Below are 115,343 nucleotides of genomic sequence, written 5' to 3' on the forward strand. Positions count from 1 at the left end.
GTCATCCTCTGCAGCGACGATGTTTGATGGCTATCCGATGTCTAAACAAGGCGAAGCTGCAAAAGCTCTTGCTATTTCTGCAACTGCATCTGCGATCGCTGGTGCTTTAGCCGTTCTTGCACTCTTGCTTTTTTCCCCATACCTGATTGAGATTGTTCTTGCTGTTGGTACTCCTGAGCAGTTCTTGATTGCTCTTCTTGGATTGGCAATGATTGCGGTTGTTGTTCAGGGATCACTTATTAAGGGATTGTTAGCTGGCGTCTTTGGACTGCTTATAACAACCGTTGGAGCAGCGGATCCAATCAGCACAGAAATTCGGTATGCGAGTACTGATTTCTTCTATGAAGGGTTCGATTTTGTTGCGGTGTTGATTGGTGTTTTTGCAATTGCTGAGATGATGAAACTCGCTGGTCAGCACGGGGGTATTGCGAAGCAGTCAGTTGAGATTGGGGGGCGAATCACACAAGGAATTATTTCTGTTGTTAAGCGTCCGCTCACTGTCTTAAAATCGGGTACGATTGGAGTCATCGTCGGCGCAATCCCGGGTGCAGGGGCGACTATTTCAAACTTTGTTGCCTACTCTGAGGCAGTCAGAAGCTCAGATAATCCAGACGCTTTTGGATCTGGCGAAGAAGAAGGTGTTGTTGCCTCAGAAGCATCAAATAATAGTACTGTTGCTGGTTCACTTGTTCCAGCAATCTCATTCGGAATCCCAGGGAGTTCATCAACTGCAGTTCTTATTGGCGGATTGCTTATGCACGGGCTTACTCCCGGAAGGGGTATGTTTGATCCTGCAGGCCAACTTGAACTGACATATGCGATCCTGTTGGCACTTCTCGTGGGCAATCTTGTAATTCTGGCCGTAGGCCTGCTTGTAGTTACTCGTCTCGGCATACTCACTCGGATTAATACAGACTACATTATCCCGATTGTAATTGTGCTTTCTTTCTTGGGTACGTATGCACTCAATCTCAATCCCGAGGACGTTACAACAGTTGTGATTTTTGGCTTAATCGGGTTCTATATGGTCCGGTATAATTACTCAGTTATTGCGTTCGTCCTTGGTGTCGTGTTGGGTGATATTGCAGAAGAAAATCTCTATACTTCACTTCAACTATCTGATGGCTCCTATATGATATTCGTCAATCCGTTTGAATATGGATGGCTTTCGCCTATACTCGTTGGAGTAATCGTATTTATCCTATTCGCACCGCTGGTGAAACGAGCTGTGAACTCGCTTCGATCATAATAAACAGCCTGTTCCACAGTATCTTAGAGTAATATAACCGTTGGTAAAACAGACCTTGTGTTCTGAGAAAGGACTCATATTCTTTGATCCCTTGAACTATCTATGGATCGAAAACAAGTCAAGGCCCAGTGGGATCAAGTCTCACAGACATATGCCAATTCTCGAGATCCCGATGGTCCAGACGTCGAACTTATCACCCAATTACTCGATCGTTTTCCTGAGCCTCCAAAAGTACTTGATGTAGGATGTGGAGATGGGGCTCGCACACTAAAACGGCTACCGGAAAGTAGTGTAGGGCTTGATATCGCAAAGTCAGGACTGACGCTTGCTGCAGAGAATCTTTCAGATCCGGAACTAATCCAAGGTGATATTGTCCAGCTACCATTTGCGGATGATAGCTTTGATGCGATAACAGCATATCATGTTGTATTTCATACTGATCGCGAACAACATCTTGAGGTATATCGGGAATTTACCCGTGTTCTTCGTCCTGGAGGGGCATTATTAATGACGCTTCCTTCCCAGCGGTTTGATGTAACTCGACAAGGATGGATGGGTGGTACGATGTACTTCTCGTCTCCAGGGAGATCAGAAACACTCTCTCGTCTTGAGTCGGCTGGATTTAGCACGCTTGATACCGTTATGAGTGATGACCCGTTGGGAAGCTCCGCTGAGTTCGTGTTTGCAACAGTTTGAACACGATATTGAAGTTATTTTTTGATTCTGTATGCATACATTTTTCAATTCTGTACCAACATTCTTTAGCCGGCTGGCAATGTATTTTCATACATCTCCACAATCTGATCGCGCTCAAAAGAATATCATGCACATACAATGACTGTTGAGGATTTTTATTCAGACTCATCGGGCACGCCTTCAATGATTACTGTTAGCGTGGTAGGATACACAGTCAAGACCACGCTTGGTATTCTGAAAATGCGCGACATCAGTTCTTGTCTGGCGATTGTTCTCTATGCAAGTGCTGCGATCAACACCATGATGGCAAAGCTTGCTCAGCGCGGAAGTTCTCTTGGTGACACGCAAACTGTCCTCATTGGTGGTAGCCAAACTATCCAATTTAGCACATCCGAATCTGCTGCCGATAAGCGAAATAATGTTGCTGCGAAAGAACATTTCGGCCGATATAACATTCCAATCACACCGATGGAGGCAGGAAGACAGCAGGGACGAATCGCTGCTTTTGATACTACAACAGACAACACAACAGTAACAGCTGTTGGAGGAGACCACTCGTGACTGATGACGGATTCGCTGCGCTTGCAGCATATATTGAGCAAGAGCTTGACTTTGCAACGAGCCATTACAACGATAGCTATCTCGAACGACGATTTTCATCTCGAATGCGACGAACAGAAGCGAACACATATGAAGAATACCGTCAATTGCTTCAGAAAGACTCCAGCGAACAATCAGAGCTTCTTAATGCGCTTAGTATCAATGTCACTGGGTTCTTTCGCAATCCAGAGGTATGGGAGGGGATTCGATCTATTCTTCGTGAACTCACAGAAAATCACTTTAGAGTCAACATTTGGAGTGCAGCGTGCTCAGACGGTCGCGAACCATATTCAATTGCAATGTTGGCACATGATGACCCAGAAATAAATGAATCGCGCATTTCAGTACTGGCAACTGATATTAACAGCGAGGCGCTTGAAAAGGCCCGCAACGGTACCTATGAAAATACAAGAACAACTGATATTGACGAACAGATTGAGTTTCTGAACAATCCGTTCGACCACATCACAAAAATCGAAGACAAGTTTGAGGTTCAGGACCAAATCAAGTCAGATGTTCGCTTCGAACAGCATGATCTGATCAATGACGAGCCAAAGTCTGGGTTCAACTTAGTGCTTTGTCGAAATCTCTTCATCTATATTGACTCGGAGTATAAGATCCCAGTATTACGGACCGTAGCACAATCTCTTGAACAGGATGGATATCTCATTATTGGTAAGGCAGAAACCGTACCACCAGAACTAGAATCTGACTTTATGGCTGTAGACAACCGACTTCGAATATATCAACGACAGTAATGATCACTTGTTGAACGCTCACATCCCCATGTCTTCCGCTTTTTCAGGAACTGGGAGACTGTGCTGGCTTACACCAAGTAGCTCAGCTGCGTGATCGAGGGCCATGTCAAACCCATAATACCGCTCAAGCTCGTCACCGTCAGGACTTGGACGCACTTTGAGCATTGCATACCCTTCGATATTCTGCGCGATTGCTGCTTCTTTACCATCCATCTCAAAGGCGAGAATTCGCTCTGTCTCTGTTGTATAGTATTCTGCCGTAATATTATCTTTTGTAGCTTGATTTTTGCTCATGTCTTTTGTGTAACGTTCCACCTAGACGTACCTGTCGGTTCTTCGTGGATTCTGCCGGTTTCACCTTTTGGTAGGATCTTGGATCCTCAATGATGGTTTTCCTATATGCATAGTGGCACAAAACGCGAAAACGTAGAAGATATTCGCCAGGCCACAGCCTTTTGCCTTGTTTCTTCGTATATAGCAGATATGTCCAAATGGATTCACAGTGGTCGCCGCCGCGATATCTGTTATATATTGTATGAATCGGGCGGAATGACTGATCAGGAACTAAAAACCGAACTCGAACGAAAGTACGATAGTCGAATCAAACCTCGGACTTTTCGAAGTGCTGTCGAGAAGCTCGTTGAAACTGGATATGTGATCTCAAAAACTGAAGGTTTACAGGAACATTACAGCCTCTCAAAGAAGGGAAAGCAATCGATTGAAGAACATCTTGAATGGATTGATCAGGAAACCGGTTCGGTTTGACCTCCTTCCACGGTAACGCCGGTGGCCGTTCGCCTCGCTACCGCTGTAATCGCCTTGGAGATTCTTGTTTCAATCAACAGATATTTTCAAAATGTCTTTTGTATCTCTTAGATGAGGAAATCAGGGCCACCCATGTCCGATATTTTGTGTTCCTGGCAGCTCGTAAAACAATACGCCGACAATCACTGATACAACAAATAGCCCAAGCCAAATTGCTGCGGTGATCCCAACAATATATCCTACACCAAGCAACGATTGTCTGATATCACCTGGCTTCCCAACGAACCAAGCAGCAATCATCACATATACAGGAACTAAGATGACGAGGAAAACTAGCCATGTTCCAGTTCCAACAAATATGTCGTTTAGCATTGGGCTGAGTGCTGTCATTGTTTCACCTCTGACTCAGCGGTTGTTGACTCATCCTTGTGATGCTCAACAGCGTGTAATTCGATGACTGGAACCACCTTTGAGACAATCATAAATGCAAGTGTCACCAGTGCAATTGTCCCAAGAAGAGCTAACATCTCGATAACACTTGGAAAATAGCTGCCCGGAATTGCGTAATATAGCGCAAATGCCGGTGTATCAAATCCTTCTATGACGAACAGTATCTTCTCTGTCAGCGTTGCCGCAAGCACAATAATTGATGCGACAAGACTCCGCTCAGGTGTAAATATTGATGGTCGAACTGCCTGTGCGAAAATATATCCTACCAAGATCACAAAGATGGACCCGACAGATAGCCAGTACAATGGCTCTGCAAGCAGTACGTCAAGAGCCCGTCCAGTCTGAACTGTCGGATGCCAATCACCGGTTACAATCTGTTGGAGTTGAAGCCAGCTGAACATTAATGAGAAAAATCCAAGCCACAGAGTCAGTCCTCGCATCACTTCGTCCGTAACAATATGGTACCAATCGTAGACTCGTCTAAAGACATATGCTGCAACGATAATCCCTGCTACTGCTGATGTCAGCGCAATGGACAGGAATGTTGGTCCCATGATTCCTCCATACCATCCAGGGAAGTTTGGTAACACAGCGAAGAGCCACGGGATCACACCGCCGTGTAACAACAGCGGTGCCATGATAATAATTGCAAGTGCAACCCACCATACCATTCGTTGCATTACTTCTTCCTCATCTTCGCGGTAACCAATCGTCATCACCCGGTATACTGGGCTCATGAAATTCGGCAGATACTCACGCAGTTTCACGATGTCATAGCGGAGCGTTAGTCCGAGATATGTGGCTGTCAAAACAAAGTACGCAGTAATCACTGTCAAATCCCAAGCGAGTGGTGATGTATGGACTGTGTTCTGATAATTAAGCAAAACACTTGACACGAGTCTATCTGGCCTCCCTACGTGGACTAAAATGAATAGTCCAGCTGCCATCAGTGCAAATAATGTCAGAAACTCAGCCATTCGAGCAACCGGTTGGTACCGCTTTAATCCAATGAGCCGGACAGCAGCGGAAAGAATAATTCCACCGTGAGCAATACCGACCCACCAAATAAATGAACCAATATATAACCCCCACGTTGACCCGCCTCCACTTCCCCAATCGCCAAGTCCAGTAACAATCAACCCATTCGAAAGTTGATAGTAATAGCCGACAAGCCATGCTCCAAGCACCAAGAGACAGAGGACAGCAATTGCATACCACTTACGAGATGTTTTCTGGAGAGGACGAACAATATCGATAGGCGATCCTTCTTTGGCTGTCATAATGCACCTCCAAAGTCCAAAACATCACCAACGCGAACAGTTTCACCCTCTAACTCCTCGTCACGACGGTTATCACCGTATGTCTCATAACTTCCCCCTCCTTCTAGATGCTCTTGATCGATTTGTTTATCATTTGGGCCGGGCGGCGATCCAATATAAATAATACTTGGATCTGTTCCCTGTTCTTCGAGTAACTTGAACGTCTCCAATCGACCTGGTGGATCGTCGTAAATTCCAGAGTCGGCGAACGCCATAGCACTTAACCATGGTTCAGTATGGATCTCGAGCGTCTCGCCGTATCTAACAAGTACAGCATCTTCTCTCCCTTCTATTGGACTGATCTCAAAGAGTGATGTCTCTGTTGGGCCGTCACTGATATCAATTGTAATCTCCCGTTCGTTTCCATCGTCTACTTCGAGTTCCTCCCAGAGATCGGGATATGTTACAACGCTCTCTGCTGCTTCAACGGATTCAATTGTTCTTGTTTCCTCAAATATCTCCTCGCCAGTATCCGGATCAGAAATCATGATTGTTGCCGTGATCTCTTCTTGTCGCTCGTTATGGATTTCTAGCTCATTTGAGATACTAGGTAACTGTCCCTCTGCCTGCCTACGACGCCACTCAAGGTATCGATTCGGCTTACTTTCGGGGTTATTGAGGTCTCCAAAATGAATTGCGTGCATTCCCATGTTTTCAGCACATGCAACCTCACAACTTGTTGTCCCTCGTTCAAGTGTATCATCACGTGACGGAGGAAGGCCATCTTCTCCTGCGTTAGGGTCATCGTGATGGCCATCTTGATTTGACACACAAAAAACGCACTTACCCATCACACCTTTTGGTGGACGCCCAGACACCCACCGACCTCTGCTATCATGCGGATCATCTCCGGAGTTGACGAGCAGTTCCTGTCTATCTTCATTTTCCATTGCCCGAAGCTCGTCACTTGTAACTGGTTCGCCCTCATCCAAACCTTCAAGCTCAGCTGGAGGATCATCATTTGGCCAATCTGCAGGTGTCGCACGTGAAAGTGCCCCACTTTCGTGAAGCTCGTCAAGTGACTCCTCGCGGTCACCCCACCCAAAGTAATTGACGCCATATGGACATCCAACCTGGCAATACCGACATCCTATGCAGACATCATAATCCCGCAATACAATCCCATCTTCCCGTTGATGCGCCGCTGTGGTCGGACAGACATACGTACAAGGGGGATCATTACAGTGCTGACATGGTCGAACAAGTTGGTTTAAATCCTGATGTTGAAGTGGCAAATCCGCTTCTTCAGGATTCCAATCTTCATTCTGGTATGAAAGTACGTACAGCCATGTTTCCCCATGTTCCCACTGATTCTTGCTATTACATGCTCCAACACAACCGAGACAGCCATCACACCGTTCAAGATCAATGACCATTCCCCACCTTGTATCATCTTCGTCTGGCCCATCTGTATGTGATCCGAAGTCTCCCTCAAGATCAACTGCCCAGTCTTCAACTGTCGCAAAACTCCCCAGACCAAGTGCAGCGGCACCTAGTCCCATTTTTTTCATCGTTTCTCGACGTGTCTCTCCAGACGTATCCTCTGAGGAGACAAGGAAAGGAGCGTCATCGTTTGGCGGATCAACTGGCCGCTCATCTCTGCCAAACTCATCCTCCATGTCATCGTGGTGTTTGGAGTAGAATTTTTCTTCAGACATCTCACCAGCAACAACTCGCTGTGCATCTCGGGCAACCTCTAATCCCAACTCCGTATCGTACTCAGACTTCTCAAGAATCTCTCTTTTTTCTTCCTCTGACCGTATCCCCAACGAGGTATCTATGTCCTCGTCTCCGGTCATTGTTTTATTTCCTCCTCCTGAAATCGTCAGAATTGACTGTTAATCTCCGAGACTTACGTCGCTGTGCTGACATCGCATGTAGTCTATACCCTGACCCTCATTTTATACACATGCTAATTTTTACTTCCAGCAACTATGAGCAATGTTTATATATACTAATAAATCCGCTCTATGGATGGTATTGTCCAGTAATGCTTACAGAAGATCTAGTACGAAGGCACCAAATCCAACTGGGGAAAACTGATACATACCCCAAAACTACCTGACAATATTTATCTTGAATCCGGAGGCATTTAGCTAAGCGAATACGCCAAAGAATATCTCTCATTTCGTTCTTATTTTCAGATTCTGCAATACAGCACCTTGATTTATTCTGTTGTGTCGAACTCACCATCCAGTATGCATTCTCAGAATCGACGATCTGTCTTAGCAACTACTGGAAGTCTGATAGGAGTTAGCGTTGCTGGATGCAGTTCAATGCTCGGTGATACATCTAACCAGCAACCGCTCTCTGAGATTCCCGGATTCTCTAGAGCAGAGACATTTCTTGAAAGTCAATTCCCAGGTGAGTACAGTACAGACGATTATCGAGACTCCTCTGATGTTGAGGTGCAACTGGAGTTATATTCCTTTGACCCAGAATTAGCAGTGATCGAACCAGACACAACCATCCACTGGCGGTGGCCAGAATATGGAAGTCATGATGTAGTTTCGATAGACCATCTTAGTGACAATGAATACACTGGTGATTTTTCTACGGACTTTGGATTTGAAAGTGACATGCTAGCTGCAAATGGCCAAGTTCGATTTGATCATACTTTTATCGAACCTGGTGTTGGACTGTATGTCTGTACACCTCACCAAGAGATGGCTGGGGCCATCGTTGTTACCGAGAGTTGAAGCGAAAGATCACAGTTTTAACCTCTACAGGCTACGTCCCGTCCTCAAGGAGCCGCCAACGGCGGCGAGTCGGTAGGGGTAGTTCACCGATGGGAAACCCACATGTGACGCTAACACTGTCTCTAAGAAACTTATATTATTAGAACAATCATACGTATCGCTTTCTTTATTTAGTTTCCTTTACCTATCTGCTTATCTCTATTAAGGGCCAATCCCTTGAACAAGCGGTACATAGTAAAATATAGAGGTGAGTATGTAGTGCAGATCACAATCCCCGTCTCGGACATGTCTTGTGCAACTTGTGCTGGGACAATTGAAGATGTTGTAGAACGTCAAGATGGCATTCAGTCAGTGAATGCTAACTTCGCTACTGACGAGGTGACGGTTGAATACGATCAAGAGCATATTGGTGTTGCAGAGATATACGAAGCAATTAGCCATGCAGGCTACTCTCCTGAGAAGGCGACAACTACAGTTGAAATTGCTGGCATGTCCTGTGCAAACTGTGCCGAGGCAAATGAAGAGTCAATTGAACAACTTGCTGGTGTATTGCAAGCAGATGTGAACTTTGCAACTAATGAAGCAACTGTACAGTACGTACCCCAAGCTGTTTCCTTGCCTGATATCTACGACGCAATTGAACAGGCAGGCTATGAGCCTACTCGACGACAGGGTGGATCAGATAACTCTCTTACAAAGTCGAGAGAGAGTGCTGTACAGCAGGAGCTAAAACACAAACGGAAATGGGTTATTATTGGAGGAATTCTCACACTTCCGTTTATCGTGTTAATGATCGATATGATTGGGCTAAATATTGTGCCCGAAACTATCGTTGGAATTGACACAGGATGGTTTGAGCTTGTGTTTGCCTCTGTATTGATGGCTACCCTCGGTAAGCACTTCATTGAAGGGGCATATAAGGCTCTTGTCAGAAATCGGCAGGCAAATATGGATACCTTGGTTGCGGTAGGAACGTCAACTGGATACCTATACAGTGCTGCTGTTCAGTTTGGCTTTATCGCTGGTGGTCTGTATTTTGAAGCTGTTGCATTTATCCTCTGGTTTATTTATCTTGGTGTCTGGTTAGAGGCTCGGTCAAAGGCTCGAGCTAGTTCAGCCCTTCGTGAATTACTTGAAATGCAGGCTGATGAAGCTACCATCATCAAAGATGACACCGAGACGGTAATCCCGGTCGAAGAGGTTAATGTTGGGGATATTATGAAGGTTCGTCCTGGTGAGCAAATCCCAACAGATGGTGTTGTGGTTGACGGACAGAGCGCTGTCAATGAGTCAATGGTAACCGGTGAATCAGTACCGGTTGAAAAAGTGCCAGGCGATGAAGTGATTGGATCAACAATAAACGAACAGGGCGTATTATATATTGAAGCAACACGGGTAGGATCTGATACGGCAATTCAGCAAATTGTTAAGCGAGTTAAGGAGGCTCAATCTCGACAACCTGACATTCAACGTGTTGTTGATCGCGTAAGTGCATACTTCGTTCCAGCAGTTATCCTTAATGCGGTTATCTGGGCAGTCCTTTGGGGACTTTTCCCTGAATCGATTTACACTCTCTCATCCTCAATTGCTTCCGTAATCCCACCATTAGATCCTGTTGGTGGAGGACCAGAAGTAGCCGTTGCGGGTGGAATCCCAGTGTTTGAGTTTGCAATTGTTGTACTTGCATCTGCATTGCTTATTGCCTGTCCATGTGCCCTTGGTCTTGCGACGCCAATGGCAACGATGGTCGGATCGACAATCAGTGCTAAAAATGGTATTCTGTACAAAGGAGCTGATATTCTGGAGCGGGCACGGGATATTGACACAATTGTCTTCGATAAAACTGGCACGTTAACACACGGTAATATGCAAGTAACAGATGTTATTTTAGCAGATAACTTCTCTGACAGCCTAACCGCTGATGGTGGTGTTACTACACAGATGTTCGATGCCGATGTCGTGCTCTCAATGGCAGCAAGCGCGGAGTCTGGATCTGAACATCCACTTGCTAAAGCAATTGTCGATAAAGCAGAAATGCAGGGACTTGATGTGCACCAACCAGATGCGTTTGAAAGCGTGCCGGGTCATGGGATCCGGGCAACTGTCGATGGGTCCGAGATTCTTGTAGGTAATCGTAAATTGCTGCAGGATCATGGCATTGATCCGAACTCCGCAAACGACACAATGGAACAGTTAGAGCGTAATGGAAAGACAGCAATGCTCGTCGCGATTGACAATCAACTTGCTGGAGTTATCGCAACTGCCGATACTGTACGTGATCAAGCAAAAGCGACCGTAGCTGAACTGGAATCCCGTGGTTATAAGGTTATGATGTTAACTGGTGACACGGAGCGTACTGGGAAGGCAGTTGGGAAAGAGCTCGGCATTGACCCACAGAATATTCATGCAGAAGTTCTTCCAGAGCAAAAAGCTGATGAGATTGAATCCATTCAGTCCGGTAATTCACGGGCAATGATGGTTGGTGATGGTGTTAACGATGCGCCTGCATTAACAACGGCCCACGTTGGCGTTGCAATTGGGTCCGGTACCGATGTTGCGATTGAAAGTAGCGACATCACCCTGATGCGCGATGACCCCAGTGACATTATCAAAAGTCTCCGCATTGCCAATGGCACTATTTCCAAAGTTCGTCAAAATCTGTTTTGGGCATTTATTTACAATACAACGCTGATCCCGATCGCTTCGATCGGTCTCCTACACCCCGCCGTTGCCGGTGCTGCGATGGCCGCTTCCAGTGTGTCCGTTGTCTCGAATAGCTTAGCGTTTATGCGCTGGTCACCGGACCGTGACTATCGGTATCTTCCATCCCGCCCAATACACTGGATTCGGAGTAAACTGGAACCCAATTAACCAGCCGGTAGGATAGCTTATATTTTGCCGCCAAGTTGCTGTAGCAATTGAGGTCTAACTTCTACAGACTCAGTTCCCTTCTCCAAGAAGCGACCGAATGTAGCGAGTGAAGTACCTCGGGGTCAAGCCCAGGGGCACTCTGTCTTTATGTCCGTAGATGGGGATAGCTTACGGCGTTAGCAAGGCGAACGCCCACCCGTTTACGGGTGTGGATGAAGCCGACAACTGGGAATCGTTCCACGCTCGTAGCCATGGCTGGATATTCCACGCCGAGAACCAACAGTTATCTAAGAAAAAATACTATGCTTACATATGTCGAATCAGGTCGTCACGCGGACACTCAAAGCGAGTATCCGTAACCACTCGCAAGTCTGTGACGACCTTGATTCGCACGGCTTTGCCGCGTCAAAATTGTGGAACGTCGGGCGATGGACGATTTCGCGTGTCTGGGACGCCATCGGCCACATTCTAGACGCCGACGAACTCTGTTCGCACCTCAAATCACACGACCGCTATGCAGACCTACACAGCCAATCTAGTCAGCGAGTTCTTCAGGAACTCGGTGAGGCGTTCGTCTCGTGGTACGAACAGGACGACCCAGACGCCAATCCACCCGGCTACCGCAAACACGGCGATGACCACCCCCGCTCAACCGTGACGTGGAAAAATCAAGGCTTCAAACTCGATACCCAGTACAACCGCGTCCGTCTCTCGAAAGGCACGAACATGAAAGAGTCGCGCTATGCCGCCGACTACATCCTCTGTGAATACACGCTCCAGACAGCCGAGCAGACACTCGACGCTGTTGAGAACGTCCAGACGGTGCGTGCTGTCTGGACCGGCGAGCAGTGGGAGTTGCATTTTGTCTGCAAGCTGCGGGTTGAGACGCCTGAGACACCCGGTGAGAAGACCGCAGGTGTTGACCTTGGGATCTGTAACACAGCGGCAATCTCTGTCGGTGACGAGACACTACTGTATCCCGGCAACGCTCTGAAAGAAGACGCCCATTACTTCCGACAGCAAGAATACGAGACGGAGGGGAAAAATGACCCCAGCGACCACGCAGAGTGGGCCAGACAGAAGAAATCCCGGCGGCAAGACCACTTTCTGCATGCCCTCTCGAAAGACATTGTTGAGCAGTGTGCTGACCGAGGTGTTGGGACAATTGCCGTCGGCCATCCGAAGAACATCTGTGAGGATGAAGACTGGGGGCGACACGGCAACAAACGCCTGCACGACTGGGCGTTTGAAACACTACTCAGCCACATCGAGTACAAAGCCCAAGAACGCGGGATCGACGTAGAGCGTGTAGACGAAGCAGGGTCGAAAACGTCGAAAACCTGTTGTGAGTATGGAACGGAAGCTGAGTCGAATCGAGTCGAACGTGGGCTGTACGTGTGTGCAAACTGCGGGTTGGTCGCCAATAGCGACCTGAACGCGGCAGAGAATATGCGAGCGACGGTAACTCCGAATCCGACACAGGATAGGAGTAACGGCTGTTTGGCTCAGCCTTCGGTACGCCTGTTCGATAAACAAACGGGGCGAGTAGCCCCACAAGAACAGGTTGTATCGTGAACCCTAATATCCCAACGTGGGAATCCCACGGCTTCAGCCGTGTGGAAGAAGTCAAATGTCTCATATTGGGTTATAATCATGCAATTTTCGCGTCTGCAAATATTACAACTTCCATAACAATCACAACCACCTATCATGACCAATTCACCAGAAATATATGATACAGTACTTGGTACGGTTGGGGACACTCCATTAGTCCGCCTTGATGCTTCACCTGATTCTATTCCAATATTTGCTAAGCTTGAGGCGCTCAACCCTGGTGGAAGTGTCAAGGACCGTATCGGCAAGTATATTATAGAGAAGTTGATCGAAACAGAGCAGATCTCCTCTGACGGGAGAATTATCGAACCGACTGCCGGAAACACAGGCATTGGTATGGCACTCGCTGCGACCCAGTATGATGTTGATGTTACGTTTGTTGTGCCTGAATCCTTCAGCGTTGAGAAGCAGACTCTTATGCAAGCCTTAGGTGCTGAACTTGTCCGAACTCCAGCTGACAAAGGTATTAAAGACGCAATTAAGCACGCTAAGGAGTTGGCTGCTGAGCATGACGACGCTATCGTACCACAGCAATTTAGCACAGAGCTAAATACTGAAGCGCACTATCAGACAACGGGTCCTGAAATATACGATGCTCTTGATGGAAACATTGGTGCAGTTGTGATGGGCGTTGGAACGTCTGGTACACTAATGGGTACTGCACAGTACATCCTGGAAAAATCTCCTCAGACACAGATTATTGCAGTCGAACCTGAAGGATCTATGTATGGATCAATAGCAGGCCAAGATCTTACCTGTGCTGAGTATCGAACTGAAGGCATTGGTACCAGTACTCCCGAAATCAATGAGTTATTTAATCCAAGTATCGTTGATGACGTATTACAGATTAGTGATGAACGAGTACATGCAGAGATGCAGCGACTTCCAGTTGAAGAAGGACATCTTGTCGGATCAAGTGCGGCAGCAGCAAGTGTTGCTGCACAACAAGTGGCGAGTCAAATAGGGAACGATGGCTACTCGGTGCCGCATCGATCAGTAGTGACCCTTTTCCCTGATAGTTCAGAACGATATCTTACGAAGAATCCTTACGGAACTCTCGATGAGTGGAAATCATGACAGACAACACTGAGAACACCCCCGATAACACGCGTATCGAGACTCAATCAATTCACGCTGGTCAGTCTCCTGACTCCGAAACAGGGGCAATTATGACACCTATATATGCCTCTTCAACATTCGTTCAGGATCGACCAGGAGAAGATCGAGGTTATGAATATTCGAGAACAGGCAACCCAACCCGAACAGCACTTGAGAACAATATTGCTGCTCTAGAGGATGGCGATTATGGAAGAGCCTTTTCCAGCGGCATGGCCGCAATATCGACCGTCCTCAATCTGTTTGAATCTGGGGCCCATGTCGTGGCTGGCGAGGATGTTTATGGAGGAACACACCGCTTGTTTAAGGAGGTCTATGATCAGTTTGATATGGAATTCTCATTTGTAGAAACTACTGATCTTAGTGCTGTCAGAGATGCAATGCGATCTAATACAGAACTCCTCTGGGTTGAGTCTCCCACGAACCCGTTACTACGAATCAATGACATAGAATCCTTGGCCAACATTGCTCATGAACACGATGCCCTTTGCGCAGTTGATAATACATTTGCCACCCCCTATCTACAACGACCATTAAACCATGGTGCAGATATTGTATCCCACTCATTAACCAAATATATTGGAGGACATTCAGATCTTGTTGCTGGTGCTCTAATTACTGATGACGAAGAACTGGACGAATCGTTTGGCTTCTATCAGAATAGTGTTGGCAGCACTCCAAGTCCATTTGAATGCTTCCTTGCTCTTCGAGGAACAAAGACACTTCCTGTCCGAATGGATCGACATTCGCAAAATGGATTACAGCTCGCTGAGTGGCTCGATGACCACCCGGCAGTATCACAGGTTTACTATCCTGGTCTATCTACACATCCACAACACGAACTTGCTAAGGAACAAATGGATGCATTTGGCGGCATGCTTAGCTTTGAGCTTGATGCGTCACTTAAGGAAACAAGTGATGTTGTATCAAACACTGAAGTGTTCACATTAGCTGAGAGTCTCGGAGGGGTTGAAAGCTTGATTGAACAGCCGGCAACTATGACACACGCGTCAATCCCTCGTGCACAACGGATTGAAGCAGGTCTTTCTGACGGACTAATACGAGTCAGCGTCGGTATCGAGCACATTGATGACCTAACTAATGATTTGGACCGGGCGATTTCTTCTGGCGTTGAAGGTTCACAGAAAGATTGAGACGGATGCTACGGGGCTTGGCCCCGAGACAGTCGACATATTTATGCTGTAGTTACTTCTCGAAATCATTGTATATCCTCCATCCAAAACTACAGTATGGCCGACATTCTCGTTTTACCGACTGGTGTACATGGTATTCCGATTACTGAGTATGCAGCAGCCCTTCGGGATCGGCTTCCTGAGCATCAGATTGTAACTGCTGAGACTCCCGCAGAAAGCCAAAAGTATATCTCTGATGTGACCGTTGCGACAGGCCGTACGCTCGATGAAGATCTACTTGAAGAGGCATCTGATAAGTTATCGATGTTTGTCTGCAGTTATGCTGGAACTGGACATCTTCCTATGGAAGCTATCAACGAGAGGGAAATTACTGTAATAAATGCCTCAGGTGTTCATGGACCAAATATTGCAGAATATGTCATTGGTGGAATTCTAGCAGCTACCCATCGATTCAACCGAGGGCGCCGCCAACAATCACGCCGTGAGTGGCGTCATTATCCTGTTGGTGAATTACAAGGAGATACTGTTACTGTTGTTGGGCTCGGAGCGATTGGCCAAGCAGTAGTCGCTCGGCTGCAGGGATTTAATGTCAATACCATCGGCGTTCGTTATACCCCAGACAAAGGTGGCCCAACTGATGAAGTCATTGGGTTAACCGATCAAGAAGCATTTGAGGACGCCCTTGCACGCACTAACCACCTCGTATTAGCGACCCCTCTGACTGAACTCACTGAAGGACTAATCGGTCACGAAGAGTTTGAAATCTTACCTAGTTCAGCAACAATCACAAACATTGCCCGAGGGCCGGTTATTGATACGGAAGCCTTGGTAACGGCTTTACGCCGCGGATGGATTGGACATGCTATTCTTGATGTAACTGATCCGGAGCCATTACCAGAGGATCATCCACTCTGGACCTTTGATAACGTCCGGATAACGCCACACAACAGCGGCTATACGCCTCAATATTATGACAGACTTGCTGATATTGTCGCAACAAACCTTCGAAGATATGAGAATAACGACTCGCTAGTCAACACCGTAAATAATTGTTAACTTATCACACGTATTACTTGTATCTTCTAAGCTACTCCGATAAATTATAAACCATTTCCAACCGAATATACAAAATGTTATGGGAATTACTGTCGGGATTGATTTAGGTACAACCAATAGTGTGGTAGCGCGTCTTAATGAGGATGGTGAGCCGGTAATCCTCAAAAATAGTGAAGGAAAACAAAAAACACGGTCTGTTGTGCAGTTCAGAGAAAATGAGACTGTTGTTGGCGAGGCTGCACTGCGTGCCGCACTGCGATTTCCTGATACAACTGTTCGTCAAATTAAGCGATATATGGGCGATGAAAAATGGGAAATTGAGGCGTACGGAGAAACGTATACGCCAGAACAGATCTCTGCTCTTATTCTTGAAAAACTGATCAAAGATGCTGAAGAAGAGATTGGTGGAGAAGAGATAGATGAAGCAGTTATCACCGTTCCAGCATACTTTGGTGCCAAAGAGCGCGAAGCAACCAAAAACGCAGCCGAGATTGCCGGCATCGAAGTCAAACGTCTGCTTAATGAACCAACTGCTGCATGTCTTCGGTATGGTCTTGAGGATGACGAAGAGACCGTTCTCGTCTATGATCTTGGCGGTGGAACATTCGACGCAACAGTTGTCAACCTCAGCCAAAAAGATGGCGTCACTGTAGACGGTGTCAAAGGTGGCCAACAACTTGGTGGCGATGACTTTGACCGAGCGCTGTATGAAGAAGTAATGTATGAAGAGTTCGTTGATCAGGTCGATCAAGATCCAGCAAAAGATGACGAACTAGAGTGGCAGCTACTTGAGACAGCAAAAGAGGTCAAGGAAGATCTATCTGTGGCTGAGTCAGCTTGGGCAACGATGAACCTTGGCACAGAGTCCTACGAGCAGGAGATAACTCGTGAGGAGTTTAATGAGGCGACAGAGCACCTTGTCGACGAGACGCTTGATATTATTGACGACTTATTTGACAGTGATAATGTTGGATCTAAAAAAGACGACGTTGACCGTGTACTTCTTGTTGGTGGGTCCACCCGCATCCCAATTGTCCAGCAACGAGTTGAAGACTACTTTGATGTTGAACCGTCAAAGGAACTCGATCAGGATATGGTTGTAGCAGAAGGAGCAGCAATGGCAACTGATCTTGAACAACTTGAGATGAAACTTGACGGAGACTTCCAAGGCGAAGGAAGCTCCGTATTTACTGATGTTGTCTCCAAAACAATTGGGATTGAAGCAGTTGACTTACAGAGTGAAGATGGCGATACACGATTTGTTCCGGTTCTTGAGGAGAATACCGAGGTACCTGCAACAAGTGAACGTGAGGATTTCACCACCGTTGAGGATGGCCAGACATCACTTGAGATTCGGATATTAGAAGGCGGCGATCCAGACCCAGAGAAAAATGAACGGTTAGGAAGGTTCATGCTTGAAGGCATCCCCCGTCAGCCAGCAGGAGAACCGGAGTTCCGAATAACGTTCAGAGTAGACGAGGACGGCGTTCTTCACGCTGAAGCTGAGAATATTGAAACAGGTGAGCAGGCTGATACCACACTTGATATCGGGCTTTCACAGACAGGCATTGCCGTTGCCCGTGAACAACACGAGGAAATCCCAGACGTCCGATAGTTTTATTCATCTTTTTTATCAATGAGCGATAGAAATCAGAGCCAAAAAAAGCGCTTTGGAGTGGATATCGGGACTCGAACTGCTATATTAGGCTATTCTGCTGACAGTAACCCAATGATAATTAACGCACAGGAGGGCCAAGAGACGATACCTGTTCGAATGAACCTCTCTTCAGAGACCACACAGGTTGGGTATGAGGTCGACCCAAAATCTAGTAGCAGCCTACGACCTGGACAAGCGTTTGGAGAACGCCTGTTGGATCTGTCCAGCAGCGATGTTGATGTTAAATCACTCCCAATCGTTCAATTTCTTGCTGAAGCAAAATCCATCTGGGAAACTCATGCGCCGACTGAAACGTTTGATTCTCCTGAAGTTCTTTGTGTTGTCCCTGCTGGCATTGGGCCTGATGAGCGTAAATTTATAACCTCTGTGTTCAATCATGCTGGTTTCTCGTCGGCTGGTGTTGTTCGGTCCCCGATCCCAACAACGATTATTGACCGATCAAATCAAGAGTTGGGAGAACCACTTGTTGTTGCAAATATTGGCTCTTACTGGCTCAATGCTGCCGTACTAACCCCTAAGCCTGATGCATTTGAATATGAAATCCACTCAAGAATCTGCGCCGCAGGTGTTGGGGTGGGTTCGTTTGAAGAAGCGATTGTTGAGTGGCTTCTTGCAAACTTCGATGAGCAACTATCAAATACAACGTTTTCCGAGTTACTTCCCTATGTTGTAGACGCTGTTGAGCGTTTAAGCAAAACTAGTGATAACCAAGTTGAATTCACAATCAACGGTAAGACTGTTCTTATTGATGGTTCTGTAATTCATCGTGCATTAGAGACAACTGCTCCGGAGATCAAATGTCATCTGAAGGATCTATTTAGCGCAGCTAATCTATCTCCTGAGGATATCTCTGATGTTGTCATCTCGGGTGGCGGAAGTATGTTTCCTATCGTACAGCAAGTGTTTGAGGGGTACTTTGGTCAACAGCCCCGTAATCCTGATCACGGTACTCCTGTAACCGCTCCAACACTTGGTGCTAGCCTCCTTGCTCAACGCGATAAAGAGATCAAGCAAGTTGATAATCTCTTGTATCGCGATTTGACTGTCGAAGTTATTAGTGACAAGGGAATTCAAGCACGGCCCATATCTAATTCTCCAATCTCTGTAGGCGAGTCTCAAAGCATTACTCTCCAAACCACCGTCGACGACCAAATCTATGGGAAAGTCCGAATTGGCGGCCGTCATCTCCTCACTGGAGAGACTGAGCCTATTACAACTGCTGAGATTACCGGACTTCCAATGCAAGATGCTGGTTCCACGAGCCTTGAGCTTACTGTTACTCCTCACAATCAAGACCCAACAGACATCTCATGTGAGGCGACGATCTGTGGTAGTAATAACCTTGGCGAACACATAGAGATAACCAAGATACAGAGTGACTTTGATAATGGTCCTTGGTTTGCGCTTTCTGGAGTTGATTTGAACGCAGTTTCAATACCAACCAGAGATAGCCAGCCTCTGCAGACAACCCCTGATGATTATTCAGACATAAATCCGATTGACGCAATTGATCGGGTATTTACCATTCGGAATGAGCTCTGGACAGTAATTCAAAACAACGGTGATATGTCAGCTGATGACTTACAAATTCGTCTTGAGAAACTGGATCTCGGTCTCAAACGTGCCGGGGTAGACGTAATTGACCCAGAAATCGGCGAACAGGTGGACGATCGAAAACACCTCATCAGATCAATGAGACCGAGCAATCGCCCTGAGGGTGAAATAATTGAAGTTACTCGTCCTGGATATCAAGTCGGTAATGTGGTGGAAGAAGCAGCACATGTTGCAATTAGCAGTGGGCCGACTGAAGACATCTCTACACCTGAAGACAACTAGATCAGTAAAATCAGCACTATTTTGTCATCAAAGTAATAAGAGAAAGCTTCCGGATTCAGCCGGGGGTGGAGGTTAAATCTCCATCGCGAAACGAAGTGGATTCGAAATTCAGCCGTGTATCCAAGATCGTATTGATCAATTACTGTGAATCAATGCTTTCCACAAGGTCTATATCTGGAGTGTCTTGCTCTGGGACAGTAAGAACACCGCCTTTGTCAGCACTAGTTGCCATTGCTGCGTATCGCTCTAGTACACCAACCGTATCAACTTCTGGTGGTGACCAAGATTCTGCCCGTTCAGCAAGCTCTGACTTCGGAACATCAAGATGTAGTCGGCTGTTTGGGATATCAATCTCAACTGTATCTCCTTCCTCAACAAGCGCAATTAAGCCTCCAGCGGCTGCCTCTGGACTTATATGTCCAATTGCTGCTCCACGTGTGGCTCCGGAGAAGCGGCCATCCGTAATCAGTGCGACTTTCCCCGATAGACGAGGAGAGCCGCTAACCTTTGCAGTCGGTTCAAGCATTTCAGGCATACCTGGTCCTCCCTTAGGACCCTCATAACGGATTACAATCACATCTCCTGGATTAATCTCTCCTTCATCAATTGCATTTAGTGCGGCCTGCTGTGAATTAAACACCCGGGCAGATCCAGTAAATTGTCGCATGTTTTCGTCCACAGCTGCAGCTTTAACGACTGCTCCATCGGGGGCGATGTTCCCGCGTAGGACAGCCAATCCACCTCCTTTGTGAACCGGATCTTCTCGTGACTGAATGACCGTTCCTTTGACATCAGCATCTTGAATCCGCTCTTGGATAGTTTTTCCATCGACCGTAGGACATTCTGTATTCAGAAGGTCTTCAAGTCGACTCAAAACTCCGGGTACACCTCCATCGTCTCGAAGATGCTCCATCCGCCACGGCCCCGCAGGGCTCATATGTGCCAAATGCGGTGTTTTTTCTGCAATTGCTTCGAAATCTGAAAGAGTTAAATCGATCCCCGCTTCTTGGGCAATTGCTGGAACATGCAACATCGTGTTTGTTGATCCTCCAAGTGCAAGGTCAACTGTAACAGCGTTTTCAAATGCTTCTTCGGTCAAGAACTCGGACGGTCGAATATCATTGTACACAAGATCAAGAATGCGTTGTCCACTTTTCCGTGCGATATCACGCTTACGGCTGTCTAATGCTCCGGTTGTTGCACATTCTGTCCATGAGAGGCCAAGGGTCTCTGTTACACATGCCATCGTGTTGGCAGTAAACATCCCAGCACAGGATCCGGCTCCCGGGCAGGCCGTACATTCAAGCTGGTATAGATCTTCCTCAGAAAACTCTCCTTCTCGGTACTTACTCACGCCTTCAAACACAGATGCAAGATCAACTGGTTCGTCGTCAAACTCTCCAGCTTCCATGTGTCCACCTGTAACAACAACTGCGGGGATATCAAGCCGAGCAATTGCTAGCAACATTCCTGGGACAATCTTATCACAGGATGCGAGCGCAACAATACCGTCAAGCTTGTGAGCGGAAGCCATCAATTCTACAGAATCTGCAATTATTTCCCGAGATGGTAGGCTCATTCGCATCCCATCGTGTCCCATTGCAATCCCGTCATCAACCGCGATTGTGTTAAACTCAAGCGGCGTTCCACCTGCCTCTCGGACTCCTTCTTTAACCTCTTTGGCGAGTTCATCAAGATGGATATGTCCCGGTACAATCTCATTCCACGAATTTGCAATCCCAATTAGTGGCTGCTCAATATCTTCCTCCGAAAGCCCTGCAGCACGAAACAACGACCGGTGCGGCGCCCGATCCGGGCCTTCTGTAACCTCTGCACTCCGAAGAATATCATCTTTGCTGGGCATCTAGATAGCAATGACTTCTAATCCAGGGTTAATACACTTTTGCAAACATCGTTATTCATTATGACAGTGTAATCCAAGGAAATGCACCGCTTATAAATTCGATACACCGTCTCAGAGAGTGAACTATTTCTGCCGACTCGTCGCATTCGACGGATCCTTGAGGATAGGGACTTATCCCATAACAGTTAATTTCGAGGTGATTCACCTGACATCAACTGTCTCAATTCGCCCTTCAACATCAATTGTCTCAAATGTTTCTGGGTTAAGCGAAGCAACAGTATCGAGGAAAGCTGTCCGATAGCTCGCTGGCCCTTGCCAATCCTGCTCCTTGGTTGCTATTTCCCCAGCAATCCCAAATGCTGTTGTTCCCCCAAGTGCGGCCGATAGAGAATCCTCCGCAACAGCGTCGAAAATATTAACCGTGATTCCTAGCATACATCCGGTCCCGACGAAAGATCCGAGCATTGAGTCTCCTACCGAGAGCTTATATGCCGTTGTTTGATCAGCGATAATGTCTGTCTCTCCTGTTGCCACAACGATAGAATCCATTGTATTTGCACATGCTACAGCAGTCTGCTCAATATCAGTATGCTCACCAGTTACATCAACTCCCCGAATATTAGCATCGTCTTGAACAAGCGCAGTGATTTCGCCGTAATTTCCACATATTATTGACACATCAATTTCGTTTCCGATTTCACGAGCAGCCCCTGTCCGCTCTGATGTACCTCCTGCTCCGACTGGATCAAACGCAACCGGAGTGTCTCCGTTGTTTGCTGCTTTTCCAGCTTCGATGAATAGCTCAATATCTTTATCATCGATAAATCCCATATTTAGATGACAGCCATCTGATATTCTAAATCGCTCTTCTATATCCTTCTGGTCCTGACTCATTGATGGAAGTCCGCCCCAAAACGACGTGATATTTGCTACTTCATCAATCGTGACAAAGTTTGTAATTGAATTAATTAATGGGCGCTGCTCTGATATTGTGGTAATTTGGTTCTGTAGTGTCGATTGATCGATCATCGTCGGTTTACCCCCGTCATAACGGCATCACTTAGCCGTATTGTTGCTTCTTTCGGATTCTCGGCAGTGGCAATCGCAGAAATAACTGCCACACCCTCTGCTCCAGCAGCCACAACATCAGCCGCGTTACCAGCATTAATCCCACCGATACCAACAATTGGAATATCTACAGCCTCCCGAACTGCAGCAACCCCTTCTGGTCCAATTCCTTCTTCCTCTGGATCAACATCTTTTGAATCTGTATGGTAAACTGCACCCACTCCAAGATAATCGGCACCTGCTGCAACGGCTGCGCGTGCTTCTTCTGGAGTAGTCACAGAGCGACCGATAATTGCATCTTTACCGAGTTGCTCACGAGCAACTTCAATCGGAAGGTCACTATCTCCTACATGCACTCCATCCGCGTCAATTGCGGCTGCAATATCTACCCTGTCATCGACAATTAGCGGGACTTCTGCTTCTTCGGTTATTCTACGTAGTTTAAGACCTAATTCGTACCGTTCGCGAGCACTCATGTGCTTTTCACGTAATTGTACGACATCGACACCTCCCTCAATCGCTCCTCGAACAACATCAGTTGTTGACAAACCCCCCGAATAATTCTGCTGGGTCACAAAATAGACTGTCTGATCAGTGATTTGCTTCACAGTAATTAGTCGGTTGTACCTTCTGGTACTTGACCGTTATCGAACTCAACAGAAAGGGAAAGGTGGGCACGGTGGGATTTGAACCCACGATCGAGAGGTTAGGAACCTCTCGCCCTGTCCACTAGGCCACGCGCCCGAAAAGAGAAAAATACGTTAGTTTGCTGCAGTTGAGTCTTTTTCTCCATCTGACTCAACATCTGTATCAACATCTTCAATGTCTCCGTCGACATCTTCAATGTCTGCATCACCATCTCGAATTTCTTTTAGCTCCTGTTCAACTTCCTCTTTACCTTTCTGGAACTCACCAATTGCCTGACCGCTTGACCGGGCAAGCTCTGGGATTTTACTCGCACCGAAAAGGATGACGACTACTAGAAAGATCAGCGCGATCTCGAACGCCCCCAGACCCCCGATGAAGAGCGGACTGAATGTTTCAACGACCATTGCTATTTACTTGTAGATGGGTGCTGATTATAGTCTTTTTGCCTATCTCCCCGCGCAGAGAGATATACTGGCGATGTGCTTTTGTGGTGTTTCTTTCAATAGTACGTATGGACGAACCTGATCCCGTGGTTCCAGATACTGAGCCTTCGCGCGTGCATGATGAATATGATCCGTCAGCCGATCATGCATTTCCTGATACCCGTTTAAATAGTGTTCTTGAATATCTTCAGAATGATGAAGAAATCCAAGCATATCTTAAAGCACAAAATGTCAACCCGGTGAAACGGATGAACTATAATGATCATGGACAAGAGCACATACGAATTGTCCGAGATAGAGCCTTAGAATTATATGGGCTGCTTAAAAAAGGTGGAGTTACATTCAACGGGGCTACTGATCAAGGCCTCTCAGAAGCAGACGAACCAGTGATTATTGCGCTTGCTGCAACGCTTCATGACGTTGGTCATGTGGTCCATCGGCATGACCATCCGTATTATTCAATCCCAATTGCCTCTGACATTCTTGATCGTGTCCTGCCGGAGTTTTATTCGGTCCCTGATGCAGTTCGGGTCAAAAGTGAAGTGCTACATGCGATTCTCTGCCATCCCACAGAAGAAAGACCGCTAACCTTGGAAGCAGGCGTCGTTCGGGTCGCGGACGCACTAGATATGGAACGAGGAAGATCGAGGATTCCATATGAGAAGGGCGGACGTGGGATTAATACACTTTCAAGTCGAGCAATCGAAGAAGTATCCCTTACCTCTGGGGATTCTGCTCCAGTACTTGTTGAGATTAAGATGTCTGGAGCAGTAGGCGTCTATCAAGTTGATTCATTACTTAAATCAAAACTGCAACACTCTCGTCTTGAAGATCACATTCGTATCGTCGCGATCAACACAGGTGGTGAGGACCAACTCGTTGAACGAATTGAGCTTTAGTTATATTAGAAAAAGTGGTTTTTGACAGAGACAGGACTAACTCAGAATAGCTATATTCCAGTTCGTTTGGCGTAGTAACGTGTTGTTTCGTCAGTTGACTCACAGGCTACTAATTCGCGATTAGACAGCGTTTGCAAGATGCTTAAAATAGTGAGTTGTGGTAAATCAAGACGTTGCTGTAACTGCGAGGCTGTTGCTGCTCCCTCCAGAGCTAAGGAATGATAAACGAGTTTGGCTGTAGCCGATTCTATTTTTGACATCACGACTCGTCGATCCTCTGTATCGAGGGCTGCCATCATTATCAGATACAACTATTTCGACAATAATAAAACCTCGCGTTCGACAAAAGTCGAAAAAAGACCTACGCAGCTGCTTCCTCAGCGAAGTACTCGTCGTACTCCCCACTGTCTATCTTCTCTTTGAACTCACGAGGATTTTCGCCTTCGACTGTTACACCAAGCGATGTGCACGTACCTACAATTTCTTTTGCAGCGTTCTTCAGGTCATATGCAAGTAGGTCTGTGTGCTTTTGTTCCGCTATTTGTCGAACCTGATCCACCGAGAGATCAGCAACAAATTCTTCATGCGGTTCTCCACTTCCAGTTTCGAAGCCAGCTTCATCCTTAATCAGCTCAGCTGTTGGCGGAACACCAACTTCAATCTCAAAGGACCCGTCGTCCTCGTAATTGATCGTTACTGGCACTTCTGTGCCATCGAATGCAGCTGTCTGGTCGTTAATCTCTTGTACAACATTCTGAACATCAACTGGTGTTGGACCGAGCTCAGGACCAAGTGGCGGGCCTGGATCAGCCTGTCCACCTGGAACGAGCACTTCGATTGTTCCTCCCATAAACGATAAAACTCGCTATCAACTGTTAAGCGTATCGAAACGGGGATAAACAGTTAAGAATCAGCGATCACTGACTCTTCAATCCATGATTTATATGCACTGAGAACGTCGTCTTCCTCAAATCGCTCAATACAGGGAACATCGTAGGGATGTAGCTCCTTTACACGGGTTTTTAGTTTTTCATATGTCTCTGCTGTTGTCTTGATAAAGAGAATAGCTTCAGTGTCAGTATGTATTTCTCCGTTCCAGCGGTATGTTGAACTACAGTCAACCGAATTTACACAAGCTGCAAGCTGCTCTTGGATAAGTGTCGTTGCTATTTCCTCTGCGGAGTTTTCCGGTACTGTAACGAATACTGTTGTCATGAGTTTGCGTTTATTGGAGAATAGTCTCCCGTTATATCCCATTCATGAATACAGTATATCTCCCCTGGCTGTTCATCAGATACGCGCCATGCTCCATCTTTCCATACTTCTTTTCGACCACAGAGCTCACATTCCCGGGCATCAGGCGGCTGAATATCAATCATCATTTGCATAATCAGGGCATCTTAGGTATAACACTTTTACGGCATTCCTTCTCACGAAAAGTGTTGTCAATTTGGCTATTAGCAAAACAACCATGTTAATTGCTTTCAAATACCAATTTGATGCGGCTACTAGAACACGAAGCTAAACGTCAATTTGAACGGGTTGGTATCCCGACTCCGTCGTCGTACCACGTTAGTTCGTGTGCCACGGCACGGGATGCGGCAGTTTCCCTCGGGTACCCAATAATGGTCAAAGCTCAGATTCCGACAGGCGGTCGCATGAAGGCTGGCGGAATAACACGTGCTACAACACAATCTGAGTTGACCTCAATTGTTGACCAAATGCTAGACTCAACGATTAAGGGATACCGTGTTGATTCCATACTGATTGAATCGATTGTTGATGTTGCATCGGAATTGTACCTCAGCATTACGATTGATCGGACAAAAGGCCAACCAGTGGCAATCTTTTCTGCGGAAGGGGGTATTGATGTTGAGGCAGCTGACTCTGATAAAATTCATCAACAACTGATTGACCCAGCATATGGATTACAAGCACACCAAATCCGCCAAATGGCATACCAAGCAGATATTGATCGAGGGCTAGTTCCTGACCTTGTGGATATTTTCCAGAAAGTGTATAAACTATGGGATGAGTCGGATGGGACTGAAATAGAAATTAATCCACTCGTTTTAACACCTTCAACTGATCTCCGCGCAGTTGATGCTGTTTTTGAGCTCGACCCTGACGCAATGTTCCGTCAGTCTTCTTTCACCCCAGCAGCCTATGATATTCAGCAACAGGATACTGTCGAACGGAAGGCAGATGAGTATAATTTCGACTATGTCCGCTTGGACGGAAATATTGGTATTATCGGAAACGGTGCTGGACTCGTTATGACGACACAAGATCTAATTGCTGAAGAGGGTGGAAGTCCGGCAAACTTCCTTGACATCGGTGGAGGAGCAGATGCACAGCGAATGGCAAATGCACTTGACCTCACGTTCAGTGATCCAAACGTGTCTGTGCTATTGATCAATATTTTTGGTGGAATTACCCAATGTGATGCTATTGCAGAGGGTATTAATAATGCAATTAAGAAGCATGCACCTCCTCCGGTTCCTGTTGTCGTTCGACTTGCTGGTACGAATGCAACTGCTGGCCGCCAACAACTTGATACGCAACATCTGACCGTTGCCGACTCGTTGGACCAAGCGATTAGCAAAGCAGTTACAATTGCATCATCTGAAGAGGTCAAACCATGAGTATTTTTGTCGACAACGATACTCGTGTCATCGTTCAGGGAATCACTGGTAGCCAAGGAAAGTATCACACAGAGCAGATGAAAGCATACGGAACAGACATTGTTGCTGGGGCTGTTCCAGGGAAAGGCGGTGAAAAGATACATGGAGTACCGGTATTTGATACTGTATTCGAAGCGGCCGAGCAAACAGAGGCAAATGCATCTGTAATATTCGTTCCCCCTGCCGCTGGGAAGGATGCTGTTTTTGAGGCAATTGCCGCACAACTAGATCCTGTCATTGTGATCTCAGAAGGGATACCACAGCAGGATATGGTCCTCATTCGTCGTCGTCTCAGTGAAACAGGCACTCGACTCATTGGCCCGAATACCCCCGGGATCATTACACCTGGACAAACTAAACTTGGAATTTTCCCAAATGACCTGACAGCAGCGGGGTCCGTTGGTATTATATCACGATCTGGTACACTAACATACCAAATTGTTGAAGAGCTCAATCAGGAAGGTATCGGTCAATCAACAGTCCTCGGCGTCGGGGGTGATCCAATTATCGGGACAACATTTCGAGATGCGCTCTCGGCGTTTGAAGCTGATCCCCAGACAGACGCCGTAGTTCTCTGTGGTGAGATTGGAGGGGAACAAGAAGAGCAAGCAGCAGAATTCATTCAAGAGTCAATGACCACACCAGTTGTTGGATTTGTTGCTGGTCGGACCGCTCCTGCGGGGACTCGTATGGGGCACGCAGGAGCGATTATAACTTCAGATGGAACCGGAACTGCGGAGCATAAAATTAGATTACTAAAACGAGCAGGGGCTGACATCGCACACACACCCAAAGAAATACCGACTCTTCTCAAATCGGTACTCGAATAATGTCACTTATACAATTACCTGTGTATCAAATAAAAAATAGCGTTTACATCAGTCAATTATCTATATAGTATATATGAGTACAGAGGTTAGTCGGACCCGTGCTTGGTTTATCGCTTCACGTCCTCAGACGCTACCAACTGGTGCAGCCCCTGTGATTGTTGGTACGGCAGTCGCATACTATGAGAATTTGTTTTCACTTTGGCCGGCTGTTGCCGCACTCGTAGGTGCGCTACTCATCCAGATTGGTACGAATTTTGCAAATGACTACTATGACGCTGTCAAAGGTGTCGATGATGATGACAGAGAAGGCTTTACACGTGTCACCCACGCTGGCCTTCTGCCACCTAAGCGGGTAAAACAAGCCGCATTTGTGACCTTCGGATTAGCAATCCTCGTTGGCACATATTTGGTCTATGTCGGGGGCCTTCCGATTCTTATCATTGGCTTAGCAAGCATTGTTAGTGGCTACGCATACGCTGGGGGTCCATACCCACTTGGCTCGAATGGATTGGGGGACCTTTTTGTATTCTTATTCTTTGGGGTCATTGCTGTTACTGGAACAGTATATGTACAGGCTACTGAGAAACTTCTCACAGAACCTTTCCCGATGACTGTCCCCGAAGGGACCATTCCAATGACTGCAATTCTGGCCAGTCTCCCGATGGCTGCCTTTGCCACCAATGTCTTAGTGATCAATAACATCCGAGATTTAGAAAATGATAAAGAAGCAGGCAAGCAAACACTTGCCGTTCTTATCGGGTATGGATGGAGCCGGATCGAGTTTATCGGATTAACAGTGCTAGCATACATTGTTCCAATTCTTCTCTGGTTGGGGATTGGAACGTCTCCAGTTGGCGTTTCAATCTTACTTCCACTTCTAACCTTACCATTTGCTCTCGGCATCATACGTACGATACTAAATCAGACTGACGGTGCTGCATTGAATCCAGCATTGGAGAATTTAGGTAAGGTTCTCTTTGCCTACGCAATTCTTTTTGCAGTTGGCATGGTGATGTCCAATGTACAGCTGCTCTAAACGCAAATATTAGACTCAGTTCATGAGACTCCGCATTGAGCAATTCGAGTTAGACCTGAATACTGAATTTACGACCGCATCACAGACGGTGACAACACGGAAGGGAGCCGTTATTATTGTGACTGATGGAGAAACGTATGGAATCGGCGAGGCGACCCCGCTAGCCGGTTGGACCGAATCTACTGAGGCCTGCTACCGGGCTTTATCAGCTCTTCCGAATTCACTAGGAGATCATGATATCGATGGGCTTCTACATCAGCTTTCAGATACACCAGCTGCAAGACATGGAGTAGAACTTGCATTGCTGGATTACGCGGCCCGAAAGGAGAGTGTCTCTTTGTATACGCATATCTCTGACTCAAAGCTAACACAAACTTCTGTTCCAGTTAATGCTACTATCGGAAGTGTTGATGGGCAAAAACTCAGTCAGCAAGTCGAATCTGCGATTAACCAAGGATATGAAACAATAAAGGTCAAGGCTGGTAAAGCATCTCCCGATGTCGATAAGAACCGAATCGAGCGCGTACGTTCAATTGCCGGGCCAAGTGTCTCAATCCGAGTCGATGTCAATGAAAGTTGGAGCCTCCGGACTGCACAAGCCGCAACTCATTGGATAAATAAAGCAGATGTTGAATATCTTGAACAACCTTTGCCTCGTGAATGTCTTGAGGAGCATGCTGAGCTAAATAGATCAGCCAATGTTGCAATCGATGAAGGCCTGTATGAATATGATATTACGAGTATTATTGAAAAGAATGCAGCAGCGTATCTAATCTGCAAACCGATGGCCATTGGTGGAATCTTGCCAACTCGTAAAATCGCACGACAAGCCCGAAACGCAGGGATAGAACCAGTTATCACGACGACAATAGATGGGGCAATAGCTAGAACAGCAGCGACACACCTTGCCGTGTCACTGGCTCCTTTACCAGCGTGTGGACTTGCGACGGGACAATTGCTTGCGGAAGATCATTGTCGTTTTCCAATTCACGTTGACTCAGGTGTCTTTACCGTCCCTGATGCTGTTGGGCTCGGGATTGACAGATCCGAGCTTTGAATATTCTGCTGATTCGTCTTTGTGAACTCACCCCGGGGTCAAGCCCCAGGGCAGTCGCCTTGTACCGCCTGTACATCACTCAAAGATATCGAAATGCTCTATGTTGCCTTTTTATGATCTCTGAAGATCAGCGCCCAAACGTGAACTACCCCTGCCTATTCATCGCTTTCGGTGGCTCCTTGACGACAGGGACGTAGTCTGTGGAGATTAAATTCAGAAATACTAATAACGGATATATCCGGCTTGGCTTTATTATTGCTCAGCTATTAGTTTACTATTGTACACGTGTCAGGGAATACTCGCGTTGTCATTGTTAAACGGGTCGATGAAGGCACCGCAGATACCGAAGAAATCCGAAACCTTGCCCATGCCGCAGGATATCAGGTTGTTGGAGAAATTACACAGACGCGCAAAGAAGACCCAGCAACTGAAATCGGTGCAGGGAAAGTCCAAGAACTAGCACGAACAGTCTTATATGAGAACGCTTCAACGGTTATCTTCGATAACCGTCTTGGACCTTATCAGACATACAACCTTGGTCAAGAGCTTCCGGAAGGAACTGAAGTAAATGACCGGTTTCGGCTCATTCTTGATATCTTCGGCCAGCGGGCACAGACTCGTAAGGCACAATTACAAGTTGAACTTGCAGAGTTACGATATGAACTCCCTCGCGCAGAGGCCAAAACCAGCTTAGCCAAACGCGATGAGCATCCTGGGTTCATGGGCCTCGGTGAATACGATGAAAGTCGAGAGCAGGATATCAAAGATCGGATCAGCCGGATTCGAGAAGAACTGGAGCAAATTGAACAAACTGAGGCGGATCGTCGTGAACAACGCCGCGAGTCTGGATTTGATCTTGTCGCTTTGGCTGGATATACAAACGCAGGAAAATCAACGCTTCTGCGGCAGTTGTCTGCTGACCTCGATGTTGACGAAAATAAAAACCTTCATCCAGACCTTGACACAACGGCAGAATCTGAAAACCAACTGTTTACTACACTCGGTACGACAACGCGCAAAGCTGACTTTGACCAACGTGATGTACTAGTTACTGATACTGTTGGATTCATTAGTGATCTTCCACACTGGCTTGTTGAGTCGTTTAAATCTACTCTTGATGCAGTATACCGAGCTGACCTAGTCCTCTTAGTGGTGGATGTAAGTGAATCTATTGAGGAAATACGTCAAAAGCTCACTACTTGTCATGATACACTATATGAGCGCAATAGGGCTCCAATTGTCACCGTGTTAAATAAAATCGATAAAATTGATGAGGACGAATTACAGGAGAAGATAACTGCTCTATCAGCACTGGCTCCTAATCCAGTCGCGCTCAGTGCGAAAACAGGAGAGAATATTGACCAACTCTGGAATCGTATGCACCAGGAACTTCCTGATCTGCAACATGAGCGACTTGCGTTGCCTATGACAGACGAAACAATGAGTGTTGTGTCATGGATTTATGACAACACTCGGGTCGACGATATTACCTATGATAATGATACTGTGATTATTGAATTTGCAGCAAGACCTAATGTTGTCTCTCAGTCTCGATCAAAGGCAAGTGAACTCGTAACGGCAGAAGCCGAAGCTTGAACACGTGAACTACCCCTGCCTACTCGCGGCCGTTGGCGGCTCCTTGAGGCAGGGGCTTCCTGCTTCCACGACGCGCTTTGCAGGAACAACCGCAGTTCCCGTAGGGAGCGCAGTCTCCACAGGCGTTCCTTCGGAGTGACCCACTCCTAGTTTCGAGAGTCCGCGAGAAAGAACGTTCCACGCTGCGTTTGCGTCTCTGTCCACCTCGAACCCACAGGCCGGACAGGAGTGTTCACGCACCCACAGCGGTTTGGCTGTTTTGACGCCACACTGGGCGCACTCTTTGGTGGTGCCGTCAGGGTCAATCTCCACGAAGTGCGTGCCTTCTCGCTCGCACTTGTATTCGAGCAGATCAGTGAAAGTGCTCCACGCCGCTGACGCGGTATTGCGGCTGTTACGCGGCGATTCCAGCATCCCTTTCACGTCGAGGTCTTCGACAGCGACTAGGTCGTACTCCCGAGCGTAGTAGTTCGAGAGTTTGTGCAGGAAGTCACGCCGCTTGCGCTTGATGTCGAGATGACACTCAGCAACTGCCTGCCGCTGGTTTTCCCAGTTGTTTGCCCCGTGCTCTTTATGCGAGAGCTTCCGTTGCTCTCGTTCGAGCCTGTCGCGTTCGTCCGCGAGGTCAAGTGACCCAACTGCCGTGCCGTCAGTGTCGTGGGCATACTTCAGAATCCCCACGTCGATGCCAACCATCTCGTCCGCGTCAACATCTTCCAGCGACGGTTTGGCAGGTTCATCTTTATCATCAACGGCGAAGGAGGCGTACCACTCTCCAGTTGGTTCTTTCTTGAGCGTGACTTCTTTGACTGTTTCATCTTCGGGGATTTGTCGGTGACACTCAATCGGGATATCCGCGAGTTTCGACAGCGAGAGTACAGTCTGACCGTTCTTCTTGTCGAACTCGAAGCCAGACTGGACGTATGTGAAACTGCGGAATTCCTTGGGTGCCTTCCAGTTGAGACTCCCAACATTGTAACCCTTCTCTTTCAGTTCAGACAGGGCTTTGATACTGTCTTCAATCCGCATGACAGCGGCCTGTGCAACCGTCGAGTACAGGTCGTTCAATTCCTCCCACCAGTCTTTCAGGTCGGTGAGTTGATTGCGGACCTGTCGCACTCGTTGATTGAGCGTTCCTGCCGAGTCGGGAATCTTGGTAAACTCCCTGAGAGCGTGGTTGTAGAGTTGCCTACAGGTGTCCCGGTGATAGTCCAGCGTTTCACGCTGTTCGGCGGTTGGTTTGAGTCGGAACCTGTAGGCGTAGTGCATCAGTTATCCCTCACGTTGTTCGATAAGCTCGTCCAATTTCTCTTGGACGAACGAAGAGAGATTCAAGTGGTTCTCTTCGACCCACTCGGCTTGATCTTCACGGATTGTGATGTTCTTCCGTTCCACAGTGTGTGTTATACGCAGTATATGTATAAGTCCATCGAAACGGTGGGTCTGTGGGCCAGCAACAGGAAGGTGCAAAAAGACGAAGACGGAGCTGTATCCCCGCCCTACTCGCTCCCTCTGGTCGCTCCTTGAGGACGGGGGCTTAGCGCCTGTATTCAGCTAATCGGTCTTGCGTGGAACGTAGCCGATGTAGTTCCAGCATCTTTTCAGAGTGACTTCTCTGGACGGTGATGGCTTTCTCATTGTTCAAACAACGATTTGACCGTCCTGAAAGTATATGATACTGGATTTAGTATTGACACAGTATGAAGCGTCGGTCGCTCCTCGCAGGTCTTGGAATTTCTGTTGCGGCAATTGGAACAGGAGCGATTGCGCAAGGAGGTCGACCCTCTTTCAGTAATTCCACCGATACTCAAACGGATGAATTGCTGATCCAAAAAAACCGAGAATGGATCGAAACAGATCCTTCGGCGACAGATAACCCATATTATGTACCCGTTTTTGATGCGTCTGATGCTGATCGCCTCATAAATCACACAAAGCTTGATCCGTCAGAACAGAGATTTATTGAAGAGACCGATTTTGAGTCTGCGTATTTGCTTGTTGTAGAACATTGGCCAACGCATGGGGTAGAGCTCACACACACAGACACAACTGTTGATGACACAACTGTGGTGCAGGTATCTGAACAAGATTACCGTGATCCGGATGAAGCGTATATCGGTGTTGTACATCTCAATAGCTTAGTGCTACGAGTATCCAGCCCCGTTACTCCAGACTCAGTGTCCTTTCAGATTCGATTACAAAAAACAACTGGCGAAGAAATAGCTGTTGATCCATATGATTCCTCTGAGTATGACGATCAAACCTCGGTTTAAAATATATAATGATGATGCAGAGAACTAAACAACAAGTGATTGGATGTTAATACCTCCATATCATAATATCAAATAGCAACTGACAGTCAACAATCATGCGTGACAAAGTACAGCGACTCTCGAACGGTCCCCGTCCAGAAAATGGTGAAGGCCCAATCCACATTGTCGATATGGAAGACGAAGAAGCAGTCGAGTTGTTCGAAACTTTAGGAACTCAGACGACATACCAAATCTATAACGAACTCCAACATGAGCCACAGACGCCAAGTGAGCTTGCTGACTCTCAAGGTGGTAGTTTACAGAATATCCACTACCATATTGAGAAACTCGAAACTGCAGGGCTAATCGAGCCGGTCGATACATGGTACTCAGAAAAGGGTGTCGAGATGAGCGTATACGCCCCAACCCACAATCCTCTTGTGATTAGCTTTGGCACGGATTCAAGCCGAAGTCGATTACGAACTGTACTAACACGAGCATTTGGCGGTATTGGTATTGTCGCGGCAACTAGTTTAGTCGTTGAGTACGCTGTCAACTGGTGGCAGGAGTCAGGTGAATCTCAATCGGGCACCGAAATTAGCACAGTTACGACCAACGGCGAATCAGCACAACCCAGTGTTGTTGATGTTATTGTCAATTCTCCCGGGTTGACTGTGTTTGTTCTTGGTCTCCTGGTCATTATGCTCTATACAATTGGTCAACTTCGCGACTGAGGCTTCTTCTTGTAACCCAGAACAGTATAAAATTAATGCGAAATATAAGAGAATCCCACACAAACTATCACAGAACACCTCACTCTGCAAGCGCTGTCACTGTTGGTGTCCCAGTCTCTGGGTTAGTGCCAATTGCTGTTTGTACACCAAATGTCTCTTCTAGCTGCTTCGTTGTATAGACCTCTTTTGGACTTCCATGTGCAGCAATTGTCCCGTCGGCAAGCAAAGCGATATCATCGCAGAACCTTGCGGCAAGCTCAAGATCATGAATTGCGGCAATTACTGTTTTTCCGGAGTCAGCCAATTCACGAACTAATGAGAGTGTTTGTACCTGATGATTAACATCTAAATTCGCCGTAGGCTCATCAAGTAACAGCACTGGTGTCGATTGTGCTAGTGCCTGTGCAAGCAATACGCGCTGCCGTTCTCCGCCGCTCAATTCTCTTACATTCCGTTCAGCAAACTGTGCAGTCCTTGTCTTATCAAGTGCACGCTGCACAGCCATCTTGTCTTCTTTTGTTGTTGGTGAAAGGCGGTTTTGATGAGGCATCCGTCCCATTGCAACGATCTCTTCTACAGAGAAATCGAACGCAAACGTCGTTTTTTGTGGAACCGTCGCAACGCGCCTTCCAATTTCCTCTGAAGATAGCGTGCTCACATCAGCATCATCAACCCGTATTCTTCCACCATCTGGCTCAAGATATCCGTTTAGCGTTCGTAATAGGGTGGTCTTTCCAGCACCATTTGGTCCTATTAAACCAACAAACGATCCTGCTTCAACGGTAAGCGATACATCTGATAAAATCTCTGTTGAGCCGAGTGTAATATTTATATTTTTGATGTTGATCATAGTGAATACACCTCCTGCCGGCGAAGTAGATACAGGAAAAACGGAGCACCGAGTGCAGCGGTAACTATGCCAACTGGCATCTCACTAGGCCCAGCACGTGCAATTGTGTCTGTGGCGACGAGAAACACTGCCCCTGCCAATGCACTGACCGGCAGTAAAATTCGATGATCCGGTCCAACAATCAATCGCATAATGTGGGGAACAATTAATCCGACAAAGCCGATAACACCTGAGACCGCAACCGCAGCAGCTGTGATGACACTCGATCCTGCAAGCAACTTTTGTTTTGTCCGTTGGACATCAATTCCGAGCCCATGTGCTTCTTCCTCACCTAGCAAGAGCGCGTTAAGATCTCTTGTATATACCAGCAGCCAGACAAACATAACGAGGGCAATTGGAAGTGCAATTTGTACTCTCCCCCATGAACTGTGGTGCAGATGACCCATTAACCAGTACACTGCTTCTTCAAGACTGTCTCCAGCATGAAGTAATAGATACGAAATCATCGCTCCGAGAAGCGTCTGAATAGCGATACCGGCAAGTAATAACGTCGCAACTGGGGTTTGTCCATCTTCGGTCGCAATTGCATAAACTAGAAATCCTGCCCCAAGCCCTCCAGCAAAAGCAGCAAGTGGTAATCCCCCAGGTACTGAAAGCGGCAGCACAATATATGTTACTGCGCCAAGCGCTGCCCCGGTTGAGATACCAATAATTGATGGGTCCGCCATTGGATTACGGAAAAACCCCTGCATTACCGTTCCAGCGGCTGCAAGCGCAAACCCAACAATTGCACCAAGTACAATTCTCGGCAACCGAATCGATTGAATAATCAATTCAGTTGATTCGTCGATATTAAAACTGAAAGGGGAGATCCATTCTATCCCGTTCGTCCAGAGAACCGGAATTGTGATTCCATTGAGTGTTGCTGCTGTAACTTCCCACATCCCAATATCGGCATACCCAACCCGAGCACTCGCCAACATTGTCACAAACAACAGTCCCAGCAGACCGGCTGACCAGGCGAGTGTTCTCCGGACTACCATTATAATACAACTGAATTTGGAATAATTAAATATTTGTTGCACTAGCTCTGAATCCCCATCGTCAGTATATGAAACAACATATTCTCATACTCGGGGTGCTGCTTGCTGTTCTATTACTCGGAATAGCAGCACATCCGGTAACGGCTGATAACGATGGATATCCGGCTCAAATCGAAGATGGAACCGGCGAGAATGTTACGATAGAGGAACCGCCAGAGGAAATTGTTGTAACAGACTATGCAACAGCACAAATAATGTGGGAGCTTGGTGCTGAGGATCTGGTTGTCGGGATGCCAGTTGGTGACCCAAGTTCATATCTGGATGGGTACGATGAACGCGAGGATGTTCTTGATGATGAGGGAGATACCTTCATGCTCAAAGAGGAAGCAATTGTTGAACTCGACCCTGACTTGATTATTGGAGGAAATGTCAATAAAGATGGAACAGAAAACCTACGAGACGATCTGGGTTTAGATATACCTATATTTGTTCTTGAGTCACAGGGATCAATTGATGGGATAATGGACGAAATTGAGATGATTGGAACAGTTATAGACAAGAACGAAAAAGCATCACAAACGACCGTTGAAATGGAGTCATGGATCTCTTCGATAGACGAAGCAACAGCTAGCCATGAACATCCTGATGTACTCTATCGAATGGAAGGTGGATTCTCTGCAGGTTCTGCTACGTTTACACATGAACTAATTGAGTCCGCCGGAGCGAATAATATATTCAGTGACAACGAGCTGTGGGGTGACGTGAACGACGAATTAATTGTTGACGAGAATCCGGAGTGGATTGTTGTCCCAGACGATGCCACGATACCGGAAGGCGATCCTTATGAAAAAACGACAGCATATCAGGAAGGACAAATCCTTGAAATCAACTCTAATTACATAAACCAGGAGGGACCTAAAGTTGTTGATGCGGTTATTTCAATGGCGATGGCATTTCATTCCGATGCTCTTGATACTGGTGAGATCGTAGAGCCGCCTGAGCAAGACACAGAAGCCTCGGATGAGGAGGATGATAGTCCAATTCCACTGAACCCTGTTGTACCTGTTATTGGGCTACTCTTAGGCCTGTCACTGCTGGTCTTCCGGAATAAAACTAGCTAATTTCTTTCCACATACAAATCTGTTCTCTTTAATTCGACTGCTAAACAGAACAGCTGACGTGTAAAGGATATATATTCTGCGCAGAACATAAGAAATGAAAGATGCGCTCAGGAATTGTCCTTGCCGGGGGCCGATCTACGCGGTTTGATGATGGTGACAAAGCTCTGGCCTCCATCAACGGACAACCAATGATTGTCCATATCTGCTCGCAGATTATCGACAGTGTCGATGAGCTAATCATCAACTGTCGAGAGGATCAGCGCTCTGCCATTGAAGATGTATTTCATGGCACGAACTTCTCACCAAAATTTGCTATTGATGAATCTCCAGACATCGGACCGGTCGGCGGGATGCTATCCGGACTCTCGATAGCAGATGAGTACGCAGCTGTTGTTGCCTGTGATATGCCATTTATTTCTAACCCTGTACTTAACTCCCTATTTTCGTATCTCAGTGCATCATCGCTGCCAGAAAATATTGAGAGAACATGTAATCAGCCAGAAGTGGACCGGTATGATGCAGTTCTTCCAAAACTAAATTCTGGTTGGTACCAACCGACAGCAGCTGTGTATCGGTCTACTCCTGTCGCTCAGGCCTGTCGGTGTGCGATAGAACAAAATGAACAAAAGGCACTTGCTCCTTTAGAATACTTGAATTGGGTCTCAGTACCAGAACAAGAAGTCACAACCTCTGAACGAACATTTCAGAATGTAAATACTACCGAAGAACTTGCTGCTGCCAAACAATACTTCGAATAATCAAGAGAAGCCGAACGTCTGTGGCTGTTTCTCAGTTAACTGAGAAATAATCAATGGGTAACCTGCTCAACTATTGGATTCTCAGCAATCATCTGAGCTAATATAATTTGCTCAATCTGTTGGTTGTTGATTGCTTGCTTTGCTGCAGCGAGGGCCTGTTCTTTATCCGCTTCTGTATCTACCATATTAATCAATCCGACTACTGTTGCGTCTGATGGAACTTGCTTCAATCCACCTTGTTTACTTCCTAAAACTGCTGCAATATCAGCTGGCTCTATATTGTCCCCAATGCTTTTTCCTGTTATGTCGGCCACTCGTTCCGGCCTATGCACCCAATCTTCTGTTAGCTGCTTTCCAATTGCCCGCGCACTGGCGATTGGAATAACCGTTGAGGCAGTTGAGGGAATCTGTGGTTCTCGGCTATCTGGTGCTTTAAGATGACGCGTTCGAGCTCCGTCAGCCTTGACAAGCACAGGGACCCCAATCTTTGATGCGAACTCATCAATGGTTGTCGGATCAAACCCTCGATAGCGATCCGATCGTTCCTGCTCAGGAACGATTCCAACTGGCCATTCTGATGATTCTGGAGACACAGTTTCTGGGGATTCGGTCACATATACCCTTCTGACTTTTTTATCAAAAATTGGAATACGCACAGTCGATGTGACAACTGCTTTGTGTAACTCATTTGCTAATCGGTATATTGTTGTCTTCTTTCCACCTGCCCCGACCACACACGTGACTCCCTGCTCTGCAGCAAACAAACTTGGAAGTGATTGTTCTGTCATGAATCTGCTGTCTATTTTCCTCCCTTTTGCTTGCTTGTCACCTTAACGTCGGTGATGCGTGTTGTTGGGTACTGTCCATCCCGGTTTTTCTCGGCTGATTTTACCATATCCCAGATTACATTGAGTCCAGTCGTTACACCGTTCAATGCCTCCATCTCGCAACCTGTTTGTGCAGTTGTTTCGACAGTAACCATCAACGTTATTTTCTCATTGGCAATGTCGAAGCTCGTATTGATGTTAGTGATCGGGATTTGATGGCACATCGGGATTGTGTCCCAGGTTCGCTTTACAGCCTGAATTGCACCAATTCGTGCGGTAGCAATGACATCGCCTTTAGATACGTCTGTATCATTGATCGCAGCGACTGTTTCTGCTTGCAAATGTATTGTTCCTTCGGCGACTGCTCGCCGATTGACGGCGGGTTTGTCTCCAACATCAACCATATCGACGGATCCATCTGGGTCAGTATGTGTTAAATCGGAATCCTCACTCATTGGTTTCACCTGTGATTATTTCGCTGACAACATCTGGAAGATCAGAAGCCATCAATCCGTGGCTATGTGTTCTTGCAACTTCATCTCCAGCACGCCCTGTTATATATGCTGCTAATCCACCTGCAGTGACTCCGGAAACCCGAGCAAATAACGCTCCAGTAACTCCAGCAAGCACATCACCAGTTCCGCCCACAGTCATGCCTGGATTTCCAGTTCGGTTTACACGTGTTTCTGCTCCATCACTAATGATGTCATATGGTCCTTTGACGAGGAGTGTCTGATCGATCTCCTTTGCAAAGTCAGCGACAAGGTCCTGCCGGACACTCCAATCATCATCGGTTTTGCCTCCCATAGCCTTCAGTTCACCCTGATGAGGTGTACATAACAGATCAGCATCGGTTTGTACTTCAGGTACTACACGAAGGGGATCTGCATCAACGACTATTGAACCATCTGCTCCACTGAGGAACTGGCGCGCAGCATCTAGTGACGTTTCATTACGTCCTAACCCTGGGCCAAAGACAACACAGTCTTTGTCTGTAGCTAACTCCTGCATTTCCCCAACGTGTTCTGGAAGAATTTGGTCGCCAGATAGTGCATGTGTAATGATATCTTGATGATAGCTTTGTACTGTAGCGACAACTGACTCAGGACATAGAACGTGAACAAGATCAGCGCCAGCGCGGAGAGCAGCCTGCGCTGATAATGCGGGGGCTCCAGTGTATGGACCTCCCCCAATGACAAGAATCTCTCCGTGATCGCCTTTGTGTGCATCTGATTCCCGATCCAAAACAAGCAAGTCTCCAGGTCCAACGAACCTCTGAGCTGCTTCTGGGATTCCGATATCAGCTACTGTGACAGTAGCATCAATATCCGGTAATCCAGGCTTCATATCATGAAATGTAACAACCTCGTCAGCAACAACGGCATCTGAGACTGTCCCGCCTGTATCTGGATCCACACCTGTCGGAACATCGACTGAAACGACTGTTCCCTCACTGTTGTTGATCTCTTTAGCAGCAGTTGCGGTCGGTTCTCGAAGCCCGCCACTGATACCTGTTCCAAGCATTGCGTCGATAATTACGTCTGCTTCTTTAATTGCTGATCCTGCATCTCCTTCTCTCAATTCCACTGAGTCCCGAACCTGGTGGGTATCATATTCAGCAGCCCGCAGTGCTTGCCAGTTTTCTCGTGCAATTTCTGTACGAATTGTTTCAGAACGTCCGAGCAAAAATATCTCTACATCATAATCACCTAAAAAACGTGCAGTGACAAACCCATCTCCTCCGTTATTACCTCGACCGGCGATAATTACCACCTTATCGCCCTTTGATGCCTGTTCGATGACTTTCTGAGCAACAGCATGTCCACTTGATTCCATTAACTGCTTTCGCGGAATACCAAGCGCCTCTGCATTACGGTCAATTATAGCCACTTTGTCGCTTCGGATCATTTGCTTAGCAACAAATTAAGGCCGTGTCACTAAAATTTCCCAGTATCACCTCGTTAATCTGGGAACGAACTTGCGTTCAGATGGACTATGATCATGGTAGCTACAGTATAATCGAAAACAGCCAGACTAAATGCACTTGATATCAATGCTATCTGCATGGATGTCACAGTCTCTCCATCAAACGTTGCTGGCCAAGCACAGGCCCCTCCATCGAAAAGCTACACACATCGTGCGATCCTTGCAGCTGGATATGCTGACAATACGATCGTAGAAAATCCCTTATGGAGTGCGGATACAAAAGCAACTGCTCGTGCTGTTGAGGCATTCGGTGGTGACATAAAAAAAGAAGAGAGCAAATTATACATTGACGGGTTTGATGGCTCTCCTGACGTTCCGGAAGATGTCATAAATTGCGAAAACAGTGGCACAACAATCCGACTAACTGCTGCTTGCGCATCCTTGGCTAACGGAATAACCGTGTTAACCGGTGATCAGTCGCTACGATCACGGCCACAAGGTCCATTACTCTCAGCAATCCGCCAACTGGGTGGAGCAGCGGAGAGCACACGCAACAATGGTCAGGCCCCACTGGTTATCGAAGGCCCTATCGAGGGTGGTGATGTAGCGATTCCGGGCGACGTGTCTTCACAGTTCATTACGGCGTTACTGATGGCGGGACCGGTAACTGATTCTGGAATCAATATCACCCTTGAGACAGAGCTAAAATCGGCCCCGTATGTTGATATCACGAGAGAAGTTTTAGAGGTATTTGACATTAGCACGAACGAAACGGATGAGGGATATGCCGTTGCTGGCGAGCAAGAATACACACCAACAGACGGAACATATAATGTTCCCGGTGACTTTTCGTCTACTTCATACCTGTTGGCAGCTGGAGCGCTTGCTGCACCAGAAGGCCTTACGGTGAATAATGCGGTACCCAGTGCCCAAGGCGATACGGCTATTGTCGATATACTAGCGAATATGGGTGCAGAGCTACGGTGGGATAAAGATGCAGGGCAGATTGACATTCGCCGGTCTGATCTTAAAGGTGTCACTGTCAGTGTAGAGGACACGCCAGATTTGTTACCAACAATAGCTGTTCTTGGTGCTGTGGCAGATGGTACTACACGGATTACCAATTGCAAGCATGTTCGGTATAAAGAGACTGACCGTGTCAGTGCGATGGCAACTGCTCTTTCGAAGCTCGGAGCGGAAGTTACTGAACACGAAGCAGAATTAGTTATTGATGGGGATGAGACTTCTTTACAAGGTGCTACTGTTGACGGCCAAGCAGATCATCGCGTGATCATGTCGCTGACACTTGCAGGACTTGTTGCAGAAGGGGATACAACTGTCCGCAATGCCGATCATGTTGATGTATCCTATCCCGGGTTCTTTGACACAATGAAACAGCTCGGGGCAACCATTCGGGACTGATATATACCAACTCGAAAACTCCCCGTTCGATTCTGGTGATCTAGTTATTTTCTCGATTTTTTAGTTCTTGTCAGTGAGTGTTTGTGCTTAGGCAGATTATAAAGTGCCTAATTATGTGTTACCTTCAAAAAGATAAAATATCCAGCACCCTCACCGGGAGATAATGAACGGAAATCAATTTGGTAGACTTTTCCAGATGGTTACCTACGGCGAAAGTCACGGGGATGCAATGGGTGTTACTGTCAGCGGATGTCCAGCAGGTGTTGAGATTGATCAAGAAGACATCCAGCGCGAACTTGACCGCCGAAAACCCGGCCAGTCTTCAATCACTACAAGCCGTGATGAACCAGACCGTGTCCGTATTAATTCTGGTGTTGAAAATGGATATACGACCGGAATGCCAATTGGGATGGTAATTCAGAATAAAGACGCTCGGTCGGGTAAATATGAACCATTTGTTACGGCTCCCCGTCCGTCTCATGGAGATTTCACGTATTCAGCAAAATTTGGAACACGAAGCTGGGGTGGGGGTGGAAGAGCTTCGGCAAGAGAAACTGTAAACTGGGTTGCTGCTGGGGCCATTGCAAAGCAAGTTCTCGATCAGTCTGAGTACGATATTCAAGTTAAAGCTCATGTAAACCAGATGCACGACATTCGATCACCGAAGGTGTCGTTCAAAGAAATGCTTGAAAACACTGAAACGAACGAAGTACGGTGTGCACATCCAGAAACTGCTGAAAAAATGCGTGAGCTTCTTGAAGAAACCCAACGACAGGGGGATTCAGTTGGAGGATCAATCTACTTTGAGACTCGCGGTGTACCGAGAGGGCTCGGTGCTCCTCGATTTGATAGTTTTCCTGCTCGACTTGGACAGGCAATGATGTCAATTCCTGCGACAACCGCATTTGAGTTCGGATTAGGCAAAGATGCTGCCGCTACTACAGGGTATGATCGAAATGAGGACTGGACATTTGAGTCAGGCGAGACTCGGCCTGATACAGTCAATGAACAAGGTGATCCCGTGCCGGTAGGAAATGATCATGGAGGGCTCCAGGGCGGCGTCACAACTGGAGAACCAATTTATGGTGAAGTAACTTGGCACGCGCCTACCTCCATCCCAAAAGAGCAGACAACAGCGGATTGGGAAACCGAGGAACAAAAGGATATCAACGTTGTTGGCCGTCATGACCCATCACTGCCTCCGCGTGCCGTACCTGTCGTCGAAGCTATGTTTTATATCACCATCCTTGATTTCATGCTGCTTGCTGGTCGAATCAATCCTGACCGGCTTGATAATCAACCCGGTGAATATGATACAAAGTATCACCCTTCCTCACCACAGAATGAGTAATATGCAAAGCGGGGCACTGGTATACTGAGTTATTTTGTGTGCTTTGATTAGTAGGTGATTCTCCACCGATTTCCCGCTACGTGATTGGAGAACCACATTCAGTAAGCTACCAGCTAGTTCCTGAAAAGGGATCAGTAGTCATGTCTCAGTCTATCAGTACTCAAATAGCAAATTATCGGATAAAAACATTTCATATATCAAAAATATTGTATCCGTAAAATTAGTAAGAACAATTTCACTTTCTTCTTCCCGGAACAATAATTATAATACTGCTTACTGGCTGCCTATTTCATACATATAAAAATTATAGATATGACTTAATCATCAAAAATCTCGAATTCTTCACAATTGATTCATGTTAATCTATAGCAAAAGCTTTTGTATAAGGTCTCTATACATGTGTATACTTCAGGCCATCGTGGCCAAGGGTTACTATGAAAACGAATGAACTAATTTGGCGAATTGCTGGCGGGTCCGGAGACGGTATCGACTCAACTAGTCGAAATTTCGCCACCGCGTTGATGCGCTCTGGGCTAAATGTGTTCACACACCGACATTTCCCATCTCGGATTCGGGGTGGCCATACATATGTAGAGGTACGTGCAGGCCCAGATCCGGTCTCCTCGCGTGGCGATGGATTCAATTGCCTACTTGCGTTGGGGGATTCATTCGCACGAAACCCGGATGAAGATGCCTACTATGATGATGAAAAGATCAAACCCCTATCTGAGAATCTCGACGACTTGCAGGAAGGTGGCATTATTGTCTATGACGATGGTGTTCTCGATACAGATAATATCGAGCACTTCGATGAGAGAGTTGAGCAAAATAACTGGCATGTTTACCCGGTCGATCTGCAGGCTATTGCCCGAAAGCATGGACGTGATGTGATGCGAAACACAGCAGGGGTCGGCGTTATTGCCAGTCTAATTGGCTTTGATCTCACTTACATTGAGGAGATTATTGGAGAGTCAATGAGTGGCGAAATAAAAGAACAGAATATCCAAATTCTTCGAGAAGCGTCTGATCACGTCGAATCATCTGTCAAAGTCACACATGATTTCCAAATCCCAACCGGTGAGCATGAGGAAGAACAAGTGCTTTTGTCCGGTTCAAATGCTATTGCATACGGAGCACTTGATGCTGGCTGCCGGTTCATCTCTGGATATCCAATGACGCCATGGACAGATGTCTTTACGATCATGACACAACATCTGCCAGATTTTGGCGGGATGTCTGAGCAGGTCGAGGACGAAATTGCAGCTGTCAATGTTGCTCTTGGTGCATCTCATGCTGGTGTCAAGGCTATGTCTGGTTCTTCTGGAGGTGGATTCTCATTGATGACCGAGTCACTTGGACTCGCAGAGCAAACAGAGACACCTATTGTACTCCTTGAAGCAATGCGGGCAGGACCTTCTACCGGTATGCCAACAAAGCCGGAACAGAGTGATCTTGAACATGTTCTTTATAGCAGCCAAGGAGACTCTGCTCGTGTCGCCTTTGCCCCCGGCAGCCACCGCGAGTGCTATGAACACACACGGTTAGCGTTCAAACTTGCGTATGAATACCATCTTCCAGCAATTGTTATTTATGATCAGAAGGTCCAAGGCGAAAATCGAAATCTGCCAAAGAGTTTCTTTGATCGCGAAGTGGATGCTGATCCCGGGCGTGTGATCTCTGAAGAAGAACTCAAAGATGCGATTCACGATGCTTCAGGGAAGTTTCATCGATATGATACCGATGCCGAGACAGCTGCCCCCCGATCAGTTCCTGGTCAGACAGGAGGACGATATCTCGCGAGCAGTAATGAACACTTGCCGTCCGGGCACATAACCGAGGTCCCCGAGATTCGAACCGCGCAGATGGATCGACGAATGGGAAAAGTTGAAGCAGTTCGGGAGGATCTGAACGACTTTGATGGACAACTCCAGACATACTTCGGCTCTGATGACGCTACGTACGGTATAATCACTTGGGGAAGTATGCAAGGAACACTACGAGAAGCAGTCTCCATACTGCGCGAAGAGGGCAACGATGTACAAGGCCTTTCTATCGGACAGATGGCTCCTTTCCCTCGTTCAGAAGTCCGAGACTTCCTCTCTGATGTCGATTCCGCTGTCGTTCTTGAGATGAATGCAAGTGGACAACTTGCAAACCTAATCAAAAGAGAGCTTGGTGACTTTGGAAATAAACTGGTGAGTCTTCTAAAATACGACGGGGAACCATTCCAACCACGTGAAGTCGTTGAGGGATATAAGGCTGAAATTGATGGAGATGGATCGCTATCAGGAAATGCCACAATAAAACAGTCAGCAGGTGATTAATCATGAGTAGTGAATTCAGTGCGTTTGAGGAGGACCGTGAGCTAAGTACTGATGACTTTACGCCAGATGCGGAACCACAACCAACTTGGTGTCCTGGATGTGGTGACTTTAGCGTTGCCAAGTCGTTGAAGAAGGCATTGATGGAAACAGGACACAACCCAGATGAAACGCTTTTAGTTACTGGTATTGGGTGTTCTGGAAAGCTAAGTAGCTATGTCGACACATATGGCTTCCATACAATCCATGGCCGAACACTCCCCTTAGCACGAGGGGCAAAGCTCGCCAATCCCGACTTAGAAGTCATCGCCGCAGGCGGTGACGGAGATGGATACGGAATTGGTGGAAACCACTTTGTCCACACAGCCAGAGAGAATCCTGATCTCACATACATTGTATTTAATAACGAAATCTTCGGACTAACGAAGGGCCAAACGTCCCCAACTAGTCCAAAAGGACATAAATCAAAAACTCAACCCCATGGATCTGCAAAGGACCCAATTCGTCCGCTCTCGCTTAGTCTTACGTCAGGATCCACATATGTTGCTCGAACGGCGGCTACAAACCCACGGCAGGCAGCTACCATCCTTGCTGAGGCCATTGAACACGATGGGTTCGCACATGTTGATTTCCTAACACAGTGTCCAACTTGGAACAAAGACGCACAGTCATATGTTCCATTCATCGATATTGATCAGTCTGATGAGTATGAGTTCGATGAAACTGACCGGTCAGAGGCAATGGAAATGATGCAAAAAGCTGAATCTGCTCTGTACGAAGGCGAAATACTGACTGGTCGATTCTATGTCGATGAGACCCGTCCAACGCTCTCAGAGGAAAAGATGGCTACCGGCGAGATGCCAGAGTCTCCACTTGCAAAACGATATTATCATGATGACCCCGACTTTGAGCGGTCATACCAGTTGCTTGACCGTCATACCTAATATACTGGTGTCTCCCACTGAACAAAGGACGAAGTCGCCATGTTGAAAAGTTCTCTTTGATATCCTTGGAAATTCCTTTAAAATAATATAGCCTTCGACCGATCATTTTATTTTAGGCATACCTAATACATGCTTTCTGATTTTCAAAAGATATTTTCCTATACCTGAATTATTACCTAGTAATGAGCACTGAATCTACAGAAGAAAAGATCCTCTCAGCTCTTGAAGATGATGCCCAGGCGTGCTACTCTGAAATTGCAGAGAAAGCAGGCGTCTCTAAACCAACTGTCCGTAAATATATCAACCAACTCGAAGATGAAGGTGTTATCGTGGGGTATTCTGCTGAAGTTGATCCAAAGAAGCTTTCAAGCAAATCCATTGCGATGGTTGGAATGGATGCAAAAAGTGAACAGTATGTCGACGTAACACAGGAACTGAAGGACATGTCCGAGGTTCGTGCGCTATATACCTCCAGCGGTGACCACATGCTTATGGCAGAAGTTCGAGCACGTGATGGTGACGAACTAGCGAAAGTCATCAGTGACAAAGTTTTATCAATCGATGGTATAACAGAAGCACACCCTACATTTCTGCAGGAGCGTCTCAAGTAAGATCTCAGCCTATCCCCAGATAAATTGCTTTTATCGACTTAGCTTATGCTGAGTGGGATACTTCTATCCTTGTAGTGCCCTTTCAAGTTTCTCAATTAGCGACGTATTACCGACATGTACGGGAACTCGATCATGAAGTCCCTCTGGAGAACGTTCTAATATCGATTGTGATCCATCAGACGATGCTCCTCCAGCATGCTTAGTAATATATGCAACTGGATTGCCTTCAAATTGTAGTCGGAGCTTCCCATCGGGATACCCTTCAAGAGATGGGTACGCAAAGATTCCACCGTATGTGAGTACTTGACTGATATCTGCAACAAATGCCCCTCCGTATCGGAGCTTTAATTCATGCCGAATTTCATTTGCAAACTCACTAAACTCGTCCGTCCATGCAGCGTCTCCGCCACCGAACCCATACACTGTGGGATCGTCCGGCAACATCATATCAGCATTTGCCGTAGTTTTTGTACCATTGATAACCTCGTACTCAGTAACCGTTCCGTCCCGTGCAACAGTAAATGTTGTAATTGGACCATATACGACAGACCCTGCAGCTACTAATTCTGTTCCTGCTGCTGGAAGCTCAGCATCATAGATTCCAATAATGGTTCCCATCGGATTGTTGGACTTCAAGTTTGAAGACCCATCTAACGGATCAAGCGTAACAGCATATCCGTTGCCACAAGTGATTTTTTCTTCTCGTTCTTCGGTGGCAATCTCTCCGACACCATCAATATCGCTAAGACGATCGACGAGTAGTTCGTCTGCCTTCACGTCTGCTGCAATTTGTGTCTCTCCACTTGGATTTGTTTTGGCAGTTTTTCCCCGCCGCCCTGAAAGTATCTCTCGTATTTCTGGAGTAGCAGCGGCAATTTCGTCGATGATGGCATCCACAACGGTATCGCTCATGCTTGGAGTGCTTCGTCAACAGTTGTTTCTTCGAAGATGATCTTTTCTAGACTATCTAAAATACTAACTGGATCCTCGCGCTGCCAGACATTTCGTCCGACTGCAAGACCCTTTCCTCCAGCGTCCATCGTGGTCTTGACACTTTCGAGGAACTTACGATCTGAAACTTTTGAGCCACCGCTCATGATGACCTTCACTGGACCAGCCATATTGACTGCTAATTCCATACCTTCCTGACTGCCTGGATGCTTGACCTTTGCAATATCGGCTCCTAGCTCTAGTGCTTGTCGAGCAGCGTAGGCGATCACATCGTCTTTTTTATCATTTTTCAGCCCTTGTCCTCGTGGATATGACCACATGACGATCGGGAGGTCATGATCACGAGCAGATTCTTGGACCTCACGGAATTCTTCTGCCATCTCTACCTCGTTATTTGAACCGCCATACAGTGTATATCCAATTGCATCTGCTCCAAGTTCATGTGCATAATCCACGGACCAGTTGACCGCTGAATCTGGTTCGCCCATCCATAGATTCGATGTTCCGTTTAGCTTAGCAACAAGATTCACTTCATCATCGTATGAAGGATAGTATGACTCAGCAACTCCTTTCTGGACGGCAAACCCTGTCACTGCATCATGTGTGGCAACATCAAAGATTTTCTTTGGATCCATGCTCTCTGGCACTGAATCAAAATCGGCAGGGCCATGCTCAAGTCCGTGGTCGTACGCTAGAATTAGTACTTTACCATCCCGGACAATTGGAGACTCATCAATTGGTATCATCGTCTGTATATCCAACGAGATAGCTTATAAAGCCTATGAGGTGGCTTTAGCGGAATCGAATAAATAATGAAAAAGATATCAGACCGACTTTGATTTTATAAGGTATTGAGAAGAAATCTTCGAGCTCGACTGTAGGAGACCGCGATTAACTTCTACAGGCTACATCCCCTATCCTCAAGAAACGACCCGCGTCAGCAGTGAGTGAGTAAGCATGGGTAGCCACTTACAGCAGAATATGCCAACCTCTGTTCGGAGCCTTATGCATGTTCCACTGCCTGATCGTGTAATTCCTGAAGTATTTCCTCACTAATCTCTACTGCGTCCGCTAAGCGTTTAGGATCCACCGTCGCGAGTCTCCGAACTGTATTTACCCCTGCTTTGGCGAGTTCGTCCGAGATTGCTTTATCGACTGCGTCAAGATCATCTACCGGTCTAAGCTCAGGTGGTTCATCGATCAACTCAAATCCAAGTGCATCCTTTGGGATTTCTGGTCGCTTAAGCTCAATCTCAGTAGACACTTCTGTTGTTTCCCAATCCGCATTACTCAGTGATACCCACCGCTTCTCTGCTTCACTAAGCCCAGAAACAGTCTCTGATCGCTGATCCAAATCTGACCCCATGCCACTTATTGTCCACGGTAGTGAATGCTCACGGCGAATCTTAGCCGCAACTCCGGGATTGATACCTTTCTCAACCAACTTCCGATATGAGACATTCTTCGACTTGATGTCAGCTGCTGTGATATCGGCATCTCGTAAAATTTCTGCTGTGGCTGGACCAACATATCGGAGCCTTCGAAGATCGCTCACAGTAGAAACATCACCAGTACTATCCTGTGAGTCAGTCACTGCTCAATACAATGATGTCGATTGACTTCAACGTTTGTGAGTCCAGCGACAACACAGGAAGGTCAATCACCTTCTCTTAGTTAGATTTCTGAACAATCTGTTAATTGTCTAAAATTAGTGTTCAGCCAAATGAAGTGGCTCCCTCTCCATAGTAGATCGTAGATCCGGGATTTGTTCTCGCGGAACTCCTGACTCAAATCGTTGGATTAGCGCATATACTTCTGCTCGGGAAACTTTAACGTCACCGTTTACTACCTGATCTGGTTGTTTCTGGAGTTCGCGTATAGTTCCAACAGCAAGCAACTTCGGTATCGCCCACGCTGCAAGTGTGTTACCTTGAGTGTCTGGCATCGCCATTAAATATTCTTGGGCGTCATCAAGGTATCCATTCGCACGGTCGACGACTCGCTGGACTACTGACCCAACTGCATCCGCATTCTGCGTTTCTGAAACCTCTTCTTGTGCAATCCCGACATCATCTAACCATTCTGCCGGCAAATATACATTATTCTCTTCTCGGTAATCGTCTCCAACATCTTTCGCTATATTCACTAATTGCAGCAGTAACGCAAACGACTCAGCGTTATTGGCCATCGTCTTTCGCTCTTGTTCGGATGCATCTTCGGATAACAAATTTGTAATCAGTTGGCCAACCGTTCCGGCAGCATACCAGCAGTATTCTTCCAATTCCTCGACTGTCTTGATGCGTAAACCACCCGTATCGGAGTATCGGTCAACAAACATTGACATCCCAGAAACCAGTTCAGACGCCGGCTCCGCAATGGCTTGTTGTGACGATTTCGGTAACGTATCGAACGCATTGAATACGCGATTAACATCTGCAACTACATCCCAATCAGCCGATCTCGTTTGTTCGTCCGGAATCCAAGTATCGACTGCTGTTCGGAATGATTCTACGGACCGTTCTCCATCCAATGTTTCACGGTAGTGATCCAGCAACTCAACTTGTTCTTCTGATGGTATATGTCCAGCGTCCTCAACGGTGTCAGCAATTCTACAGAGTAGATATCCAACACAGATACGATCTGACATTGGTGGCTCCAATTGGTCAACCGTAATTGCAAATGTTCTTGAGACATCAACAACAGCATCATGGCACCATCTTAGTTCTTCTCCACGAGATCGACCCGATGACATTAGATACTCACATTACGGTATCCGGGTAGAAAAAATCCGCGTTCTATCAAGAAACAATCTGACTATCTCGGGGTCTGTCCCCGAGTCGTTCCTGCGTTTACTCAGTCCGAAGAATCGACAACAACTGCTCCCCACTGACCACTATCTACATGTGGAGTACATCCGTACAACGCAACTCCTGTATCATCGATAGTCTCTTCCCAAACTTCATTTTCCCCTGTTGATCCAGCATCCAGAGTAATATCTGTCTCGTAAGCTCCAGTTACAGCATCTCCTACCGCATTATCTCCTTCAACATCAAGTGTGATTACATTATGACCACCGCCAACCTCCCAAGTGATTTCAGTCCCTTCATCAACAATTAGCAGTGCCGGGTCATAATACGGAAATCCAGCATCAACTGTCACTTCTTGTTCCCCTCGTAAGTCCTCGCTCTTCCATCCGTTGTCTGCCCCAGCTGCATTTTGCTCCTCAAGAAACTCCTCGGCTCGTTGCTCTGCGTCTTCGAAATCAAATCCATCTTCCCCATTATCATCCCCGTTATCTCCGTTATCATCGTTATCCCCGTTATCATCCAACAAGTCAGCACAGCCAGCTAATGCTGGCAACAACGCAGCTGTTCCACTAATCTTGGCGAGTTTTCGTCGATTAAGACGTGCCATGCACTCTCCACCAATGAAAGAAGGTTATATAGTCTATTTAGCGGAGCTTCAAACTATGCAACTTCTCCTGTAGTTAAATCCAGATGATAATCTGAAAATCTTTAACCTCAGGTGAATTTATATCTAATATTTACAGCTTACCCCTGTGTTCAACGTCTGAAATCTAGCAATATGTGTATGTACATATCTTTATAACACCTATCGACGTGTCCGCACACACTTGGATCGTTTCAGGACTGATTGTATTCACTGCCGTATCGTCGGTTGGATTGTTTATCGCAAATCCCTCTGAAACTACTGTTGATCCTGTTTCATTTGATGATACTGTTAAAATAAGCGGAACCTTGGAAGATACAGACGCAGTCTCTGAAGAGGCGACCCCTGGCGTCCAAGTATTCTATGACCGATACAGGCATCCTCTTGGATACCATGATCCTGCTTTAGCTGCAACAGAGTATGATTCTGATCGGCATGAAGAGCAATTTGGCAGCCCAATTGCAACCTACGTAACTGACTTTACTAATACAAATTTGACTCTTGATGACCACGGACATCCGTCAGTTGAGGTATCTCCAGGTTGGATTCCGGCGTCTGACGCAGTTTATGTGCAAAATAGCAAAATGAACCTACCATCTGGCCCAGTAACCATACCATTCTCCGATGAGCGACAGGCAGAACTGTTTATCGAACGATACGGTGGTGTTCTTCGTACTTGGGAAGACTTGCAAAATAACAACCAGAGTAGCCACCGGAATCAAGAGGATCTAGTTGATGACCAACATCAGAGATCAAACAAGCTGATCAATACCACAACGAGATACTTAGACCGAGCAAAAACAACAGTCGTACAGCCGAATGAATCAGTACAATCTGCCATTCAAAATGCACCATCAAACAGCACTGTTCTTCTTTCAGAGGGTCGATACGAGCAACAGATCACCATTAATCAGTCCATAACTCTTCGTGGATCAAATACAACGATTGTCGGGAACAATACTGGCTCAGTCATCAATGTAACCGCAGATGACGTTGCTATTTCTGATGTACATATCAAGGGAGCTGGTGACTCATTCGGACATACTGACGTCGGTGCCGAGGGTTGGGACAGCCGAATTGAAGCTGGATACGGACACGGTGATGCTGGAGTTACAGCGATCAATGCCAGCCGACCATTGATTTCGAATGTTAGTATAAATACGTCAGCAAATGGTGTATTACTTCGGGATACCGCAGATCCTGTTGTCAGAAACATCTCTGTCGTTGGGTCTGACCACTGGCTGGAAGGATTTATGGGCGTGGTTGCTATGCGGTCTTCGGGAATTGTTGAGCAGTCGTCGTTTTTGAACGGTCGAGATGGAGTTTACTCGCACCGCTCCGACGGGTTAGTTGTACGGAATAATACGATGACAAACACCCGGTTCGGTGTCCATCTAATGTATTCTTCAGATGTTTTGATTGCCGGAAATAGTATCGAACGTCACATACATGACGGGATAACCGTGATGACAAATCCAACTGGTGTTTCCATCGTTAATAATCATGTCAGGAATGGAGGAAACGGTATGTCAATTTATGGTAACCGAATGTTTGTACAAGAGAATGAAGTCATTAACAATGAAATTGGGATCGTTATGTCTGCTCCCGGATCTATCTATGAGCAAAATCTCCTTAAAGAAAACGACATAGGGGCTCGAACATCTGTTGTCACTCCAACAAGTATTGTTTCCCAAAACGATTTTATTGACAATACCCAGCATGCAGACACCCTATCTGGACCATTACGAATATGGACTGACAACGTTGGAAACCATTGGAGTGATGCGCCAAATTGGGGGACCTCTAACACCAGCACACGACCATTTGTCCCTACTGATACAGTTGACCAGCAAGCTCGATCAGACCATGGAGCTAGAACGCTTGCACACGCCCCAGCGCTACAGATGTTACGGACAATACAAGGCACGACACCCGGGCTTCGATCAGAGAGCATAGTCGACACAGATCCACTCACAACTCCTGTTACTTTAGCAAAGACATCTACCGCAAACAATCTCTCACGATATACATGACATCAGAATATACCTCAAACCAACCACTACTCACAGCCGAGTCAATCACACATAACTACGGGAATGTCGAGGCACTATCTGACTGCACCTTGTCACTCCATACTGGTAGAGTATACGGGTTAATCGGACCAAATGGTGCTGGAAAGACAACTCTCCTTCAGATTCTTTGCGGCCTTCTTTCCCCAGATAAAGGAACAATTCACATCAACAGTAATAGCTCCAGAGCTATTGGCTATCTTCCTCAACATCCTGAATTTAGGCCTCAATTTACAGCACGGGAGATAATTCAGTTTTATCAGCAAATGGTAGGTCAAAATAAGAGTTCGCCTGTGAGTATACTTGAACAGGTAGGACTTGATAGTGTAGCAAGCCGTACTGTTGATGGCTTTTCCGGCGGTATGATCCAATTGCTCGGGATCGCACAAGCAACCATCGGAAATCCTCCTATCATCATCCTTGATGAGCCAACCAGTGGTCTAGATCCTACGATGACAACCCGCGTGTTCGAGGCGACCGAAACAATTGCTGATGAGCACACGACGGTACTTGTGAGTTCACACGATCTTGATAGTGTAGACCGATATGCCAATCGCGTGCTATTGCTAATTAACGGACAGATCAAGCACCGTGGGACCACAGATGCTCTTCAGGATCGGACAAATGTTCAATCACTGCACCAAGCGTACCATGACTTAATTCCAGCATCACATGAAACAGTTACACCATAAGCAACAAACAGCATTCCCCTGAGATACTTAATAAATGACAGTAAAAGAGCAAATCCAAACTCGAGCATTTCGACTACAGGCAATCATCAGTAGAGAGGTGAAAACTGTCTGGCGAACACGTACATATTTTGTACTGGGGATTGCATTTATTGCAGTTATTATTGGACTTGCCCACTCAGCTGGAGGCTATGAAGCTGGTTACGGCCCCGCTGTCGTTGACTTACTGACCCCACTCGAAATCTTAGTTCCTGTACTTGGATTCGCATTTGGATATCGAGCAATCCTCTCGGATACTACCAGTGGTGAGCATGACATCCTTCAAACCTTTCCGGTTAGGCAATGGACTTACGTTGCTGGCGTATTCATCGGACGAGCGCTTTGGACCATTGTGATAGTCTTCTTTCCACTTTTGGCCGTTGCCGGACTGACAGCAGTAACGTCTGTTGAGACCGTGCCATTCTATGAGACGCATGACGCTGCTGATTCACCAATCTTGTTTGGACGATTTATCGTATTAACCGTATTATATACTCTTCCGATCGTTGCTATTGCTCTTGCAATTTCTGCTTTTGCTAAATCACTTTGGAGTGCACTGGCGCTTATTGCTATTTTATTTATGTTTATCTCCTTTGGAGGTGATCTGCTGGCGCTAATCGCTCTTGAGCGGTTTCCTGATTTGTCGATATATCTCTCAGCAATGACTCCAAACAGCGCATACCGCGGATTGGTCTTCGAACATGTTTTGGGTGCATCAGAACCTACTGCTGCACACTCAGTTATAAACGCGATAAGTATTATGGCTTGGACAATCATACCTGTGAGTATTGCAGTATTTATACAGCAACGGTGATCTGATCCTTCGGTAGAATAGGCTGAGTGTCTTCGAGTCTCTCTGGAGGTACTTGCCGAAAGAGTACCTCTGAGTCTATTTTGAGAGCTTGACATCCATCGTTCACTAGTAGCTATCTGTAACAGCGAGAGAATTCCGCCCTTCCCATGAGAGGCGAGTATTCGGACGCAAGTCTGAACGGAGGACCGAACAGGGCGGGCGTGAATTGCGTCCACGTTCCCCTCGCTTTCCACGGATGTATGCCCACTGAGGTCGTACACAAACCCAACAACTCGGGAAAAGTGGGTGTAGGTTGGTGCTCACCCGTCATCAAAAACGCGAGCCTGCCCGAGTCAGACGCGGACGCGAGTCTGAGTCAGGTGGATGGCACCGCCCGCACGGGCCAAGTGGATACTCAAGCACACTACTCCCGTCAGGGACCGACGGCTTGCGTGCAAACCGGAGTACCTCTAACGGGGATCTTGCCTCCGGTGGTGTCGGACCGCCTGACTCCACGCGAGAGGAACCCGCGCCGTTCGCGGCGCGGAGGATGTCATCGATGTATATCACATCCCGTGATTGTCAACTATTTCGGGAGTAATTTCATCATGCTCGTTTACCATTCCACCATGAGTGTCAGCGAAGTCTGTAGCATCCGATTCATCTGAAAACGGTACGAAAGCCGGTCCCATTGCTCCCTCAATCTCTGTATCAAATACAATATACAATTCATCGGCGTTGACTAGATGCTCTACGTCAGTGTGTGCTGAGAGCTCGTTGTCATTATTAATCGAGTAGTCTACCCCCGAGTAATCTGTTAGAAACAGACTAATCGGGTCATTTTCTTCGTTTTCCCGCTTAAATGTGTACTCATATAAGCAGTACCCGCTACAGAAATGCTTAGGCTCATCATTCCCATTATTCTCATAATACCCTTGGCCAATCGGTCCGGGATGGTTCTTAACAATCATCCCACATTCTTCGCAATCTTCGGAGTCAGAAACCTCGACAGGTGAAATATCCTCCTCTCCAGAAAAAATATCCAAGTCTGTACACCCACTCGTACCAACAGCTGTGATAAGTCCAACTGTACCAAGAGCCGATCGTCGTGTGTATGACATACTGGTGGTGTCTTCAACTGGTGTCCAACTCACGCTGGACGAAATATAGCGCGTTACATTTTCTTCTGTCATAGCGATAACTTTGCTATCACTATAAGCGAGCTAAGAATCAACGGATAATTGCAATATTGGAAGATCGTTTGCAGAACATGAAATTGTGGAATAGTCTTATTATTATACGTACTTGGTACCAATCTATGCATGACCTCGGTCCTGAATATCTCACAGAACAACTCCGTGATATAAATGACCCGCAATTAAATGCTGATATTGTTTCTCTCGGATTAGTTGAGGATCTTACCGTTGAGAACAATACTGCACGTATCACTCTTGGATTTAATGCTCCTTACTCTCCCGATGAAATGGCGATGGCAAGCAAAATTCGATCTGTCGTTGAAAATGCTGGCCTTGACCCAGAACTTCAGTCGCCAATGAACCAATCTGTGGATATACTTAGTGGTGTTCGAAATATTATTGCGGTTACCTCTGGTAAGGGTGGGGTCGGCAAATCAACAATTGCTGCTAATCTTGCTCATACAATTGCGGACCGAGGGGCAGATGTCGGATTACTTGACGCTGATGTATACGGACCGAACATCCCACAGTTGCTCGATATTCAGTCAGCTCCTACGATGACAGATGATGGATATCCGATACCAGTAGAAACACACGGCCTGTCGGTAATGAGTCCAGGACTTGTTATTCCTGAAGCTGATGCTGCCGCACTACGCGGACCAATGATTAATAGTGCTATTCAGGAACTTTTGACCGACGTAAGATGGGGAGACCTTGACTATCTAATTGTTGATTTACCTCCCGGAACAGGAGACGTTAAGATAACACTGCTTCAGACAGTTCCAGTCACCGGCGTTATTGGTGTCACGACACCACAATCAATGGCAACAGATGATGCGATCAAGGGATTGGATCTGTTCGGAGAACATAATGTCCCAGTCATTGGCATTATTGAGAATATGTCTAGTTTTGAGTGTCCGAGCTGTGGAGATCAGCACGAAGTATTTGGATCCGGTGGAGGAGATCGCTTAGCTGATGCATATGACACTCCAGTACTTGGTAACGTTCCGGTAGACCCAACACTTAATTCCAACACACCTAGCGGAGTGGTAACCAACAAAACGAGTCCAGCAAAAAATGAGTTTGAAACACTGGCAAAAAAGACGCTAAACCGCGTTGGTGTGGTATCACGAAAGGATACTGCTGACTCCAATGTCTTACACAATCGTCCGTCACAGAAATCTGAAAGTTGGTTATAATCACGCAGCTGAACACACCATTTGGTACTCAATAATCGGAATATATACGCGTCACAGGCACATATTCTATTGTGTATGGAACAACGGCAAAGCGTAGAATCCCTCTCAACCAGAAAGATCATACGTGAGTTCCTTGCCGGTGCCGGTATCGCAGTACTTGGCTTCCTTGTTGGAATTATTGGTGTGTTTCTAATGGCAGGAGGGATGTATTTGTACGGTGTCAATATCTTTGACAATGTGATCGCACTATTTGCTGCTGAGATAATTGGCTTACAAGTGATTGGATTTGGTGGAGTTGCATTGGCTTACTTATGGTACACAAAAGAAAGCCTGATTCAGATTGAAATCCCTTCCCTCCGGCATATTGCCTGGATTGTCATCGGCCTTGTATCATTATTTGTCGCTTTAATATTTGTCTCAGCAGTTGAGTTGGTGATTGGTGTTGATGCGGCCGAACATGGTATACAGCAAACTGCAACTGGGAACCCAGAGATCCTTCTGTTGTTTATTCCAATTACGTTGTTCATCATCGGTCCTGCAGAAGAACTATTATTCAGAGGGATTATCCAACGGCGACTTGTTGATCGACTTTCACTGGGCTATGGAATCCTCTTTGCAAGCATTATCTTTGCAGTTGCTCATGCTGGTGCCCTTATCGCTTCTTCAACCTCTGGGTTTGTCTTTATGATGGGGGTATACGTGGTGTTGGGAGCAATCTTGGGAATTACATACGAAATTACAAAAAACATTGTTGTCCCAATTGTCATACATGGCATATTCAACGCTTTGCAGGCAGCGGGTATGTATTTCGCTCTAACAAATGATGAGATGGCTGAATTCATGACGCTGCTTGGTCTCAGTTAACACAGCATACAATACTTATCTTTTCGCCCATGTATGCATCATATAATGCGTATCTCTCGGGGAACACTGCTTGCACTACTGTTCTTTTGTTTTATAGCGATAGGAATCGGATTTGTAACTCCTGCCGGTGGAATCAGTGAGAATCATACAGGTACTCCACACTTCCTTTCGAATAACGTATCGGAAGAGCATGTCGACAAGAATGAGTCATTAGTCATCCGATTCTCTTCTGACGAAGACACAGTCACATCGACCTCTGATCTGAAATCACAGGCCACTAATACTCAATCGGACCTCATTGAGGAAGCTAATCGAACACCATATCTTGACGTTACACGGACATTCTGGATCGCAAATGCAGTATTAGTTGAGTATGATCCAGAATATGTCTCCAAAGAAGGCTTCGAAAATATCTCAGGTGTTGATCACACACATCCTAACTTTAATGTCACAAGTTCAACAGATCAGACTGACTATTATTCTGCTGATATAGACCGGTCTGATCATCAAAATAGCCGAATTCCAGCCTCTAATACAAATATATCACGCGCCACCATGGGATCGCAACAGGATGTTGACTTTGTTACATATGGACTCGACATGATTCGAGCTCCACAGACGTGGACAGCATACAATACCGCTGGCGAAGATGCCGGCGTAGCTGTGCTTGATACTGGTGTCGATGACGATCATGAAGCAATTGATGTTGAGGGGTGGGCTGAATTTGATCGGACCGGTGACTCTGTACAATCAGACCCGACTGATCCAGATGGACATGGTACACATGTTGCTGGTACGGTGACGGGGGATCCGGTCGATAGAACAGCAATTGGAGTTGCTCCAGACGCTGACCTACACGGTGTTCGAGTACTGGATGAAGAGGGAAGAGGATCTTTTGCTCAGGTTTTGGCTGGGATGGAGTGGGCTATTGAACGGGATGATGAAATTGACATTATTCAACTTAGTCTCGGAGTGACTGGGTATGAAGAGGGATTCATTGAACCGGTAGAAAATGCCCGTGACGCTGGACAAATCGTATCTGCGGCAATCGGAAATGCTGGTCAAGGAGTATCCAGTTCTCCCGGAAATATACCTCAAGTAGTTTCAACTGGAGCTGTTACATCATGGGGTGCTGTGCCATTCTTCTCTAGCGGAGAAATTGTTACAACCGAGAGTGCGTGGGGAGAAGCTGCTCGCGACGATTGGCCGACCGAATATACTACGCCGGATGTCGCTGCTCCGGGCGTATTCGTGCAAAGCGCTGAAGCTGGTACGACAGATGCATTGACCTCAAAATCAGGGACAAGCATGGCTTCGCCGCATACTGCTGGCGCTGCTGCTTTAGCTATCAGCGCAGCAGATGGGGATGTTGACAATCACTTGATACAAGATGCCATAGTCGAAACAGCTGTTCATCCAGGCGGTCCTAATGCTGAAGATACTCTGTACGGACAAGGAATTATAGACAGTCTTGAAACCACAAATGAACTGCTTGCTGATGCATCGATTACTGGCACCGTGACGATTGACGGAGAGCCTGCAACTGATGCTACAGTGCAATCTAGTATTGGTGGCTCAACACGGTCTGGTGAAGATGGTTCATACACGCTTTCTGTCCCAGACGGGGAACAAACGATTACAGCGGATTCATTTGGATGGCAGCCGAAATCCTCAGAGATTTCTATTGGTCCCGGGGAGACACAGGAAATTAACTTTAATCTCGATGAATCAGTGGCTGATGCCGAAATCGTTGATGGCCCCGCTTTTCGCATTGACCCAGGTAACCAGATTGAATTAACTCTACGTGCAACAAATATTGATTCATATACACTAGACGTACAGGGTAAAACGATTGCGGGTGAACCAATAAATGAATCTTCTCTTACCCCACATTTTAATGGGGAAGAGATTTCATTCAATGAGTCGACAGATGTTGATGTCGGTCAGCATGAAGAAGAAGAATTGAGGATAACAATCGATACAGACGAGGATCTTATATCGGGTGTTCAACTAATACATACATTTACCGGAGATAATTCCGAGACGACACTTGAATCGCCTGAGACGACTGTCCAACCAGAGACACTTCACATCCCTAACGACCATGATCCGGACAGCTTACAGGATGTAATTGATTTCACTGCGCGTGATACAACAATCGCTCTGGACACTGATACAACGTTTGAGGAGACAATAACTGGTACAACCGCTCTTGAGATCGATAAATCAATTACCTTCCGAGGTGATGGTGGACAAGCTAACATTAGCATTTCAGGGATTCCCGATAACAGAGAGACAGTAGGTATCCTTGCTGAGGGACTGAATACAACGATTTCTTCAATTTCTCTTGAAGGATCCCCTGATATCGGAATCAAGGCCAGTGAACTTGGCGTCACAGTACAGAACTCGCATATCGAAGGGCCTCACACTGGAACTGTCATGGATGATGGCCATGCTATCACAGGTACACACTACCAGTCGGTTAACAAAGCTATCACTGTTGACCGTTCTGTTAATCATATCACAGATATCGAAGCTACGGCAGAAGAAACTGGTATTGAGATTAATAGTGAAGTTGGTACGGTAGAGGACATCACAATTAGCAGCAATGAGCAATTAAAAACAGGCATCGAGATTTCTGGGACCACTGTTGAAGAATTTGCAACTGTGAACATCACAGCAGCTGAGACTGGAATATTAGCCGATGAGAGTATGAATTTAATCATCGAAGAGAGCAATCTAACTGATGTACAGAACGGTGTAAAGATCACTGAAAGTACCAATGTAGATCTTGACCGGTTGGAAATTGCAGCGGATGCAACATCACTTACAATTGCTGATGGGACAACTGGACTCAATATGCAGGACAGTACTATCAGTGGCGGTGGAATTCTTTTTGAGGATGTCACAAAGGGAGATAACCAAGTTCAGACCGAGTACGTAGATCGGTCGTTAATCTTAACCGGGAGTCAGATGGAGTTCTCATCCTCTACAGAACCAGCCCCATTTCCAGAATATGGGTCGCTAGATATCTTTTACGAAACTGAACAACAGTCCTCTTCTGGACAGATGAGTATTACCGTTGGATATGACCGTGAAGATGTCCTTGGAGCAAAAAATGCTACCGTCCAGTTTTACAGATTTGATCCTTCCACCGATTCTTGGACGCCTATCTCAGAGTCGTCTGTTGATGAGGTAGAGCAGACTATCTCTGGAACAATCTCAGAAAGTGGAACTGTTGGCGCATTTGGTGAAGGTGTCCCGTATATGGCAATAACCGACCTTGTTGCTCCTGATGAAGTTGGTCAGGGCCATACATATACTGTTTATCCAACAATCGAAAATCAGGGTGGTTCAACATACACTGATTCTGTGGAGTTCATATTTGGCGATAATCCCTCTCCTGTAGCTGATAGAAGAGTGACGCTTGACCCAGGTGAACAGACGATCCTTCCACTCTCATACCTTATTCCATCTGATTTGGATGATGGTCAGTATGATTACAGCGTGAACACCGTAAACGAATCAGTCACCCAAACGGTGAGTATAAGCAGTAATCTTGAGCCAGCTAACATCAGCATAGATCAAGTCTCTGTCAATGAGATGAACCATGAGACAAATGACGAAGTTATCGTATCAATAACACTAAGGAATTCAGGTGGTGCACAGGGAGGAATCTTACTTGAGTTGACAGCCAATAACAACCCAGTTACAGCAAAAGCTGCCTTGGTGGATGCACAGCAATCTAAAACCGTTGAGTTGACCCATCGGTTCGAGCATGCTGGTCCATATGACCTCGCCGTTAATGGTCAATCAGTAGACCGAATCTACATTTATGAACCATCTGGTGTCTCAGTAACTGAAACAGAAAGTGTCACTCGACTAATTGCTGTTCTTCTTATCATTGCTATCCTTATTGGCATTATAGCTACGGTAGTCCATATCCAGTCTGGAAAAGAGAATATGTCTGCAACTAACACCAGTCATCGGGGTAAGTAATCTACTTACAAGTGAAGTACCACGGGCGCGGTGGCCCGTGGCTTCGCCGTGGTCTCTGGCGTGGAGCCAGCGAAACGACCGGTGGCGAATTTAATTCCGCCCGCGCTCGTCCCTGCCGGGACTCGCGTGGAACCAATGACACCCGAACACACCGAGAGTGCCACCGCAACGGAGGTCGTCTGTTGCTGCCGTGGCGGGTGTATCCGTGGGCGTCTGCCCCTTCACGAGGGCGCGACACAGGCCCGGCGCACCGCGTCTTACCCCGAAGTGAGCGCGCGGGTTTTGCGAGGCCGATAACGTGGGTTCCAAACTGTCGTAGGGCGTCCCGGCAGTTAAAAACAGGGACGCAGCCAGGCGGACGCGTTTCACCCCCGCCCACGGTGGGGCGGGGAAATCGCGCTGCTTTTTGTTTAGAATCTGGCGTCTGTATCTGGGTCTCGTGGAAGACTAATCGTAATTGTTGTTCCAGATTCATCAGGTGTCGTTACAGTCACTGTTCCCCGTGAACGACGAACGATTAGGTGGACAAGCCACATTCCAAGTCCACTACCGTGATACAGGTCGTCGACTTCTTCGCCACTTTGTAGGACTGTTTGATCCATCGCAGGCAGTCCAGGGCCATTATCTTCGACTGTAATTTCTGTAGTGTTTTTGTTCTTTTCTACAGTAACACTCAGTTTAGGTGTGTCTTCTCCAGCGTGCACAATCGCATTCACAAGGAGTTCTTCAATTGCATCTTGTAGCTCTGGAAGAGCATGCACAACTCCTGGAGAATTTAGTTTAGTATTGATTTCAGCATTGGGGTACCGCTCTCCTATTTTATCCACGGCATCTGATATTATCGGCCCAACCGAGATTTGAACCGGAGTACTGTCCACAGAGAGAATATTTGTGATATTTCTCGATTTTTCGGCTGTATCAAGTAATGAGTTACAGTCCTCAATGATTTGCTGTGCCTGTGTGCTGGGGTCACCAGATACGGCTGTTTGAATCTCTTCAGCACGTCCCCGAATGACGGTAAGCTCATTTCTAAGGTTATGTCTCAGCACACGGTCAACAATCGATAACTGTTGCTTGCTTTCCTTCTGTCGAGTCACTTCCCAGTACTGGTGTATACGTCCTCCGGCTAATGCCCCGACAGTAATCGGATCACTACGTCCAGTAAACCATCGATCAGATTTGTCCTTTATTTGGAAATCTGGAACGCCAACTGATTCATCGAGTGCAAATGTAGTTACGTACCGATCCTCAAATTGCTTTGGTCCTGAGACAACAGGTTGTATATATTCATCAAATAATGCATCTGCCGATAGGTCAAGAATTTCCTCTGTCTCAAATTTGAACATTGACTCGGTGGCGTCGTTGCCCCACGCAACCCGATCTTCTGAATCAAACAAAACCAATCCAATATCTACACTGTTGAGCACATCTTGCACGATAGATCGATATCGACCCTCTCTATCCGCAAGTTCAATTGACTGAGCTCGAATTCGAAGCAGTGATTCGACCCGCCAATACAACTCAGCCTGTCCAAGAGGAAGCTCGATAATCTCATCTACATTCCGCCAGACAACGTTATCAATAAGGTTACGACGGTCGCTTTCTAGTAACTTCCTATCCTTCTCTGAAAGCAAAAGTAAGTACGGTAATTGGATTGGTTCACATTCTTTTTTTTGTCTCTCAAGCTCGTCAGCATATGCCTGAAATGCCTCTACATCAAGTATACAGAGGTCAAAATCAGCTTTCGAAAGTTCGACATCTGAAGAAATGACTGAGTATTCAGTGTGTCCTTCAATCCAATTGATCAGCAATCGCTTGTTACCCTCATCAGCGAGTAGTGGATATATCTTGGCGGGGTTATCGGACGTCCCGATTTCTTCTGTCTCTCCGAAAGTCAGTCTTTGAGAACGATTTTTTGTCATTGTTCGGGCCCTTCGTCATCTGAATCCGCATCACTTCGTTGGGTCCTTCTATGTTGATGTGTAGGGACCTCCGACTGCTTGGTTGTTTTGTCTCTTTCTGGCTCGATGACTGGAAGTGTAACACATACGCTTGTTCCTCCCTCCTCCCTGTTTGCTATCTGCATTGTACCTCCATAGTCTGTAACAAGAGTATCAACTAGATACAGACCAAGACCTGCCGCCGGGTGATCTAACCCTCCTTCAGCTCGACCTCGGACAGCCTCTCGATGCTCAGGGGGAATCCCTGGTCCATCATCTGCAACCGTAACACTTGCCCGAGCTTTTTTGACATCAGTTTGTATCCAAACACGAGGCGTGTCCTTTGGATTGTGTTCGACGGCATTGTCGATTAGATTTCGAAATACTGAGGTAAGTAACTCATCTGCTCGGATTGTTGGATGTACTGACCCGGGATTGTATTCTATTTGTGCATGGCTATGAACTTCACGGCGACGGTTAATAACTTCACCCAGCTGCTTGTGGAGGTCAATTGAAACATAGTTTCTGTTGTCCCGGTCAAATGTCTGAATCACATCTCGAAGCGACTCTGTAAGGCCAACTACGTGCTCACTACCGGCAATAACATTCTCAAGCATTGGAATCCCCTTCTCATTCAAATGCGGTCTGAGCTCCTTAGCCCAACCTTGAATTACTGCCATGTCATTCCGAATATCGTGCCGTGTAATGCGATTGATAATCCGAAGTCGCTTGTTTGTTTCACTAAGATGACCTGCTTGTTTACTGACTTGTAGTGCCATGTTAATCCGTTTCGAAAGTGCCATCGGTCGCAATGGCGTCTGAAGAATATCATCAACAATCTTATCTATGTCATTCGGCAAGTACTCTACTGTTTTACTAGCAATAGATTCGGGTAGGACTAGAAGATATGGTATATACCCCCGATCATATTTTCGATCGCGAAGCAACTCTTCGTTCTCTATAAGTCCTTGTCGATCAAGGACACAGAGGTCAAATTCTTTCGACGCAATGTCTTCTGATGGTAACACTATATTAAATCGATCTTTTTCACGTAACCACTCTTTCAGCACTTGATAGTTCCCAGTGTCTTTAATAAGAATGAGAATATCTGCCGACTCATTGTCCATATTCATGTTTTATTTTGTTCCGGGATTCTCCTTCGTGCCTTGGTCCCAGTCCGGTGTTCCAGTTAATATCCCCCGAAGCTCTGGCAGTGGTTCACCGACACGGATTCCATACTCAGTAATCTCTAGCTCTCGAAGCCACTTCTCGTAATCACTTGTTCTTTTCTTCAATACTCCTATCACCTTTCGGAGTTGGCCTTGATGTTCAACATGTCGTAAGAAAACAATGTTATCAGCTAGATTGCTAATTCCTTCTTCAGTTGCTTGGAAGCTCCCCGTTATTTGATGTACTTCATTGATAATGATTCCAATTGCGCCTGTGTTTCTCAGAAACCGGCCAACTTGAAGCAATTCGTCCATTGGATCATCCCCGAAGCCTCGAAGTCCTTGCTTGTATCCACTAATCCCATCGATCATGACAACCTCAGTATTATTATTTTCGACCTCTTCCCGCACCTGCTGAGAGAATTCATCGACCGTCATGGATCCGGGGGTAATCTCTTCGATATGGAGTGTTTCTTGCTCCATCATTCGTTCTACGGGCAAGTTTACTGACTCAGCCCGCCGCAGTATTGTATTTATTGACTCTTCAAATGAGAACATTACTGATCGCTTCCCCCGACCTGCTGCCTCTTTCAGAAACTGTAGCCCGGTGGTTGTTTTTCCAACACCTGTTGGACCAGTCAGGTACGTGATCGTACCGGATTCTATTCCCCCACTAAGTAATTGATCCAGTTCTGGTACTCCCGATGATAACCGTTCAACTTCATAGTCTCGTTCATAATCGCCGGCGAAAAGCTTTGGCCAGACGACGATCCCTTGATCAGTAATGTCAAATGTATGGTCTCCTCGCTTGTACGTTGATCCACGAAACTTCGACACCTCGATTGCTCGTCGTTCCGGATAGTCTTTAAGTGTGATTACTGCATCCGCGAGGAACTGTAAGTCATCATCATTAACTGTATTAGCGGCCTGTGAAGTTAGCATCACTGTTGACTCTTGAGATTCCAGAAAATCAAGAAAACCAAGAATCTGCTTACGAAACTGCCGATCATCAGTTGTAAGATACCGAAACTCAGTTATTGGGTCCAAAAGAACGCGCTCCGGATCAATCTCCGCAACTGTATCTCGAATTTCATCAACTAATGGAGGACCTTCAACATCCGCCGCTTTGAATAACTCGTATGTTTGGTCATCTTGGAAGTCTTTTCCAGTTGGAGAAAGATCCAGAAACTCAACTGAGCTAAAATCCAGCCCAAATGCGTCAACTGTTTGCAGAGCATACTCTGCTGGCTCTCCTAAATTGATATACAGTCCAGATTCGTTCTCAATTGATCCAGCAGCTAGGAAGTGCAATCCAAAGATTGTCTTCCCTGCTCCTGGGGGGCCCCGAAGTAAAACACTACGATTTGGGACATATCCCCCGTAAAGAATTTCATCGAGTTCAGGAATTCCAGTAGAAACCCGGGAATCTGTCGACATAATCTACATATATGATTTCATAGGTTGATAGTCTTACGAAACTACTAATTGCCGTTCTATGATGCAACCAAAAACAGTAAACTCTGTTTGATCTCAACTCACCTATTGAAAAATAGATCTAAGTATTCATCAGCTACCTTCTCAACTGAGAAATCATCCGCTCGTTGTTGTAGTTTCTCCTTCTGTGGTGGTGAATGTAATGTGTCGATAAGCGCATTGGCGAATCCATCCGTATCATCTACTGACACTAACGGGCCATATTTTCCATCCTGTAGTATCTCCGACGGTCCACTAGGACAATCAGTTGAGACAACAGGCGTCCCACAAGCCATGGCTTCGATTAAAACCGTTGGTAGGCCCTCCCATTTAGAAGACAAAGCAAACACATCTGCAGCATTCATATATGAGTATGGATTATCGACAAAACCCGGGAGGTCAACATAGTCGTCTAAACCTAACCTGTCTATTTGTCTCTCTAATTGGTCACGAAGCTCTCCTTCGCTAATAATAACCAGTCTTGCTTCTGTTAACTGTTGAACCTTCTCAAATGCCTTAATCAGCATCTGGAAGTTCTTCTGTGGTGTTAGACTTCCTGCACCGAGGATCACAGGAGGTCCATCTTCCGAGGTCAACCATGGATGATCACAGGGTTCTTGTGCCTTTTGGCGAAGTTCATCTGTGACGACTGGGTTGTATATTGTCTGAATTGATTCACGAGGAAGACCACTTACGTTTGCAAGACTGTCTGCAACGCCGTTAGACACAGCTAGTATTTCATCAGCGAACGGATAAGTCACTCTGGCGATTATCGGAAGCATCTGAAGCCGTCGTAGATCTGCTCCAGCAACTGTGCTTGCTAAGTGATTATGTTCAGTTACGATTAAACGGGTGTCTACATTTGTTGTTGCCCTAGCGAGAATAGCGACAGCATTTGCTCGTGTTAACCCAGAAAGGAAGATGTCAGGGTTTCGTTCGTTAAGATACCCACGTAACGGAACAAGTGAACCCATCGCGGAATAGACTGGTGCTTTTTTTCCTTCTAGTCCTATACATCTCACTTCGGGTACGAGTTCTGAAAGGTGCTCACCCTCTTTTCGGTAAAGAACCATCTCAACATTTAGCCCCCGCTTAGCATACTCATTTGCTAGGTTAATCATAACACGTTCTGCGCCCCCTCCAACTAATGTCGGCACATGCAGAGCGATTTGCTTATCCGTGATGTCCATTTCTTCAAACTTCTTCGATGGTATACTCAATACTTGGGATTTTCTGGCTGGAACATACAATAATTGATGGATTACAGAGAAAAGCAAGGTAAATGGCCCCGGTCTTAATCTGAGATAAAATTAACGGGGTATGTCTGGGTGTATATAGCGTTGATCCAGATAGTATTGATCACGCTTTTCCATCCATCGCTTATGTCTATGATCAATCACAACTGGAACCTTTTCAAGTCCAAGTATCTTCGCAATAGCAAGCCTGTGTCGACCATCGACAAATAGAAACTCTCCATCACGTCCAATATCAACCAGTATTTCATTTAATAGCTCATCTACATAATCTGTCGCAGAATGCTGCGGCCGAAGCTCTGGCTGTGATTTATATCCGTTTTCCTTAATGTTTTCATATAAGTCTTCAACATAAGCGAAGCGATTCATTACCTCCCTTTTGCTTGTACAGCCATGCCAATATTCACCTTTATTTTGAATTTTTCTCATACAGTGATCAAAAAATTCAGTTTCTTCCCAGGGGACTCCATGCTTGAACCGAGCTGCAATGGACTTGTACCGAAGTGATTCTGTAAATAGACGTGTATTTTGATCCCAATCCCCTTCAGAAACCCCAATGAATTCTTTTCGCCGTCCGACGCCTACATCTATGTCTCGGCTTGTATGGTTGGATATCATCTCCGGATCAACCCAAATCCGCTTACAGGGCCTAATTGGTGCCTGATACTTAGAGAAGCGTTCGGCAAACTTTTGATTGTAGTATTCTGGTGCAAGTTTCCAATATACACCTGACAGCACAGGCGCTTGGCTTGTAGCAATTTCTAATACTCGGAAAAGTGTATAAAAATAACTCTCCTGCTGCATTGTGCGCCTGAGCTTTTTGAGTTGATGATAGACATTCATTATCGGAGAGAAGTCACACAGACAATTCCTCTAATATCTTTTTGTACCGATCAACAGCAGCATCAGTTGAATAATTATTCACAATATGTTTCCTACATCGCTGGCTCATCTCTTCTTGCGTCTTTGAGCGTAACGCTTCTGTGACTACATTCGCCATTTGTTCCGGAGTGTGATCTTTTATGTGATACCCTGTTTTGTTGTCTTGAACGACATCTGGAACACCTGAAACAGGGGTCGCGTAAACAGGGGTTCCACAGGCCATAGACTCAATAATAACGGTTGGAAGCCCTTCTGTCGGCTGTGATGGAAGCACAAGTAATTTCATCCTGTTAAGAACTTCTGGAACTTGGTCGTGATCGATCCAACCCGTCATCTCAACGGCTCCGCGTTCAATCTCTTCTTCTAATGCCTGTTCTATTTCACCTCGTTTACTTCCATCACCAGCAAAAATAAACGTAAACTCATCAGGGAGATTTCTAACCAATTCTATCAATTGATCAATCCCCTTCTCTTCATCTAAGCGACCAAGAAACCCAACAACTGGCTCTCGGTCTTCATACGATATCTCTGGAGAAAAATTTGTGATGTCTACGTACCGGGCACCGGACGGGTATAGCTTATGTTTATATTGATTTAGTCCAAGCTCACTTGCCATTGCCGGTGTATATGTAATGATTCCATCAGCGGCTTGATATCCGGCATGTTCTATTAGCCTGAGTGTTCCCGCAAGCACTGCAGCAAGCATTGTTGGAATACGTTCTTCCCAGTGTAATTTGAGCGTTAACGGAACATCTCCTCGTGGTTCAAGAACGACGGTCCGGCCGATAGCCTTTGCAAACAGGATCGGAAGAATGTATGATGTTGCTCCAAAAAATAGTATTATCTCTTCATTTGTCTGTCTAATTGCATTGCACATCCGGAATTGATTATGTAGGAACTCAGCCGCAGCGAACGGAATTGATTCTCTCGGACTCTCGTCAGTAATCTCTGTAATCTCGTACTCTTGACGCATCGATGAGTCACGCGGTAGGTCTCCAGTGATGAGTTTCACAGAGGTGATCTCGGAAAGGATCTCCAACAGCGTTCGAGTTGCATTTTCACCTGCACTACCAAGTGGATGAGTAACAACGCATACGTCAGGATAATCCTCACGGCAGGATCCGACAGACATTGGTTTTACATCATTGCTTGAAGCCCTATCTATAATAATATAAACGATTCTCTGACCGCACTTTGTATATATAACTGGTACAGGACAACTGCTCTGGAGCTTAACCGCAGAGTAGGTTTCCCAATACTGTCCTGAAAACGGAAAATGTCTGTCGGACTGTTTTACAGAAAGTTGAGGCGAATGCCACGGGGCTTGACCCCAAGGCAGTTGACTGGATGGTCAAAAAGCACTCCCGTCAAACTCAACGGATACACTCCGATAAATATACTGTGCAGAGACAGCAAATGCTATAATATGGACACTTCATCCTTAGAGGAGTTTCCACCAGCCTTTCAGAAACATCTGACTTCAGATGATCTCAAGGAAAATTCAACACTCCAGTCCCTTGGCTCGTTAAAGCCACAGCTTGATCTCATCCAACAGCATGCTGACAGTATTGATACAATCCTCGATATTGGGTGTAATCGGGGAGGTTTTGTGTCTGCTCTAGGAGAATATCTCAGTGCGTCTGAAGTGTATGGTGTTGAAATCGATGATACTGCACTGACCCGAGCACAGGGACGTGGTGTGGAAGTTTTTGATATTAATATCGAATCAGACACAATCCCGTTGGAGAGTAATACTGTAGATCTTATACTTTCATTTGGTGTTGTTGAGCATCTTCGTTATTTTGATCAGCTATTTTCCGAAGCGACTCGACTTCTAAATGACGGGTGGTTCTGGATATCTTTTCCAAATCTTGGGAGTTGGGTTAACCGATTTGCACTTTTGACCGGCTATCAACCTCGCAACGTAGAAATATCAACTGAGTATGCAGCTGGTGTTTTACCTATTTATAGCCGAGACAGTCATATTAACCACGTTCATGCCCCAACTTACAGAGCAGTAATTGACTTACTCAAGTATTACCAATTTGAGCCAATAAAGTCAACCATCTTAACTCCTTATCAGCGATCAATACTTGACCGAACCCTTGACTGGATATTTAGTATAATGACTAGCTGGGGCCGCCGAGTATCCGTCCTCTCTCGGGCTACCTGAAATCTGAGTAAATGTACTTTATCATCGCATATACATAACCGACTCCGACGGCTGTTGTCAATAATAACAGCGACCCGACCTGCTTTATTTGGGTCGTATCTTGACTTCGTAATATCTGATAGACTCGGTCTGGGAGATAACGCACAAGTAAGTCTGCTAGAAAAGATACTTCCTTCTTTTCTGACTGAGGGAGAATTCGTGACATCGCATATTTTGAATACCCCTGCCAGAAGGCACGACTTAGCAACCAAATTGGATCTGTTCGGTACGTGAATATTTTGTGCCCAACCTCTGCGTTTGGATTATAATAGAGAGTTCCGTCTATTTCTTGACGCATACGTTCTGCAAGTTCTGTCTCCTCTCCTTGGACGTGTTTGTCCCCTTTTCGACCTAATTCCTCGTTAAAGCCACCAATTTGTTCAAACACTTCACTACGAAAGGAGATGTTCGATCCGAATGTATTCCTAACTGGTCCTTCATCGGGGAACCCTCGGTGTGTGACGCCAACAAGCCAAAAAAACTCTTCTGGTAGAAAGTCAGGACGTGTTTTGGGCCAAATTGGCGTCATCTTACCCCCAACCGCTTCAACATCTTCTTGCTTATATGTTCCTACTAACTCCTCTACCCATCGCTCATCCGCAACTGCATCATCATCAAGAAAGGCGATAATATCCCCCGTAGCACGCTTGATTCCCACATTTCGACTGGCAGATAGCCCTCTATTCTGTTCGTTGCAGTGGATAATTACGTCTTCGTGTGATCCCCATTTTTCTCTAATGCGTGTGCAGAGCTTATCATTGCCATCGATAACAGCAACCACCTCTATATCCGGATAACTTTGTCCAAGCACACTCCGAACAGCATCACAAAAGTCCGGATACAAATCTGTTGAATATACGCAAATGACAACGGAGACCTTCATTATATTTGCTATTTGTGGATTAGTTCGATAAGTTTACCGAAAGGGCATGCAAATAAAATATTTCATCGAAAGTCTAAATCTGATCTTAGAATCTCAGTAAGCACCCATCAAATATACTAATATCAAATAAATATGGTGAATAACCACAGAAGATAGCATTCTAGTTGCTTGTACATTGGACCTACTCTCACCAAAGTTCAAAACATTCAGATTGCTTATTTATATCAGCAGATGATGTAAGATGACCTTGAAACAACAAGGTTTATTCATTTTATCACCTTGTCTCGAAAACGATGAGTACTGAAACGAAAGAAGGTCAACTCATTGATCAGTCGACCTTTGATACGATACGACAGCGGTATCATATCCCCACAATCTTCGCTGTCGTGCTCTTCATGTTCTGGCTGCGGTTCCGGAATTATGAGACCTTCCTTGTCGGCGAAGATGGGTTTACGCTTCAGGCTGTGGACTCATGGTACCACTGGCGGACAACGGAGTGGACGGTTGAGAACTATCCTTGGCTTATTGGACATGATCCATGGACGAGATTCCCAGAGGGGACGTTTACCGGTCAGTTTGGCACGTTATTTGACTTTTTGATCGCAACTGTAGCGATGATTATCGGCGGAGGTGATCCCTCTTCGCAGCAAATTTTACTTGCCGGTGCAATTGTCGTGCCGCTACTAGCTGCTCTTACTGCTATTCCCGTGTATTATCTTGGAAAGCAGATAGGAGGGCGCATCGGTGGCATTGCTGGCATTGTCTTCCTTGCAGTTGCTCCTGGCCAATTTTTCAATCGGATGACCGCCGGTCAGTTCCAGCATCACGCCGCCGAGGCACTGTTTATGATTGTCTCAGTTGTTGCATTGGTGTTTGCAATTCGTGTTGCAATGGAAGAAAAACCCATCTGGGAACTAGTCCCAGCAAGAGACTGGGATGAGCTTAAACGGCCAGCAATATACAGCGCGATTGCTGGCTTTGCGATGATTATTTATATCTGGACGTGGCCACCAGGCATTGTCCTCATTGGTATATTTGGTATCTACGTTGTTGTACAAATTCTTCTCGATCATATGCGGAGACAGCCCCCAGATCACATTGCGTTTGTTGCAACAGTGAGTATGGCTGTCGTTGCTGTTGGAACTGCACTGTTGATACAGGAACCAGGCTTTAGCCGCACAACGATGGACTATTTGCCGCCGATATTCGCATTGCTCGTAGCTGGTGGATCATTATTCATGGCTTGGTTCTCTAGGTGGTGGAATACAACAGATTACGGAGATAGAGGTTATCCTGTTGCTATTGCTGGAATAATCATTGGAGGGCTATTGTCGCTATACCTTGTTCTTCCTGATTTATACGACACGTTGGTAGGTAATCTTGATACTGTCTTCCCGCTATTCATCCTTCCTGGCGGAAGCATCGGCATTGTCGCTGAAGCTCAGCCACCAAGTCCTTCAATCCTTTTCGGAGAACACGGGCTTGCCTTTTTCAGTGCATTAGTGGCCGTAGCCTTCTTATTTGGACGGGACTCTAACAAGCCTATTTATCTCTTTATTGGAGTCTGGGCTGCAATGACGCTCTCGATGGGTATCACACAAACCCGGTTTAACTACTACACTGCCCTTGGGGTAGCTGTATTAAATGCTTATCTCGTCGGGAAGGCGGTCGAGCTCATTAATTTAGATCGGGCAGTTTCGTCAGTTCGTGACATAGAAACTTACCAAGTATTGACGATAGTTGTCCTTCTAATGTTACTCGTTGTACCCTTGCTTCCACCAGTAGCCGATCACAACGTTATCGACCGAAGTGGGGCAACTGGCCCAGCAACCTACACTGAAAAAGGAGAGCCTGTCTATGACTGGATGAATGATAATACGCCAGAAGTTGGAAACTATGGTAACGCATCTAACGCTGATGAGATTGATTACTATGGAGACTATGATATCCCTGAAGACTCAAACTTTGACTATCCAGAGGGTGCGTATGGAGTGATGTCATGGTGGGATTATGGCCATCTCCTCACTACACAGGCTGAACGGCCTCCACATTCAAATCCATTCCAGCACAATGTAGAGACTTCAGCAACGTACCTGACAGAAACTGATGAAGAAAAGGCTGAGTTACTTCTTGATGCAATTGCTGCGGATGTATCGGACCCATCCGATCTGAGCAAGGAAGAATTACAGAATGAGCTAGAAAATGTCGATGAGAGTGAAATGGAACCAATTCAGTATGTCTCCATTCATGACCGAGATGTCGGAGGGATCTTCCCGGCAATCGCTCAGAGAACCGATAACTTCAACATCGATGATGGGTTCGATGTGGAGAAGTATGAATCAACGATGATTGCTGAGTTATACTACGATGATGCAGATGGGCTAGAAAACTATCGTCTGGTAAAGGAAAGCCCATACTGGTCAAACGTCCAGATGACTGACGAAGGACCTCTGCATGAGGAATACGGTGATCCACAAACAGGAGAACTATATGAAGGCCCATACGTGTTTGAAGATGACGATGACGCCTATTCAGCAACAAAGCTGTTTGAACGGGTAGACGGGGCAACGCTCACTGGTGAGGTTGGAAATCTATCCGAGGTTGATGTAGAAGAAGCAACCATCACGGCAGAGCTTGAACTGTTCTCGGATACCGCTAGAACGTTTGAGTACTCACAAACCGCCGAGCCTGATGAAAATGGTGAGTTCGAGCTTACTGTCCCATATCCATCAAACGAGGAGTATGGACCCGATGATGGCTTTGCAGAATCTGCCATCACCCCACTCGGCGACAGTTATCAAGTAAACGTAGAAAATGAAACTGGTGACCTTGTAAAACAAGCTAACGTTGCCGTTAACGAGTCAGATGTACAATTTGGAAAAACGCAATCAGTCGAATTCGAACCAGCAAACGTCACGGTCGATATCGACCGGAATGAAAGTAACCTTGACGTCAATAAGACTAATGACGAAAACCTGACCGCAGTTGTTGATATTGAAAACGTTGGCAGTCTTGGTACTGAGCAAACAATCACTGCCTCACTAGATGGTGAAGAGCAAAGCAGCGAAGAGTTCGACTTAGCCGCTCTGGAGAGTGAGACACACACGTTTGAACTCGACGTTGATCTTACTGACGATGGAGCAGAACTGATGATTGAAAGTGAGGACGATAGTGATACAGCAGAAATATCGGTGTTTGAATAGCGTCCACCTACCGGTAAAACTGTACAAGTGGCCCGGGACCCGACTCTGAAGAAATCCATCGCGGTCAATCCGGTAAACGACCATTTATTTGGTTTATTATATAAGTAGATGTATGGTCAAGCAACCTGACGAGAACCCATATATCACGTCTCCTGATACCGATTTCACTCCCACAGAATCCCTTAATCCGGACACAGCTAGAGAACAAGCTCAACTGCTCCGCGAGGCGATTCGATATCATGACTTCAAGTACTACATTGAAAATAATCCCGTTATTGCAGATCGAACATACGATAAGTTGTTTAACCGATTACAAACGCTGGAGGACACTTTCGACCTGTCTACGCCAAATAGCCCGACCCAACGAGTAGGTGGTAAACCGGTTGACAGCTTGCCGGATGTCGAGCATATACGCCCAATGCTGTCCATCGACTCGGATGGTGATTCTGCAGCAGTCAGGAATTGGGCAAACCGGGTGTCTAAAGATATTGGTGATACACAACGAGATATCTCTTTTTTTTGTGAACCGAAGTTTGATGGGCTATCGGTAGAAGTTATTTACGAAAATGGAACACTTTCTCGCGCTGCGACACGCGGTGATGGGAGCGTTGGGGATGACATTACTGAGAATGTAAAGACCATCCCCCATGTCCCATTGCGATTACGTGGAGAACATCCAGAGTATCTTGCTGTTCGAGGAGAGATATATATGCCTCGTGACGGATTTCAAAAACTCAACAAAGAGCGCATGGAATCTGGAAAGGATCCGTTTGCTAATCCACGGAACGCTGCGGCTGGTACGCTCAGACAACTTGATCCATCAACTGTCGCTGAACGTCCACTCTCTTGCTTTTTCTTTGATGTACTAGCAATCAGAGAGACAGAACAATGGGCAACTAAACCAGTTGAAACCCACGCAAAACTACACGAGAACCTTCCAAACTGGGGACTACGTACGACTGAACTAGCTTCACACGTAGAAAGTATTGAGGAGGCAATTGCATACCGTGATGATTTACTTGATCAGCGGGACTCATTAAACTATGAAATTGACGGGGTCGTTATCAAAGTCAACGACCGATCGCTATGTGAGGAGTTAGGAGCTACTTCAAGACACTATCGATGGGCATTCGCGTACAAGTTTCCTCCAAGGACAGAAGAGACGATACTCCGGGAGATTATTGTCCAGGTTGGCCGCACTGGCCGGTTAACACCGGTCGCTTTATTGGATCCGGTTGATGTCGGTGGCGTAACTGTTTCTCGAGCAAGCTTACATAACCCTGCTCAAATCGAAGAACTCGGTGTTGGCATAGGTGACAAAGTAAAGATCACACGGGCAGGCGATGTTATCCCACAGGTAACCGATGTACTGGAACATCAGGGACCACAGTATCAATTTCCGGACCGATGTCCTGCTTGTGGAAGCCCAATTGAACGAGATGGCCCAATGGCCTTCTGCACGGGAGGGATGGCCTGCGATCGACAACTCGTGCGGGCAGTTACTCATTACGCTAGTGATGCAGGACTTGACATTGAGGGACTGGGGGAACAAACAGCCAAACAACTTTATGAAGCCAAATTAATTGAAGATGGAATTGCGGATCTTTACGCTATCTCTGTGCAGGACCTGACTGGACTTGATGGATGGGGAACAAAAAGTGCAAAAAACCTACTGGATGCAATTGAGTCAAGCAAGTCACCTCCCCTCTCTGATTTTATCGCAGCAATAGGTATTCGAGGCGTTGGTCCAACTGTTGCACAAGATCTTGCCTCAGAATTTACGACGTTTGACGCATTTATGAATGCCACACAAGGGCAACTTAAAGCCGTGGAGGGAATCGGACAGAAAACCGCAAACACTATTGTGGAATTTTTTGATACAGAACATAACCAGACAGAGATTATGCGACTATTAAACCAAGGAGTACGCCCTGAACCAGCAGAACAGACGGTGAGTGCAGAATTAGACGGACTGACGTTTGTTTTCACAGGGGCCCTTGACCAATACACAAGAGATGAAGCTCAAGAATTAGTCGAATCACACGGGGCCCGAGCAACGTCTTCTGTCTCTGGAAATACAGATTATCTCGTGACTGGGGACAATCCAGGTAGCCGTAAAATCAGTGATGCCAATGAAAATGACGTTACGCAAATTGATGAAGACCAGTTTCTTACACTTCTCGAGCAGGAAAGCGTCCTGACTTCCTCTGAATACTAACGAGAAAAACTTGTTCTTCGCACTTGACAAGAATGTCGGTGCAAATCGCTTAATTCTATCCGAATACTACAGAAAGATATGTCGAGACAGCGCGTTGGTGCTCACGTATCGATTGCAGATGGATTTCCAGCAGCAGTATCACAGATACAAGAATACGGCGGGAACTGTGGTCAGGTATTTGTTGGATCACCGAGAACATGGTCTGTTAGCAGTGTTGACTCAAGCGATGCTACTGCATTCGCTGAGCTGCAGGCAACTGAAGATGTTAGACCATGGATCGTACACGGCACGTATCTTATTAATTTTGCAACACCCAATGATGACCTTGCAGAGAAGTCGGTAGCGACTGTGCAGGAAGAACTAAACAAAGCGTCAAAGCTCGGTATAGATTATTATACTTTCCACCCTGGGGCTCACACCGGTGCAGGTGTTGAAAAAGGAATAAGGAACATCGGATCGCGTCTTTCAGAGCTTGATATCCCTGACGGTATGACAGTTTTACTTGAAAATACCGCCGGTGGAGGTACTTCCCTTGGAAGTACTTTCCAGCAACTACAGGAAATGCGAATCCGATCAGAAATCGACAATGACCAACTTGGGGTTTGTATTGACAGTTGTCACCTGTACGCCGCAGGGTATGACTTTACAACAACCACTGGACTGACCGAAATGGTCGGAGAAATCGAGCAAACCGTCGGTCTGGATGCTATTCAGTATTTACACCTAAATGACTCAAAACATCCGTGTGGTTCAAATAAAGATGAACACCAGCACATTGGCAAAGGACAAATTGGCACAACAGGCTTTAGTAAACTAATCAATCATGACGCCTTTACTGATCTGCCGATGGTGCTAGAGACCCCTGTCGACGAAAAGGGATATGCTTGGAATATTTCACAGATACAATCACTGTACGATACATAAGTTATAGGCTTATTCCATTCGTGGGATTCTAAAGCATAGCCTTGTCCGGTCCACCGGTCACTTATTGGATTGCTCCAGGACTGGGATCCAAGATACTCGGCCTGCTCCGCCTGCAGATAACAATCAACTGAGTTCAGTAGCTCACACTGCTAACAGTATCGTGATGACCCAAGCCGCCATCACAATTGCTGATAGACCCTGTTTTGTAGCTGACCTTCCAACTGGCGGATTTCGGAAAATGATCTCAAAAAGAATAATTGTTGCAACTACACTTCCAGCAGCAAGCCCATGATACAAAGCGACTGACTCATGTATGCTAAGCGATGCTCCAGCTCCAAGTGCGATGATTATCCCGGCTAATAAAGCATCATAGTAATCAATATCATCTAAGCTTCGAGGAATGAAATGATTAGACATCCTATATTTAGCTAAAGTCTGACTATACAAAAGAGTGATTCCAAATATTACTCGGGATCATATATCTGTTCTTCAGACTGAACGTTTATTATTACTTATCAAGTATAGATTCATATGGCAGAAGGTACAGAGCGGCTCTGTCGTTATCTGGAAGAAACTGAGGTCAACGCATGCCGAACGGAGGACGCACAGAACCGGATCACCGAATTACGACAACTCCAGTCAGGAATTGACGAATCACAGGTAACTGAGCACGTTCAAATTCTAGCCGCCGTTGGTGATGAGACTCGATATCAAATTGTGCAGATTTTATCAGAAGCAGAGGATGAGTTATGTGTCTGCGAGATCACCCCTCTTCTTTCTGTAAGCGAAAGCGCTGTCAGTCATGCCCTTTCGAAACTCACTGATGCAGACGTAATCGATAGGAGAAAAGAAGGTAGATGGCGAATGTATTCACTAACTGACCGCGGTAAGGCAATCGTTCAGGCACTTGAAGGATCAGTTTAGTGTCTATTGCCCGCATCAATAGCACATAGACCGAAGGCGGCCTCCATCGGCCTCCGGTCACTCGGCGGCCTGCGTAGCTTCTGGTCGAATCGTAAGTACTGGGACTGGCGACGTTCGCACGACCTGATCAGCAACGCTACCAATAATTGCCCGCTCTACTCCGCCCCGGCCACTTGTCCCAATTATGATCATATCGATAGGGTTTAATTCAGCATACTCAACAATCTGCTTTGCCGGCGTTCCATATTTGATACCCGTCACAATATCTAATTTATATTCTTTACCCTTCTGTTCTAGCCGATTCACACGTTCCTGCGCTTTTTCTTCAAGTCCTTCTCGAATCGGCCGACTGGCTCCTGTATATGTCGCTGCTGCAACTACAGCGCTGTCTGCAACTGCCAATATATGAACTCTTGCGTCGAGCTTCTGAGCGAGCGCAAACGCCTCTTCTGCTGCCCGTTCTGCGTGTTCACTTCCATCGGTGGGTACAAGTATCGTATTAACCATAGTTTATGATACAAGATAACAATTATTGAGGCTGTGGGTTTGTTACACGGTGACACTAAGATGGATATAATTGGTGTGGACTCTCGATGTATTATAAAATAGGAGGCAAAAACCCACTCGTTTTGGGGTAGAAGGAAGTCAAACTCAATGTCGAAACATCATCACTGTCTGTTCTTCATTGAGAATACAAAATCTTCGCCCATCATTTTCCGGAAAACTCGTTGTCTTTTTCTCTGTGATAAATAATCGCTGGAATGCCTTGCCACATACTGGACAATCAATCTCTGCCTTTGTTTCGTATAATTTTGTGGACCCTCCGTCGCGTAGTTGCTTCAACGCGTGTCGATGATCATGCACTGAAAACTTTGGCCCCATATCCTTGCTAAATAATTCAGGCAGCTACAAATAAGCGTTCTTCAGCAGGACAGGATAGTGATCAGGTCGGTAGTGGATATTAGTTTTGCAACTGACCTTCTCGTGATCTCTTTCAGATATTCAGTTTGCAGAAATCGAGGCGAATGCCACGGGGCTTGACCCCGAGACAGTTCACTCCGTCTGTGGAGTCTTCCTATGCACTTAGTTCAAAACAGATGATCATCAGTAAGCCGTGCCGGACCTCCTGCTTTCCAGATCATTGTTTCGACCCCACAATCAGAAACTGCTTCCTCAACAGTATCGACGTACTCTTTCTTGGTGTTTACATACACGGTGGCTCCCGTATCGGTTGAAAAGTAAACTGGGATGTTCTGTTCCTCTCTCAGCGATTTGACTACTTCAAATATTTCGAGTGTCTCTGGCTGCCAGTATACCCATCCAGCTGGGCCAGTCATTGTCGTTGCTGCTAGAGATAGAGAGTCATGTTCTGCAAGTTTAAATACTCGGTCGAAATCACCGCTCCGTAGGGCATCCCTACACTCAACAATTTGGTCACCTATGTGTGCACGACGGGCATCAAACATATGACTGTCAGCCGCTTCCGCATGTGCATCATCCGTTTCTTTGTATGCTGGAACTAAACCAACAACAATCCGTAGCTCATCTTCAATTGTAGTTTCAATTCGTTCAGATCGGCAGTCTTGATCGTTCAACCCGGCATAAAGGTGTGAAAACCCTCCAGTAACAGCTCGTGCAGCGGATGATGATCCCCGCCGGGCGATAGCGGAAATCTCTGGTTTAGAGAGCTCAAGATCGGCAGCCCCGACAAGTGCCATTGCTGCTGCAGCGAACCCTGAGGAAGATGATCCAAGTCCCACATTTGACGGGAATGTATTTTGACTCTCTAACCGGACATTATAATCTTTATCGAGTTTTGAGGAGCGACTTTGGACCTCCTCAACAATTCGATCAAGTCGTGCTGCTCCACTTCCTGTAACGGTTTCTCCATCAATTTGATACTGATTTTCGTCTATGTCCAGGCTAAACTGAGCTGTCGTCGTCGTCTTACTTGGGGCGGTACAGACACTAATGCTATCGTGGTACGGGAGACGAAGCTTCTCGTCTCTCATACCATGGTACTTCACAATACCCTGAATTGGGTGTGCAACTGCGGTTGTCTTCTTGACCATAACTGAAGAGCAGATAACTTCGGAGTTAAGTGTGGCGATAAGATGAGGAAATTCCAATAGTGTTATTTAATTAACAATACCGAAAGAATTATTCATAATAAGATCTATGATAACGTGTGACAGACAATTCCCAGTGTCCCCACTGTAATACGCCAACAACTTCGGGATCTCGCTATTGCCCACAGTGTGGAAATGCTCTTCCGCAACGGTCTTGTTGGATGTGCAACTCATCGATGGATCCCGACGACCGGTACTGCCAATATTGTGGTGCAGAGCAGGGAAAGCTTGACCCGGAGTCTCGGCACAAACGATTTCGCCGTCATATTCGTCGTAAAGTTGCTAAAGGGTGGGAGATTGAACATGACTGGGAGGATGAAGTTATTCTGGTTAATCGCGATATAGGGAATCTGTTTATTCACGCTGCACTTATTCCTCTGACTGGTGGATTAGGAAACCTACTTTATGCCTACTATCGACACACAGTCAAAGCTAATCGTGTCTTTCTATCTGTCGAAGATTATCACCCGAAACCATCAGGAGTGTCTCCTCAACAATCTGATGTTGACACTCAAGAAATAGATACCGAGGTGGGACAACGTAGTGCAAACAATGAGCTACAGGTCTCTGGTAACTACTCTGGATATATTGCATCAATTGTCTTGATGACAATTGGATTTGCGGGATTATTTACTGGTGAAGCGCCTGTCATGCTTGTTGGCTTCTTAGTGCTCCTTTTTGGTGCTGGAGTATTTCCATCAATAACTGAGAGAATTGCACGTCGATACAGCCTTACGGCAAATGGTACTATCCGATCTGTGGACAAAACTACCTTTGAGGGAGAAACTCACCGGTGTATGGCTTGCGGAAACGAGGTTGCATACGGAACTGAGCGAACATACAGGGAAGAGTTTGTCGTCGGAGGTATTCCACTACACACGTATACTGATGGAACAAACCATTATTGTCCGGAGTGCGCGGAACATGAGCATGGGACTTCAAGTCACCCTTACTCAAACCAGCGCACAAGAGATCAATCTGTAGAATCTGATGCTTCAAGATAGTTTATTCTGAGTCACGGACAGTGCGAATCTGTTTGCAGTCCCCCTCTTGATCAATAACACGTCGATCAGGTAAATGGAGGTCTGGTTCTCGACCAACAGTAAAAAATCGTTCAGTCCATGTTAACTCCTCTGTTGCTGGACTCGGTTTTTGAACCTCTATAAAATCGACTGCAATGGCATCTGCTTGCTCGGCAGACGAAATACGAACCGTTGACAATTGATATGAAGGGTAGAAAACAGGGGGAAGAATGCCAATAATTCCATCTCGACGATGGAGTCGCTTGAGCCAGGTGCCTGAATTCACAATCATGCCGCCGTCAACTGACTGTACACCTGGACGGTGCGTGTGTCCATAACAGAAAAGCGTGGTATGCTCTTCATTAGTAAAAAGTTCTTCTGCGTAGTCTTGATATGGTCTTTCAGGGTCGACAGTGAGTTCTGTTTCAAACACCCCAAACCGATTAACTGTCTTGCGGATGTCTCGACGAAGGAAATACAGAGGAATCCCAACAAGAAGAATCAGTCCGGCGATGATGATGTTGACTGTTAAGAATGTCCAAATGGCTGTACCAGGACGACCCAACGACACGAAAAGGGCCTCTATTTCTTCGATTGGCATTGACCATATCCCCACAATATCAAGCCCAGAAAGAACTGCAAGAAGAACACTAATATTAAACAAGAGAAGAAATGGAAATAGCGAATACCGCAACAGCGGATTCATCTCCCGGTAAAAATATTTTGAGAATAACCACACTGGTACCCGCTCGGTGGGCGTAACAGCTTGAACATCTTTGAGCCAGTTGAATTTTCCCCGATCAGATAATTGTCCAGCACGACTTGTTACCAGTGTATTATAGTAATACCCAAGTGGAGAGGCATGTGGATTGCCCCAGTCCTCAACCTTGTTGTTTGGGTCTTGTTGATGTCCGTGCTCAAAATGAATCACCTGCCCATCAAGTGTTCGCTTGACCGACCTCTCCTGCACGAGATTAATATTATACTTTTCTAACCTGTCAACGTATTCCTCATATGCAGCTAACTCATGATCATGATTTCCCGGAAGAAGTGTGATATCGATATTCTTCCCGGTAGACTTGAACTGCTCAAATAACGACGGGTATGTCTCCTCAAGCATCTCAAACTTCTCGATACCTTCCAACTCGGTGAATTCCCATAAACCAAAGGCGTCCCCATTAATTATTAATTCAGCATCTTCGTCTGTTGTTTCTAACTCTGTAAGAAAATCAATCAATTCATCAAGAAAGTCAATCTCTTTTAGTTGTTCGTCCCCACCGATATGGAGGTCGCTGATGACATAGTAAGTACGATTATTAGACTTTGTGCCCATTGTTTTGATACAGCAAATGAGAAGTGAAAAAACTGGGTTATTTGATCGAAAACCATAGAATCATAAGACATCGACCGTACTCAATTATATGGGAACTCCCCTCGAACTTCGATCAAGACAGGCATCGGAAGTTATTAACCGTCTGTCTGAAGAGTATCCTGATAGTTCAATTTCACTTATCTATTCCAACCGACTCGAGTTACTAATCTCCGTGATTTTATCTGCTCAGTGCACAGATGAGCGAGTTAATCAGGTGACCGACAACCTGTTTGATAAATTCCAGTCGCTAAACGACTTTGCCAGTGCGTCAGAAGACGAGATTGCGGATATGATCGATTCGGTTACATATTATAACAACAAAGCTCGATATATCCGTAATGCGTGCCAGATGATCAGAGATCATCACGACGGTGAGGTTCCAGAGACAATGGAAGAACTCACGAATCTTCCAGGCGTCGGAAGAAAAACAGCGAATGTTGTTCTTCAACATGGGCATAATATCACGGAAGGGATTGTTGTTGATACTCATGTCCAACGCCAAACGCGCCGACTTGGATTAACTGATCACAAGCGACCCGAAAAAATTGAGCGCGAATTAATGGATTATCTGCCGCAAAACGATTGGCAGCAATTTACACATTTGCTGATCGACCACGGTCGAGCAGTTTGCACAGCGCGGAGTCCAAGCTGTCATGGCTGTGTTTTATCTGACATATGTCCATCTGAGCAGGGCGACTCCAAAGTTGACCTTGCAACCGGGGAAGAGTGGAACTAAGTCTTATCTGAAATTGAGTCTGCTAGCTTGCACCTATATATTAGTACGACCATCCATCTGGGGGCTCGTTAAGCAGGCGTCTGTCAACTGTGAAAGTTATCCTTTACTTGGTGTCTCTGAAATATCTAACTTAATTGTTTGAAATGTATGTTCAACTACCGACTGAACTGATTGTCCACCAGTAATAACTGCTTGTTCCTGTCCATCTACTTCGACCGCAACGGGTGCTTCGTCACGGCATACAGTAACCGTCACTTTCTGCGGAGAGACAACCCAATGGTCGATATTAATCGTAAAGGGGGCAATTGGCGTGATTGCAATTCCCGTTTCTGGTGCCATCCGTGATCCTCCGGCCGCCGCAGAGTAGCCATGACTGCCAGCAGGAGTAGAGACGACCACACCGTCTGCCCGAAATCTGGTCGAAAGATCATCCGCAGGACTTTCGATTACATATTCAGATATTCGAGCTGGTGCGTTGGTGATCAATCCAACATCCCAAAAAGCAATTGTCTCAATATGATCTACTGTAATCGAAAGTATTGGATGATTGTGTGTGCTGTAGTCGCCTTTCTTAATCCGCTGAATTGCAGTCGGTAATTGTTCAACCGGTATTGATGCAATTCCTCGTTGAAAGTCTACAGGGAGAATCGAAGATATCTGCTCTTGTGTTGCAGCACTACGAAATGCTTCTTCACCTGAAACTGCTAAGCAATCAATGTCTGCCGAAAACTCTGATGGTTCACCAATAATTAGATCAGCATTTGTTTTGCTTACAGCTGACTTGATTTTTGCTATCTCAGTGTCGGACCGTACAAGACCTATCTGTGGTGTATTCATGATGGAAACATCTCAAATGCAGACAGTCAACCGGTTACTTGGATTGGCATTTTGTCGACAAGAATATCAATCCACCGCCATGACTTGGTATTTCCGGAAACAACGATGCGCTTTGGAGACACTTCATTGACTGTCGCCTCGGTGTCCCCAGAGAGTGTAGTCTCCACCAGCCGTTGATTCGGCTATACCCTGACCCACGTCTTTCGTCGAAGGCCGACTCCGAACTGCTGTAGCCCGAGGCGCAGTCTGACGTTGCAGCGTACTTGAACAGCCCCTCAACCACAACTAATTTGATAGGAGGTTCCTCTCTTGAACGTTCCATCAAAGAGCGTACGGCTGTATCCCCGCCCTATTCGCTCCTTGAAAACGGGGACATACCTGCAACTGTTAAAATGGCCAGTCCCCGGTTGCTCGTAACCCTGTTGCAATACCTTGTTCTTCAAGCGCTTCTGCAATGGAATCGGGATCTTTTCTTGCCAATGGATATGACGACGTCGCAAGACGAACCGTTAACTCAGAGAGCAATATTGACTGATCCCGAAGGTTTCGTTGACTTAACTTATCAAACGTATCCGCTGCTGTGTGTCCCCATCCCCGAGCCTTATCAGTTTTAGCAGACGCCATCAATCCGGGGGTTCCCTGAGCCACAAAGGGCCAGTGATCACTGTGCGGAATGATCCGAGGGTTAACCGTTATAGGTTGTCCTAAATCAGCCTCTGTATCTCGAATCGGATCCTGCAGACAATCATATTGGTTTGTGTTGATCTCTAATTCTTGCGAGGCTACAACGCTGTCACAGTTAACAACAGCATATGGAGTCGTATCTCGGGTTTCTGCTTCGTATGATGATCCAACGAGACCCACTTCTTCTGCTCCAAACACAATACACTCAACGCCAATGTCAAGTTCATCCTCTCGGTGTGTCAGTGCATGTGCAATCTCAAGAACAGTGGCTACTCCCGCAGCATTGTCTGCTGCTCCTTGACCAATGTCGTGTCCGTCCACATGTGCAGTAACCAGGAGACGTCGGTCAGTCCTCGGCCCGATTGCAGCGTGTATATTTTGACTTTCAGTTTGTGAAATCTCAGCGTTTACGCTGATTTCAACAGAGTCACCGGTAGATTTTCGAGATAGCCTTTTACCAATCTCTTGGCTGACACCAAGTGCCGGAATTGGCCCAATTGCCTGCTTTGACCTCCCAACACTTCCCGTAGGGGCTAGTTGCCCCGGTGAATGCTGATAGTAAATAAATCCCGCTGCATCATGCTCGACTGCCCGATAGTACTTCTCACGACGATGTACATAACGCCCATAGTAGTCTGGAACACCAGCCTCAACTAGTGCAATAGAGTCATCTATATTAGCTGATTCAAAATCGCCGGGAAGTCCATACCCCAAATCAACCAATTCTCCTGTTGCTGATCTTGAAGGGCTTCGAGGCAATCCAATACAGTTAAATTCCGTTCCATTAGCGCGCAATGAGCTTCCGATACGCTCCCATCTTGTAATCGGAAACGGCTCTTGTCGGACATTCCGTAATCCTAGCTTCGAAAATTTATCCTCGACAAGATTGGCGCCTCTCTGCTCACCCTCCGATCCGGGCATCCGATGAGTAAGGTCAGCAAGTGACTCAAGCGTAGTCCAACCGATCTCACTTCGATATAGCGAATCAATCCAACCCATATCTCCGAATCCAGATCAGCACTCATACATCTTTTGTCTGCAAGCATCTCCCCGATCGAGTACCTTGGGTGTCCTCCGAGCGCACTTGCTGAACCTCGATCTCAGCAGCCATGACTACACTTTAATTTCTCCAGGCAACGTCCCGATCCTCAAGGAACGACCCGCGTCAGCGGTACGTGAAGTACCGAGGCACTCTGCCTGCCTTCTCTGTAGATATCAGTGATCTTCAATTTCAATAACTACCGGACGATGATCCTCGTGTTGTTGCTGCTGAGCAATTGAGTTTCCAAGCATGTATCCTGTCGCTCCTCCAACCACACCGCCGATGGCAGCTCCAATTGGTCCATTTCTCGATCCAATTATCGCCCCTGCAAACCCGCCGACCGTTGACAACCGGGTAGCTGTCCGTGTTAGTTCTTCCTCTGAGCTACGTGGCATAGAGTAACATAGTTGGTCTAACCGTATAAGTTTCACTTCCACACATAATCTCTGACTTCTCTAGGCAGAGTAGGTCGCTCGCTAAGTCTTAACTCCGGGTAGTTCACTCAATGTCTCTTCCACCGTCAGTTGCCGGGGTTGTCTGCTTATGATCTACTTCAGAGCGTCCTGATATGTTCTCTTTCTCTTCTTTACCGTGTTTGTTTCGCAGCCACCATGCCAGTCCACTGATCGCTACGATACAAACGATGGCAAAAGGTGCTCCTGTGACAATCACCGAAGATCTAAGAGCTGTCACTCCTCCGAGTACAACCAACACAGATGCGACCATCCCCTGAAGAACACTCCAGAATACACGATTGATACTTGATGGTGTCATCTTACCTCCAGTTGTCAGCATTCCTAATGCGAGGGTGGAGGAATCGGCTGAGGTCGCAAAGAACGTTACTACCAGAACAAAAAACAAAGCTTGCCAAATCTCTCCGCCGGGGAATGCTCCAAAGAGCACGTACCCAGAGACCCCTTCTCCATGGGTGTTGATAGCCTGTAGAATATCAACAGCACCAGTGTGCTGCATCCATACAGACCCTCCGCCGACGACGCTAAACCAGAGAAGTGAAATGATAGTCATTGTCACAAAGGCGGTTCCGATTACTGATCGAATCGTCCGCCCTTTTGAGATCCGCGCCAAAAATAGTCCGACAAACGGAGCCCAAGCGATCCACCATGCCCAGTAGAAGACGGTCCACGAAGCTGCCCATCCTGTGTCGGCTTCTGATCCAACTCCAGTAAACAGACTCATCTCAAAGAAGTGGTTAATATATGTTCCTACTGCTGATATTCCTGTATTTAAGATGTTAATTGTCGGACCCCCAACGAGGACAACAATCAGAAGTAGTGACATAATTATCACATTAAATCCAGATAATCGTCGAATACCCCGCGATATCCCTGCAACAACAGAGATGGTAAACAACACAGTAATGGCAGTGATTGCCAGAACCGTCTCAAGATTGCTAAACTCGTATCCTGTCTGCAGTGTGACTCCATCGAGTAGTTGTAGAGAAATAAACCCAAGTCCCGTTGCAATTCCTCCTATCGTTGCAACCACTGCTAACGTATCAACAGTTCTTCCAATTACTCCATCCAAATTTTCCCGACCCAATACCGGTAACAGTGCCGTTGATACACGAAATGGGGCATCATATCGATATGCAAAATAGGCAACTGGAATGCCAATAGCTAGATATCCTGCCCACGCGCTCACTCCATAGTGGAAAACACTGTAGGTGACTGCTGGAACAATTGCTTCTGTTGTCTCTGCTCCGACTGTATCACCAAAAACAGGCGGAACTGCTTCATAGTGCCACAGTGCTTCGGCCGGTCCAAAGAATACAATACCAGCGGAGAGACCAGCAGAAAAGAACATCGCAAAGTATGCAAATGTTCCATACTCTGGCGGGCCCTCTCCAAGTCTAATTTTTCCATATTTGCTGATCATGAGATATCCAGCAAAGATCAACATTGCTAGCACGCTCCCAAGGTATAGCCAGGCGAGGTGCTCGCCTACGGTAAATTGAGCCCAACCAATCCAACTTGCTACAGTTTCAGTATCGAGGGCTGCCCAGCTAACAAACCCAAGCGTGATGACGACGCCAATCAAAAACGGTACACGATCTACTTCATTGCGAAAATCACGCCAAACCTGCATCAGTGACAACAACACCTGATATTAGATGAAGTGGACACAGTCAGTTAAATACACCGAGGTCGACCTACAAAGACGCTGTAAAATGGTTCGGACGACTTTTAGCATCCGATAATATATTAAAAATACAGATGAATGCAGCAGTGGTCACCGTGGGCGATGAACTGCTCACTGGAGATACAGTAAATACGAATGCTACATGGCTCTGTACAGAATTGACCGACCGGGGAGTCTCCGTTAGACGAACCGTCGTTGTTCCAGATAACCTTGCAGAAATTGCACAGACTGTCAACGAATATCGAGCGAAATATGATGCTGTTATTGTCACAGGAGGTCTTGGACCAACTCATGACGATGTAACAATGGAAGCTGTTGCCACCGCTTTTGGTCGCACGCTTGTGGAAGATGAGGAAGCAGCTGAATGGCTATGTGAGCATGGCTACGCAGCTGAGGATTTAATCGAAGGAACTGCGCAACTACCAGAGGAAGCAAGACCACTTCACAATGAGGTGGGTGTTGCGCCTGGTGCAGCTATTGGGTCTGTCTATGTCCTTCCTGGTGTCCCTTCAGAAATGAAAGCAATGTTTAACAACATTGCAGATGAGTTTGGTGGAGAAAAACCTATTACAGAATTTATCGTCGCAAATGAGCCTGAGAGTGAATTAATTGGCCGTATGGAACAACTACAAGAACAGTACGATGTCAAAGTTGGAAGCTATCCAGGAGAGAATGTCAGAATAAAAATCACCGGATCAGACGAGACAACAGTACAGGAAGCGGCTACGTGGCTCAAAGAGAAGGTAACGCTAGCAGACCCTCAGTCCCAAAGCTGATTACATTTGACCTTGTCTCCAGAACAAATGATTTGATTACTGAGTTTTTGTCACCAGGTTAGACCTTCATAGACTGCGTCTTCCTCCGCGATATCATCTGGCTCGATGATCCTACGACCGTCCACAATAACCGGTTGATTCATTTTTGAAAACTCTGTTGTCAATGTTGCAAATTCATCCCAGTCTGTGACTACAACAGCCCCATCTGCACCAGTTAGTGCCTCTTCCGCCGAACGGGTGTATTCTATTTCTGGGAACTGTTCAGTCATATTACCAACTGCTACTGGATCGTAACCTACTGGATCTGCTCCTTGCTGCTGAAGTAGATCGATGACTGGAATAGCACGAGAATTCCGTATATCATCTGTTCCCGGTTTGAATGCGAGCCCAAGAACTGCAATGCGGGCCCCGTCGAGCTGAACATGCTTATCTAGCAATTCTACAAGTCGCCGTGGCTGTAATTCGTTAATATTGACTGCGGACTGTAGCATCTCAGGCTCATAGCCCTGTTCCGATGCAGCATTGATAATCGCTCGAACATCTTTCGGGAAACAAGACCCACCCCATCCAACCCCCGAACGAAGGAACTTTGCCTCTATTCGATTGTCAAGGCCAATTGCATCGGCAACCTCGTATGCATCGATATTGAACTCCTTGCAGATATTCCCAATATCATTTATCAAGCTAATTTTTGATGCGAGGAACGCGTTGTTTGCATACTTAATCATCTCCGCCTCGGAGATACCTGTCTTTACTACTGCCGGATTTACTTCATCAATTAGCGGTCGGAATACCTTCTGTAGCTCTATCCGCGCTGATCTGTTTTCTGTACCGAACACGACTTTATCCGGTTCAAGAAAATCTTGAACAGCAGTCCCTTCTCGAAGAAACTCTGGATTCATCCCGATGTCAATTGCTTCTCCGGCTTCTGACTTAATTTTCGGAGCAAGTACCTCTTGTGTTGTCCCGGGAACGACAGTACTTTTGACAACCACTGTGTGACTATCTGTCGACGCAAGCACCTCACCGACTCTCTCCGCTCCTGTCTCGATAATTGATGTATCAATTGACCCGTCCTCATTGGCTGGTGTTGGTAGCGCAAGGAACGTAACTTCAGTATCTTGTATGTCTGTATATTCTGTTGTCGCCATTAATCGACCTTCAGCATGCTCAGAGATCAACCCACTAAGACCAGGTTCATGAATTGGTGCTTTACCATTGTTAATCTCTGAAACAATCGCTTCGTCAATGTCTACTGCTGTCACTTCATGCCCAAAATCTGCAAAACAGGCTGCAATTGTTGTTCCCACGTAACCGCTACCCACTACGCTTATGTCCATAACTGAAACCTACCACGCCATTCGGAATATGAATTACGGAAATTTGAGATAAAAGCTGTGTGCTTGCGAGTTTGACCTCCTCCCACTCCTGAAGGGCTGTCTCTTACCCACAACTCACGTCGCTGCCGAGATCAATGAACTCGGCTGAAATACCGGTATCTACGGATATAACGCCCTCATAGAACGATTTTACTGATCTCGGTTATCCGCATTTAGTCACTCCCTACCGCCGATATCACTGCCCAAATCGCTGCTCATCTCGATCTCTCGAGTACAGATCAGGGTCGAAAGCGTCTGAAACGTCCGTTTGAGTCTCCGTGAACTTATGGGTAAAAGACAGCCCTGAAGGGGTGGATTTTCGCCTCGTACATTCTATAATTATAACAATATATCCCTTTGATGTATGATTAACAAGATATTTGTCCTGTTACAAAGTGAAATCATATATGAACAGCGAGATGCAGGCAGTAGTTCTAGCAGCCGGCAAGGGAACTCGACTGCGGCCATTAACAGAAGATAAACCAAAAGGTATGGTCGAGGTAGCTGGAAAACCTATCTTGACGCATTGTTTTGAGCAGCTTGTTGAGCTTGGAGCAACTGAATTGCTTGTTGTTGTTGGCTATCGAAAAGAAGACATCATCGAACACTATGGCGATGAATTCCAGGGTGTTCCAATTACGTACGCACATCAGCGTGAACAAAGTGGACTTGCTCATGCATTGCTCACGGTTGAAGAGCACGTCGACGACGACTTCATGCTAATGCTTGGCGATAACATTTTCCAAGCAAATCTAAGTGATGTCGTCCGCCGACAGAAGGAGGATCGAGCAGATGCAGCATTCCTTGTCGAAGAAGTACCATGGGACGACGCATCTCGATATGGGGTCTGTGACACCAATAAATACGGTGAGATTGTTGAAGTCATTGAGAAGCCAGATGAACCACCAACAAACCTTGTTATGACCGGATTCTACACATTTACTCCTGCAATTTTCCACGCTTGTCATTTAGTTCAGCCATCTGACCGGGGGGAGTATGAAATCTCTGAGGCAATCGATCTTTTAATTCAGTCTGGCCGTACTATTGATGCAGTAGAGATGGACGGATGGAGGATTGACGTTGGATATCCAGAAGACCGTGATGAGGCGGAGCGACGAATACAAGAAAACAACAGCACCGAGCCTGAAGATACCGCCGATAATTCGTCAACAACTGATCCTGCCGAGACTGCCGCTGCTGACGAATAGCAATTCTTAATTCTCTGATTCACTATCGCGACAATTCACTATCGCGACAGCACACATAAGTTAATGCACAGAGATGTTCTTTTTGCGCCGTCAAATTTAGTTATCTGTATGTATCAGCAAGAGCGACAACAACTTGTTGAGGCTGCTTCAAGAATCTCCTCACTAACACCTGGTAGAACCGGAAATATCAGTATTCGGCACGACGGCCATATTCTCATTACTCCGTCTGGAGTTCCATACGACGAAATGCGGTGGAAAAACATCTCTGTTATCAATGCTGACGGGAAGCAAGTTGCGGGTAATCGGGAGCGTTCAAGCGAATTTCGACTTCACCAGTTAATTTACAAGCAACGTGCCACAACAGCGATTGCTCACACACACTCGCCATGGATTACGACGCTTGCAGTTTTACGCGAGCCACTCCCTCCGGTCCACTATCAACTTGCGATGGCTGGTGGAACCGTTCCTGTGGCTAAATACGCCACATTCGGGACAGATAAGCTGGCAAACTCTGTTATTGAGACTCTTAACGATTCTAACGTTAATGCATGTATCTTGGCTAATCATGGATTGGTTGCAACTGCTAACGCATTATCTGAGGTAACTGAACTCACCGAACTTATTGAATCAACTGCTCAGATATATTGTCAAGCCCGAGCCGTTGGAACACCAAAATTATTAACTGAGGAAGAACTTCAGACCGCATCACGCCGGTTTGAATCATACGGCCAGAATGACTAAGATTTCCTGTTGGGACAATTCACATTCTTGGGATACGCCTTTCGCCGATTGTCTGTCCTGATAATACAGTGATCGTCTCAATTGATACCAGCATCAGTCTTAATATCCCGTAGCCTCCTTTCGTTTCGAATATAGTCGCCATCGTTGTATACACCGATACCAACCTCAATGTAGGATTGGATCTTCTCAACGTACTCGATGACCGTGTCCATGTCTGCAACATTTTCATCGGTTGTTGAAATACCACGAGTGTATGTTTTTCCAGCAAGTTGTTTTATCTCTTTTCGTATCTCTCTTAGTTTTTGAGCTTCGTTTGGTAATGCTCCTGCTTCCTGGCACGGCACTGTCCGAGGACTTGTTTCTCCATTGAGAAGAGAATATGCTTGGTTAAGGTGTTGTATTCCACGATCTAGTAGATCAATCGCTGCAACCCGTTGATCAAGGTACTCCCCAAGTGCGTACTCGGCCGTACTGGCTAATCGCCCTGCGGCACTAAGGTGATATTCTATTTCAGACATATCAGCTATACCTATCTATTTGCGTCGTCTGTACGTATAGATTTAGTTTATATCCATCTCTAGTGGCGGCTCATATCGGCCAGACTCTGTGACGATCCAATCAACGAGCTTTGCAGGGGTAGCATCAAACGCTGGGTTTCCAACTGAAATATCTTCTGGGGCATTTTGCTCTCCGTGGCATCTTCGAATTTCATCAGGATCCCGCTGCTCAATTTCAACGTCGCCTGCTGTTTGCTCTGTATCAACAGTTGATGTGGGGGCGGCTACGATAACTGGGATATTATGTTGGTTAGCAAGAACAGCAATTGGATAGGTTCCTATTTTGTTGAACACAACTGCCTGTCCATCAAACGCTTCGCCGCCATCAAGAACAATACGGTCAGCACCCACAATAACTGCGTCAATTTCCCCTTGCTGCATGAAGTGACCTACTGCGCTGTCTGGAATTAATTTCGTATTAATCTCTCGCTGTTGTAACTCTGTAGTTGTAATCCGAGCTCCCTGATTCAACGGTCTAGTTTCTGTTGCTATGACATCGAGATTGATTCTTCGTTGTTTTGCAGAATAAACAATACCCAATGCTGTTCCCCAGTCAACAGTCGCTAATGCTCCAGCATTACAGTGTGTAAGAACAGTATCACCGTCATCTAGAAGCGTACATCCATGCTCACCGATCCGCTTATTTCGCTTGACATCTTGATCAGCAATACTCTGAGCGGTGTCTTTTGCTTGCTGTCTGATAGCATCCTTATTCTCAAGAGATTGTATTTTTCTGAGAACTTGGTTCACCTCTCGCTCCAAGTTAACAGCTGTTGGTCGAGCGTTTGCGATTGCCTGAGCATCGCTTTCAACCGCGCGTTTGTACTCATCGAAACTCTTCTGATTGTTCTGATACGCTGACAATGCGACACCGTATGCACCAGCAGCACCAAGTGCTGGTGCCCCGCGCACTTTGAGTTCTCGAATTGCGGTAATGAGTCCATCAACTGTTGTTATAGATATCTGTCTGTATTCCGATGGTAATCGCGTTTGGTCAATCATGACAATGCAGTTCCGATTGTTGTCCCAGTCGATGGTTCGCATGTTATCTAATAGGAGATCGTCTTTATTATGATTCGGATCCCCAAGTGTACTAAACAGATATCCACGCGATCCGCAGATTAGATCAGCGGTTAAAATTCTCCGTACGTCAGGACTGTATAAAGACAGTGCAAACTGTCTTCAACAAGCGTATTCACAGGGATTTTATATTGAATAGATATTCAGCTATATACAAGAGACAAAAAATGAGCGAATCAAAACCACTGATCATTGAGAAATTTGAGGAGTGGAATGAAGATGGAGATCTGTATCTCTGGGGGGGTGCATTCTCCGTGGTGTTTGCATGGGTCCTGCCGTTCGACTTGGTTGCGTTCATTGCCGTACTATTTGGGTTACAGTTATACAATGAACATGGAAAACCAATTGCTGGTGCTGTAGTCGGTATTCCGGGAGGTCTTGTGTTGCTTTACTTTATTATGACAACACTAGTCTAGATTGAAAGCAGCGTACCTCCTGGTTCTCTAATATAATACCGCATCCTTTGTTCTGATATTGGTTTTGGTGCTGTTACAGCGGTAGCAAGGCGAAAAACCACCCGTTAACGAGTATGGATGAAGCCGACAACTAGGAATTGTTTTCTGGGATTGAGCGGGTCCAGCGTTTTATACTCAGTTAGGACGTGAACACGACCAGACAGAGGCGGCGTTGCCGCCCTGTTAAACGAATAATATCGGGAGTTGGGCAACACCACGTCTGAAGGCATTCACTTCGGGCGCTGACTGTGGATCCCGAACAAACACGGTAACACTGAATCCCATGTTAGGATAGGAGTAACAGCAGCTTCACCCCCGCTAAGAGTCTGGTCATGGCGACCAAACCGTAAACCTGAACCTCCCAACCAAGTGGTGCGGTGCCGTGGGAATCGGAGGTAGTCAACTATGGTCCAATTTTCCTTAGAGAGAACTCGAAGCTCTGTACCTTTGATAAGCTAATTGAATATATTGCTAATGTATAAAAATAATTAATAGTATTAAAAAATTATGAATGGAATTTGATTAAAAATTATAACGGCAATATGCGCGATAAAAATATAAGAAAAACAGCTTTAGATCATATAATTTGGTTTATTGGGAATAAAAAGAATATAACTTGTTATAAAATATAATAGAAAATAACATAAATATTACTATTAATTGTTGTTGATGGGTTAAATATGTTTCAGGAGTAGGTTTATTGTAACTGCATGTCAATTCACATGTGTGTCAGAAGAACCCTGTTGCAAAGTTTCACGAATAGTTAATAAGTATGATCTATCTCCAGGACGTCAGGAGACAGATATTGATTCATATCTCCGGTCTCGTTGGTTAGGCTCGACTGAGTACCCAGAGACGCCACTTCGTGATCTAGTTGCTTGGTTTAACCAGTCTATCCTTCGAACGGTATATGCGGAGGCAGGACGAAAAACATTAGAGCCACAGATCGAGACAGAATATAACGCTCTTACGGGTAACGATGATGACGATCGGCAATTAGTACTTGATGACCTACAGGCAAACGGGATAGACGGGTCACAACTACGTACAGACTTTATTTCTACTGCTACACTTCATCGCCATTTAACAACCTGTCTTGAGGTAAAGAAGCCACCAGCAAATACGGATTCAAACTGGGAAGAGAAAAAACTGGATTATACTTTCCAAATCGTCGAAGAAAATGTACAGGAAATCCTCCAGTCATGGGAGAATAGTGGCGTGATTCCAAACGCCACCGAGACCGAGATTGCAACTCGACTCTATCTTGAGTGTCCGATCTGTTCTGCACAAGTAGACATTAAAACAGCAAGGCAGAGGGGATACATCTGTAAGCATTTATCTGAACCAGATTCTGACGAACAGTAGGGCTGGAAAGTATGTCTGTCAGAAATGTCTTATGTTCTCTTACTGGTCCTCCTGGATGAACAATATGAGCCCATCAAATCCCACAGAAGAAAGGAGGATACCACGGGGCTCTTGTCCCGAGGCAGTTGACATGAAAATGTGATCGATCTAATATGGCTATGTTTGTCTAGCTTTGATGCCAGTTATTTGACCACAATATGCTCATTGTGAACTGCTCCGGGGTCAAGCCCCGAGGCACGCTGCCTGCTATTTCGGTAGACACTTTGGTTTCAGCGTAGGATGAGTTAAGATATAGCACTATTTTCATATGTGTCCTTGCCGTATCATCAATAGGTCATGTGGTCGTTAACTATCAACAACATTGCTGGAATTCAATCTGGGTCAGCAACTATCGACTCAGGACTCAATGTTGTTCAGGCTTCAAATTTTCGGGGTAAATCAAGCTTTACTGCTGCTGTTCGAGTTGCAATAGGTGCAACTGGATACTATGAGGATCATCCTCTTACTGAAGGGGAAAATAAAGGAAATGTCAACCTCAGCACCTCGGGTGACCAGTACGATGTGCACATAGAGCGTACTGGCGACACGTGTGTTCGGTCAGGAAATCCGTATTTATCTACTGAGGAAAATCAGATTGCCGCCAGATTGTTTGCATTTCTTGGAGAAGATAATCCAATTCGATACGCTGTTCGGCATAATGAAGACCTTACAGAATTGCTACAGGCACCCTTAGACATTGAGGACATAGACGCCAAAATTAACGAATTGCAAAACAGCCGATCAGAGATACAATCCCAGTTGTCAGAAGCTAGGATGGCTGCTGATAAGATACCAGAGCTGGAAAAACAACAAACTACTCTGCAGGATGAACTTGAGTCTCTTCGTGATACTCAATCACAGTTCTCAGCAACGGAAGAAACAAAGCAACGCGCTGAAGATCTCAGTGAAGAGCTAACCGCTAAACAAGAGAAACTCGAAATCACCACGCAACGAATTAAACGCCTTGAACAACAAATAGAACGCAAGCAGTCGACTCTCTCAGAAAAAAGAGCAAAACTCACCGAGATCGATATACAAGATAAACCAACATTGTCAACTGATCTTGAGACAAAACAAAATAAAATCAATAGCCTTGATCGAAAAATAACATTAGCTGAGGATCTTCACCGTGCAAATCGAAATATCCTTGAGGAAGAGGGTATCGAAGTTATCGCAGATGTCGAACACACTGTTGTAGATGATGAGATTGAGTGTTGGGTTTGTGGATCAGGAACACTCCGTGATACAATAGAAAACAAACTTGACTCGCTACAGAACACTATCGATCAACTCAGAGATCAAAAGTCACAGCTTGAAACTGAAATAAAGCAGTATAAAAACAAAAAAAGAGAGTACGAAGAAAAACAACGACGGCAAGAACAACTGGAGCGTACGGTTAGCATTTTGAAGGCTGAAATTGATGATCTCCAAGGACAGCTAGACACCGCTCAAGCACAAAAAAGTGCCTTACAACAAGAGGTTGACAAGTTAAAGAATAAGCTAGAGGCAGTTGAACGTGAATATAATGACAAGCTTGCAACTGTTAAGACCAAAATTCGGTCCAAGGAACGAAAGTTACAGAGTATCGAAGAAAAACTTTCCAATGCTCGATCGCGCGAGCAAGACATAAATGAACTCCGTAAACAGGAACGAGAAATCACAGATACAATTGAGACCCTCCGGAAGCGGAAAACAGAAACTCAATATGAAATTAAACGCCAGTTTGACACAGCAATCAAAGAGATAGTGGATAGGTTTGACCCAGGATTTGATGGCGCGCACCTAAACCTTAAGACTGATCCTTCGGGAGAAATCGAATCTATAGAATTACAAATTGCCCGTGATGGACGCGAGACATCTCTTAACGCCTTAAGCGAAGGTGAAGTAGAGCTCGTTGGGCTGGTTGTTGCATTGGCTGGATACCGGACATACGATGTAAATGAGCATACACCCGTTTTGATTGTAGATGGAGTCGGAGAGCTAGCCGCAGAGCATCTCCGAACACTTCTTTCTTACCTTGCTGAAACATCAGAGATAATCATTACTACGGCCTATCCTGAAGCTGGATCATTTGACGGTAACATTATTAACCCTGCTTCATGGAATGTCGTTTCGGACTCCAAGGCGTCATCTGCATGAGCTTGATATGGCTCGAACGCTGATATTTTGCCCGTTGAAACATTAACGTTAAACGGAGATAACGAAGATACGAGAGCATTTATCGAATCCGCTATTAGCAGCTCATATAGTCAAACTTCAGCCATTTCCGATTGGAAATTGCTATTTGAATCAACCTTCTAAGAAATTCTCACATTTCAGCCGATATTTTGTCCCGCAGATTTATTGTATTCGTCTATAATAGCTATATAACTATGCCAGGCGGCAGTAATATGACGCTTCATCAGTTTTTGTGGAGGGCTGAGAATGTTTTTCCTGATCGAGAGCTGGTTTCAAGACATCACGATGGAGTCTCTCGATTTACTTATTCAGAATATGGAAACCGTGTCCGGCAGCTAGCAAGTGCACTCGACGCATGGGGTATCGAACAGGGAGACCGAATTGGAACGTTCGCTTGGAATCATCATTGGCATCATGAACTATACTACGGCGTCCCCTGTATCGGGGCCCAACTGCATATGGTCAATATTCACCTTCCTAAACAGCACGTCCACCATACCGTCTCAGAAGCTTCTGATCGAATACTATTTATTGACGCGACAATGGTTAGACGGCTGGAAAATATATATAACTCAGACCCTGAGGCATTTTCATCGGTCAAACAATTTGTTGTCATGAGTGACTCCGTTCCGGACACTCATCTTTCTCCAATTGTGGATTATGAATCATTCATCTCGAAGGGCACAGAAGACTATACTTTTCCACCCGTCGACGAAGAACAACCTGCTGGACTGTGTTACACATCAGGAACAACTGGGCTACCAAAAGGTGTAGAATACACACATAAGATGTACTGGGGCCATACAATGGGACTTATGACTGGTGAGTTGGGCCTCACAAATACCGATACTGCACTGACTATTGTCCCAATGTACCATGTTAATGCTTGGGGTCGACCATTTGCAACTGTCGCTGCAGGAGCAAAAACTGTACTTCCAGGGCCTGATCCCGACTCAAAAGATATTGCGGAACTTATCGAGGATGAACAAGTAACAACAAGTGCTGCTGTGCCAATGGTATGGCGAGGACTGCTTGAGTATTCTCACAATCATGATTTTGACATTTCTTCCTTAGAGTATGTTATTTCGGGAGGGGCCTCAACTCCTGAAGATCTCATTAACTCTTACTACAATCAACTAAATGTCAAGATGGTCAGCGGATACGGCATGACTGAAACAACTCCCGTCACACACCAGTCAGCACATAAGCCTCAGACTATCTCCTACACAAACAGCGAACTTACAAAAATGCGGTCTCAGTCTGGCATCCCTTTACCTGGGGTACAAATGAAAGTCGTAGACGAAGATGGTAATGAGCAACCGTGGGATGGAGAGGCGCTTGGGGAACTATTACTGAAAGGCCCATGGGTCACAACTGAATATTTCAACTCCACAAATCAGACCGAGGAATCGATAACAGAAGATGGCTGGTTCCGGACCGGAGATATTGTCCGCGTTGACAGTGAAGGATACGTCAACGTTGTTGACCGAATGGACGACCTCGTCAAAAGTGGGGGAGAATGGATTTCATCTGTTGAAATAGAGGATCACCTTATGCATCATGAACTTGTCAAAGAAGCAGCTGTTATTGCAATTGATCATGATCGATGGGATGAACGACCGGTAGCATTTGTAGTGTCTGAAGCTGACACCCCAGATGAAGCATTAGCCAATGAACTTCGTGAACACGTCGCCCAATCCTATCCAACGTGGTGGGCTCCAGACGTGATCGAGTTTATCGAAGAAATACCAAAAGGTTCGACTGGTAAACGATCTAAGCGAACTCTTCGTGATAATCTTGTTGATGAGCAGCTTCGAGCACGGGTGCAGGAGAATGCCCCTGGCAAACACTGACTTGACTTTAGTGTGAAGTTCTTCAGGGCAATCGATTAGAAGATATCGATTCTCTTGATCACGAGAATCAAAGATCTTCGAGTGCCCGAGGTACTCTGCCTGTTATCTCTGTAGATATATTTTTGAACGCCTCTAAGTAGCTTGCTCTAATATCACACTATTCGTTTGAAACATCTTACTTTGTTTCAGAATTATTTTCCGGTAGTCGATCACACCAGTGATTATCACATGAGCACAGAATAATCGCTCACAAGTCCATATAGCCTCTTAATTGTTCGAATCTCGGATCGTCGGAGATGGCGATGACCAACTAGCAATTGTGAAGTATGCCAGAAAATCACGAATTATCTCTGTCTCTCCTATAGATAGCACTTATACGCAATTTGGCCATTTTGCCCGCTATCAAAGAGTATGCAATAGATCAGGATAAACATCGCACTCGACAACAGGCATCTACCCAGACGTACCCGGACAACGCTTCACCAATACCGAATAAGAGTTGAATAGCTGGGTTTATGTTTTCGAAGGAGTCGAATCGTCAACTGCTTCGGCGACTAACTCGGATAGGCCAACAACGTCAATCTCTTCCTCAAATCCTCCTGTTTTCCGACCGTCTTCGTACATCGTTACGCACAGTGGACACGTGACGACGAACGTGTCCACAGGTCCATCTGTTTCATCCAACGCTTCAGTTAACCGATCCTCGCTTGCCTTTTCATCCTGTGGCGGATCAAGCCAGAGTCCGCCACCACCGCCACCACAACAGTAGCTATCCTCTCGGTTACGGGGCATTTCATACAGTTCACAGCCAATTGTTTCTATCAGTTCTCGTGGTGCATTGTATACCTCGTTGTATCTTCCAAGATGGCACGGGTCGTGGAATGTCACGTCACGGTCAATCGTCGTATCGATATCTATCTTGTCATCTTCCATAAGATCTGCCACAACCTGTGTCCAGTGAGCGACATCCACCTCGCCGTCTTCATTCCAATAACCTTCAACGTCAAATGGCATCATTGGGTCATCTGCATACGGTGTGAAATCAACCTCCGGATACTCATTTTTGAACGTGTTAAATGAATGAGGATCAGTACAAACGATTGTATCTGGGTCACATTTTTCAAACTGTTCTACATGATGCCCAGCGAGTTCTAAAAAGAGAAGTTCTTCTCCGAGGCGCCGAATATCGTTTCCGTTGTATCGCTCGTCCTCATAGAGTATACCCCAGCTGATTCCTGCTTGGTCGAAAATTTTGGCAAGCGACTTAGCAAGCTTCTTATTTCGGTCATCGAAGCTTGGACGATCGCCGACGTACCAGAGATATTCAACATCAGTGGATCTAGCGTCCGCTGGCTCAACATCTATGTCATTAGCCCAATCAGCCCGCTTCCGTTGCTGTTCTCCCAGCGTATTTCCATTACGCATCACCTGTTCAAAAACGTCCTGAACATTTGGATCAATCTCACCATCTTCTACCAACTGTCTGTTTAGATGCGTGAACGATTTTAGATGTTCAATTTCAACCGGACATGCATCCATACATGCCATACATGCCATACACGATTCCATTGTCGTTGAGTCAATAACTGCTCCTCCATCAGCAATGATTGGTGTTGAGTCATCCCCCGAATCACGGTGTTGCTTGAGATCGAGAATGACATTCCTAGGATCCAATGGCCGTCCAGATGACTTCGCAGGACACACTGCCGAACAGCGCCCACATTTCGTACACGCATCTTGTTCAAGCAACTCTCTCCATGACAGATCGTCAATTGATGTCACCCCTGTATCTGCATCAATATCCGCTGGCACGCCTGGAAGACGCTTTCCGGCTTTCTCATCTTTTGTAAGTATCGAAGCTGCTGATGAAAGCATGTGGAAGGGCTTTGAGTATGGAATCCACGCGATAAACGCCAGTGAAACAATCGTATGGATCCACCAAATTCCCCAATGTGCAGTCTCTGCTCCTATTAGAACAGAAATACTTGCGCCTGCATCAATTGCTAATGCAATTGAATAGCCAACGAAGCTCACAGCCTCATGAGATGGGATGCCATTGATATAAATCCGAAGTCCTTCCAATAAGAATCCGGTCACGCCAATTGCGAGTAGAGCAAAAATAAAGACATCATCTTCTCTGTTTGTATGGCGATCCCAAAGTCGGGTTGATTTGACAAAGTACCGACGATGCATTGCCATTAGAATCCCCACAACGAACAACAACCCAAATGCATCGACCACGAATTGGTATGAAAGATAAAAATCACCGACCCAAAATGAGCTAGCTATCTCCCGAACTCCTTCATCGATAAACAGAATGCTGGTCGCAATAAACAAAACGAGAAATCCAGTCATCACAAAGGCGTGCATTGCTCCAGCAAACCAGTCACGGTCAAATTGATTTTGATTCGATGCTATCGTGACACTACCTTCCTTGATTCGATCTGCAGCAACACTCAGTCGATTAAACCAGTCTTCTCCTCCCTGTGTGTAGCGCTGTACCCGCAGATATACGCCGTATACGAACGCAATTACTGCAAGTGCTGAGAGGACATAAAAGACGACTTGGCCGGTGCTAGAAATTGTCTCGAATGTTTCCCGAGTCGCCCCGTCAGTCGATAACACGACATTCATACACAATATATCAGTCGAATATGCGCATCATAAATGTTGTCATTGCTGTATTCGCCATAGCCTAGGCGTCTTCTTTTATCAATATATAGATATATTATGCACAGATATAAGTAGACATCTGACAGATATGCATGTGTTCACCATGAGTAGCGATATCAATACTGTTACTGTTCTTGGTGCCGGTAATATGGGTCACGGAATTGCTGAAGTAGCTGCCCTTGGCGGCTATGATGTTAATCTACGAGATATTTCCGAGGAACTTGTTCAAGAGGGGTATGAGCAGATTGAGTGGAGCGTCGGTAAGTTCGCTGAGAAGGGCCAGTTATCAGATGATGAGGCCAAAGCGACGCTTGATCGAATCGAGACATATGTTGATCTGGAGTCATCTGTCAGTGATACTGATCTCGTCATCGAAGCTGTCCCTGAGAAAATGTCTATTAAAAAAGAAGTATATGAAGAGGTAGATGCCAGTGCTCCTGACCATGCAATACTAGCATCAAATACATCGACACTCTCAATTACCGAACTTGCATCTGTGACTACTCGGCCAGAGCGGGTCTGTGGTATGCATTTCTTTAATCCTCCTGTCCGGATGCCGCTTGTAGAAGTTGTTGCTGGCGAGCAAACTGATGATGAAGTCCTCTCAACAGCTGAGTCTTTAGCTGAGGAGATGGACAAAACACCGGTTCTGGTCCGTAAAGATGTGCCCGGTTTTATTGTTAACCGGATTCTTGTCCCTCTGCTGAATGAGGCTGCATGGCTTGTTGAGGAAGGAAAGACAACCGTAAGTGAAGTAGACAGTACAACAAAGTTCGGATTAGGTTTACCGATGGGTACGTTTGAATTGGCCGACCAAGTTGGAATTGATATCGTTGTTGATGTACTCAATTATATGCATACAGAACTCGGTGAAGCGTATAGACCGGCTCCTCTCCTGGTTGACAAAGTTGAAAATGAGCAGCTTGGTCAGAAAACAGGAGAAGGATTCTATACCTACGAAGAGGATGGTGTGGAAATCCCTTCTGACCAGCAAAGTGAATCTATAAAACACAAGCTTGTCGCGGTTGCTGCGAATGAGCTCGCCAAACTGGTTGAGGCTGATGTAGCTTCGACCTCAGAAATCGATCAAGCATTGATGCTCGGGGCAGCATTCCCTCAAGGCCCGTCTCAGATTGCTGAGGATGTTGGGTATGATACGCTATTTGAAGTTCTTCAAGAAAGTGCTACTGATACAAACCGCCCTCAACATCAACCGTCTCCATTGCTAAAACAATGGGGTGCAAATAACCAAGACCAATCTTCTACGACAGAAGACTCGACCTATGATACTCTTGAGATCACATACCCTGCTGATGGAGTTGCTCAACTCACACTTGACAGACCACACCAACTCAATGTCATTAACATGCAGGTACTTGATGATCTTGACACAGCAATTGAAGAGCTTGAAGACGATTCAGATACAAGAACTGTTGTTCTTGCAAGTAACGGTGATCGGGCATTCTGCGCTGGTGCGGATATCAAGGATCTAATGGGTGATCCTGATCCGTTTGATGCATCTGAATTATCTGAGTACGGACAGCAAGTCTTCGGGAAACTCCGATCTGCTTCAATGCCTGTAATAGCTGCCGTTGATGGTGCTTGCTTTGGTGGCGGCATGGAGCTCGTTATTTGTGCCGACCTCTGTGTCGCTGAGGATGCAGCTAAATTTGGACAACCAGAACATGATTTGGGTATTCTCCCAGCTTGGGGAGGAACACAGCGCCTACGGCAAATTGTCGGAGATCGGCGCGCTCGAGAGATTATCTTTACAACTAACCAATATGATCCGGAAACGATGGTTGAATATGGCTTTGTAAACGAGGTTGTTGATAATTCGCTGGAAGCAGCGGTCGACTTAGCAGAGGAGATGGCTGCAGGTCCTCCATTAGCTCAAGCGGCTACTAAGAGAGTAATGAATATTGGGTTCAAGGATTACGAGGCTGGTTTGAAAGCTGAAGCAGATGCATTTGGGTTGCTTTGGACAACAGATGATGCCCAAGAGGGTGTTACCGCATTTCTCAATGACCGTGACCCTGACTTTGATGGGTCATAATCACTGACATACTCTCCAACTCTTCTTAAATAATATTCAACCTTACATTGTATTTATGATGATGGACTATGATGTACAATTATGACGTTCACTCCTCCTGATCTATCTGGGCAGACAGCATTCATTACAGGAACAACCAGAGGCATAGGAAAACAGATTGCATTAGGGCTTGCACGACAGGGCTGCAACATTGTATCGACAGGAAAAACAAGTGAATCGAATGAATACGGGAAAAGAGACGATCTTGAGGGAACAATTGAGCAAACTGCTCGAGAATGTAAACAACGTGGGGTTGAGACCCTCTCTATAGAGCTCGATGTTCGCGATCAGGATAACGTCCACCGCGCTGTTGATCAAGCGGTCGATCATTTTGGTGAAATTAATATCGTAATTAACAATGCTAGTGCCATTCAACTAGCCGCAGTTGACGAAATTCCAGCCAATCGATTTGATCTACTTACTGAGGTAAATGTCCGGGGCACGTATCTTGTATCCCGAGCATTCATTGAGCACTTATCGAATACCGATTCTAATGCATGGATTCTCTCAAACTCTCCTCCCTTGCTTGTAGATCGGGCTCCTAACAAAGCCGCATATGCATGGTCAAAACTTGGGATGACATTTGTGACGCTATCACTTGCCGACGAGTTGGCAGATCAAGATATTGGATGCAACACGTTTTGGCCCGTCACAGCAATTGATACAAGAGCAACTCGATACTTCGGGTTAGGAACCGAAGATGATTGGCGAAGACCAAACATTGTTTCTGACACTGTCTTGGCAATTCTTACCCGTGATCCAAGAGAATTTACTGGTAATGCTGTTTACGACGAACAAATGCTCAACGAGGTTGGTGTTGCTGACTTCACGAGATATAACCTAACCGATGGAGATCCTCCCCCAATGTCGGCTCGAATGTTTGATCCCGAATTTCAGCGCTCATAATTCTATTTTTTGTCATAATAGGTTTGCATCTGCCAAAGCCCATCAATGAATTATGCTAAACAGAGAAATCCTTTCCTCAAGCTTAGATATCGGAAAAGTGTAAACCGTCTGCCTCACTCGTCAGAACAATGTTGCGCTCCTTGAGGCTGAGAGATGCAGCCTATAAGTGTTAAACGCGCTCAAGAATCGTTGCTACTCCTTGTCCAAAGCCAATACACATTGTTGCGAGGGCATACTGCTGGTTAGCATCCTGTAGCTCATGCGCAAGCTTCCCGATAAGTGCTCCTCCGGTTGCGCCAAGTGGGTGTCCATGTGCAATAGCCCCGCCATTGACATTAGTATCTTCCCAGTCTGCACCTGTTTCTTCAAGCCATGCAGCGACCACAGATGCAAATGCCTCATTAACCTCAAAGATATCGATATCATCAATTGACATATCGGCTTTCTCAAGAACTTGCTCTGTAGCAGGAATTGGTCCCTTCAGCATGGTAAGTGGATCCACTCCAACAACTTCGGTCGCTACAATTCGTGCCATTGGGTCCCAGTCTTGCTCTGCAACTGCATCTTCGCTAGCAAGAAGAACAGCTGTTGACCCGTCTACAATTCCCGATGAGTTTCCAGCATGATGTACTCCATCCCCGCTTGGTCGGAACGCAAGTGGAAGTTTAGACAATGTTTCAGTATCGGTCTCTGGGCGAGGGTGTTCATCCCTTTCAACAGTAATATGCTCTCCCTCATGCGTTGTCTCCACTGAGACAATTTGATCATCATATTTCCCAGCATCCCACGCTTCTTTCCATCGATTCTGTGAATCTACTGCCAGTTTGTCCAAATCTCTCCGGCTAAATTCGTATTCATCAGCGATTCGCTCCGCACCTTCTCCCTGTGTGGTAACCTCATCGAAGTGTTCAAAATATGTTGGTGTTATCGACGATGGGTTTTCTACAGTTTGTACTTCTGTTGACCCATCGATACCCATCGGGACACGCGTCATGTGTTCTACTCCGCCAGCAATTAGTACATCATGCTGGTTGGCCATAATGTTTGCAGCAGCAAAGTTGACCGCCTGCTGCCCGGATCCGCACATTCTATTAAGCTGTACGCCTGGAACTGTTTCGTCCCATCCCGCAACAAGCGGTGCGATCCGTGCGATATTCATGCCCTGTTCTCCGACTGGAGTGACACATCCATAGAGAACGTCTTCAACCACCTGTCCGGGTGCATCAATTCCATTCCGCTCGGCAAGTGCAGAGAGAGGTTTCGCAGCTAAATCTTGTGGATGTGTCTCTTTGAAAACTCCATCTTCTGCGCCAAATGGAGTTCTAACTGCGTCGACAATGTATGCTTCTGTCATAACGTCTATGTACATTGTGGACAACTCACTATAAAAATCTCCTGATGGTTTGGCTGACTCAGCGAGGTTGTATTGTTGCCTTGGAAAAACAGCGTAAGTCCAGCTATGAGGCGGCCTCAACTTCTTCGATAAGTTGCGGAATAACATCAAATAAGTCATCAACAACCCCATAATCTGCAACATCGAAGATTGGCGCATCTGGATCGTTATTAATCGCAATAACTGTATCCGCGTTTTTGATTCCTGCAATATGCTGCACTGCACCAGAAATGCCGATTGCTATGTAGATATCTGCTGACACGCTTTTCCCTGACTGACCGACTTGCCGACTAGGAGGAAGCCACCCATTATCTACGATTGGCCGCGATGATGCAAGTGTCGCATCTGCTGTTTCAACCAAGTCCTCGACAAGTTCAATGTTTTCTTCCTCTTCGATTCCCCGACCAACTGAGATCACAAAGTCAGCCTCAGAAATATCTATATCTGCATCACCTGCCTCCTCAAAACTATTTACTGCTGACTTGATGATGTCTTCCTCTATTGAGACTTCAAATGGCTCTATTGTTGCATTCCCAATACCTTCTGCTGCTGGCCACTCTGTCCCGCGAACCGTTAGCACGGCTCTGTCTGCATCAACGGCAACATCTGTCCGCACCTTCGATCCGTACATTTCTCGCGAGACAACCAGATCTTTGCCAACTTCAAAATCAACAATGTCCGTCACAATTGGTATAGCAAGATCTTCAGCCACTGCCGGAGCATAGTCCAATCCATTGACTGAGTTTAGTGTCATTATGAACTGCGGTGAACATTGGTCGTCTATTGCATTGACTGCCTCAACATAGATGTCGTGATTGAACTCATCTCCAGCATCGACAGTATGAATTGTGTCAACTCCTTCACAATTTAGTTGCTCTGCAAAGGTTCCAACATCACCGTTGATTACCGCAATATGCAGTTCTCCTCCTGTCTGGTTTGCCATCTCTCTTGCTGCGGTGACGAGATTTAGCGACTCATCACGAAGTTCTCCTTGTCGATGTTCAGCAATTGCAAGTACATTACTCATGCTTCAATCACCCCTGATTCATGCAAATATTCCGCAAGTTTTTCTGTTGACTCCTCTGTCGAGCCCTCCCAGACTGTAGCCTCACCGCCGGTATCTGGAACATACATATCGGTAACTTCAAGCCTTGAATCAGCTACATCTGTCGACAACTCAAGATCAGACAAACTTAGCACATTTAGTTCTTTGCGCTGTGCCTGCCTAATCCCTCGTAAGCTCGCATATCGAGGGTCGTTAATACCTGTTTGGATTGTGAGAACTGATGGCAAGTCAACTTCTGTCAGCTCCTCGATTCCTCCTTCAAGTTCACGATGTACCGATGCAAGATCCTCATGTAAGTCTAAGTCGTTAACTACAGCAGCCCATCCATAGTCGAGTCGTCGGGCAAGCGCAACTCCAGTAGCGCCAAACGCTTCGTCTCCAGCTTGGACTCCGGTAAGAATCAAGTCTGGATCTTCTTGTTTAGCGACAGCAGCTAGTATTCTAGTTTTCGCTTCAACATCAAGCAACTGCTGGTCTGCAAGTGCTTCATCCCAGATGCGAATTCCCCGATCGGCTCCTTTCGCAAGCGCCATTCGAATTGTTTCTTCAGATCGCTCAGGACCAATTGTTACTGTTACTACTTCAACGTCGTCTCGTTCTTCACTAATCTGAACTGCTTCTTCTACCGCATAGTCATCCCATTCGTTCAATTCATATTCTAGGTATCGGTCGTCAACCTGTGTCCCTTGTATTTCAAATTCATCCGGGATGGTCGCGACTTCCCTGACAGTTACGAGGATTTTCATGTAACCACTAGTGTAGTATTCTTACTAATTAATAATTTTACCGCCCATCTTGGAACATAAAGCTAATCAGGTGATATTGGACCTATACTTGTTCTAAAGAGATTTTAGCAGATTCTCCCGATCTATCGCCTTTTGAGGCGGAGCTGTAGCCTGCAAAAATTGAACACTGTCCTCCAAAAGCTGGTTGCAATGATCGATATGGATTAGCATCAGTTACCTTGAGCATCGGAGCAGAATTTATATGTTATCACGTTCTACGCCAAGTCGTGCCATACCAATTGTCAGCCGAACATGAAGCTATACGTAAAGCGGTACGTGAGTTCGGGGAGGAAGAAATCCGGCCAGTCGCAAAAGAATATGAAAAAGAAAAGCGATATCCAGAAGACCTTCGCCAAGAGGCAGCAAAATATGATTTTGTCGCTCCCCACATCCCTGAAGAATACGGCGGGCCTGACATGGATACCCTCTCTAATGTGATTGTCGTTGAAGAACTGTGGCGAGCTGACCCGGGAGTCGGTGGAGCAATTGCGGCTGCCGCATTTGGAACTGGAATGCTGTTGAAGTACGGAGATGAATGGATGTGCGAAGAGTGGCTACCGAAGATTGCTGGCGGTGATACACCGATTGCCACAGCTATCTCAGAACCTGGACACGGCTCAAATGTTGTTGGGATGGAAACCACGGCAGAGAAAGATGATGATGAGTATGTCATCAACGGCAATAAAATGTGGATTACCAATGGGACTGTTTCTGATGTTGCCATTATACTCGCTAAAACATCTCCTGGAGAACGCCACCATGGCATAACGGCTTTCCTTACCACAACAGATGTTCCAGGATACCAAGCAGAGAAGATTGACAATAAACTCGGTATTCGGGCCCAAGATACTGCTGAAATTGTACTAGACGACCTTCGTGTTCCTGAGGAGAATATCGTTGGTCATGTTGACCAGGGATTCTATCAACTTATGGAGTTCTTTGCTCCGGCCCGTGCAGCCGTTGCTGGTCAGGCTGTCGGAGTATCACAGGCTGCCTTCGATGAAGCACTTGAGTATGCACAGGAACGTGAGCAGTTCGGCAAACCTATCTCAGAATTCCAAGCAATCCAGCACAAGTTAGCTGAGATGTCAACCAAGATTGAAGCTGCACGATCACTCACATATCGAGCAGCAGCGGAAATTGATGATGATAATCTCCAAGAGGGAACGAAATTAGCTAGTATGGCAAAGTTATTCGCCAGTGAGGAATCCGTTGATATTACTGACGAAGCGATCCAGATCTTTGGAGGTTCAGGGTACGTGAGCGATTATCCTGTTGAACGATTCTTCCGCGACGCTCGGATCACCAAGATCTATGAGGGGACTAGCGAAATTCAGAAAAATATCATCGCAGATCAGTACCTCGACTAATTGCTACTGACTACACTGCTTCTCTCTCATTGGGAATCTAATAATCTCCACGAGAAATTATACTGACCTCCTAAAATGAGTTACACATATTTTCCAGGACTCAGTTCTATACGGTTGCCCCTTGCAGGTACTTTTATTCAAGAACGGGAGAGAAATTTTCTAGTTATATTAGGTCTTGTTCCTCCAGCGCGTCAAGCACATCCTCAACCAGTGTGTCTACATCATCATATGGCCAGTCTCCTGAGAGCTTCGAGTTCAGTTCCATTACCGTAATTGAGAAGTCACCAGACTCGAACCGTGTTCCAGGCCCCTGAGGAAGTGCAGGAAGAAGGTCCATTGGACCGGATACTGGATAATCGGCATCTTCAAACGCTTCGGTCATCTGTTCTCTAAGCTCAGATTTGTCTGCCATGCTATATCATGACCTGTACGGGATAGGTAAAAGGTCTATCGGTATTGGATAGCTGACGACTATCGTGACTCTCAGCATATTAGTCACATATCTTACATTAATCAATACACTTTTACATCATGCAATGGTTTAACATATCATGTCAATTCGCGAAGCTGAACAGGAGTATACACACCCCGCAATTGACGAGACCGTCTTGCCGGTTGAGCTTGAAAATGCAGTAGAGCGGTACCAAGATCAACCCGCACAACAGTATAAAGGGGGTATCTACAATCGCTCATTGACAGGTGATATTCTTCCTGAGGCTCCTGTTGGTGAATTTGCCTCTATTTCGTACCAGACATTAGGGCAGATTACTCAGTACCTTGCTGCAGGATTTCGTGACTTAGGAATAGAAGCAGATGATCGTGTAGCCATCTTCTCAGAAACACGAATGGAATGGGCGCATGCCGACTTTGGACTTCTTGCCGCTGGTGCCACTGTGACAACTGTGTATCCAGACGTATCAGACGACAAGTTGGCATACTTGATTTCTGATCCCAACGCGACTGCAGTCATTGTTGACTCTGAAGGGGCTCTTAAGCAGCTCTTAGACATTGAGGATGATATTGACATCTCATATATCATCACCATGGATACAGTTGATATTTCTCGCCCTGACGTATTGACATTGAGTGATGTGTATAACCGCGGTGAAACTGTATTTGACGAGGCATCCTATCAATCCTGGCTTGATACCCAGGAGTTTGATGATTTGGCGACACTAATCTATACTAGCGGAACTACCGGACAGCCGAAAGGAGTAAAGCTTACACATCGAAACCTTCGCTCTAATCTCAATCAGGTGTTGGCCCGGTACGGCTCTCGTGAGGAGATCCCTCCCGAGTATCAAATTGGAACATCGACTCAAACTGTCTCGTTTCTACCTCTTGCACATGTTTTTGAGCGATTAGCCGGTCATTACCTCATGTTTGCCGGAGGAGCCTCAGTTGCATATGCTGAGAGCCCAGATACCTTACAAGAAGACTTCCAAGCGATACAACCGACAACATCAACCGCTGTCCCTCGAGTATATGAAAAAATATACGCGGCAATCCGCGAGCAAGCAACAGAATCAGCGATTAAAGAACGAATATTCAACTGGGCTGTGGATGTTGCACAGGCATACCATCATACAAACAACCCAGGAAGCATACTCACTGCGAAACATGCGATCGCTGATCAACTTGTCTTCCAGAAAGTTCGAGAAGAACTTGGCGGTAACATTGACTTTATGATTAGCGGCGGTGGTAGTCTCTCAGCTGAGCTCTGCGCATTGTTCCACGGTATGGGCCTACCAATCTTCGAAGGCTATGGGCTGACTGAAACCTCACCTGTCATTTCCGTAAATCCTCCTACGCAACCAAAAGTTGGAACAATCGGCCCTCCCGTCGTTGGCCTCGATATACACGTTGATACCGCAGCCACCACAGACGGGGATTCAGATAAACAGGGAGATGTTGGTGAACTACTCGTTCGTGGCCCCAACGTAACCAAAGGATACTGGAATAAGCCAGCTGCTACAGATCGCTCTTTTGAACAACAACTGACAACTGATCAATCGCAAGCAATTGAGGCCGATGGTGGCACAAACGCATGGTTCCGAACTGGTGATATTGTGCATCACAGACCCGATGGATACTTAGAATTTGTTGAACGAGCCAAGCGTGTGCTTGTATTATCTACCGGAAAAAACGTTGCTCCCCGGCCGATTGAAGATGCTTTTGTCAGTAGCAATATTATTGAGCAGTCTGTTGTGATAGGTGATAATCGTAAATTCGTTGCTGCCCTACTTGTGCCAAATTACCAGCACATACGGGAGTGGGCCGCACAGAATAATATTGACCTTCCGGATCAGCGTGAGGATATCTGTACTGATGACCGCGTTGTAGATTATATTTGGAAAGAAGTTGATCGTGTCAACGAACAATTTGATCCCCATGAGCAAGTAAAAGAGTTTGCACTACTGCCAGAGGAATTTACTGTCGAAAATGGATTGCTCACACCTACAATGAAGAAAAAGCGAGGAAGTATCTTTGATCGATACGAGAGTAAAATTGAATCTATCTACGAAGACAGTTGATCAATAAAATTTGCATAAACTACCTGTCTTAGCAGTGGCAACACTACGATGATAATGCACCAGAATCGAAATTTATATCAAAAACAATATTATAAAATCATATCGAAATTTTAACTTACAGAATTAGACTAATTTTGAAAATTACTTTAATTTAGATGTTAACGTACAAATATACTTGCCAAATAAATAATAAATATATTTATATGGCAATAATAATTCGAAAGTAAAGTATTAGAGAATAATTTATATATTTATTACATTTAAATAGTTGGATTTATTATAATAAGGTGAAAACTGTTCGGCTCAGAATCACAAGGGCTTTTCTGTTGTAATACTCTGTTCTTCAGATACTTCCGAAACGGATCAAAAGATCGACTTCCTACGAATTGATATGTCTTTAGCAGAACGTACCCGTGATGCAGTTCAACAGAC

Annotated in this window: 103 protein-coding genes and 1 tRNA gene (2 of these 104 running past the window's edge); 53 read left to right on the forward strand and 51 right to left on the reverse strand. The window is 46.0% G+C overall.

Going from position 1 to position 115,343, the window contains the following annotated elements; translation table 11 throughout:
* The 4 genes from K0C01_RS08895 to K0C01_RS08910 form a co-directional block, all read left to right on the forward strand.
* A protein-coding gene (locus K0C01_RS08895) for a tripartite tricarboxylate transporter permease (protein WP_221169356.1) crosses the window boundary here: on the forward strand, window positions 1-1,249 show its 3' portion. It extends 257 nt beyond the left edge of the window; the window shows 1,249 of its 1,506 coding nt (coding positions 258-1,506); its start codon lies off the left edge, out of view; its stop codon occupies window positions 1,247-1,249.
* Between the two features lie 102 nt (window positions 1,250-1,351).
* Entirely contained in the window at window positions 1,352-1,945 is a 594-nt protein-coding gene (locus K0C01_RS08900; RefSeq protein ID WP_221169357.1) for a class I SAM-dependent methyltransferase, read from the forward strand.
* 183 nt (window positions 1,946-2,128) lie between these two features.
* Window positions 2,129-2,506, forward strand: coding sequence for a hypothetical protein (locus K0C01_RS08905; protein WP_221169358.1), 378 nt, complete (start codon window positions 2,129-2,131; stop codon window positions 2,504-2,506).
* On the forward strand, window positions 2,503-3,303 hold the full coding sequence (locus K0C01_RS08910; protein WP_221169359.1) for a CheR family methyltransferase: 801 nt from the start codon (window positions 2,503-2,505) through the stop codon (window positions 3,301-3,303). Before K0C01_RS08905 ends, K0C01_RS08910 begins: the two co-directional genes overlap by 4 nt.
* Window positions 3,304-3,321: 18 nt before the next feature.
* Here the strand turns inward: K0C01_RS08910 and K0C01_RS08915 are convergent, their stop codons facing one another.
* Complete coding sequence (locus K0C01_RS08915) at window positions 3,322-3,597, reverse strand: DUF7111 family protein (RefSeq protein WP_221169360.1); 276 nt, start codon at window positions 3,595-3,597, stop codon at window positions 3,322-3,324.
* A 189-nt stretch (window positions 3,598-3,786) separates the two neighbouring features.
* Between K0C01_RS08915 and K0C01_RS08920 the strand changes: the two genes are divergently transcribed.
* Entirely contained in the window at window positions 3,787-4,068 is a 282-nt protein-coding gene (locus K0C01_RS08920) for a helix-turn-helix domain-containing protein (RefSeq protein ID WP_221169361.1), read from the forward strand.
* 120 nt (window positions 4,069-4,188) lie between these two features.
* On the opposite strand, the gene K0C01_RS08925 is transcribed toward K0C01_RS08920, so the two are convergent.
* From K0C01_RS08925 to K0C01_RS08935, 3 genes are read right to left on the reverse strand one after another with little or no spacing between them, the layout of a single operon-like run.
* Window positions 4,189-4,458 (reverse strand): hypothetical protein, encoded by a 270-nt coding sequence (locus K0C01_RS08925; RefSeq protein WP_221169362.1) that lies wholly within the window; start codon window positions 4,456-4,458, stop codon window positions 4,189-4,191.
* Window positions 4,455-5,798, reverse strand: coding sequence for an NrfD/PsrC family molybdoenzyme membrane anchor subunit (gene nrfD / locus K0C01_RS08930; protein WP_221169363.1), 1,344 nt, complete (start codon window positions 5,796-5,798; stop codon window positions 4,455-4,457). Before nrfD ends, K0C01_RS08925 begins: the two co-directional genes overlap by 4 nt.
* The gene (locus K0C01_RS08935; RefSeq protein WP_221169364.1) at window positions 5,795-7,636 is read right to left on the reverse strand and encodes a 4Fe-4S ferredoxin N-terminal domain-containing protein; all 1,842 of its coding nucleotides are present in this window, start codon (window positions 7,634-7,636) and stop codon (window positions 5,795-5,797) included. The genes nrfD and K0C01_RS08935 overlap by 4 nt, the downstream gene beginning before the upstream one ends.
* Window positions 7,637-8,035: 399 nt before the next feature.
* Here K0C01_RS08935 and K0C01_RS08940 point away from each other — a divergent pair, with 399 nt between their 5' ends.
* From K0C01_RS08940 to grpE, 8 genes are all read left to right on the forward strand, one after another.
* Window positions 8,036-8,536, forward strand: a complete 501-nt coding sequence (locus tag K0C01_RS08940; RefSeq protein WP_221169365.1) for a cupredoxin domain-containing protein — start codon at window positions 8,036-8,038, stop codon at window positions 8,534-8,536.
* A 258-nt stretch (window positions 8,537-8,794) separates the two neighbouring features.
* The gene (locus tag K0C01_RS08945; RefSeq protein WP_255568262.1) at window positions 8,795-11,407 is read left to right on the forward strand and encodes a heavy metal translocating P-type ATPase; all 2,613 of its coding nucleotides are present in this window, start codon (window positions 8,795-8,797) and stop codon (window positions 11,405-11,407) included.
* 312 nt (window positions 11,408-11,719) lie between these two features.
* On the forward strand, window positions 11,720-12,982 hold the full coding sequence (locus K0C01_RS08950; protein WP_221169366.1) for an RNA-guided endonuclease InsQ/TnpB family protein: 1,263 nt from the start codon (window positions 11,720-11,722) through the stop codon (window positions 12,980-12,982).
* Between the two features lie 135 nt (window positions 12,983-13,117).
* Complete coding sequence (locus tag K0C01_RS08955; RefSeq protein ID WP_221169367.1) at window positions 13,118-14,098, forward strand: PLP-dependent cysteine synthase family protein; 981 nt, start codon at window positions 13,118-13,120, stop codon at window positions 14,096-14,098.
* Window positions 14,095-15,291 carry a cystathionine gamma-synthase gene (locus tag K0C01_RS08960; protein WP_221169368.1) on the forward strand — a complete coding sequence of 399 codons (1,197 nt, stop codon included), beginning with the start codon at window positions 14,095-14,097 and terminating at the stop codon, window positions 15,289-15,291. The genes K0C01_RS08955 and K0C01_RS08960 overlap by 4 nt, the downstream gene beginning before the upstream one ends.
* Before the next feature lie 96 nt (window positions 15,292-15,387).
* A complete protein-coding gene (locus tag K0C01_RS08965) occupies window positions 15,388-16,347 on the forward strand; it encodes a D-2-hydroxyacid dehydrogenase (RefSeq protein WP_221169369.1) in 960 nt (319 codons plus the stop codon).
* Window positions 16,348-16,426: 79 nt separating this feature from the next.
* Window positions 16,427-17,962, forward strand: coding sequence for an Hsp70 family protein (locus tag K0C01_RS08970; protein WP_221169370.1), 1,536 nt, complete (start codon window positions 16,427-16,429; stop codon window positions 17,960-17,962).
* A 21-nt stretch (window positions 17,963-17,983) separates the two neighbouring features.
* Entirely contained in the window at window positions 17,984-19,861 is a 1,878-nt protein-coding gene (grpE, locus tag K0C01_RS08975) for a nucleotide exchange factor GrpE (RefSeq protein WP_221169371.1), read from the forward strand.
* Between the two features lie 139 nt (window positions 19,862-20,000).
* On the opposite strand, the gene ilvD is transcribed toward grpE, so the two are convergent.
* The 5 genes from ilvD to K0C01_RS09000 all read right to left on the reverse strand — a co-directional run bounded on the left by ilvD (window position 20,001) and on the right by K0C01_RS09000 (window position 23,845).
* Window positions 20,001-21,725, reverse strand: a complete 1,725-nt coding sequence (gene ilvD, locus K0C01_RS08980) for a dihydroxy-acid dehydratase (protein ID WP_221169372.1) — start codon at window positions 21,723-21,725, stop codon at window positions 20,001-20,003.
* Between the two features lie 201 nt (window positions 21,726-21,926).
* Window positions 21,927-22,754: a hydroxyethylthiazole kinase gene (thiM, locus tag K0C01_RS08985; RefSeq protein ID WP_221169373.1), complete on the reverse strand. Its 828-nt coding sequence runs from the start codon at window positions 22,752-22,754 to the stop codon at window positions 21,927-21,929.
* On the reverse strand, window positions 22,751-23,392 hold the full coding sequence (thiE, locus tag K0C01_RS08990; protein WP_221171240.1) for a thiamine phosphate synthase: 642 nt from the start codon (window positions 23,390-23,392) through the stop codon (window positions 22,751-22,753). Before thiE ends, thiM begins: the two co-directional genes overlap by 4 nt.
* Window positions 23,393-23,464: 72 nt before the next feature.
* Window positions 23,465-23,537, reverse strand: a tRNA-Arg gene (locus K0C01_RS08995).
* Window positions 23,538-23,554: 17 nt separating this feature from the next.
* A complete protein-coding gene (locus K0C01_RS09000) occupies window positions 23,555-23,845 on the reverse strand; it encodes a Sec-independent protein translocase subunit TatA/TatB (protein ID WP_221169374.1) in 291 nt (96 codons plus the stop codon).
* A gap of 107 nt (window positions 23,846-23,952) precedes the next feature.
* On the opposite strand from K0C01_RS09000, the gene K0C01_RS09005 reads away from it, so the two are divergent.
* A complete protein-coding gene (locus K0C01_RS09005; protein WP_221169375.1) occupies window positions 23,953-24,783 on the forward strand; it encodes an HD domain-containing protein in 831 nt (276 codons plus the stop codon).
* Between the two features lie 50 nt (window positions 24,784-24,833).
* Here K0C01_RS09005 and K0C01_RS09010 read toward each other — a convergent pair whose 3' ends face one another.
* The 4 genes from K0C01_RS09010 to K0C01_RS09025 form a co-directional block, all read right to left on the reverse strand.
* Window positions 24,834-25,082 (reverse strand): helix-turn-helix domain-containing protein, encoded by a 249-nt coding sequence (locus K0C01_RS09010; RefSeq protein WP_221169376.1) that lies wholly within the window; start codon window positions 25,080-25,082, stop codon window positions 24,834-24,836.
* Between the two features lie 62 nt (window positions 25,083-25,144).
* Window positions 25,145-25,633, reverse strand: a complete 489-nt coding sequence (locus K0C01_RS09015; RefSeq protein WP_221169377.1) for a 50S ribosomal protein L11 — start codon at window positions 25,631-25,633, stop codon at window positions 25,145-25,147.
* Window positions 25,634-25,686: 53 nt separating this feature from the next.
* A complete protein-coding gene (gene cutA, locus K0C01_RS09020) occupies window positions 25,687-25,998 on the reverse strand; it encodes a divalent-cation tolerance protein CutA (protein ID WP_221169378.1) in 312 nt (103 codons plus the stop codon).
* On the reverse strand, window positions 25,995-26,165 hold the full coding sequence (locus tag K0C01_RS09025) for an HEWD family protein (protein WP_221169379.1): 171 nt from the start codon (window positions 26,163-26,165) through the stop codon (window positions 25,995-25,997). The genes cutA and K0C01_RS09025 overlap by 4 nt, the downstream gene beginning before the upstream one ends.
* Window positions 26,166-26,282: 117 nt before the next feature.
* Between K0C01_RS09025 and sucC the strand changes: the two genes are divergently transcribed.
* From sucC to hflX, 5 genes are all read left to right on the forward strand, one after another.
* Window positions 26,283-27,428 (forward strand): ADP-forming succinate--CoA ligase subunit beta, encoded by a 1,146-nt coding sequence (gene sucC, locus K0C01_RS09030; RefSeq protein ID WP_221169380.1) that lies wholly within the window; start codon window positions 26,283-26,285, stop codon window positions 27,426-27,428.
* Entirely contained in the window at window positions 27,425-28,297 is an 873-nt protein-coding gene (sucD, locus tag K0C01_RS09035) for a succinate--CoA ligase subunit alpha (protein ID WP_221169381.1), read from the forward strand. Before sucC ends, sucD begins: the two co-directional genes overlap by 4 nt.
* 73 nt (window positions 28,298-28,370) lie before the next feature.
* Window positions 28,371-29,333 carry a 1,4-dihydroxy-2-naphthoate polyprenyltransferase gene (locus tag K0C01_RS09040; RefSeq protein ID WP_221169382.1) on the forward strand — a complete coding sequence of 321 codons (963 nt, stop codon included), beginning with the start codon at window positions 28,371-28,373 and terminating at the stop codon, window positions 29,331-29,333.
* Window positions 29,334-29,355: 22 nt separating this feature from the next.
* Window positions 29,356-30,390 carry a mandelate racemase/muconate lactonizing enzyme family protein gene (locus K0C01_RS09045; protein WP_221169383.1) on the forward strand — a complete coding sequence of 345 codons (1,035 nt, stop codon included), beginning with the start codon at window positions 29,356-29,358 and terminating at the stop codon, window positions 30,388-30,390.
* Window positions 30,391-30,675: 285 nt separating this feature from the next.
* On the forward strand, window positions 30,676-31,986 hold the full coding sequence (gene hflX / locus K0C01_RS09050; RefSeq protein WP_221169384.1) for a GTPase HflX: 1,311 nt from the start codon (window positions 30,676-30,678) through the stop codon (window positions 31,984-31,986).
* A gap of 9 nt (window positions 31,987-31,995) precedes the next feature.
* On the opposite strand, the gene K0C01_RS09055 is transcribed toward hflX, so the two are convergent.
* Together K0C01_RS09055 and K0C01_RS12825 are read right to left on the reverse strand one after the other, a co-directional pair.
* A complete protein-coding gene (locus K0C01_RS09055) occupies window positions 31,996-33,255 on the reverse strand; it encodes an RNA-guided endonuclease InsQ/TnpB family protein (protein WP_221169385.1) in 1,260 nt (419 codons plus the stop codon).
* A gap of 3 nt (window positions 33,256-33,258) precedes the next feature.
* A complete protein-coding gene (locus tag K0C01_RS12825) occupies window positions 33,259-33,381 on the reverse strand; it encodes a hypothetical protein (RefSeq protein WP_255568263.1) in 123 nt (40 codons plus the stop codon).
* A gap of 305 nt (window positions 33,382-33,686) precedes the next feature.
* Between K0C01_RS12825 and K0C01_RS09060 the strand changes: the two genes are divergently transcribed.
* Together K0C01_RS09060 and K0C01_RS09065 are read left to right on the forward strand one after the other, a co-directional pair.
* Window positions 33,687-34,259, forward strand: coding sequence for a hypothetical protein (locus K0C01_RS09060; RefSeq protein WP_221169386.1), 573 nt, complete (start codon window positions 33,687-33,689; stop codon window positions 34,257-34,259).
* Between the two features lie 95 nt (window positions 34,260-34,354).
* The gene (locus K0C01_RS09065; RefSeq protein WP_221169387.1) at window positions 34,355-34,972 is read left to right on the forward strand and encodes an ArsR/SmtB family transcription factor; all 618 of its coding nucleotides are present in this window, start codon (window positions 34,355-34,357) and stop codon (window positions 34,970-34,972) included.
* A 79-nt stretch (window positions 34,973-35,051) separates the two neighbouring features.
* On the opposite strand, the gene K0C01_RS09070 is transcribed toward K0C01_RS09065, so the two are convergent.
* Together K0C01_RS09070 and btuC are read right to left on the reverse strand one after the other, a co-directional pair.
* Entirely contained in the window at window positions 35,052-35,822 is a 771-nt protein-coding gene (locus tag K0C01_RS09070; protein ID WP_221169388.1) for a heme ABC transporter ATP-binding protein, read from the reverse strand.
* Window positions 35,819-36,865: a vitamin B12 ABC transporter permease BtuC gene (gene btuC / locus K0C01_RS09075; protein WP_221169389.1), complete on the reverse strand. Its 1,047-nt coding sequence runs from the start codon at window positions 36,863-36,865 to the stop codon at window positions 35,819-35,821. Before btuC ends, K0C01_RS09070 begins: the two co-directional genes overlap by 4 nt.
* Before the next feature lie 68 nt (window positions 36,866-36,933).
* Here btuC and K0C01_RS09080 point away from each other — a divergent pair, with 68 nt between their 5' ends.
* Both K0C01_RS09080 and K0C01_RS09085 read left to right on the forward strand, forming a co-directional pair.
* A complete protein-coding gene (locus K0C01_RS09080) occupies window positions 36,934-37,986 on the forward strand; it encodes an ABC transporter substrate-binding protein (protein WP_221169390.1) in 1,053 nt (350 codons plus the stop codon).
* Window positions 37,987-38,087: 101 nt separating this feature from the next.
* A complete protein-coding gene (locus K0C01_RS09085) occupies window positions 38,088-38,744 on the forward strand; it encodes a molybdenum cofactor guanylyltransferase (protein ID WP_221169391.1) in 657 nt (218 codons plus the stop codon).
* A gap of 50 nt (window positions 38,745-38,794) precedes the next feature.
* Here the strand turns inward: K0C01_RS09085 and yqeC are convergent, their stop codons facing one another.
* The 3 genes from yqeC to K0C01_RS09100 are packed head-to-tail and all read right to left on the reverse strand — an operon-like array spanning window position 38,795 to window position 41,479.
* The gene (gene yqeC, locus K0C01_RS09090) at window positions 38,795-39,532 is read right to left on the reverse strand and encodes a selenium cofactor biosynthesis protein YqeC (RefSeq protein WP_221169392.1); all 738 of its coding nucleotides are present in this window, start codon (window positions 39,530-39,532) and stop codon (window positions 38,795-38,797) included.
* 11 nt (window positions 39,533-39,543) lie between these two features.
* A complete protein-coding gene (gene moaC / locus K0C01_RS09095) occupies window positions 39,544-40,026 on the reverse strand; it encodes a cyclic pyranopterin monophosphate synthase MoaC (protein ID WP_221169393.1) in 483 nt (160 codons plus the stop codon).
* Entirely contained in the window at window positions 40,019-41,479 is a 1,461-nt protein-coding gene (locus K0C01_RS09100) for an NAD(P)H-hydrate dehydratase (RefSeq protein WP_221169394.1), read from the reverse strand. The genes moaC and K0C01_RS09100 overlap by 8 nt, the downstream gene beginning before the upstream one ends.
* A gap of 156 nt (window positions 41,480-41,635) precedes the next feature.
* On the opposite strand from K0C01_RS09100, the gene aroA reads away from it, so the two are divergent.
* The 5 genes from aroA to lrpA1 all read left to right on the forward strand — a co-directional run bounded on the left by aroA (window position 41,636) and on the right by lrpA1 (window position 48,146).
* Window positions 41,636-42,919 (forward strand): 3-phosphoshikimate 1-carboxyvinyltransferase, encoded by a 1,284-nt coding sequence (gene aroA / locus K0C01_RS09105; RefSeq protein ID WP_221169395.1) that lies wholly within the window; start codon window positions 41,636-41,638, stop codon window positions 42,917-42,919.
* Between the two features lie 163 nt (window positions 42,920-43,082).
* Entirely contained in the window at window positions 43,083-44,270 is a 1,188-nt protein-coding gene (gene aroC / locus K0C01_RS09110) for a chorismate synthase (RefSeq protein ID WP_221169396.1), read from the forward strand.
* 434 nt (window positions 44,271-44,704) lie between these two features.
* A complete protein-coding gene (locus K0C01_RS09115; RefSeq protein ID WP_221169397.1) occupies window positions 44,705-46,594 on the forward strand; it encodes a 2-oxoacid:acceptor oxidoreductase subunit alpha in 1,890 nt (629 codons plus the stop codon).
* A gap of 2 nt (window positions 46,595-46,596) precedes the next feature.
* Window positions 46,597-47,535 carry a thiamine pyrophosphate-dependent enzyme gene (locus K0C01_RS09120; protein WP_221169398.1) on the forward strand — a complete coding sequence of 313 codons (939 nt, stop codon included), beginning with the start codon at window positions 46,597-46,599 and terminating at the stop codon, window positions 47,533-47,535.
* 182 nt (window positions 47,536-47,717) lie between these two features.
* The gene (gene lrpA1, locus K0C01_RS09125; RefSeq protein WP_221169399.1) at window positions 47,718-48,146 is read left to right on the forward strand and encodes an HTH-type transcriptional regulator LrpA1; all 429 of its coding nucleotides are present in this window, start codon (window positions 47,718-47,720) and stop codon (window positions 48,144-48,146) included.
* A gap of 63 nt (window positions 48,147-48,209) precedes the next feature.
* Here lrpA1 and K0C01_RS09130 read toward each other — a convergent pair whose 3' ends face one another.
* From K0C01_RS09130 to K0C01_RS09150, 5 genes are all read right to left on the reverse strand, one after another.
* Window positions 48,210-49,058 (reverse strand): class 1 fructose-bisphosphatase, encoded by an 849-nt coding sequence (locus K0C01_RS09130; RefSeq protein WP_221169400.1) that lies wholly within the window; start codon window positions 49,056-49,058, stop codon window positions 48,210-48,212.
* Entirely contained in the window at window positions 49,055-49,843 is a 789-nt protein-coding gene (locus K0C01_RS09135) for a class I fructose-bisphosphate aldolase (RefSeq protein WP_221169401.1), read from the reverse strand. Before K0C01_RS09135 ends, K0C01_RS09130 begins: the two co-directional genes overlap by 4 nt.
* A gap of 257 nt (window positions 49,844-50,100) precedes the next feature.
* Entirely contained in the window at window positions 50,101-50,691 is a 591-nt protein-coding gene (locus K0C01_RS09140; RefSeq protein ID WP_221169402.1) for a DUF7409 domain-containing protein, read from the reverse strand.
* A 114-nt stretch (window positions 50,692-50,805) separates the two neighbouring features.
* Entirely contained in the window at window positions 50,806-51,849 is a 1,044-nt protein-coding gene (locus K0C01_RS09145) for a phytoene/squalene synthase family protein (protein WP_221169403.1), read from the reverse strand.
* A 101-nt stretch (window positions 51,850-51,950) separates the two neighbouring features.
* On the reverse strand, window positions 51,951-52,511 hold the full coding sequence (locus tag K0C01_RS09150; protein ID WP_221169404.1) for a plastocyanin/azurin family copper-binding protein: 561 nt from the start codon (window positions 52,509-52,511) through the stop codon (window positions 51,951-51,953).
* Between the two features lie 206 nt (window positions 52,512-52,717).
* Here K0C01_RS09150 and K0C01_RS09155 point away from each other — a divergent pair, with 206 nt between their 5' ends.
* Genes K0C01_RS09155 through K0C01_RS09165 form a run of 3 tightly spaced genes read left to right on the forward strand, consistent with a single transcriptional unit; the run spans window position 52,718 to window position 56,158 of the window.
* Complete coding sequence (locus K0C01_RS09155) at window positions 52,718-54,580, forward strand: NosD domain-containing protein (RefSeq protein ID WP_221169405.1); 1,863 nt, start codon at window positions 52,718-52,720, stop codon at window positions 54,578-54,580.
* Window positions 54,577-55,308 (forward strand): ABC transporter ATP-binding protein, encoded by a 732-nt coding sequence (locus K0C01_RS09160; RefSeq protein ID WP_221169406.1) that lies wholly within the window; start codon window positions 54,577-54,579, stop codon window positions 55,306-55,308. Before K0C01_RS09155 ends, K0C01_RS09160 begins: the two co-directional genes overlap by 4 nt.
* 34 nt (window positions 55,309-55,342) lie before the next feature.
* Complete coding sequence (locus K0C01_RS09165) at window positions 55,343-56,158, forward strand: ABC transporter permease (RefSeq protein ID WP_221169407.1); 816 nt, start codon at window positions 55,343-55,345, stop codon at window positions 56,156-56,158.
* A 545-nt stretch (window positions 56,159-56,703) separates the two neighbouring features.
* Here the strand turns inward: K0C01_RS09165 and K0C01_RS09170 are convergent.
* Complete coding sequence (locus K0C01_RS09170) at window positions 56,704-57,258, reverse strand: nitrous oxide reductase accessory protein NosL (RefSeq protein WP_221169408.1); 555 nt, start codon at window positions 57,256-57,258, stop codon at window positions 56,704-56,706.
* A 197-nt stretch (window positions 57,259-57,455) separates the two neighbouring features.
* On the opposite strand from K0C01_RS09170, the gene K0C01_RS09175 reads away from it, so the two are divergent.
* The 3 genes from K0C01_RS09175 to K0C01_RS09185 all read left to right on the forward strand — a co-directional run bounded on the left by K0C01_RS09175 (window position 57,456) and on the right by K0C01_RS09185 (window position 63,395).
* Window positions 57,456-58,532: an Mrp/NBP35 family ATP-binding protein gene (locus K0C01_RS09175; protein WP_221169409.1), complete on the forward strand. Its 1,077-nt coding sequence runs from the start codon at window positions 57,456-57,458 to the stop codon at window positions 58,530-58,532.
* Window positions 58,533-58,607: 75 nt separating this feature from the next.
* Window positions 58,608-59,396: a CPBP family intramembrane glutamic endopeptidase gene (locus K0C01_RS09180; RefSeq protein WP_221169410.1), complete on the forward strand. Its 789-nt coding sequence runs from the start codon at window positions 58,608-58,610 to the stop codon at window positions 59,394-59,396.
* Window positions 59,397-59,441: 45 nt separating this feature from the next.
* Window positions 59,442-63,395: a S8 family serine peptidase gene (locus K0C01_RS09185; protein WP_221169411.1), complete on the forward strand. Its 3,954-nt coding sequence runs from the start codon at window positions 59,442-59,444 to the stop codon at window positions 63,393-63,395.
* 410 nt (window positions 63,396-63,805) lie between these two features.
* Here K0C01_RS09185 and K0C01_RS09190 read toward each other — a convergent pair whose 3' ends face one another.
* From K0C01_RS09190 to K0C01_RS09215, 6 genes are all read right to left on the reverse strand, one after another.
* A complete protein-coding gene (locus tag K0C01_RS09190) occupies window positions 63,806-65,317 on the reverse strand; it encodes a sensor histidine kinase (RefSeq protein ID WP_221169412.1) in 1,512 nt (503 codons plus the stop codon).
* Window positions 65,314-66,462: a sensor histidine kinase gene (locus K0C01_RS09195; RefSeq protein ID WP_221169413.1), complete on the reverse strand. Its 1,149-nt coding sequence runs from the start codon at window positions 66,460-66,462 to the stop codon at window positions 65,314-65,316. The genes K0C01_RS09190 and K0C01_RS09195 overlap by 4 nt, the downstream gene beginning before the upstream one ends.
* A gap of 9 nt (window positions 66,463-66,471) precedes the next feature.
* Window positions 66,472-67,941, reverse strand: a complete 1,470-nt coding sequence (locus K0C01_RS09200; protein WP_221169414.1) for an ATPase domain-containing protein — start codon at window positions 67,939-67,941, stop codon at window positions 66,472-66,474.
* Window positions 67,942-68,039: 98 nt separating this feature from the next.
* Window positions 68,040-69,197, reverse strand: coding sequence for a glycosyltransferase (locus tag K0C01_RS09205; RefSeq protein WP_221169415.1), 1,158 nt, complete (start codon window positions 69,195-69,197; stop codon window positions 68,040-68,042).
* A gap of 90 nt (window positions 69,198-69,287) precedes the next feature.
* Window positions 69,288-69,848 (reverse strand): ParB N-terminal domain-containing protein, encoded by a 561-nt coding sequence (locus tag K0C01_RS09210; RefSeq protein WP_221169416.1) that lies wholly within the window; start codon window positions 69,846-69,848, stop codon window positions 69,288-69,290.
* Between the two features lie 238 nt (window positions 69,849-70,086).
* Window positions 70,087-71,244: a glycosyltransferase family 4 protein gene (locus K0C01_RS09215; RefSeq protein WP_221169417.1), complete on the reverse strand. Its 1,158-nt coding sequence runs from the start codon at window positions 71,242-71,244 to the stop codon at window positions 70,087-70,089.
* Between the two features lie 294 nt (window positions 71,245-71,538).
* Between K0C01_RS09215 and K0C01_RS09220 the strand changes: the two genes are divergently transcribed.
* Window positions 71,539-72,285 (forward strand): class I SAM-dependent methyltransferase, encoded by a 747-nt coding sequence (locus K0C01_RS09220; protein WP_221169418.1) that lies wholly within the window; start codon window positions 71,539-71,541, stop codon window positions 72,283-72,285.
* Here K0C01_RS09220 and K0C01_RS09225 read toward each other — a convergent pair.
* The gene (locus tag K0C01_RS09225) at window positions 72,278-73,207 is read right to left on the reverse strand and encodes a glycosyltransferase (RefSeq protein ID WP_221169419.1); all 930 of its coding nucleotides are present in this window, start codon (window positions 73,205-73,207) and stop codon (window positions 72,278-72,280) included. The two genes, K0C01_RS09220 and K0C01_RS09225, sit on opposite strands and share 8 nt — an antisense overlap.
* A 293-nt stretch (window positions 73,208-73,500) precedes the next feature.
* Here K0C01_RS09225 and K0C01_RS09230 point away from each other — a divergent pair, with 293 nt between their 5' ends.
* The 3 genes from K0C01_RS09230 to K0C01_RS09240 all read left to right on the forward strand — a co-directional run bounded on the left by K0C01_RS09230 (window position 73,501) and on the right by K0C01_RS09240 (window position 79,552).
* Window positions 73,501-76,410 carry an oligosaccharyl transferase, archaeosortase A system-associated gene (locus tag K0C01_RS09230; RefSeq protein WP_221169420.1) on the forward strand — a complete coding sequence of 970 codons (2,910 nt, stop codon included), beginning with the start codon at window positions 73,501-73,503 and terminating at the stop codon, window positions 76,408-76,410.
* 112 nt (window positions 76,411-76,522) lie between these two features.
* Window positions 76,523-78,628 (forward strand): NAD-dependent DNA ligase LigA, encoded by a 2,106-nt coding sequence (gene ligA, locus K0C01_RS09235; RefSeq protein ID WP_221169421.1) that lies wholly within the window; start codon window positions 76,523-76,525, stop codon window positions 78,626-78,628.
* A gap of 78 nt (window positions 78,629-78,706) precedes the next feature.
* A complete protein-coding gene (locus K0C01_RS09240; RefSeq protein ID WP_221169422.1) occupies window positions 78,707-79,552 on the forward strand; it encodes a deoxyribonuclease IV in 846 nt (281 codons plus the stop codon).
* A gap of 141 nt (window positions 79,553-79,693) precedes the next feature.
* Here K0C01_RS09240 and K0C01_RS09245 read toward each other — a convergent pair whose 3' ends face one another.
* Window positions 79,694-79,969, reverse strand: coding sequence for a DUF8015 family protein (locus K0C01_RS09245; RefSeq protein WP_221169423.1), 276 nt, complete (start codon window positions 79,967-79,969; stop codon window positions 79,694-79,696).
* Window positions 79,970-80,083: 114 nt separating this feature from the next.
* On the opposite strand from K0C01_RS09245, the gene K0C01_RS09250 reads away from it, so the two are divergent.
* Window positions 80,084-80,476, forward strand: coding sequence for an ArsR/SmtB family transcription factor (locus K0C01_RS09250; protein ID WP_221169424.1), 393 nt, complete (start codon window positions 80,084-80,086; stop codon window positions 80,474-80,476).
* 57 nt (window positions 80,477-80,533) lie between these two features.
* On the opposite strand, the gene K0C01_RS09255 is transcribed toward K0C01_RS09250, so the two are convergent.
* The 3 genes from K0C01_RS09255 to mvaD form a co-directional block, all read right to left on the reverse strand.
* Window positions 80,534-80,983 carry a universal stress protein gene (locus tag K0C01_RS09255; protein ID WP_221169425.1) on the reverse strand — a complete coding sequence of 150 codons (450 nt, stop codon included), beginning with the start codon at window positions 80,981-80,983 and terminating at the stop codon, window positions 80,534-80,536.
* A gap of 144 nt (window positions 80,984-81,127) precedes the next feature.
* Window positions 81,128-81,358 carry a DUF7385 family protein gene (locus K0C01_RS09260; RefSeq protein ID WP_221169426.1) on the reverse strand — a complete coding sequence of 77 codons (231 nt, stop codon included), beginning with the start codon at window positions 81,356-81,358 and terminating at the stop codon, window positions 81,128-81,130.
* Between the two features lie 206 nt (window positions 81,359-81,564).
* A complete protein-coding gene (mvaD, locus tag K0C01_RS09265) occupies window positions 81,565-82,548 on the reverse strand; it encodes a phosphomevalonate decarboxylase MvaD (protein ID WP_221169427.1) in 984 nt (327 codons plus the stop codon).
* Window positions 82,549-82,664: 116 nt separating this feature from the next.
* Here mvaD and K0C01_RS09270 point away from each other — a divergent pair, with 116 nt between their 5' ends.
* Window positions 82,665-83,609: a zinc ribbon domain-containing protein gene (locus K0C01_RS09270; RefSeq protein ID WP_221169428.1), complete on the forward strand. Its 945-nt coding sequence runs from the start codon at window positions 82,665-82,667 to the stop codon at window positions 83,607-83,609.
* A gap of 1 nt (window position 83,610) precedes the next feature.
* On the opposite strand, the gene K0C01_RS09275 is transcribed toward K0C01_RS09270, so the two are convergent.
* The gene (locus tag K0C01_RS09275) at window positions 83,611-84,960 is read right to left on the reverse strand and encodes a metallophosphoesterase (protein ID WP_221169429.1); all 1,350 of its coding nucleotides are present in this window, start codon (window positions 84,958-84,960) and stop codon (window positions 83,611-83,613) included.
* An 88-nt stretch (window positions 84,961-85,048) separates the two neighbouring features.
* Between K0C01_RS09275 and nth the strand changes: the two genes are divergently transcribed.
* A complete protein-coding gene (gene nth, locus K0C01_RS09280; protein ID WP_221169430.1) occupies window positions 85,049-85,735 on the forward strand; it encodes an endonuclease III in 687 nt (228 codons plus the stop codon).
* Window positions 85,736-85,831: 96 nt separating this feature from the next.
* Here the strand turns inward: nth and K0C01_RS09285 are convergent, their stop codons facing one another.
* The 5 genes from K0C01_RS09285 to K0C01_RS09305 all read right to left on the reverse strand — a co-directional run bounded on the left by K0C01_RS09285 (window position 85,832) and on the right by K0C01_RS09305 (window position 90,404).
* Complete coding sequence (locus tag K0C01_RS09285) at window positions 85,832-86,572, reverse strand: NAD(+)/NADH kinase (RefSeq protein ID WP_221169431.1); 741 nt, start codon at window positions 86,570-86,572, stop codon at window positions 85,832-85,834.
* Window positions 86,573-86,598: 26 nt separating this feature from the next.
* Window positions 86,599-86,739 carry a hypothetical protein gene (locus K0C01_RS09290; protein ID WP_221169432.1) on the reverse strand — a complete coding sequence of 47 codons (141 nt, stop codon included), beginning with the start codon at window positions 86,737-86,739 and terminating at the stop codon, window positions 86,599-86,601.
* Window positions 86,740-86,959: 220 nt separating this feature from the next.
* A complete protein-coding gene (locus K0C01_RS09295; protein WP_221169433.1) occupies window positions 86,960-88,255 on the reverse strand; it encodes a M28 family peptidase in 1,296 nt (431 codons plus the stop codon).
* 216 nt (window positions 88,256-88,471) lie between these two features.
* Window positions 88,472-88,693 (reverse strand): glycine zipper domain-containing protein, encoded by a 222-nt coding sequence (locus K0C01_RS09300; protein WP_221169434.1) that lies wholly within the window; start codon window positions 88,691-88,693, stop codon window positions 88,472-88,474.
* 103 nt (window positions 88,694-88,796) lie between these two features.
* On the reverse strand, window positions 88,797-90,404 hold the full coding sequence (locus K0C01_RS09305; protein ID WP_221169435.1) for a BCCT family transporter: 1,608 nt from the start codon (window positions 90,402-90,404) through the stop codon (window positions 88,797-88,799).
* A gap of 128 nt (window positions 90,405-90,532) precedes the next feature.
* Here K0C01_RS09305 and K0C01_RS09310 point away from each other — a divergent pair, with 128 nt between their 5' ends.
* Complete coding sequence (locus K0C01_RS09310) at window positions 90,533-91,234, forward strand: competence/damage-inducible protein A (protein WP_221169436.1); 702 nt, start codon at window positions 90,533-90,535, stop codon at window positions 91,232-91,234.
* A gap of 50 nt (window positions 91,235-91,284) precedes the next feature.
* On the opposite strand, the gene aglM is transcribed toward K0C01_RS09310, so the two are convergent.
* The gene (gene aglM, locus K0C01_RS09315) at window positions 91,285-92,574 is read right to left on the reverse strand and encodes a UDP-glucose 6-dehydrogenase AglM (RefSeq protein ID WP_221169437.1); all 1,290 of its coding nucleotides are present in this window, start codon (window positions 92,572-92,574) and stop codon (window positions 91,285-91,287) included.
* Window positions 92,575-93,032: 458 nt separating this feature from the next.
* On the opposite strand from aglM, the gene aglF reads away from it, so the two are divergent.
* A complete protein-coding gene (gene aglF, locus K0C01_RS09320; RefSeq protein WP_221171241.1) occupies window positions 93,033-93,821 on the forward strand; it encodes a UTP--glucose-1-phosphate uridylyltransferase AglF in 789 nt (262 codons plus the stop codon).
* 108 nt (window positions 93,822-93,929) lie between these two features.
* Window positions 93,930-94,562, forward strand: coding sequence for a class II aldolase/adducin family protein (locus tag K0C01_RS09325; RefSeq protein ID WP_221169438.1), 633 nt, complete (start codon window positions 93,930-93,932; stop codon window positions 94,560-94,562).
* A gap of 77 nt (window positions 94,563-94,639) precedes the next feature.
* On the opposite strand, the gene K0C01_RS09330 is transcribed toward K0C01_RS09325, so the two are convergent.
* Both K0C01_RS09330 and mtnA read right to left on the reverse strand, forming a co-directional pair.
* Window positions 94,640-95,080, reverse strand: coding sequence for a hypothetical protein (locus tag K0C01_RS09330; protein ID WP_221169439.1), 441 nt, complete (start codon window positions 95,078-95,080; stop codon window positions 94,640-94,642).
* A 42-nt stretch (window positions 95,081-95,122) separates the two neighbouring features.
* Entirely contained in the window at window positions 95,123-96,163 is a 1,041-nt protein-coding gene (gene mtnA, locus K0C01_RS09335) for an S-methyl-5-thioribose-1-phosphate isomerase (RefSeq protein ID WP_221169440.1), read from the reverse strand.
* 203 nt (window positions 96,164-96,366) lie between these two features.
* Between mtnA and K0C01_RS09340 the strand changes: the two genes are divergently transcribed.
* The 4 genes from K0C01_RS09340 (at window position 96,367) to K0C01_RS09355 (ending at window position 102,089) form a co-directional block, all read left to right on the forward strand.
* Entirely contained in the window at window positions 96,367-96,615 is a 249-nt protein-coding gene (locus K0C01_RS09340; RefSeq protein WP_221169441.1) for a hypothetical protein, read from the forward strand.
* A gap of 765 nt (window positions 96,616-97,380) precedes the next feature.
* Complete coding sequence (gene rdfA / locus K0C01_RS09345; protein ID WP_221169442.1) at window positions 97,381-98,019, forward strand: rod-determining factor RdfA; 639 nt, start codon at window positions 97,381-97,383, stop codon at window positions 98,017-98,019.
* A 336-nt stretch (window positions 98,020-98,355) separates the two neighbouring features.
* Window positions 98,356-100,197 carry an archaea-specific SMC-related protein gene (locus K0C01_RS09350; RefSeq protein ID WP_221169443.1) on the forward strand — a complete coding sequence of 614 codons (1,842 nt, stop codon included), beginning with the start codon at window positions 98,356-98,358 and terminating at the stop codon, window positions 100,195-100,197.
* 233 nt (window positions 100,198-100,430) lie between these two features.
* A complete protein-coding gene (locus K0C01_RS09355; RefSeq protein WP_221169444.1) occupies window positions 100,431-102,089 on the forward strand; it encodes a long-chain-fatty-acid--CoA ligase in 1,659 nt (552 codons plus the stop codon).
* Window positions 102,090-102,602: 513 nt separating this feature from the next.
* On the opposite strand, the gene K0C01_RS09360 is transcribed toward K0C01_RS09355, so the two are convergent.
* Complete coding sequence (locus K0C01_RS09360; protein ID WP_221169445.1) at window positions 102,603-104,723, reverse strand: heterodisulfide reductase-related iron-sulfur binding cluster; 2,121 nt, start codon at window positions 104,721-104,723, stop codon at window positions 102,603-102,605.
* 142 nt (window positions 104,724-104,865) lie between these two features.
* Between K0C01_RS09360 and K0C01_RS09365 the strand changes: the two genes are divergently transcribed.
* Both K0C01_RS09365 and K0C01_RS09370 read left to right on the forward strand, forming a co-directional pair.
* On the forward strand, window positions 104,866-106,818 hold the full coding sequence (locus K0C01_RS09365; RefSeq protein ID WP_221169446.1) for a 3-hydroxyacyl-CoA dehydrogenase/enoyl-CoA hydratase family protein: 1,953 nt from the start codon (window positions 104,866-104,868) through the stop codon (window positions 106,816-106,818).
* Window positions 106,819-106,899: 81 nt separating this feature from the next.
* Complete coding sequence (locus tag K0C01_RS09370) at window positions 106,900-107,763, forward strand: SDR family oxidoreductase (protein ID WP_221169447.1); 864 nt, start codon at window positions 106,900-106,902, stop codon at window positions 107,761-107,763.
* Between the two features lie 169 nt (window positions 107,764-107,932).
* Here the strand turns inward: K0C01_RS09370 and K0C01_RS09375 are convergent, their stop codons facing one another.
* The 3 genes from K0C01_RS09375 to K0C01_RS09385 all read right to left on the reverse strand — a co-directional run bounded on the left by K0C01_RS09375 (window position 107,933) and on the right by K0C01_RS09385 (window position 110,968).
* Window positions 107,933-109,117: a thiolase family protein gene (locus K0C01_RS09375; protein ID WP_221171242.1), complete on the reverse strand. Its 1,185-nt coding sequence runs from the start codon at window positions 109,115-109,117 to the stop codon at window positions 107,933-107,935.
* Window positions 109,118-109,220: 103 nt separating this feature from the next.
* A complete protein-coding gene (locus tag K0C01_RS09380) occupies window positions 109,221-110,183 on the reverse strand; it encodes an electron transfer flavoprotein subunit alpha/FixB family protein (protein WP_221169448.1) in 963 nt (320 codons plus the stop codon).
* On the reverse strand, window positions 110,180-110,968 hold the full coding sequence (locus K0C01_RS09385) for an electron transfer flavoprotein subunit beta/FixA family protein (RefSeq protein ID WP_221169449.1): 789 nt from the start codon (window positions 110,966-110,968) through the stop codon (window positions 110,180-110,182). The genes K0C01_RS09380 and K0C01_RS09385 overlap by 4 nt, the downstream gene beginning before the upstream one ends.
* Before the next feature lie 266 nt (window positions 110,969-111,234).
* Here K0C01_RS09385 and K0C01_RS09390 point away from each other — a divergent pair, with 266 nt between their 5' ends.
* A complete protein-coding gene (locus tag K0C01_RS09390) occupies window positions 111,235-112,377 on the forward strand; it encodes an acyl-CoA dehydrogenase family protein (protein WP_221169450.1) in 1,143 nt (380 codons plus the stop codon).
* A 163-nt stretch (window positions 112,378-112,540) separates the two neighbouring features.
* Here K0C01_RS09390 and K0C01_RS09395 read toward each other — a convergent pair whose 3' ends face one another.
* Complete coding sequence (locus K0C01_RS09395; protein WP_221169451.1) at window positions 112,541-112,789, reverse strand: MTH865 family protein; 249 nt, start codon at window positions 112,787-112,789, stop codon at window positions 112,541-112,543.
* A gap of 139 nt (window positions 112,790-112,928) precedes the next feature.
* Here K0C01_RS09395 and K0C01_RS09400 point away from each other — a divergent pair, with 139 nt between their 5' ends.
* Together K0C01_RS09400 and K0C01_RS09405 are read left to right on the forward strand one after the other, a co-directional pair.
* Window positions 112,929-114,911 carry an AMP-dependent synthetase/ligase gene (locus K0C01_RS09400; protein ID WP_221169452.1) on the forward strand — a complete coding sequence of 661 codons (1,983 nt, stop codon included), beginning with the start codon at window positions 112,929-112,931 and terminating at the stop codon, window positions 114,909-114,911.
* Window positions 114,912-115,302: 391 nt separating this feature from the next.
* Window positions 115,303-115,343, forward strand: the 5' end (the start) of a protein-coding gene (locus K0C01_RS09405; RefSeq protein ID WP_221169453.1) for a DUF7523 family protein. It continues 451 nt past the right edge of the window; 41 of the gene's 492 nt are visible here — the first part of the coding sequence; the start codon lies at window positions 115,303-115,305; the stop codon falls past the right edge of the window.

It is taken from the genome of Salinarchaeum sp. IM2453 (genome assembly GCF_019693215.1).
Lineage (GTDB): Archaea > Halobacteriota > Halobacteria > Halobacteriales > Salinarchaeaceae > IM2453.

Excerpts from the sequence above, each read along its gene's own strand:
- K0C01_RS08960 (WP_221169368.1), top strand. The coding sequence starts at position 14,095 with ATGACAGACAACACTGAGAACACCCCCGATAACACGCGTATCGAGACT.
- K0C01_RS09260 (WP_221169426.1), bottom strand. The coding sequence starts at position 81,358 with ATGGGGCCAAAGTTTTCAGTGCATGATCATCGACACGCGTTGAAGCAA.
- K0C01_RS09360 (WP_221169445.1), bottom strand. The coding sequence starts at position 104,723 with ATGAATGTCGTGTTATCGACTGACGGGGCGACTCGGGAAACATTCGAG.
- K0C01_RS09300 (WP_221169434.1), bottom strand. The coding sequence starts at position 88,693 with ATGCCACGTAGCTCAGAGGAAGAACTAACACGGACAGCTACCCGGTTG.
- mvaD (WP_221169427.1), bottom strand. The coding sequence starts at position 82,548 with ATGGTCAAGAAGACAACCGCAGTTGCACACCCAATTCAGGGTATTGTG.
- K0C01_RS09060 (WP_221169386.1), top strand. The coding sequence starts at position 33,687 with ATGAAGCGTCGGTCGCTCCTCGCAGGTCTTGGAATTTCTGTTGCGGCA.
- K0C01_RS09395 (WP_221169451.1), bottom strand. The coding sequence starts at position 112,789 with ATGGCAGACAAATCTGAGCTTAGAGAACAGATGACCGAAGCGTTTGAA.
- K0C01_RS09230 (WP_221169420.1), top strand. The coding sequence starts at position 73,501 with ATGAGTACTGAAACGAAAGAAGGTCAACTCATTGATCAGTCGACCTTT.
- ilvD (WP_221169372.1), bottom strand. The coding sequence starts at position 21,725 with ATGCCCAGCAAAGATGATATTCTTCGGAGTGCAGAGGTTACAGAAGGC.
- K0C01_RS09145 (WP_221169403.1), bottom strand. The coding sequence starts at position 51,849 with ATGTCATCGGGTCGATCTCGTGGAGAAGAACTAAGATGGTGCCATGAT.
- aglM (WP_221169437.1), bottom strand. The coding sequence starts at position 92,574 with ATGGACATAAGCGTAGTGGGTAGCGGTTACGTGGGAACAACAATTGCA.
- cutA (WP_221169378.1), bottom strand. The coding sequence starts at position 25,998 with ATGACAACAGTATTCGTTACAGTACCGGAAAACTCCGCAGAGGAAATA.
- K0C01_RS09165 (WP_221169407.1), top strand. The coding sequence starts at position 55,343 with ATGACAGTAAAAGAGCAAATCCAAACTCGAGCATTTCGACTACAGGCA.
- K0C01_RS09150 (WP_221169404.1), bottom strand. The coding sequence starts at position 52,511 with ATGGCACGTCTTAATCGACGAAAACTCGCCAAGATTAGTGGAACAGCT.
- K0C01_RS09040 (WP_221169382.1), top strand. The coding sequence starts at position 28,371 with ATGAGTACAGAGGTTAGTCGGACCCGTGCTTGGTTTATCGCTTCACGT.
- K0C01_RS09385 (WP_221169449.1), bottom strand. The coding sequence starts at position 110,968 with ATGAAAATCCTCGTAACTGTCAGGGAAGTCGCGACCATCCCGGATGAA.
- K0C01_RS09255 (WP_221169425.1), bottom strand. The coding sequence starts at position 80,983 with ATGGTTAATACGATACTTGTACCCACCGATGGAAGTGAACACGCAGAA.
- K0C01_RS09015 (WP_221169377.1), bottom strand. The coding sequence starts at position 25,633 with ATGGGAGGAACAATCGAAGTGCTCGTTCCAGGTGGACAGGCTGATCCA.
- aroC (WP_221169396.1), top strand. The coding sequence starts at position 43,083 with ATGAACGGAAATCAATTTGGTAGACTTTTCCAGATGGTTACCTACGGC.
- K0C01_RS08950 (WP_221169366.1), top strand. The coding sequence starts at position 11,720 with ATGTCGAATCAGGTCGTCACGCGGACACTCAAAGCGAGTATCCGTAAC.
- K0C01_RS09400 (WP_221169452.1), top strand. The coding sequence starts at position 112,929 with ATGTCAATTCGCGAAGCTGAACAGGAGTATACACACCCCGCAATTGAC.
- K0C01_RS08925 (WP_221169362.1), bottom strand. The coding sequence starts at position 4,458 with ATGACAGCACTCAGCCCAATGCTAAACGACATATTTGTTGGAACTGGA.
- K0C01_RS09285 (WP_221169431.1), bottom strand. The coding sequence starts at position 86,572 with ATGAATACACCACAGATAGGTCTTGTACGGTCCGACACTGAGATAGCA.
- btuC (WP_221169389.1), bottom strand. The coding sequence starts at position 36,865 with ATGGTAGTCCGGAGAACACTCGCCTGGTCAGCCGGTCTGCTGGGACTG.
- K0C01_RS09375 (WP_221171242.1), bottom strand. The coding sequence starts at position 109,117 with ATGACAGAAGCATACATTGTCGACGCAGTTAGAACTCCATTTGGCGCA.
- K0C01_RS09275 (WP_221169429.1), bottom strand. The coding sequence starts at position 84,960 with ATGGGCACAAAGTCTAATAATCGTACTTACTATGTCATCAGCGACCTC.
- sucC (WP_221169380.1), top strand. The coding sequence starts at position 26,283 with ATGCGGCTACTAGAACACGAAGCTAAACGTCAATTTGAACGGGTTGGT.
- K0C01_RS09355 (WP_221169444.1), top strand. The coding sequence starts at position 100,431 with ATGCCAGGCGGCAGTAATATGACGCTTCATCAGTTTTTGTGGAGGGCT.
- K0C01_RS08915 (WP_221169360.1), bottom strand. The coding sequence starts at position 3,597 with ATGAGCAAAAATCAAGCTACAAAAGATAATATTACGGCAGAATACTAT.
- K0C01_RS09180 (WP_221169410.1), top strand. The coding sequence starts at position 58,608 with ATGGAACAACGGCAAAGCGTAGAATCCCTCTCAACCAGAAAGATCATA.
- K0C01_RS09065 (WP_221169387.1), top strand. The coding sequence starts at position 34,355 with ATGCGTGACAAAGTACAGCGACTCTCGAACGGTCCCCGTCCAGAAAAT.
- K0C01_RS09170 (WP_221169408.1), bottom strand. The coding sequence starts at position 57,258 with ATGTCATACACACGACGATCGGCTCTTGGTACAGTTGGACTTATCACA.
- K0C01_RS09225 (WP_221169419.1), bottom strand. The coding sequence starts at position 73,207 with ATGAAGGTCTCCGTTGTCATTTGCGTATATTCAACAGATTTGTATCCG.
- K0C01_RS09200 (WP_221169414.1), bottom strand. The coding sequence starts at position 67,941 with ATGTCGACAGATTCCCGGGTTTCTACTGGAATTCCTGAACTCGATGAA.
- K0C01_RS09055 (WP_221169385.1), bottom strand. The coding sequence starts at position 33,255 with ATGCACTACGCCTACAGGTTCCGACTCAAACCAACCGCCGAACAGCGT.
- ligA (WP_221169421.1), top strand. The coding sequence starts at position 76,523 with ATGGTCAAGCAACCTGACGAGAACCCATATATCACGTCTCCTGATACC.
- K0C01_RS09220 (WP_221169418.1), top strand. The coding sequence starts at position 71,539 with ATGGACACTTCATCCTTAGAGGAGTTTCCACCAGCCTTTCAGAAACAT.
- nth (WP_221169430.1), top strand. The coding sequence starts at position 85,049 with ATGGGAACTCCCCTCGAACTTCGATCAAGACAGGCATCGGAAGTTATT.
- K0C01_RS09160 (WP_221169406.1), top strand. The coding sequence starts at position 54,577 with ATGACATCAGAATATACCTCAAACCAACCACTACTCACAGCCGAGTCA.
- K0C01_RS09240 (WP_221169422.1), top strand. The coding sequence starts at position 78,707 with ATGTCGAGACAGCGCGTTGGTGCTCACGTATCGATTGCAGATGGATTT.
- K0C01_RS09005 (WP_221169375.1), top strand. The coding sequence starts at position 23,953 with ATGGACGAACCTGATCCCGTGGTTCCAGATACTGAGCCTTCGCGCGTG.
- K0C01_RS08955 (WP_221169367.1), top strand. The coding sequence starts at position 13,118 with ATGACCAATTCACCAGAAATATATGATACAGTACTTGGTACGGTTGGG.
- K0C01_RS09080 (WP_221169390.1), top strand. The coding sequence starts at position 36,934 with ATGAAACAACATATTCTCATACTCGGGGTGCTGCTTGCTGTTCTATTA.
- aglF (WP_221171241.1), top strand. The coding sequence starts at position 93,033 with ATGCAGGCAGTAGTTCTAGCAGCCGGCAAGGGAACTCGACTGCGGCCA.
- K0C01_RS08970 (WP_221169370.1), top strand. The coding sequence starts at position 16,427 with ATGGGAATTACTGTCGGGATTGATTTAGGTACAACCAATAGTGTGGTA.
- nrfD (WP_221169363.1), bottom strand. The coding sequence starts at position 5,798 with ATGACAGCCAAAGAAGGATCGCCTATCGATATTGTTCGTCCTCTCCAG.
- K0C01_RS09195 (WP_221169413.1), bottom strand. The coding sequence starts at position 66,462 with ATGGACAATGAGTCGGCAGATATTCTCATTCTTATTAAAGACACTGGG.
- K0C01_RS09025 (WP_221169379.1), bottom strand. The coding sequence starts at position 26,165 with ATGATGATTGATATTCAGCCGCCTGATGCCCGGGAATGTGAGCTCTGT.
- moaC (WP_221169393.1), bottom strand. The coding sequence starts at position 40,026 with ATGAGTGAGGATTCCGATTTAACACATACTGACCCAGATGGATCCGTC.
- K0C01_RS09210 (WP_221169416.1), bottom strand. The coding sequence starts at position 69,848 with ATGATATCCAACCATACAAGCCGAGACATAGATGTAGGCGTCGGACGG.
- K0C01_RS08900 (WP_221169357.1), top strand. The coding sequence starts at position 1,352 with ATGGATCGAAAACAAGTCAAGGCCCAGTGGGATCAAGTCTCACAGACA.
- K0C01_RS09310 (WP_221169436.1), top strand. The coding sequence starts at position 90,533 with ATGAATGCAGCAGTGGTCACCGTGGGCGATGAACTGCTCACTGGAGAT.
- yqeC (WP_221169392.1), bottom strand. The coding sequence starts at position 39,532 with ATGACAGAACAATCACTTCCAAGTTTGTTTGCTGCAGAGCAGGGAGTC.
- K0C01_RS08935 (WP_221169364.1), bottom strand. The coding sequence starts at position 7,636 with ATGACCGGAGACGAGGACATAGATACCTCGTTGGGGATACGGTCAGAG.
- K0C01_RS09100 (WP_221169394.1), bottom strand. The coding sequence starts at position 41,479 with ATGATCCGAAGCGACAAAGTGGCTATAATTGACCGTAATGCAGAGGCG.
- K0C01_RS09185 (WP_221169411.1), top strand. The coding sequence starts at position 59,442 with ATGCGTATCTCTCGGGGAACACTGCTTGCACTACTGTTCTTTTGTTTT.
- K0C01_RS09190 (WP_221169412.1), bottom strand. The coding sequence starts at position 65,317 with ATGACAAAAAATCGTTCTCAAAGACTGACTTTCGGAGAGACAGAAGAA.
- K0C01_RS09000 (WP_221169374.1), bottom strand. The coding sequence starts at position 23,845 with ATGGTCGTTGAAACATTCAGTCCGCTCTTCATCGGGGGTCTGGGGGCG.
- K0C01_RS08905 (WP_221169358.1), top strand. The coding sequence starts at position 2,129 with ATGATTACTGTTAGCGTGGTAGGATACACAGTCAAGACCACGCTTGGT.
- mtnA (WP_221169440.1), bottom strand. The coding sequence starts at position 96,163 with ATGCGAACCATCGACTGGGACAACAATCGGAACTGCATTGTCATGATT.
- K0C01_RS09135 (WP_221169401.1), bottom strand. The coding sequence starts at position 49,843 with ATGATACCAATTGATGAGTCTCCAATTGTCCGGGATGGTAAAGTACTA.
- K0C01_RS08920 (WP_221169361.1), top strand. The coding sequence starts at position 3,787 with ATGTCCAAATGGATTCACAGTGGTCGCCGCCGCGATATCTGTTATATA.
- K0C01_RS09120 (WP_221169398.1), top strand. The coding sequence starts at position 46,597 with ATGAGTAGTGAATTCAGTGCGTTTGAGGAGGACCGTGAGCTAAGTACT.
- K0C01_RS09115 (WP_221169397.1), top strand. The coding sequence starts at position 44,705 with ATGAAAACGAATGAACTAATTTGGCGAATTGCTGGCGGGTCCGGAGAC.
- K0C01_RS09295 (WP_221169433.1), bottom strand. The coding sequence starts at position 88,255 with ATGGGTTGGATTGATTCGCTATATCGAAGTGAGATCGGTTGGACTACG.
- K0C01_RS09365 (WP_221169446.1), top strand. The coding sequence starts at position 104,866 with ATGAGTAGCGATATCAATACTGTTACTGTTCTTGGTGCCGGTAATATG.
- K0C01_RS09045 (WP_221169383.1), top strand. The coding sequence starts at position 29,356 with ATGAGACTCCGCATTGAGCAATTCGAGTTAGACCTGAATACTGAATTT.
- K0C01_RS09010 (WP_221169376.1), bottom strand. The coding sequence starts at position 25,082 with ATGATGGCAGCCCTCGATACAGAGGATCGACGAGTCGTGATGTCAAAA.
- K0C01_RS09330 (WP_221169439.1), bottom strand. The coding sequence starts at position 95,080 with ATGTCTGAAATAGAATATCACCTTAGTGCCGCAGGGCGATTAGCCAGT.
- grpE (WP_221169371.1), top strand. The coding sequence starts at position 17,984 with ATGAGCGATAGAAATCAGAGCCAAAAAAAGCGCTTTGGAGTGGATATC.
- K0C01_RS09325 (WP_221169438.1), top strand. The coding sequence starts at position 93,930 with ATGTATCAGCAAGAGCGACAACAACTTGTTGAGGCTGCTTCAAGAATC.
- thiM (WP_221169373.1), bottom strand. The coding sequence starts at position 22,754 with ATGATCGATCAATCGACACTACAGAACCAAATTACCACAATATCAGAG.
- K0C01_RS08965 (WP_221169369.1), top strand. The coding sequence starts at position 15,388 with ATGGCCGACATTCTCGTTTTACCGACTGGTGTACATGGTATTCCGATT.
- K0C01_RS09070 (WP_221169388.1), bottom strand. The coding sequence starts at position 35,822 with ATGATCAACATCAAAAATATAAATATTACACTCGGCTCAACAGAGATT.
- K0C01_RS09245 (WP_221169423.1), bottom strand. The coding sequence starts at position 79,969 with ATGTCTAATCATTTCATTCCTCGAAGCTTAGATGATATTGATTACTAT.
- sucD (WP_221169381.1), top strand. The coding sequence starts at position 27,425 with ATGAGTATTTTTGTCGACAACGATACTCGTGTCATCGTTCAGGGAATC.
- K0C01_RS08940 (WP_221169365.1), top strand. The coding sequence starts at position 8,036 with ATGCATTCTCAGAATCGACGATCTGTCTTAGCAACTACTGGAAGTCTG.
- K0C01_RS09175 (WP_221169409.1), top strand. The coding sequence starts at position 57,456 with ATGCATGACCTCGGTCCTGAATATCTCACAGAACAACTCCGTGATATA.
- K0C01_RS09370 (WP_221169447.1), top strand. The coding sequence starts at position 106,900 with ATGACGTTCACTCCTCCTGATCTATCTGGGCAGACAGCATTCATTACA.
- K0C01_RS09130 (WP_221169400.1), bottom strand. The coding sequence starts at position 49,058 with ATGAGCGATACCGTTGTGGATGCCATCATCGACGAAATTGCCGCTGCT.
- K0C01_RS09085 (WP_221169391.1), top strand. The coding sequence starts at position 38,088 with ATGCGCTCAGGAATTGTCCTTGCCGGGGGCCGATCTACGCGGTTTGAT.
- K0C01_RS09350 (WP_221169443.1), top strand. The coding sequence starts at position 98,356 with ATGTGGTCGTTAACTATCAACAACATTGCTGGAATTCAATCTGGGTCA.
- aroA (WP_221169395.1), top strand. The coding sequence starts at position 41,636 with ATGGATGTCACAGTCTCTCCATCAAACGTTGCTGGCCAAGCACAGGCC.
- K0C01_RS09215 (WP_221169417.1), bottom strand. The coding sequence starts at position 71,244 with ATGTCTGTCGGATCCTGCCGTGAGGATTATCCTGACGTATGCGTTGTT.
- lrpA1 (WP_221169399.1), top strand. The coding sequence starts at position 47,718 with ATGAGCACTGAATCTACAGAAGAAAAGATCCTCTCAGCTCTTGAAGAT.
- K0C01_RS09340 (WP_221169441.1), top strand. The coding sequence starts at position 96,367 with ATGAGCGAATCAAAACCACTGATCATTGAGAAATTTGAGGAGTGGAAT.
- K0C01_RS09250 (WP_221169424.1), top strand. The coding sequence starts at position 80,084 with ATGGCAGAAGGTACAGAGCGGCTCTGTCGTTATCTGGAAGAAACTGAG.
- K0C01_RS09305 (WP_221169435.1), bottom strand. The coding sequence starts at position 90,404 with ATGCAGGTTTGGCGTGATTTTCGCAATGAAGTAGATCGTGTACCGTTT.
- K0C01_RS09380 (WP_221169448.1), bottom strand. The coding sequence starts at position 110,183 with ATGAGTAATGTACTTGCAATTGCTGAACATCGACAAGGAGAACTTCGT.